Genomic DNA, 112,217 nt, shown 5'->3' on the forward strand with positions numbered 1-112,217 from the left:
AGGACCACCACGCCGAGCGCGATCGTGACGAGCGGGTTGATGAAGTAGCCGAGCGCCGCCTCGACGGTGTGCCCCGTGGTGGTCGCGAGCACGTACACGGTCCAGTTCACCAGGATGAGCCCGGCGGCGATGCCCATGATGCCCATCACCCGCGGCTGCACGAGCAGGGACCGGGTGCGCAGCCATGAGCGGGTCGCGAGGATGGCCACGGCGCAGAACACCAGGCCGAAGACGATCCGCCACGACACGATCTCGAACGCGCCCGCCGGGGCCATGGCCGCGAAGAGCAGGGGCATGAGTCCCCAGAGCCCGTACGCGACGAGGGCCTGCACCACGCCGACGGATGCCTCGCTGCGCGCCGGACGCGTGGGACTCGGTTCACTCACGGAACCATCCTAGGAAGGCGGACCGACGGACGCGGGCGCACCGGGCCTCCCGGTGGTCACCGCGTCCCCGGGACGACGAACGCCCCGCCGGCCAGGCCGACGGGGCGTTCGTGGAGCAGATGTCAGTTCTCGATGACCGCGAGGACGTCGCGGGCGGAGAGGACGAGGAGGTCCTCACCCGAGTACTTGACCTCGGTGCCGCCGTACTTCGAGTAGATGACCTTGTCGCCGACGGCGACGTCGAGCGGCACGCGGTTGCCGTTGTCGTCGATGCGACCCGGACCCACGGCGACGACCTCGCCCTCCTGGGGCTTCTCCTTCGCGGTGTCCGGGATGACCAGACCGGAAGCGGTGGTCTGCTCCGCCTCCACCTGGCGGATGACGATGCGATCTTCGAGCGGCTTGATGCTGACGGCCACGGTGACCTCTTCTTTCTCGGTACGTGTTCGGTACTGACGAAAACCGGGTTGGCACTTCCCTGGGGAGAGTGCCAACCCCAACTGTAGGACGTCACTGGCACTCGGTCAATCCGAGTGCCAGCGCGCCCCGCTCTGCCCGCACCTGGGAGGATCGGGGCATGGACGCCGCCGAACTGACCCAGCTGCTGACCCCGGCGGGGATGGACCTGCTCGACCGTACGCCCTCGGTCTCGGACGGCGGCGAGATCGTCCGGGTGGTGTCCCGCCTCCGGGCCGAGGGGCACGACCCCGCACTCGTCGCGGCGGTCCTCACCCAGGCGAAGCTCCGGCAGAAGGCCCGCGGCAAGTTCGGTGACTTCGCGGCGCGCATGCTCTTCACCGAGGCCGGGCTCGAACAGGCCACGCGGCTGCAGGTGGCCGCGCAGCACGCCGGACGCTTCGCCGCCGCCGGCCTGCAGCGGGTCGCGGACCTCGGCTGCGGGATCGGCGGGGACGCGCTCGCGATGGCGGCGCTCGACCTCGACGTCACCGCCGTCGACCGGGACGAGGTGACCGCGGCCGTCGCGACGCACAACCTCGCACCGTGGCCGAACGCCCGCGTCGAGCTCGGGGACGCCGCCACGTTCGACGTCAGCTCCGTGGACGGGGTCTGGATGGACCCGGCCCGGCGGACGAGCGGGCACTCGGACACCCGACGACTCGCCGACCCGGACGACTGGTCGCCCTCGCTCGACACCGTCTTCGCCGCCGCGACGACGACCCCGACCGGCGTGAAGCTCGGCCCGGGCATCGACCGCGACCTGATCCCCGACACCGCGGAGGCGCAGTGGACGTCCGTCGACCGCGAGGTCGTCGAGCTCGCCCTGTGGTTCGGTCCGCTCGCCCGTCCCGGAGTCCGACGGGCAGCGACCGTCATCGGTCCGCACGGCATCGCCGAACTCACGGGAGCCGCCGACGCCGAGGACGTCGAGGTCGGGCCTCTCGGTGCGTACCTCTACGAACCCGACGGCGCCGTCATCCGCGCCCGGCTCATCGGGGACCTGGCGCGGTCGATCGACGGCCGGATGCTCTCCGAGGGCATCGCCTACGTGACGAGTGACCGGGCGGTCGGGACACCGTTCGCGCAGGCGTTCCGCGTGCTCGACACGATGCCACTCGACGTCAAGCGGCTGGCGGCACGACTGGCGGCGGACGACATCGGGACCGTCGAGATCAAGAAGCGCGGAGTGGACGTGGACCCGGCCGAGTTCCGCAAGCGCCTGCGACTGCGCGGGCGGGGTCGCGTCACGCTCGTGCTCACCAGACTGGAGGGCCGCCACACCGCAGTCCTGTGCGAGCGCCTCACCGACGTGGCCGGCTGACCGGTCCGGGTGCTGCGCTGCGCTGCGCGACACACGACGACGGGGCACCGCCGTGGTGGCGGTGCCCCGTCGTCGTCCGGTGCGGTCGTCCTGCGGAGCCGCACGTCGAGCAGGTCAGGCGATGACGGCAGCCGTGCTGCTGGTGTCGTAGCCGTTGTAGTCGTCGTAGCCCCCGTAGTTCGGGTTCTGGGCGGCGAAGACCGCGAACAGGATGAACCCCACGACGCCGATCACGGCCAGCGCGGTGATGATCCAGCCGCCGATGATGCCGGCGAGGGCGAGGCCGCGCCCCTGCTCACCGGTGTGCTTGATGCGTCCGAGGGCGACGTGCCCCATGATCGCGCCGGCGGGGCTGGTCAGGATGGTGAGCGGCCCGAACAGGAGTCCGCCGAAGGCGAAGACGATCGACAGGATCGCGAGCACGCTCGTCTTCTGCTGCTGCCCGTAGGCGTACGGGCTCGAGGCCGCGTACGGGTTGTAGCCGGCCGCGGTTCCTTGCTGGGCGCCGTACGACTGCTGGCCGTACTGCTGCTGGCCGTGGGGCTGCTGGCCGTAGGGCGAATGGCTCGAGGCCTTCTGTCCGCCGTACTGGCCCTGGGACCCCGAGGGGTTCTGCCCGCCGTAGGGGTTCGACGCGCCGTACGGGTTCTGCGAGCCGTACTGGCCCTGCCCGGCCTGCTGCGAGCCGTACTGGTTCGAGCCGGCCTGCTGCGCGCCGTACTGGTTCTGCGAGCCGTACTGGTTCTGCGAGCCGTACTGGCCCGCCTGCGAGCCGTACGCCGCGTGCGACCCGGACTGGCCGGGCGTCGCGTACGGGCTCTGCTGCGCGCTGGTCGACTGCCCGGAGGAGGCCGCACGTCCGCTCGGGTCGCCCGCCGGGTCCGTGACACCCTGCGCTGCCGACCCCTGGCCGGAGGACGCGAACGGGTCGCGCGACGCCGGGTCGTGCCCGCGCTCCGGATCGGTCGACGCGGACGCCGCAGGCTGGCTCGACTCCTGACCCGACGCCTGGTCCGGCGTCTCGTCCGGCTTCGATCGGTCGTTCTGATCGGACACGTGTCACCCCTCCCGGTGGCCGGTCGACCACCGGCACCGATCCTCCCACACGGCTCCCTGCGTCGTTCAGGAGCGGGAGCGGCCCGGGCCGGCGCCCGTCAGACCTGGACCGTGGTGACCGGCAGGGTCGAGTCCGCCGCGATGCCGAGGTCGCTCGGGGCGTGCCCCTCGGTGACGAGCCGCGCACCGACGGCGGCGATCATCGCGCCGTTGTCGGTGCAGAGGTCGAACGGCGGGATCCGCAGTGCGACCCCGGCTGCAGCGCAGCGCTCCTCCGCCACCTGCCGCAGCCGCGCGTTCGCGACGACCCCGCCGCCGAGCAGCAGCCGCTCGACACCGGTGTCCCGGCAGGCGGCGAGCGCCTTGGTCAGCAGGACGTCGACGACGGCCTCGCGGAAGCTCGCGGCGACGTCGGCGACGGGGACCTCGCGACCCTCGTCACGGCAGCGCTCGACCCACCGAGCGACGGCGGTCTTCAGTCCGGAGAACGAGAAGTCGTAGCGGTGTGCCGCCATGTCCTTCGGCAGCGTCAGACCCCGGGGGAACCGGATGGCCGTCGGGTCGCCCTCGGCTGCCGCGCGGTCGATCTGGGGTCCGCCGGGGTACGGCAGGCCGAGGAGCCGGGCGACCTTGTCGAACGCCTCACCCGCGGCGTCGTCGATCGTCTCGCCGAGCAGTTCCACGTCGCCGACCAGGTCCCGGACGAGCAGGAGCGAGGTGTGGCCGCCCGAGACGAGCAACGCCACGGTCGGGAGTTCGATCTCGGAGCCGTCCGTGCGCAGGACGTCCGCGCCGACGTGCCCGACGAGGTGGTTCACGCCGTACAGCGGCTTGCCGGTCGCCACGGCGAGCGCCTTCGCCGCGCCGACACCGACCATGAGCGCGCCCGCGAGCCCCGGCCCGGCGGTGACGGCGACGGCGTCGAGCTCGTCGAGGGTGACCCCGGCCTGCTCGAGCGCCTGGTGCAGGGTCGGCGTCATCGCCTCGAGGTGCGCCCGTGCGGCGACCTCGGGCACGACGCCGCCGTAGCGGGCGTGCTCGTCCATGCTCGACGCGATGACGTTCGCGAGCAGGGTGGTCCCGCGCACGATGCCGACGCCGGTCTCGTCGCACGAGGTCTCGATGCCGAGCACCAGGGGTTCAGCCGCGGTCATCGAGCGCCTCCTGTCCGATCGGTCCGGGTCGAGTGGCGTCCGGCACGAGTTCGGCGCGCATCACCCACGCGTCGACGCCGTCGGGCTGGTAGTACCGCGGCCGGACGGCGATCTGCTCGAACCCGGCCGCCGTGTACATCGCCTGCGCCACGGGGTTGTCCGCGCGGACCTCGAGGAACACCTCGTGCACCCCGCGGCGACGTGCCTCGTCGAGGAGTTCCGTGAACAGCACCCGGCCGAGGCCCTTGCCGCGGTGCTCGGCCGCGACCGCGATGGTCTGCACGTCCGCGACCGGGTTGCCAGGCAGCGAGGACAGCCCGGCGTACCCGACGACCGTCGGTGCGGTGCCCTCGTCGATGGTCTCGATGACGACGTAGTACCCGTGCGGGGAGTGCAACTCACCGGACATCTGCGAGGCCGACCAGGCATCGGTCGGGAACGAGACCTGCTCGAGCCACATGACGTCGTCGAGGTCCTGCGGGTGCGCGCGACGGAGCCGCAGTCCGTCGGGCAGCACGGCGGTCACCGGGCCACCCGCTTCGGCGCTCCCGGCATCGTCACGTCGGGTTCGCGCAGGTAGACCGGGGTGTCGGCGGCCAGGGGTGCGCCGGAGGCGAGCCGGTCCGCGGCCAGCACCCCGAGCCTCCCGGCCGGGATGGTCGCGGCCGTCACGCGCCGCCATTCGACGGCCTCCGGACGGGAGGCCCGCAGCACGTCGTCCAGGTCCGCCGGCTTCGCGAGTCCCGGACCTGCGACGCGCGTGCCGTCGGCGTCGTAGGCGCTCCAGGCGACCTCGCGGCGGCGGGCGTCGGTGAGGACGACGAGCGGCCCGGGCTCCCCCGTCGCGACCGCGTCGTGACTGACGAGCGGGAGGAACGGGACGGCGCGTGCGGCTGCGAACGTGCGGGCGGCGGCGATCCCGACGCGGAGGCCGGTGAAGGGGCCGGGACCCATGCCGGCGACGACGCCCGTGACGGCTGACGGGCTGACCCCGGCGGCGCGCAGGACCTCGTCGAGGAACGGGCCGATCACCTCGGCGTGCCGACGGGTGTCGTCGGTCGCGCGCTCGGCGAGGACCTGCCCGGTCGTCGGGTCGACGACGGCGACGGAGGTCCCGGCGGAGGTGTCGATCGCGAGCAGCACCCGTCCATCGTAGGCGCGGTGCCGTGACGGGCCGTTCGTGCTGAGCGACGGTCCGCGGGGCGGCGGCCGCGAACACTGTCGCTCAGCGAGGACCGTCCACGACGGGCCCGCTCACAACCGCGGGTCCACCGCCTCCGACTCCATCGCCAGCACCCCGAACACGGGCTGGTGCACCCGCCACAGCGGCTCCCGCTCGACGAAGCGCGCGAGCGACTCGAGCCCGAGGGCGTACTCCCGCAGCGCCATCGACCGCTTGTGGCCGAGGTCCCGGTCCTTCAGGCGCGCCAGGTTCGCCGGTTCCGTGTACTCCGGCCCGTAGATGATCCGCAGGTACTCGCGGCCGCGGACCTTCACGCCCGGCTGCACGAGCCCCTTCGGCCCGGGCGTGAGGTTCGACTCCGGCTTCACGACGGCGCCCTCACCCCCGGCACCGGTCAGCTCCTGCCACCAGTCGACCCCGGCGGCGCGGGACACGTCGTCGTGTACGTCCACGAGCAGCGACCGCGTGGCACGGACGACACCGGGAGCGGCGGCGGCGAGGCGTCCCGCCACCTCCATGTGCCAGCCGTGCGGCCGGTCCTCGAACGTCCGCCCCTCGGCCGCGAGGACCTGGAAGGGCGCGAACCGCACGTCGTCGATCCCGGTCGCGGGCGCCGCGTAGCGCCGGTAGGACTCGGTGTACGCGGCGGCGTCGACCGCTCGCTGCTCCGTCCGGGCCAGCAGGTCCGTCACGTCCACGCCGGCGTCACGGGCCGCGGCGAGCGCCGACAGTGTCGCGGGGAACGCCCCGGCCGCCGCCGCACCGACCTCGGCGTACCAGTCGCGGATCATGCCCTCGGCCTTGACCGCCCACGGCAGCACCTCGCCGTCGAGGAGCACCCAGTCGGAGTCGAGCTCCGCCCACAGCCCGGTCGCATCGACCGCAGCGTCGACCCGGGACAGGAACGTCCCGGTGCCGGTCTCGTCGAAGAACGCCCGGCCGGTGCGCGTGGTCACGACTCCGCGCCAGCCCGCCGGGGCGTCGAAGCGCGCCGGGTCCCTGGTGAGGAGCACGGTGGCCCGGGAGCCCATGTGCTTCTCCTCCATCCGGACCGTGTCGACGCCCTGGCCCCGGTAGTACGCGTACGCCTCGTCCGGGTGCTCGAGGTGGTCGGAGCGTGCGGACGTCGCGACGGGGCTCATCGTCGGCGGCAGGTACGGGAGCCACCGCGGGTCGACCGCGAAGCGGCTCATGACTTCGAGCGCGCCGGCGGCGTTCTCGGCACGGATGCCGACCCGTCCGAGGTGCCGGGTCTCGACGACCTGCTTGCCGGTGACGTCCTCGATCGGGAGCAGCCCGGGGACGCGACGGGGCGAGGCGGGGGTGACGGCGGGCCTCCCGGCCGGACTGGAGGCTCGTCCGCCGTCCGTCCCGTCGGCCCCCGTCGCCGACGTGCGCAACGGCTCGAGCGGCTTGGCGGGTTCGTGGTGCACGCGCTCGGCGTCCACCTGGACGACCTCGCGCTCCGGGTAGCGGAGCGCGGAGAGCTTCCCGCCGAACACACACCCGGTGTCGAGGCACATCGTGTTGTTGATCCACTCGGCGTCCACGGTCGGCGTGTGACCGTAGAGGACCACGGCCCGGCCGCGGTAGTCGTCGGCCCACGGCAGCCGCACCGGCAGCCCGTACTCGTCGCTCTCACCGGTCGTGTCGCCGTACAGCGCGAAGGAGCGGACCCGTCCCGAGGCCCGGCCCTGGTACTGCTCCTTCAGGCCGGCGTGTGCCACGACCAGCTGGCCGTCGTCGAGCACGAGGTGCCCCACGAGGGCTCGACAGAACTCGCGGACCTCGGTGCGGAAGTCCTCCGGCTCCTCGGCGAGCTGCGCGAGCGTCTCGGCGAGGCCGTGACCGGTCTGCACCTTCCGGCCGTCGAGCGCGCGGACGAGCTTGTCCTCGTGGTTGCCCGGCACGGCGAGGGCGTGGCCGTTCCGCACCATGCCCATCACGAGCCGGAGGACGCCCGGGGTGTCCGGGCCGCGGTCGACGAGGTCACCGAGGAACACCGCTCGGCGGCCGTCGGGGTGGACGGCGTCGACGGGCCGCCCGGCATCGTCACGCACGAGCGACCAGCCGAGGCGTCCGAGGAGCGACTCGAGCTCGGACCGGCAGCCGTGCACGTCGCCGATGACGTCGAAGGGACCGTGCTCGTCCGTCCGGTCGTTGAGCAGCGGCTCGCGGACGATCGTCGCGGCGGCGATCTCGTCCTCCCCGTGCAGGACGTGCACGCGGCGGAAGCCCTCCTTGCCGAGCCCCTTCAGTCCGCGGCGGAGCTGCCCCTGCTGGCGGCGGACCACGTCCGCGCCGAACTCCCGGTCGGTGCGGGCCGCGTTGCGGGCGACGCACAGGGCCTCCGGGACGTCGAGCACGATCGCGACCGGCAGGACGTCGTGCTCACGAGCGAGCCGGACGAGGTCGCGGCGGAACTCCGGCTGCACGTTCGTGGCGTCGACCACGGTCAGCAGCCCCGCGCGGAGTCGCTGCGCGGCGACGTGCTTCAGCGCGTCGAACGCGGCGGGGGTCGCGGCCTGGTCGTTCTCGTCGTTCGACACGAGCCCCCGGAAGAAGTCACTCGACAGCGTCTCGAACCGGCCGAAGTGCTGCGCGGCGAACGTGGACTTGCCGGAGCCACTCGTCCCCACGAGCAGCACGAGGGACATGGTGGGGATCGGCAGGGCGGTCATGCGGTGCCTCCGGTCGCGGTGCTGGTGCTGGTCGTCGTCGTACGGCGGAACAGGGCGAGTTGCGTGGGCGGGCCCACCTCGGGGTCGTCGTCGCCGACGGGTCGGAACTCGACGGTGTACCCGTGCCGGTCGCCGACGGCCTGCCCCCACGCCCGGAACTCGGCGCGGGTCCACTCGAACCGGTGGTCGGGGTGCCGGAACTGCCCGGCCGCCAGGTGCTCGTAGCGGACGTTGTGCTCCGCGTTCGGCGTCGTGACGACGACGGCACCGGGCCGCGCGGCCTGGAACACCGAGGCCTCGAGGGCCGGCAGCCGCTCGGGGTCGACGTGTTCGACGACCTCCATGAGAACGACGGCGTCGAGCCCGGCGATCCGGTCGTCGGAGTACGTCACCGAGGACTGCAGCAACCGCACGCGCGCACGCTGCTCGTCGCTGACGTCGTCCAGCCGCAGCCGACGCTCGGCGCGGGCGAGTTCACGCGGTGCCACATCGGTGCCGATGACCGTCGTGAAGGAGCGGTCGGCGAACAGGTACCGGAGCAGCGCGCCCTCGCCGCAGCCGACGTCGGCGACCGTGCGGGCCCGGACGTCGGCGAGTGCCGTGAGCACCGCCTCGGCGCGGCGGCGGTACAACGGCGTCTCGGCGGGCACGTCGTCGACGTGGGGTGCGGTGCCGACAGGTTTCGTGCCTCCCGGCCCGTCGCCGCGGACACCGTCCTCGGCCCCGGCGTCGGCCCGCCCGCCGTCCGCGACCCCGGCGTCGAGGTCCGCGTCGACACCGAGGAGGCGCGTGGTCGCGTCGTCGACGAGTCCTCGCTGGTGCGCCAGCGAGCGGGTCGTGATGAGCTCGCGGAGCGGGTGGGCCGCGAGCCAGCCCTCGCCGCGGCGGAGGAGCATGCCGACCTCGTCGTCGCCGACCCAGTAGTGCTTCGCGTCGTCGAGGACCGGCAGCAGCACGGTCAGCTGCCGCAGCGCGTCGGCGAGCCGGACCTGTCCGCGGAGGCGGAGCCCGACCGTGGCGGCGTCGCCCCACTCGGGCCTGGTCTCGTCGAGCGGACGCCGGGCCTCCTCGACGGTCCACCCGAGCGGCGTGAACAACCGCGTCGCGAGCCCCGTCCCGTGCTCGTCGACCTCGCTCGGCACGCTGGTGAGGGCGAGTTCGAGGTCCATCGGCGCCGCGGCGCGCTCCGGCCGGGAGGCGCTCCGACCGCCCATGGCGCTCCGGAACACCTGCCCGATCGCGAGCGCGAGCATCGACGTCGACGCGTAGGGCCGATCGTTCACGTACCGCGAGAGGGCCTGCGCATCGGCGCCGTACCGCCTGCTGCGGGCGAGCGCGATCGCGTCGACCCCGAGGAGCAGGGCCGCGGTGCACGTGGTCGCCGTGTCCGCGGGGTAGAAGACGTGCGCCGTCCCCACGCTGAGGTCGAACGACTGCGCGCGCCCGGGGTGCTTGTGGAGCAGGTGCGAGAGGTCCGGCGCGGCCTCGCCCCGGGTGGTGATGGTCACGAGCATCCGTGGCCTCCGATCGTCGTCGTCCGGCGTCCTGCCGTCCGGCGGGGTCGAGGCCGGAGAGCGAGCCTAGTACGACGACATGGCGGACCGGGAGCACAGGCGGCACCAGCAGACTGGGACGTCGACCGACCAGCCACGTCCGGCACCGGTCGACCCGGACAGGAGGCCCGTGATGGTCGTGTACGACAGCCGACCGGTCCGACGTGTCCGCCAGGTCGTCGCCGACCTCCTCGTCCTCGTCGGTCTGGTCCTCGCCGTGGTGGTCGGCAGGGAGGTCGCCGGCTCGATCGAACGGCTCGCGTCCATCGGCACCCGGGTGCAGGACGAGGGCTCGGCGTTCCAGCGGCAGCTGTCGGCGACCGCACGGGCCCTCGCGGACATCCCCCTCGCCGGCGACGCCGTGAGTGCGCCCCTGCGGAGGGCGAGCGAGCACGCCGGCGCCGTGGCGGCCGCGGGAGCGCAGCAGCACGACACCGCCGTCCACCTGGCGCACCTCGTCGGCGGCGGCCTCACCGTCGTGTTCGTCGTGGTCCTGCTCCTCGTCTGGACGCGCACCCGTGGGCGGTTCGTCCGTACCGCGACGGCCGCGCGCCGAGTGGACCAGGGACCCGACGGTGCTGAGGTCCTGGCACTCCGGGCACTCGTCGGGCGCGATGCCGTGACCGCGCTCGGCCCCGGTGTCGTCGACCGGTGGCGGGGGCGGGACCCAGCGACGATCGCGGCCCTCGCCGACCTCGAGCGGCGCAGCTGCGGGCTGCGGAGCCGACCCGGTCGGCCCTGACCGATCGGTCTCTTGCCGAGCGCAGTGCTCGGCGGTACCGTTCCGGCATCGACGGAGGAGTCCCGATGTCCGCGCGCTTCGTGTACTGGATGAACGTCTCGCTCGACCTGCTCATCGAACGGGACCGCGGCGACCACAGCGGCCTCGAGGGGCCCGACTGGCTCCACATCGACGGCCCCCTGCACCGCGAGTTCAACGACCGTGCCCGCGCGATGACGATGTTCGTCGAGGGCCGCGTCGTCCGCGACATGATGGACCCGTTCTGGCCGGACGCCCGCGACGACGACTCGCTGCCGGAGTGGTTCCGCGAGTTCGGGCACATCTGGACGGACATCCCGAAGGTCCTGGTGTCGCGGACCAGGACGACGGCCGAGCACCACACCCGGGTCATCGGCGGTGATGACGCGATCGCACAGCTCGCGGCCCTGCGGCGGGAGTCCGAGGGGGACATCGCGGTCGGCGGCGCGACCCTCGCCACGCAGCTGCTCGCCGCGGGGCTCGTCGACGAGCTCCTGCTGTACACGCACCCCGCGGTCCTCGGCAGCGGTCGACCGCTCTTCGACGAGCCGGTCCCGGAGCCCCTGCTGCTCGACCTCCTCGAACAGCGCGCGTTCGACAACGGGGTCACCCTGCACCGGTACGCGGTCCGGGGAGCGTCCGCGTGACGACGGCCGTACTGCACGCCGCGGCGTCCTGTGTGTCCGATGCCGTGCCGTGCGACGACGGTGGCGCGACCGACGTGACAGGGCTGTTCGTCACCGTGGTCCTCGTCGTGTCGGCCCTGGTGCTGCTCGGCATCGTGCTGCTCGGCCGCCAGCGCCGCTGACGCGCCCTGCACCTCCACGACCCGGACGTCGGACCCGTCGGACCCGTCGGACCCGTCGGACCCGTCGGGCGAGGGTCGAGGGCGCTCGCGGCAGGTTCGGGTCTCCGCGACGAGCGCCCTCGCGCTACGACGCCGTCGGGTACGACGCGTGGTCACGACGAGGTCAGCCCGGGAACAGGGATCGGGCATCCGCGGCCAGGGTCCGCGGTGTAGCGCGGGCGACGCTACGCCGTCTGCGCTCGATACCCAAGCGTTTCGAGCGAGTTGGCCGATCTCCGCGTGCCCCGGACGGGAGGCCCGCCCGGCGTCACGGACGTCGGTGCGGTTCACGGGCCTCCCGTCCGGCGGACGCCGGAGACCCGCCGCGGACACCCGTCCCGGGGACGGGACGCGGGTCAGAGGGTGATGCCCTGCCAACGCGGGCCGCTGCCGGTGACGACGACGCGGCGCGGCTCGTCCGGGACGTCGTCGGGGTCGACGTCGTCCCCGGCCCCGACGGCACCGCCGGTCGCGCGGACGATCTCGACGTCGAGGACGCTGTCGCTGACCCCGTCGACCATGCCCCGGCCCCACTCGACGACGACGATCGAGCCGTCCCAGTCGAGGTCCAGGTCGTCGAGTTCCACCGGGTCGGACAGCCGGTACGCGTCGACGTGCACCAGGTCCGGTCCGGCGGTCGTCGGGTGGGTGCGCGCGAGCACGAACGTCGGACTCGACACCTGCCCCCGCGCCCCGAGTGCTGCGCCGAGGCCGCGGGTCATCGTGGTCTTGCCGGCGCCGAGCGGCCCGGTCAGCACGACGAGGTCACCGGCGCGCAGGACCGCCGCGAGCCGAGCGCCGAGCGCGCCCATCTGCTCCGTCGTGTCCACCGTGGTGTCGAGCAGGACGGTCACGCCCGCTCCCCGCGCAGGTAGGCGCCGACACGGCCCTCGGCCGAGTGCCCCTCGTGGACGCGCTGGACCCGGCTCCCGATCCGGCAGACGACCTCCTCGCCGATCGTGTCGATCGCGCTCGCCCACTCCAGGACGGTCATCTCGCCGTCCTCGCCGGTGCCGAACAGGGTCACCGGGTCGCCGACGCGGACGTCGTCGTCACCGACGTCGACCAGGAACTGGTCCATGGCGACCCGGCCGGCGATCGGGTACCGCGTGCCGTTGACCGCCACCTCGACGCGCCCCTGCGCCGCCCGCGCCACGCCGTCCGCGTAGCCGACCGGGACGAGCGCCAGGGTGGTCTCGGCGTCGGTGCGGTACGTGTAGTCGTAGGAGACGCCCGTGCCGGCGGGGACGCGCTTCGTCTTCGCGACGGAGCTCGTGACCGTCATGACCGGTGTCAGACCGAGATCGGCGGCGGTGACCCCGTCGGCGCCCGGGATGCCGAACAGGTTCGCCCCCATCCGGACCATGTCCTTCCGGAACTCCTTGCGCTCGAGCCCGGCGAGCGAGGCGGCGACGTGCTCCCACCGGATGTCGAGCCCGAGGTCCTCGGCCTGCTCCACCATCGCGTCGAAGTGCGCCACGGCCGCTGCGTCGTCCTCGTCGGACGACTCGGCCAGGTGCGTGTACGCCGCGACGACCTCGATGCGCCCGTCGCGCTGCGCGTCCCGGGCGGCCTCCACCAGCGCCGGCCAGGCGTCGGCGGTCGCGCCGTCCCGGTGCAGGCCGCTGTCGACGCCGAGGTGCACCCGGGCCGGTCGGTGGTCGACCGCGGCCACGATGCGCTGCAACTCGGCGACGTCCGAGACGCCGAGGTCGACGCCGGAGTCGACCGCGTCCCGGAAGTCCAGGCCGGGGTCGTGCTGCCACGTGAACAGCCGGACGTCCTCGCCGACGCCGATCGACCGGAGGCGCAGGGCAGCCGGGACCGTCAAGACCCCGATCCACCGGATGCCGGCGTCGACCGCGGTCAGGGCGATGGCCTCGAGCCCGTGGCCGTACGCGTCGGCCTTCATGACCGCCATCAGCTCGACGGGGTCCATCCACGAGCGGACGAGGTCCAGGTTGGCACGGTACGCGTCCAGGTCGATGACCGCGCGGCGGAGTGGTGCGCTCACGTCGTCCTCCGTTCCACGCTGCGGCCGACCCTGGCGACCACCTCGTAGTTGATCGTGCCGATCGCGTCGGCCCACTCCTCCACCGCCGGGTCGCCGTTCGCGGGGTCGCCCCAGACCACGACCTCGTCCCCGACGGAGACGTCGGCGTCCCCGATGTCGATGTGCATCGCGTTCATCGCGATCCGGCCCACGACCGGGAACCGACGGTCACCGATGCGGACGGACACGGCGCCCCCGGCACCGCGGTCGAACCCGTCCGCGTACCCGAGGCCGATCACGGCGAGCCGGGTGTCGTGCTCGGCACGCCACGTGTACCCGTACGAGACACCGTCACCCGCGGGCACGGGGACGATCCGGAGGACCGCGGCGGTCACCCGCATCGCGGGACGGAGTCCGAGGTCGGCCGAGGTGCGGTCCGGGAACGGGCTCAGCCCGTACAGCGCGAGTCCGACCCGGACCAGGTCGCGCCGGGTCTCCGGGAGCGCCAGACTGCCGGCGCTCGCGGCGAGGTGCACGACCTCCGGCCGGATCCCGACCGCCGCCAGACCGTCCAGTGCCCGCTGCAGAGCGGCGTCCTGGTCGAGGTCGTCCACGCGCGACGCGTTCGACAGGTGGGACATGACCCCCTCGATCCGGGTGCGGTCCCCACCGCGGGCCAGTGCCGCCGCGGTCGCGAAGAGATCGGGCCACTCCGACTCGACCGCGCCGTTGCGGCTCAGGCCGGTGTCCAGGACGAGGTGCACGGCCGGGACGTCGGCGTCGGCCGCGGTCGAGAGCTGCTCGACGCTCGACACCGCCGGGGTGATCCCGTACCGGGCCGCGCGGCGGAAGTCCTCGTCGGGGGCGTGCAGCCACGCGAGGATGCGGACGCCCTCGTCGATCCCCGCCTGCCGGAGCGTCACCGCCTCGTCGAGGTCGGCGACGCCGAGCCAGTCCGCGCCGGCGTCGACCAGTGCCCGGGCGACCTCGACGGCACCGTGGCCGTACCCGTCCGCCTTCACCACGCCGATGACGCCCGCCGGAGCGACCTGTTCCGCGACCGTCGCGTAGTTGGCGATGACAGCCTCCCGGTCGACGGTCACCCCCGTGAACGCGCTCACGCGGCCGCTCCTTCCGTTGCGGGCCGGTCCCGGCCCTCGATGACGACGAACGCCGTCGCGATCCCGCCGTCGTGGGACAGCGAGAGGTGCACGTGCGAGACGCCCCGGTCGTCAGCGACCCGCTGGGCGCCGGCGTGCAGCGTGAGCGACGGGTTGCGCTGGTCGTCCGCGACGACCTCGAGCTCACGCCAGCTCAGCCCGGCGCTCGACCCGAAGGCCTTCACGAGCGCCTCCTTCGCGGCGAACCGGGCGGCGAGCGACGCGATCGGACGCGGTTCGCCGTCGCGCAGCTGCTCGGCGTCGGTGAACAGCCGCGTCCGCATCGCGGGCGTCCGTGCGAGCACCCGCTCGAACCGTTCCAGGTCGACGACGTCGACCCCGATGCCGATGATCACGTCCGACTACTCGACGGTGACCGACTTCGCGAGGTTGCGCGGCTGGTCGACGTCCAGGCCCTTGGCCGCGGCGAGCTCCATGCCGAACATGTGCAGCGGTGCCACGGCGAGCAGCGGCTCGAACAGGGGCGTCGCGAGCGGGATCCGGAGGACCTCGTCGGCGAAGGGCAGCACGGCGGCGTCGCCCTCCTCCGCGATGGCGATCACCCGGGCACCGCGCGCGCGGATCTCCTGGATGTTCGACACGACCTTCGGGTGCAGCGAGCGGGCGTCGCGCGGGGACGGCACGATGACGAAGACGATCTGGCCGGGCTCGATGAGCGCGATCGGACCGTGCTTGAGCTCACCGGCGGCGAAGCCCTCGGCGTGGATGTACGCGAGCTCCTTGAGCTTGAGGGCGCCCTCGAGGGCGATCGGGTACCCGACGTGACGACCGAGGAACAGCACGCTCCGGGTGTCCGCCATCCACTTGGCCAGCTCGGCGACCCCGGAGGCGTCCTCGATGGTCTGCTGGAGCTTCTCCGGCAGTCCCTCCAGTTCGGCGACCTGGGTGGCGATCTGCTCGGCGGTCAGCGTGCCGCGGAGCGTGGCGAGGTGCAGGCCGAGCAGGTACAGCGCGACGCCCTGCGCCAGGAACGCCTTCGTCGACGCGACCGCGACCTCCGGTCCGGCGTGCGTGTAGATCACCGCGTCGGACTCGCGCGGGATCGTGGCGCCCTGGGTGTTGCAGATCGAGAGGACCTGCGCGCCCTGTTCGCGGGCGTACTTGACGGCCATGAGCGTGTCCATCGTCTCGCCGGACTGGCTGATGGAGACGACCAGGGTGCGGTCGTCGAGCACCGGGTCGCGGTAGCGGAACTCGTGCGCGAGCTCGACCTCGACGGGGACGCGTGCCCACTGCTCGATCGCGTACTTGCCGAGCATGCCGGCGTAGGCCGCGGTCCCGCAGGCGATGACGATGACGCGGTCCACCTGCTGCAGCCGCTCGGCGATCGGGTCGAGGTCGGTCAGCGTGATCGCGCCCTCGTGCACGCGGCCGAGGATCGTGTTGCGCACGGCCTCGGGCTCCTCGCTGATCTCCTTCGCCATGAACGAGGACCATCCGCCCTTGTCGGCGGCGGAGGCGTCCCAGTTCACCTCGAACTCGCTCGGCTCGGCAGGGGTGCCGTCGAAGTGGATGACGTCGACGCCGTCCGGACGGATCGTGGCGATCTCGTCCTGACCGATCGACAGTGCCCGCTGCGTGTACGCGACGAACGCGGCGACGTCCGAACCCATGAAGTTCTCGCCGTCGCCGAGGCCCACCACGAGGGGCGAGTTGCGACGGGCGCCGACGACGACGCCCGGCTGGTCGGCGTGCACGACGAGCAGGGTGAACGCGCCCTCGAGGCGGGCCACCGTGCGTCGCATCGCCTCGGTCAGGTCGTGCGTCTCGCGGAACTCGCGCGCGACGAGGTGCGCGGCGACCTCGGAGTCGGTCTCGCTCTCGAAGGTGACGCCCTCGGCGAGCAGCTCGTCCTTGAGCGGGGCGAAGTTCTCGATGATGCCGTTGTGGATGAGGGCGAGTTTGCCGCCGTCGGCCAGGTGCGGGTGCGCGTTGCCGTCGGTCGGGCCGCCGTGGGTCGCCCAGCGGGTGTGGCCGATGCCGGTGCCGCCGTCGGGGACGGGGTTCGCCTCGAGCTCGTCGACGAGCATCTGGAGCTTGCCGGCCTTCTTCGCCGAGGTCATGTCACCGGCGGGGTCGATCACGGCGATGCCCGCCGAGTCGTAGCCGCGGTACTCGAGACGGCGGAGGCCCCCGAGGAGGACGTCCGTGCTGCTGTTGCTGCCGACGTAGCCGACGATTCCACACATGGGATCGATCCTACGGGCAGTGCCGGGAGCACCCTGCGAGCCGCCCCGGAGGCGGGGGTAGCTTCCGACCATGGGACGCTTCGACGACATCGCCATCACCACCCTGCAGGGCGAGCAGACCACCTTCGGCTCGTACGCCGACAAAGCCGTGCTCGTGGTGAACGTCGCGTCACGCTGCGGCCTCGCCCCGCAGTACGAACAGCTCGAGGAACTCCAGCGGACCTACGGGCCGCGGGGCTTCACCGTCCTCGGCTTCCCGAGCAACCAGTTCCTCCAGGAACTCGGTTCGTCGGAGGCCATCGAGGAGTACTGCTCCGCCACCTGGGGCGTGACCTTCCCGATGTCCGAGAAGGTCAAGGTGAACGGCGGCGGCGCGCACCCGCTCTACAAGGAGCTGAAGCAGACGCCGGACGCTGCGGGCAAGGCCGGTCGCGTCGCGTGGAACTTCGAGAAGTTCCTCGTGGCGCCGGACGGCACGGTCACGCGCTTCCGGCCGACGACCAAGCCGGACGCTCCCGAGGTCGTCGCCGCCATCGAAGCGGCACTGCCCGCCTGACGGGCGGGTGCCGGACGGGAGGCGCGCTCCACCGGACCGTCGTCGCGGGCGGTTGTCGGGCCTCCCGGCTGGGTACGCTCGACCCCATGCCGATCCCGGAGACGACCGTCGCGCACCCCACTCCCTTCGTGGAGATCCCCCGGGACGAGTGGTCGCAGCTCGCGCCGAAGGAGCACCTCTCCCTCACCGAGACCGAGATCGTGCAGCTGCGCGGCCTGGGCGATCGCCTCGACATCACCGAGGTGCAGGACGTCTACCTGCCGCTCTCCCGGCTCCTGACGCTGTACGCCGCCGGCGCACGCGACCTGCACGCCGAGACGAGCCGGTTCCTCGGCGAGCGTGCGAGCCGGACCCCGTTCGTGATCGGCGTCGCCGGGTCGGTCGCGGTCGGCAAGAGCACCGTCGCGCGCCTCCTCCGCGAGCTGACGAAGCGGTGGCCGGACACCCCCCGCGTCGAGCTCGTGACGACCGACGGCTTCCTGTACCCGAACGCGGAACTCGAGCGCCGCGGGATCATGGACCGCAAGGGCTTCCCGGAGTCGTACGACCGTCGTTCGCTCCTCCGGTTCGTCAGCAACGTCAAGAGCGGTGCCGCCGAGGTCCGGGCGCCGTACTACTCGCACCTGGTCTACGACATCGTGCCCGACGCGGAGATCGTCGTGCGGCAGCCGGACATCCTCATCGTCGAGGGGCTGAACGTGCTCGCGCCACCGGTGCACGGACGCCTGGCCCTGTCCGACCTGTTCGACTTCACGATCTACGTCGACGCGAAGACGAAGGACATCGAGTCCTGGTACGTCGACCGGTTCCTGGCGTTGCAGGAGCAGGCGTTCTCGAGCCCGGACTCGTTCTTCCACCGCTTCGCCGAGCTGTCCCGCGAGGACGCCGTCCGCACCGCGACCGAGGTGTGGCGGGCGATCAACGAGCCGAACCTGCTCGAGAACGTCCTGCCGACGCGCTCCCGGGCGACCCTCGTGCTCAAGAAGGCCGCCGACCACAAGGTGACGAGCGTCCTGCTCCGCAAGATCTGACCGCGTCACGCGGTGCCTGCCGTCCCGCGGTGCCTGCCGTCCCGCGGTGCCTGCCGTCCCCGCGGTGCCTGCCGTCCCGCGGTGCCTGCCGTCCCCGCACAACCGAAGCCCGTCCGAACCACGCGAGTGCGCAGTTCGGACGGGTTTCTGTTGTGCGGATGCGATCTACGCCAGCGGGGCGCTAGCGCGGCCGGCGCGGCCGGCGCGGCCGACGCAGGCCCGAGCCCGCGCGGCTACGCGGCGTCGAGCGTCAGGCGCGCACGCACGACGTCGGCGAGCTCCTCGGCGACGCGCTGGGCGTCCTCCTGCGAGGCCGCCTCGACCATCACGCGGACGACCGGCTCCGTGCCCGAGGGACGCAGCAGCACCCGACCGGAGTCACCGAGTGCGTCGGTGGCGGCGGTGATCGCGTCCTGGACGCCCTGGTCGTCGAGCCCGTGCCGGTCGACGCCCTTCACGTTGAGGAGCACCTGCGGGAACACCGTCATGCACGCGGCGAGCTCGCCGAGCGTCTTGCCGGTGCGCGCCATCTCCGCCACGAGGTGGAGGCCCGTCAGGACCCCGTCACCGGTCGTCGCGTAGTCGCTGAAGATGATGTGGCCGGACTGCTCGCCACCGAGCGAGAACCCGCCCTCGGTCATCTTCTCGAGGACGTACCGGTCCCCGACACCGGTCTCGAGCACCGTGATGCCCGCGTCCGCCATGGCCCGCTTGAGCCCGAGGTTCGACATCACCGTGGCGACGAGCGTGTCGTCGACCAGGCGTCCGCGCTCCTTGAGCGACAGCGCGAGGATCGCCATGATCTGGTCGCCGTCCACCGCGTTGCCGTCGGCGTCCACGGCGAGGCAGCGGTCGGCGTCACCGTCGTGCGCGATGCCCACGTCGGCGCCGGCCTCGAGGACCGCGCGCGCCAGGTTGTCGATGTGGGTCGAGCCGACGCCGTCGTTGATGTTGATGCCGTTCGGGTCGGCACCGATGAGCGTGACCTTCGCGCCCGCGTTGACGAACACCTCGGGCGAGACCCCGGAGGCGGCACCGTTGGCGCAGTCGAGCACGACGTGGATCCCGTCGAGTCGGTGCGGCAGCGTGCCGAGCAGGTGGACCACGTAGCGGTCCTCGGCGTCGGCGAAGCGGGTGATGCGCCCGACCTGAGCACCGGTGGGGGTCGGTGCGGACTGGTCGTGCATGGCCGCTTCGATGCGGTCCTCGACCTCGTCCGGCAGCTTGCGACCACCAGCGGCGAAGAACTTGATCCCGTTGTCCGGGGCGGGGTTGTGCGAGGCGGAGATCATCACGCCGAAGTCGGCGTCGACGTCCGCGACCAGGTACGCCGCTGCGGGGGTGGGGATGACCCCGGCGTCGAGGACGTCGACGCCGGCGGAGGCGAGCCCGGCTGCCACGGCGGCACCCAGGAACTCGCCGGAGACGCGCGGGTCACGCGCGAGCACGGCCCGGGGGCGCGTGCGACCGGACGCTCGTCGAGCGTCCGCGTGGTGTCCGTGCGTGAGCACGGCCGCGCTCGCCTGGGCAAGACCCAGTGCGAGCGCGGCCGTCAACTCGCCGTTGGCGAGGCCACGAACGCCGTCGGTACCGAACAGACGCGGCATGCGATCTCCCGCCGTCAGGCGATCAGCGCTTCGAGAACTGCGACGCCTTGCGGGCCTTCTTGAGACCGGCCTTCTTGCGCTCGATGACGCGGGCGTCACGGGTGAGGAAGCCGGCCTTCTTGAGGGTCGCGCGGTTGTTCTCGCGGTCGATCTCGTTCAGGGTGCGGGCGATGGCGAGACGGAGCGCGCCGGCCTGACCCGAGGGGCCGCCACCCGTGATGCGGGCGGTGACGTCGTAGGCACCGAGGAGCTCGAGCACCTTGAACGGGTCGTTGATGAGCTGCTGGTGCAGCTTGTTCGGGAAGTAGTCCTCGAGCGTGCGGCCGTTCACCGAGAAGGTGCCGGAGCCGGGGACCAGGCGGACGCGCGCGATGGCCTCCTTGCGGCGACCGACGGCACCGCCCGAGACGTTGAGGATCTGACGGGGAGCCGCCTCCGACGCGACGGGCGCGCTCTCGGTGGTGAAGGTCTCCGGGGTCTGGTCGATGGAGTCAGCGATCTGAGCCATGAGTGTTTTCTCGTTCCTGGAAGTCGTCGTGGCCGCTGTTACTGCGAGACCTGGTCGAAGGTGTACGGCTTGGGCTGCTGCGCCGCGTGGGGGTGCTCAGCGCCTGCGTAGACCTTGAGCTTCTTGAGCTGCTCGCGACCGAGGGTGTTCTTCGGCAGCATGCCGCGGATCGCCTTCTCGACGGCGCGCGTCGGGTGCTTCTCGAGCATCTCCGGGTAGGTGGTGGCCGTGAGGCCGCCCGGGTAACCGGAGTGGCGGTAGTAGACCTTCTTGGCGAGCTTCGACCCGGTCAGGGCGACCTTGTCGGCGTTCACGATGATGACGTAGTCACCCATGTCCATGTGCTGGGCGAAGGTGGCCTTGTGCTTGCCGCGGAGGAGGGCGGCGACGTGCGAAGCGAGGCGGCCGAGCACGACGTCGGTCGCGTCGATGACGATCCAGTCGTGCTGGACGTCTGCCGGCTTCGGGGAGAACGTACGAGTCACAGGAGTGCTGCTTTCGTGTCGAGGTGAGGAGTCCGTGAATCCCACTCCGGTGGGCGTTCTCGCGGGCAGACGCCCGGCGAACGACCCGGTGGAGGGCCCATCTGACTGTCTGGCGCAACAGAGCGCGCAGACCAAGGTGAGAGCCTAGCGGACGCCGCCCGCTGCGGTCAAACGGTGGCCACGACGGACGGGAGGCGCGGTGCCAGCCGGCACCGCGCCTCCCGTCCGTCAGGTAACCCGTCGGTCAGCCCAGCAGGCTGCGCAGCCAGGCGATCAGAGCGGCGATCGCCGCGAGCGCGTTCGTGATCGGGTTGCCGTGCCCCTGGCCCCCACCGTGGCCAGGGTCGCTGCCGTGTCCGGGGGTCCCGCCACCCGGCGCCGTGAGGCCGGGCAGGTCGATGCCGACCAGGATCGGGTCGTGGTCACTCGCCCGGCGGACGTCGTCGCGGTACAGGTCGGTGACGTTGTAGTCGTACCGGCTGTACTCGAGGCCGACGGACTCCACCGAGTTGATGTTCCAGATGTCCACACCAGTGACGGTCGCGAGGGCCGCCTTCGACGCGAACACGTGGTCGAGCGAACCGCTCAGGCCGTCGAACACGTAGGACCACTCGGCAGCGTCGCGAGTCGGGCCGAGGTCGGTGTAGCCGGCCTGGCGGAGGACCACCGCCGGGTCCTCCTGGCTGTACGCGTTGAAGTCACCGAGCATGAAGACCTTGTCCGTGCCGGACTGCCGCTGCATCGCCGTGGAGAACGCCACCAGGGCGTTCGACTGCGCGACGCGGGAGGCGTTCGACGCGCCCTGCCCGTCGCCCTGGTCGGCGTCCGCTCCGGAGCCGGAGCCCTTCGACTTGAAGTGGTTCGCGATCACCAGGAAGGTGTCCTTCGCGGACGGCTTCGGGGCCTTCCCCTTGCCGGGCTTCGTCACGACCGGTGCGAAGGCCTGCGCGAGCGGCTGCCGGGCGTTGGCGAACGCCGTCGAGTCGGTCAGGATCGTGGAGGCGCCGACGGTCTGCACGCGGTCCTTCTTGTAGATGATCGCGAGCCGGATGACGTCCTCGCTCGCCGGCAGCGCCGTGGGCGACCCCGCGTACGCCCAGGTGTCCTTGCCGGTCGCGGCGTTCAGCGCGGCCACGAGGGTCGCCACCGCGGCGTCACGGTCCTGGCCGAAGCGTGCCGAGTTCTCGATCTCCTCGAGGGAGACCACGTCGGCGCCCAGCCCGTTGATCGCCTTCACGATCTTCACCTGCTGCCGGGCGAGGTCGTCCGCGTTCGCGGCACCGCGGGCGTCGCAGCCACCGCGCACCGTGACGGGGTCGCCGTCGCGGTCGGTGTAGTACGTGCAGCCGGTGAGCTGGTCACCGGTCGTCGGGAAGTAGTTGAGGACGTTGAAGCCGGCGAGACGGACGTCACCCCCGACCTGCTCCGGGGCGGCGGTCCGCACGTCCGAGAAGGCCGCCGGCAGCGCCGCGGCCGGGGTGGCACCGGTGATCGGCGACGTCGGCTGGAACTTCCACGAGTCGTTGCGGTAGTCGAGGACGACGGGCTTCGTGAAGGTCGCCGCAGCGCCGACCGTCACCGGACCCTGGGTGAGCCACGAGACCGGGATCGACTGGTTCACCGCGCTGAGGAAGTTCCTGCTCGCACCGTCGTCGAGGACGACCTTGCGGGCTGCGTTGTCCGCCGTCACGGCGGCCGCCTCGGCGCTGCCCGGGCGGGCCACCTCGGTCGGCTGCAGGAGGCGCTTCGTGCCGGTCGCGAGGACGACCTCGCCGTACTGGTTCGTCGTGTAGTTGTCGGCGACCGTGTAGTCACCCTGCGGCGCGACGAGCATGCTCTCGAGCGACTCGCGCTGTGCGTCGGCGCGAGGGAAGGCGACGGCGGCGGGCAGCGGCGCGACGGCCGGTGTGGCGAGCTTCGTCAGTCCGGCGGCGCTCGGGACCGTGAGTTCGGTGAGCCCGTTGAACTCCGACACGGAGCCGGTGAGCTCGACGGCGTCACCGATCGTCACGCTGCCGGCGGTGGCGGCCGAGTAGACGAACACGGCGTCCGAGGCGGTGTGCGTCCCGAGGTCGAGCGCGCCCCCAGTGCCGGCGGTCTGGACCGTGTAGCCGGCGAAGCCGCCGGTGGCGTAGACCGCGGTGACGACGCCGGTCGTGGTGACGGTCTTGCCGACGTACGGTGATGCGTCGCCGGTGCCCTGCAGCTGCGCGATGCTGATCCGTTCGGCCGGGGGCGACGGCTCGGTCGGCGTCGTCGGGTCGGTCGGCGTGGTCGGGTCCGTCGGCTGCTCACCGTCGCCCGCGGCGTTCTCCGGCGTGACCGTCGACGTCACCCGGAAGTCGGCGGCGTTCGAGTCGGTGTCCGTCGTGCCCGCGCGGGTCAGCGCGTCGGGGACGGAGTTCGCCGTGCCGGCGGTCGCGACCGCGGTCTCGAACGTGTTCGACGTGCCGTAACCCAGCAGGTCCACGACCCCGGGGGTGCCGGCGGCGACCGGCCCGGCGGGGAGCGACAGCGCTGCGGCCTGGTTCGCCAGCACGAGGGTGCCCGTCGACCCGGAGGGGTTCAGGCCGGTGACAGAGTCGGGCTCGGGCAGTGCCACGCCGTTCGTGCCGTTCGAGCCCATCTGCACCAGGTAGGTGCCGTGCGCCGGGACGGAACCGGAGAGCTTGCCGACCGTCGGGGCTCCGGTGCCCGTGGCCGAGCGGTACTGCACCGACCAACCGTCGACGGCGACGGGGCTGTCGGTGGGGTTGCCGAGCTCGACGAACTTGTTCGTGAACGGCTGGTTCGCGCTGCCGCCCTTGAGGTACGCCTCGGTGATCACGAGCCCGGTACCGACCGGGTCGGCGGAGGCCGCGGTGACGGAGACGAGCGGGGCCACGAGGAGCGCCGTGGCAGCGGTGGCGCACAGCAGGGTGCGTCCGACGGATCTCTGCATGGCCGCACGCTACCGACCTGCGGCACCGCTCAGGTTTCCAACGGGTGAACGATCCGTTCCACCCCAGATCGGGGCTCGTGGCAGGGACGCCGAGCAGCGGGCCGGGCGGCCCGTCACGCCTCGATCGGCACCCACTCCGACCCGACGCGGTGCACCGCCGGGCCGTGTCCGGGCAACACGATCGCCGGGTACGGCAGCACGCCCGCGGACTCCACGGCGAGCGCCTGGTCGGCGGTGAAGAACGGCGTGATCATGCGCGGCCGTGGTGCCCACGAGGCCGGCTGGGTGTCGTGGTGGGTGACGACGGCGTCGCCCGTGACGATCGCATCGGCGGCCGGCAGCAGGTACGCGGTGGACCCGGCGGTGTGGCCGGGCGCGGGCAGCGGGGTCATCGCGCGACCGTCGAAGTCCCGCGCGGTGAACGCCCGCGCGGACGGGACGGTGGTCGGCCGGAGCGCGTCCGAGGCGATCGCACGCCCGAGCCACCGCAGCACCCGGGGAGCGGCGAGCCGTCCGCCGATCTCCGCCGGGGTGACCTGCTGGCGCCCCGGTCCACGGACGTTGGCGAGTTCGTCGGCGTGCGCGAGGACCTCGACGTGCGGGTGACGCTCGAGGATCCCGGGCAGGCCGCCGACGTGGTCGACGTGGCCGTGGGTGACGTACACGCGTCGGAGTTCGTCGAGGTCGTGGCCGGCGAGCAGCACGCTGTCCAGGACGAGGTCGGTGTCGGCGGGGTACCCCGCGTCGATCAGGGCGACGCCGTCCTCCTCGGCGAGGACGACCCAGTTGGACACCGGCCCCTCGACGAACACCACGCCGGGTGCGACGGAGACGAGGGAGCGCGGAGCACGAGGAGCCATGCCCCGACGGTAGCGCCCTGCGCCGAGACGCGACGCGGGTGCCTGCCGCTCAGTCGCCGGGCCGGTGTCCCTCCGCGTCGCGACGGGCGCGTGTCTGCACGGCACGGGCCTCCAGGGCGTCGTCGTCGGGGTACCCGACCTCCGTCAAGGTGAGCCCACGGGCCGGGGCGACCGTGAAGGCGCTCGTGCGCTCGGCGGCGATCCGCAGCTCGTCGAGCCGGTCCGGCGTCAGGCGGCCCTCGCCGACGGCGAGGCAGCCGCCCACCATGGCGCGCACCATGGAGTGGCAGAAGGCGTCGGCCTGGAGGCTCGCCACGAGCACGCCGTCCGGCTCGCGGTCCCAGCGGAACTCCTGCAGGGTCCGGATGGTGGTCGCGCCCGCACGCGGCTTGCAGAACGCCGCGAAGTCGTGCAGCCCGAGCAGGCGGAGCGAACCGCGCTCCATCACCGCCCGGTCCAGGCGCCCCGGGTACCAGGCCGTGTGTCCGCGACGGAGCGGGTCACGGGCGGCATCGAGGTCGGCGACCCGGTACCGGTACCGCCGCCAGACCGGTGAGAACCGCGCGTCGAACCCCGGCGGGGCGACCGACGCCCGGGTGACGACGACGTCCCCGTCCGGCCCGGCGAGCCCGTTCAGACGGCGGACCAGCCCGGCGAAGGGGTCCCGCGTGGTGCCGTCGGCGGCGGGACGGCGGGGACGGGAGAGCGCGGCCCACTGCTCGTCGCTGAGGTCGAGGTGCGCGACCTGCCCGGTGGCGTGCACACCGGCGTCGGTGCGGCCGGCGACCGTGAGCTGCGGCGGTGTGCCCCAGCGGGTGAAGACGGTGGCGAGGGCGGACTCGAGCGCGCCCTGCACGGTCCGGAGTCCGGGCTGTCGGGCCCACCCGGAGAACGCGGCTCCGTCGTAGGCGATGTCGAGCCGCAGCCGCACGCCGGCCTCGCCCTCGGTCCGGCCGGTCTCGCTCACACCTCCACGGTACCGACGTCAGCGCGACGTCAGCGCCGTCGGGACAGGCTCTGCGGGATCGAGGTCGGTACCGGACCGTGATGTGCGCCCGCGTCCGAGCCGGTCGCGCGTCTCCATACTGAACACATGCACAAGAAGACCGTCACGAGGGGGGTCGTGGCCGTCGCACTCCTGGCTGCGCTGAGCACCGGCATGACCGCCTGCACACCCACGACGAGCGCCGACCCGACGCCCACCCCGACCGACGCGAGCCCCTCCTCGTCACCGACCTCGGACCAGACGCCCGCCACGACCGACTTCGGCACCGAGCCCTCGGCCGGCGACGCGCCCGCGTGCGACGCCCTCCTGCCGGACGACCTCGTCCGCGCGCTCGTCCCCGATGCCGAGCCCGTCGACGCCATCACCGAACTGGCCCACCCGGCCGCCACGTGGAACGCCACCAGGCTCGCCGGCGGGACGGGATGCTGGGCGTCCAACGGCAGCTCCCCGCTGGACGACCGCGCCGCGCGCACGGCCGACGAGCCCGCCTACGAGGGCGTCCGGGTCGCCGTGCTGCCGGACGCCGCTGCCGCGTTCCGGACCGCCGGCACGGACGCGACCGCTCCCGCGGAGAGCGCGACCACGGTGCGCTGCGCCGTGAGCGATGCCGCACGGGTGTACTGCAACGGTGGTGTGCTCGCCGGGACGGCCTGGGTCGACGTCGCGGTCGTGCGTCTGCAGACCGCCGCGGACGCCACCCCCGAGGCGATGCAGCCCGAGTACGAAGCGCTCCTCGAGCACGCACGGGAGACCGTCGCCGCGTCCCCGGCTGCATCGGTGGACGGCGACGACTCGGACGACTGGTCGTTCACCGACTGCACGACGGACGGGGTCGCGGCCGTCGCCGACACCACCCTCCGCGACTCGGTGACGCTGACCGACACCCCGCCGACCATCGACGAGTTCGCCCAGAGCCGGGTCGGCGGCAGCACGTGCCGCTTCGTCGGCCCGGAGTACACCACGGGCGCGGTGTACGCCTCGGTCCCGGACAGCGGGTGGGTCGTCGAGCAGCGGCTCGCGGCGGGCACCGTCGACCGCGACGGACGGATCGACCTCCCGGGGCTCGGCGCACGCGACGCCGCATGGCGCACGTGTGACGAGCTCGCCTGCACGATCGACGTGGTGCACGACCGCACCTGGACGCAGTACCTCCTGACGACCGAGGCGGCATCGGACACCGCCGCCGCGGTCGAGCGGTGGGCGGCGTCGTCGTTCGGCTCGTGACGCGTCGGCGTCAGCCCCGCTGACCGCCGTGCCCGCGTCGGCGCACGAGCCGGTCGCGGATGCTCGTCGGCTCGGCAGGGCCGGTCTCGGTGTCGGCATCCCGGGTCGCCCGGCGCTCCGACTCGACGATGCCGCGGAGCGCCACCAGCGCCGTGGCGGTCACGGCGACGTCCGACGGGAACTCGTGCGAGGCGTCGAGCACCTGCTCGAGCTCCGCGATCGCCCGGTCGCCCTCGTCCGGCGGGTGGTCGCCGCGGACCATCGACGCGACCTGCCGGACGGCGTGCACGAGCGGCGTCGTGAACGCCTCGTCCGGACGTCCGAGGTTCGCCGACACCGGGCCGGAACGAGCCACCAGCTCCGTCAGGTCGGTCGTGTACCAGGCGACCCGCTCGAGCGCGCGGAAGCGGGCACCGTCGCGCTGCAGGCGGGCACGTGAGCCGCGGAGCGCACCGCGGGGGTTGATGCGGCGGCTCTCCCGAGCGATCGACACCCGAGCCCGGACGTCGGCGATGGCACGGTCGAGGCGGTCCTGCGCCTGGTCCCACGCGCGCTCGTCACGCTCGCCCTGTTCGAGCACGTCCGCGAGGCCGTCCAGGTGCGTGGCGAGGACGGTGTTCACCTGGTCGATGCGGCGCTCGGCGTCCCAGAAGTGGAGGGGCGGGAACACCAGGAAGTTCACGAGGAGCCCGACCACCACGCCGACGGCCATCTGCACCAGGTACCCGAGCGAGTACCCCTCGGCGTGTGCACCGCCGACGAGCAGGACGAAGAGCGCCGCCGTCGACACCCAGGAGCTCCCCTCGCCGAGGACCCGGAACCCGCCGACGAGGACGCCGACGCCGACCGTGATCGCCACGGCCAGGACCCCGGGGTCGCCGACCCACATCGTGAAGGCGGCGACCGCGATGCCGAGCGCGATCCCGACCAGGGTCTGCAGCCCGCTCCGGAGTCCGGCGAACACCGTCGTCTGCATCGCCACGACCGCGCCGAGCGGGGCGTAGTAGGGGTACTCCGCTGCCACACCGGGCACGTTCTGCGCGACCAGCCAGGCAATGGTCGCCGCCGCAGCTGCTTTGGCGGCATGCAGCAGCCGGGGCTGCGTGCCGGAGTCCCGGCTCCACCGCCACAGTCGGGTGCCGACGCCGGCGACGTGCTGGAACTGCATCGGGTACCTCGTCTCTCGGTCGGCACGGTGTGGGGGCGGACGCTGGTCGGGCCTCCCGGGCCTCCCGGGTCTGCCGGGTCTGCCGGGCCCGCCGGGTGGTCCGAAACCGCGTGGTCAGGAGCCTGCGCGGTGGAACAGGAAGGCCCCTGCAGCAGACGCTGCAGGGGCCTTCCTGTGGTGCGGTGCGACTACTTGGACGCGTCCGCGGCGTCGTCCGACTTCGCAGCGGCGTCGGCCTCGACCTCGGCAGCAGCGTCGGTCGTGGTCTCGTCGGCGACCGGGGTCGACTCCTCGGTGGTCTCGGTCTCCTCGACCGGGGCCGCCGTGGTCTCCTCGGACGTGGTGTCCTCGGCGACCGGCGCAACGGCGGCCGGGGCAGCGTTGCGCGTGACGGGAGCCGGCGAGCTCGAGACGGGCTCGAGGACGAGCTCGATCGAGGCGAGCGGCGCGTTGTCGCCCTTGCGGAAGCCGAGCTTCGTGATGCGGGTGTAGCCGCCCTGGCGGTCGGCCACCTGCGGCGCGATCTCCGTGAACAGCGTGTGCACGACGGTCTTGTCGCGCAGGGCCGCGATCACGCGACGACGCGCGTGCAGGTCGCCGCGCTTCGCGAACGTGATGAGCCGCTCGGCGACCGGACGGAGGCGCTTGGCCTTCGTCTCGGTCGTCGTGATGCGACCGTGCGTGAAGAGGGCGTTGGCGAGGTTGCTCAGGAGCAGGCGCTCGTGGGCGGGACCGCCACCGAGGCGGGGGCCCTTGGTGGGCTTCGGCATGTCAGTTCTCCAGTGGTGATGGTGGTGCGCCCCGTGTCAGGAGCGCGTGCGCGTCAGCGCGAGGTCAGTTGCTGGACTCGTCCTCGTCGTACCCGCTGTAGAAGTGGGCACCGTCGAATCCGGGGACGGTGTCCTTGAGGGACAGGCCGAGCTCGGTGAGCTTGTCCTTGACCTCGTCCACCGACTTCTGACCGAAGTTGCGGATGTTCATGAGCTGCGTCTCCGACAGGGCGACGAGCTCGGACACTGTGTTGATGCCCTCCCGCTTGAGGCAGTTGTAGCTGCGCACCGACAGGTCGAGGTCCTCGATCGGGGTCTGCAGCTCGTTCGAGAGCACGGCGTCGACCGGCGCGGGGCCGATCTCGATGCCCTCGGCCGCCGTGTTCAGCTCGCGGGCGAGCCCGAACAGCTCGACCAGCGTGCGACCGGCCGACGCGATGGCGTCGCGCGGCGTGATCGCGGGCTTCGACTCGACGTCGACGACCAGGCGGTCGAAGTCCGTGCGCTCACCGGCACGCGTCGCCTCGACGCGGTAGGTGACCTTGAGCACGGGCGAGTAGATCGAGTCGATCGGGATCTGACCGGCCTCGCTGAACTCCGAGCGGTTCTGGGTCGCCGAGACGTAGCCGCGGCCACGCTCGATCGTCAGCTCCAGCTCGAAGCGCGCGGAGTCGTTCAGGGTCGCGATGACGAGGTCCGGGTTGTGGATCTCGACACCGGCCGGGGCGGAGATGTCCGCCGCGGTGACCTGCCCCGCACCCTGCTTGCGCAGGTACGCGGTGATCGGCTCGTCGTGCTCGCTGGAGACGACCAGGCTCTTGATGTTCAGGATGATCTCGGTGACGTCCTCCTTGACACCGGGAACGGTGCTGAACTCGTGGAGGACACCGTCGATGCGGATGCTCGTGACGGCAGCACCGGGGATGGACGAGAGGAGCGTGCGGCGCAGCGAGTTGCCGAGGGTGTAGCCGAAGCCCGGCTCGAGCGGTTCGATGACGAAGCGCGAGCGGAACTCGGAGATCGACTCCTCGTTCAGGGTGGGGCGCTGTGCAATGAGCACTGTGGAATTCCTTTCGGCGAAGTGTCCGCTATATGACACTTGGCGGTACGACGGGGCCGGCCGGGCCCCGACGGGTCTGTTTCAGTTGTGATCACGCGCACTGGAGTGCGCGATCGAACGACCAGGAATGGCCGACCCCGCTCGTCCCGGTCAGGGAACGAGCGGGGAACGGCCGGTTGCTCCTCGCGTCAGACGCGGCGGCGCTTCGGCGGGCGGCACCCGTTGTGCGCCTGCGGCGTGACGTCGTTGATCGAGCCGACCTCGAGGCCAGCGGCCTGGAGGGAACGGATCGCCGTCTCGCGACCCGAGCCCGGGCCCTTGACGAAGACGTCGACCTTCTTGACGCCGTGCTCGGCGGCCTGACGGGCGGCCGATTCGGCGGCGAGCTGCGCCGCGAACGGCGTCGACTTGCGCGAGCCCTTGAAGCCGACGGCGCCCGAGGACGCCCAGCTCAGGACGGCACCCGACGGGTCGGTGATGCTGACGATGGTGTTGTTGAACGTGCTCTTGATGTGGGCCTGGCCCACGGCGACGTTCTTCTTCTCCTTGCGGCGCGGCTTGCGCGCGGCGGTCTTGGGGGTAGCCATCGTGATCTCCTATCGAGCCTTCTTCTTGCCTGCCACGGTGCGCTTCGGGCCCTTGCGGGTACGAGCGTTGGTCTTGGTGCGCTGACCGCGCACCGGGAGACCACGACGGTGGCGGAGACCCTCGTAGCTACCGATCTCGACCTTGCGGCGGATGTCGGCGGCGACCTCACGGCGGAGGTCACCCTCCACCTTGAACGTGCCCTCGATGTAGTCGCGGAGGGCGACGAGCTGGTCGTCGGTGAGGTCCTTGACGCGGATGTCGCCGGAGATGCCGGTCTCCGCGAGCGTCTGGACGGCGCGGGTACGGCCGACCCCGTAGATGTAGGTGAGTGCGATCTCCACGCGCTTCTCGCGCGGGATGTCGACGCCTGCTAGACGTGCCATTGTGCTGGCTGCTCCTGTTGTCGATGGAGGTGTGGCGCAGTACCGGTGCCCGGGCCTCCGTCCCGAGGTGTCCCCCACCCGCCGAGGCGGATGGGTTCTGGTACTGCGTTGTCGATCTTCAGTTGTGGTTCGTGCTCGAGCCGCAGGCGGTCTGACGACCGGCGACCCCGCTCACGCGGCAAGCTCCCGGAGGAGCCCCACAGGGACTAGCCCTGGCGCTGCTTGTGACGCGGGTTGCTCTTGCAGATCACCATGACGCGGCCCTTCCGGCGGATCACTCGGCAGTGCTCGCAGATGGGCTTGACGCTGGGGTTGACCTTCATTGTTCGTTCCTCGTGCTCGCTGGCTTCGTGCTCGGCGGGTTCGCCGGGCCGTTCCTTTCCAGCTCGCGGATCACTTGTAGCGGTAGACGATCCGGCCGCGGGTCAGGTCGTACGGGCTCAGCTCCACGATCACGCGGTCCTCGGGGAGGATGCGGATGTAGTGCTGGCGCATCTTCCCGGAGATGTGCGCGAGGACCTTGTGTCCGTTGGTCAGCTCAACGCGGAACATCGCGTTGGGCAGAGCTTCGAGCACCGAGCCCTCGATCTCGATGACGCCGTCTTTCTTGGCCATAGCCTCACTGTCGCTTGGTTGGATTACCGGTGTGATCCCCGAGCCGGTCTGCGGGTCGGGCGCCACGCCAGAGGGCATGGCACACCAAAGATCGATCTTATGTGGTACACCGCCGATTGCCAAGTGCGCCTGCATGTCGGAGCGGCGCGGGCACCCCAGTGCAGGGGACGAGCCGCCCGGATCGGCCCGCAGATCCGCTGTTCGACAGGTTCTCCACAGCCGGAGCGATGCCGGAACAGGGCCCAGCCCCGTACGGTGACGAGAGCAGTCACCGAAGGAGGACCCCCGTGCCCGACGCCCCCGGCCGCGCGCGCCCCGTCGCCCGCCACGGCCGACTCCCCCGCCGCCGCGCCTGGACGACCCTCCTGTCCGTCGTCGCATCCGCGGCCGCGGTCCTGCTCGTCAGCGGCACCAGCGTCGCCGCGATCGCCGGCGCCCAGCTCGCCGCGGCGCCGCAGACGGTGCAGCTCAGCACCGACGACCAGAGCACCGCGGAGACCGCCGACGTCACCGCCATCGAGGGTGGCGCGAACATCCTGCTCATCGGGAGCGACACCCGCGTCGGGCAGTTCGACTCCGACGAGGACGTCGAGGGCGCCCGCAACGACGTCACGATGCTCGTGCACGTGTCCGAGGACCACCAGCAGCTCACCGCGGTCAGCTTCCCCCGGGACCTGATGGTGCCGATCCCGGCCTGCACCAACCCCGAGACCGGGACGACCTACCCCGCAGCGGAGTCCGCGCAGTTCAACACCGCGCTCGGCAACGGCGGTGTCTCCTGTGTCGTCGACACGGTGGAGAACCTCACCGGCCTCACCGTGCCCTACGCCGGGCTCATCACCTTCGACGGCGTGATCGAGATGTCGAACGCCCTCGGCGGGGTCGACGTCTGCGTCGCGACCCCCATCGACGACACCTTCACCGGGCTGCACCTGACCGCCGGCGCGCACTCCCTGCAGGGTTCGGACGCGCTCGCCTTCCTCCGCTCGCGCCACGGCGTCGGCGACGGCAGCGACCTGGCCCGCATCAGCTCCCAGCAGGTCTTCCTGTCCGCACTGCTCCGCCAGGTGACGGCGGACGGCACCCTGTCGAACCCGATCACCCTCTACAAGCTCGCCGGCGCAGCGCTGTCCAACATGACGCTGTCCGACGGCCTCGCGCAGACCCGGACCCTCGTCGGCCTCGCATCGACCCTGCGCGGCATGAGCACCTCGAGCATGCTCTTCGTGCAGTACCCGGTCGTCGACGACCCCGCCGACGCGGCGCGCGTCGTCGTCGACGAGGCCGCCGCCCACACGCTCAACGTCGCCCTGCAGACGGACGAGCGGACCTCGCTCAGCGACTCGTCGACCGGTCGCGCGTCGCAGGAGTCGTCCGACACAGAGACCCCGGCTCCGTCCGCGAGCCCGTCCGATGCCGCGCCGTCGGACGCCGCGACCGCCGCGACCGCCGCTCCGAGCGCGTCGGCCACGCCGGACGGACAGACGACCACGACGAGCAGCCCCTCCTCGACGCCGCTGCCCTCCTCGATCAGCGGACAGAGCGCTGCCGAGGAGACCTGCTCCGTCGGGAACTGAGGGACCGCGCGACGGACGGTCCGGGGTCGGGGACGCCGGGCCTCCCGTCCGGCCCCGACCCGTCGGCGCCGTCGGCAGGGTCGCCTCCGCACGCCGACGGAGCCCGTCGCGTGACGGCGGCGGGTGGGAGATGCGCGGCGCAGCCGCACCGAACCAGCCACATCCTGCCGGGAGGCCCGTCCCGCGTCACCAGGGTCGGCTGCGTTCCAGGTCCTGCAGCGTCGACGGGAGCACCGGGTGCCGGGCCGGACGGCCTCCGTGCCCGGAGCTCGAGACGCGGTCGGGAGGCGCGCTACGGGACCGGGACCGGCGTGACGCCGAGGGGTGTCAGCCCGGCGGCCCCACCGTCGGCGGCGGTCAACACCCAGATGCCGTCGGCGTGCACCGCGACGCTGTGCTCCCAGTGGGCGGCATCGGACCCGTCGAGCGTCCGGACCGTCCACTCGTCGTCGTCAGTCGAACTGTCGATCGTGCCGGCGGTGACCATCGGTTCGATGGCGACCGCGAGGCCCGGCTGCACGGCAGGGCCGGCACCGCGGACACGGTGGTTGAAGACCGGTGGCTCCTCGTGCATCGACCGGCCGATCCCGTGGCCGGTGAAGTCCTCGACGATGCCCCACGCCCCGGTCTCGTCGATGGCGTCCTCGACGGCCGAGCCGACCTCGTGCAGGTTCCGTGCGTGCGCGAGCGCTGCGATGCCGTGCCACAGCGCGCGCTCGGTGGTGTCGGACAACTTCTGCCGGGCGGCCGCCACGGTGGGGTCGCCGCCGGGCACGACCACGGTGAAGGCGCTGTCACCGTTCCAGCCGTCGACCTCGGCCCCGGCGTCGACCGACACGATGTCGCCGGCCTGCAGCACCCGTGCGCTGGGGATCCCGTGCACGATCTCGTCGTTCACCGAGACGCAGAGCGTGTGGCGGTAGCCCGGCACGAGCTGGAAGTTCGGGATGCCCCCGCCGTCGCGGATCGTCCGCTCGGCGATCGCGTCGAGCTCCGCCGTGGTCGTCCCGGGACGGATCGCTGCTCGGACGGCGTCCAACGCCTGCGCGGTGAGGAGACCCGGGCGCACCATGGCGCGCAGCTCCTCGGGCGACTTGTAGATGGAGGGCTTCCGTCGACGCACCGGACCGACCCCGGTCAGACGGCGGCCGTGAGACCGCGGGTCGTCAGGGCCTCCGCGATGCGGTCCCCGACCTCGTCCACGGTGCCGAGACCGTCGACGTCGGCGACGAGTCCGCGCTCCTGGTAGACGGCGACGATCGGCGCGGTCTGCTCCTGGTACACCTGCTGGCGACGACGGATCGTCTCCTCGGTGTCGTCAGCGCGACCCTGCTCCCCCGCACGCTTGAGCAGGCGCGCCACGAGGGCGTCCTGGTCGGCGACGAGCTGCACGACGAGGTTGATCGCCGCACCCTGCTCCGCGAGGAGCGCGTCGAGGTACTCGACCTGTGCGGTGGTGCGCGGGTACCCGTCGAGCAGGAACCCCTGCTCGGCGTCCGGCTCGGCGAGACGGTCCCGGACCAGCGCGTTGGTCAGGTCGTCCGGCACGTACTCACCGGCGTCCATGAGCGCCTTCGCGCGCTGCCCCAGGGGCGTGCCGTCGGCGACGTTCTTGCGGAAGATGTCGCCCGTGGAGATCGCGGGGATCCCGAGCGCCGACGCGATGCGGCCGGCCTGGGTGCCCTTGCCCGCTCCGGGAGGTCCGACGATGATGAGGCGTGCGCTCAACGGAGGAGCCCTTCGTAGTGACGTTGCTGCAGCTGCGAGTCGATCTGCTTCACGGTCTCGAGGCCGACACCCACGATGATCAGGATGCTGGCACCGCCGAACGGGAAGTTCTGGTTCGCCCCGAACAGCGCCAGTGCTGCGAGCGGGATGAGCGCGATGAGACCGAGGTAGAGCGCACCGGGCAGCGTCACCCGGGTGAGGACGTAGTCGAGGTACTCGGCGGTCGGACGTCCGGCTCGGATGCCCGGGATGAACCCGCCGTACTTCTTCATGTTGTCGGCGACCTCTTCGGGGTTGAAGGTGATCGCGACGTAGAAGTACGTGAACCCGACGATGAGCAGGAAGTACAGGACCATGTAGAACCAGTTGTCACCCGAGGTCAGGTTGCTCTGGATCCAGGTCACCCACGGGGCCGGCGCGGAGCCGTCCGAGGGCTGGTTGAACTGTGCGATCAGCGCCGGCAGGTACAGCAGCGAGGACGCGAAGATGACGGGCACGACGCCGGCCATGTTCACCTTGATCGGGATGTACGTGTTGTTGCCGCCGTAGGTGCGACGCCCGACCATGCGCTTGGCGTACTGGACCGGGATGCGCCGCTGCGACTGCTCGACGAACACGACGGCCATCATGATGACCAGGCCGACCAGGATGACGAAGAGGAAGAGCTCGAACGACTGCGACTGCTCGATGGCCCAGAGCGCCGACGGGAACTGCGCGGCGATCGAGGTGAAGATGAGCAGCGACATGCCGTTGCCGATGCCGCGCTCGGTGACGAGCTCGCCCATCCACATGATCAGGCCGGTGCCCGCGGTCAGGGTGATGACCATCAGGAGGATCGCGTACCAGCTGTCGTTCGAGATGATCGACGTGCAGGAGGCCGAGGCGCTCGTGCCGAAGAGGGCACCCGAGCGGGCGACGGTGATCAGGGTGGTGGACTGCAGCACGCCCAGCGCGATGGTGAGGTAGCGCGTGTACTGCGTCAGCTTCGCCTGACCGGACTGACCCTCCTTGTAGAGGGAGTCGAAGTGCGGGATCACCACGCGCAGGAGCTGCACGATGATCGACGACGTGATGTACGGCATGATCCCGAGCGCGAAGACCGAGAGCTTCAGGAGCGCGCCGCCGGAGAACAGGTTGATCAGGTCGTACAGGCCGCCGGAGGACGACGCGGACGCCAGGCAGGCCTGCACGCTGGCGTAGTCCACGAACGGTGCCGGGATGTACGAGCCGAGGCGGAACAGCGCGATGATCGCGAGGGTGAAACCGATCTTCTTCCGAAGATCTGGGGTGCGCATGATGCGCGCGACCGCTCTGAACACGAGTTACTCCGAACTTCTGTGACCGGTTGACCGGTCGAGCCGGGCGAGGTCGCCCGTGGCCGGAAGCGCCGACCCCGTGGTCCGGCACGCACGTCGAACGACGCCGTGTTCCGGACCTGCCATCAAGGAAACCGTAACGGCGGCCCGCGCGCAATGCGCGGGCCGCCGCCGACGGGGACTACTTGGTGACGGTGCCGCCCGCCGCCACGATCTTCTCCTCGGCGGATGCCGAGACCTTGTCGACCGTGACGGTGATCGCCACGCTGATGTCACCCTGACCGAGAACCTTGACCTTCTCGTTCTTGCGGACGGCGCCCTTGGCGACCAGGTCCGCGACGGTGACGTCGCCACCGTTCGGGTAGAGCTCCGCGATCTTGTCCAGGTTCACGGGCTGGTACTCGACGCGGAACGGGTTCTTGAACCCGCGGAGCTTCGGGGTGCGCATGTGCAGCGGCATCTGCCCACCCTCGAAGCCGACCTTGACCTGGTACCGGGCCTTCTGGCCCTTGGTGCCACGGCCGGCGGTCTTGCCCTTCGAGCCCTCACCACGGCCGACGCGGGTGCGGTCCTTCTTGGACCCCGCTGCCGGACGAAGGTGGTGGACCTTCAGGATCTGGACGCGCTCGTTCTTCTCGTCGCTCATGCGTCGACCTCCTCGACCTTCACGAGGTGCGCAACCGTCGCGATGTACCCGCGGTTCTGGGAGTTGTCCTCACGCAGGACCGTACGGCCGATGCGCTTGAGACCCAGGCTGCGGAGCGTGTCGCGCTGGTACTGCTTCTCGCTGATGACGGACTTCGTCTGCGTGATCTTCAGCATCGCCATCACGCACCTGCCTTCTCGTTCGCAGCCGTACGAGCGGCCGCCTCGGCGTGCAGCAGACGGGCCGGGACGACGTGGTCGACGGGCAGACCACGACGGCTGGCGACGGCACGCGGCTCTTCGAGCTGCTTGAGCGCCGTCACGGTCGCGTGCACGATGTTGATGGTGTTCGACGAACCGAGCGACTTGCTCAGGACGTCGTGGATGCCGGCGCACTCGAGCACGGCGCGGACCGGACCACCGGCGATGACACCGGTACCGGCAGCGGCCGGACGCAGGAGGACGACGCCAGCGGCGGCCTCACCCTGCACCGGGTGCGGGATCGTGTTGCCGACGCGGGGGACGCGGAAGAAGTTCTTCTTCGCCTCCTCGACGCCCTTCGAGATGGCGGTCGGGACCTCGCGGGCCTTGCCGTAGCCGACGCCCACCAGACCGTTGCCGTCACCGACGACGACGAGCGCGGTGAAGCTGAAGCGACGACCACCCTTGACGACCTTGGAGACGCGGTTGATGGTGACGACGCGCTCGAGGAACTGGCTGTCGCCGCCGCGACCGTTGCGGTCGTTGCCGCCACGGCCACCCTGCTGACGGTCACGCCCGCCACCGCTGCCGCCACCACGACGGCCACGGTTGTCGACGGAGTCGCGGTTGTTCGATGCCGAACCCGCAGCGGTCTCGACGGGACGCTCGACGACCGGGACGTCGGGCTCCTTGGCCGCGGGGGCCTTCGCCTCGGTCGCGGTGGTCTCGGCGTCGGTCGTCTCGACCTCGGTCGTGGCCTCGGCGTCGTCGTTGGTGTTCGCGATGTCGCTCACAGGTTCAGCCCTCCTTCACGGGCACCATCGGCGATCGCGGCGACGCGACCGGCGTACTTGCTACCGCCGCGGTCGAAGACCACGGCCTCGACGCCAGCCGACTTCGCGCGCTCGGCGACGAGCTCGCCGACGCGACGGGCCTTGGCGGTCTTGTCGCCGTCGAACGAGCGGAGGTCGGCCTCCATCGTCGATGCGCTGGCGAGGGTGTGACCCTTGGCGTCGTCGATGACCTGGACGAACACGTGACGTGACGAACGGGTGACGGCGAGACGGGGACGGGTCTCGGTCCCGGTGATCTTCTTCCGGAGACGGTTGTGGCGACGCGCCTTGGCAGCCGCCTTGCTCTTGCCTCGAGTACGAGTTCCGATGGCCATGATCACTTACCTGACTTTCCGGCCTTGCGGCGCACGATCTCGCCGGCGTAGCGGACACCCTTGCCCTTGTAGGGCTCAGGCTTGCGCAGCTTGCGGATGTTGGCCGCGACCTCACCGACGAGCTGCTTGTCGATGCCGTTCACGGTGACCTTGTTGTTGCCCTCGACGGCGAAGCTGATGCCGGCCGGCGGGTTGACCGTGATGGGGTGGGAGTACCCGAGCGCGAACTCGAGGTCGCTGCCCTTGGCGGCCACGCGGTAACCGGTCCCGACGACCTCGAGGCCCTTGGAGTAGCCCTGGGTGACGCCGATGATCTGGTTCGCGATGAGCGAGCGGGTCAGGCCGTGCAGCGCGCGGGAGGAACGCTCGTCGTCCGGGCGGCTGACGAGGACCTGGTTGTCCTCGACCTTCGCCTGGATGGGCTCAGCGATGACGAGCGAGAGCTCGCCCTTCGGGCCCTTGACGGCGACGTTCTGGCCGTCGACCGAGACGGTCGCTCCGGCCGGGATGTCGATGGGGAGACGTCCGATACGAGACATGATCGATCACCAAACGTAGGCGAGGACTTCCCCACCCACGCCCTTCTGCTCGGCTTCGCGGTCGGTCAGGAGCCCCGAGGAGGTCGACAGGATCGCCACGCCGAGGCCACCGAGGACCCGGGGGATCTCGGTCGACTTCGCGTAGACGCGGAGGCCCGGCTTCGAGACGCGCTTGATGCCGGCGATCGAACGCTCGCGATCGGGGCCGTACTTGAGGTCGATGGTCAGGGTCTGCCCGACGCGGGCGTCCTCGACCTTCCACTCGCTGATGTAACCCTCGCGCTTGAGGATGTCAGCGATGGTCTGCTTGAGCTTGGAGCTCGGAAGCGAGACGGCGTCGTGGTGCGCCGAGTTCGCGTTCCGCAATCTGGTCAGCATGTCTGCGACCGGATCGGTCATCGTCATGATGCGTTTCCGTCCTTCGTCCGGTTTCGACACCCGTTCCACGAGTGCCGACCTCGACGATCGATGTGATCCCAGGGCGGTTCCCCGGGATCGGTGTGACTTCGTGCGAGCGGGCCGGAGGAGAAACTCCTCCGGCCCGCACCGCCCGGAGTAGCTTAGACCGTCTGCTCGGCAGAACGGAACGGGAAGCCGAGCTGGCGGAGCAGCGCGCGGCCTTCGTCGTCCGTCTTCGCGGTGGTCACGACGGTGATGTCGAACCCACGCACGCGGTCGATGCGGTCCTGGTCGATCTCGTGGAACACGCTCTGCTCCGAGAGACCGAAGGTGTAGTTGCCGTTGCCGTCGAACTGGCGGTCGCTCAGGCCGCGGAAGTCGCGGATGCGCGGGAGCGCCAGCGACAGCAGGCGGTCCAGGAACTCCCACGCGCGGTCACCGCGGAGGGTGACGTGCGCGCCGATGGCCTGGCCCTCACGCAGCTTGAACTGCGCGATGGACTTGCGGGCCAGCGTGACCTGCGGCTTCTGACCCGTGATCGCCGTGAGGTCCTTGATGGCCCCCTCGATGATCTTCGAGTCGCGCGCGGCCTCGCCGACACCGGTGTTGACGACGACCTTGACCAGGCCGGGGACCTGGTTGACGTTCGCGTAACCGAACTGCTCGGTCAGCGCCGCCTTGATCTCGTTGCGGTACTTCTGCTTGAGGCGCGGCTGAACTTTCTCAGCAGTCGCGGCAGTCGTGTCGGTCATCAGAGCTTCTCACCAGACTTCTTGGCGTAGCGGACGCGGACGGTCTTGGTGACGCCGTCCTTCTCCACCTGTTCGTTGCGGAAACCGACGCGGGTCGGCTTCTTGGTCTTCGGGTCGACGATCGCGACGTTCGACACGTGGATCGGGGCTTCGTGCTGCTCGATGCCACCGGTCTTCGAACCGCGCTGGGTCTGACCGACGCGGACGTGCTTGGTCACGAAGTTGATGCCCTCGACGACCAGACGGTCGCCGCGGACCTCGATGACCTTGCCCTGCTTGCCGCGGTCGCCGCCACGCTCCTGCGTGGCGCCCGTGATGACCTGGACCAGGTCACCCTTCTTGATGTTCGCCATGGCTTACAGCACCTCCGGCGCGAGCGAGATGATCTTCATGAACTTCTTGTCACGGAGTTCGCGACCGATCGGCCCGAAGATGCGGGTACCGCGCGGGTCGCCGTCAGCCTTGAGGATCACTGCCGCGTTCTCGTCGAACTTGATGTAGGAGCCGTCGGGACGACGGGTCTCCTTCTTGGTGCGAACGATGACCGCCTTGACGACGTCACCCTTCTTCACGTTGCCGCCGGGGATGGCGTCCTTCACCGTAGCGACGATGACGTCACCGAGGCCGGCGTAGCGACGACCCGAGCCACCGAGCACGCGGATGGTCAAGATCTCCTTGGCACCCGTGTTGTCGGCGACCTTCAGGCGGGATTCCTGCTGAATCACTGCTGTCTCCTATTCCGAAGCGGGCCGAGGCCTACTTGGCCTTCTCGAGGATCTCGACCAGGCGCCAGCGCTTGGTGGCGCTGAGGGGACGGGTCTCGCTGATGACGACCAGGTCGCCGATGCCGGCGGTCCCGAGCTCGTCGTGGGCCTTGACCTTCGACGTGCGACGGATGACCTTGCCGTAGAGGGGGTGCTTCACGCGGTCCTCGACCTCGACGACGATCGTCTTGTCCATCTTGTCGCTCGTCACGTAGCCGCGACGGGTCTTCCGGTAGCCGCGGGTGAGGGCTGCGGAGTCCTTCTCTTCGGTCGCCATCAGTTCTCCTCGGCGGTCTCGGCCTCGGTCGACTCAGCCGGCTTCTCGGCCTTCTTCGACGACTTCTTGGCCTTCGGGGCGGTCTCGACGGGGGCGGGCGTGGCACGGATGCCGAGCTCGCGCTCGCGGAGCACGGTGTAGATGCGCGCGATGTCGCGCTTGACGGCACGGAGACGGCCGTGGCTCTCCAGCTGGCCGGTGGCCGACTGGAAGCGGAGGTTGAACAGCTCCTCCTTGGCCTTCTTCAGCTCGTCAGCGAGACGCTCGTTCTCGAAGGTGTCGAGCTCAGTGGGACGGAGCTCCTTGGAACCGATCGCCATTATGCGTCGCCCTCCTCGCGCTTGATGATGCGTGCCTTGAGGGGCAGCTTGTGGATTGCACGGGTCAGTGCCTCGCGGGCGATCTCGTCGCTCACGCCGGAGAGCTCGAAGAGCACACGACCCGGCTTGACGTTCGCGATCCACCACTCGGGGGAACCCTTACCGGAACCCATTCGGGTCTCAGCCGGCTTCTTGGTGAGCGGACGGTCCGGGTAGATGTTGATCCACACCTTGCCGCCACGCTTGATGTGACGCGTCATCGCGATACGAGCGGACTCGATCTGACGGTTGGTCACGTAGGCCGGGGTGAGCGCCTGGATACCGTAGTCACCGAAGGAGACCTTGGTGCCACCGGTCGCCTGGCCCGAACGCTTCGGGTGGTGCTGCTTGCGGTGCTTGACTCGACGGGGGATAAGCATGGTTACGCCTCAACTCCTGCGCCGGCCGGCGCGTCCTGCGGGGCCTGCTGCTCGCGACGGTCGCCACCGCGCTCGTTGCGGTCGCCACGGGGGCCGCCGCCACGACGGTCGCCGCCACGACGCTCGGGGCGGGACGAACGCTGGTTCGCCTGCTCGCGAGCGAGCTCCTTGTTCGTGATGTCGCCCTTGTAGATCCAGACCTTCACGCCGATGCGGCCGAACGTGGTCCGGGCCTCGTAGAAGCCGTAGTCGATGTTCGCGCGGAGGGTGTGCAGGGGCACACGGCCTTCGCGGTAGAACTCCGAACGCGACATCTCCGCGCCGCCGAGGCGGCCCGACACCTGGATGCGGACACCCTTGGCGCCGGCGCGCTGTGCACCCTGCAGGCCCTTGCGCATGGCGCGACGGAACGCGACACGAGCGGAGAGCTGCTCGGCGATGCCCTGCGCGACGAGCTGGGCCTCGGTCTCGGGGTTCTTGACCTCGAGGATGTTGAGCTGGATCTGCTTCTTGGTGAGCTTCTCGAGCTCGCTCCGGATGCGCTCCGCCTCGGCGCCGCGGCGACCGATGACGATGCCCGGGCGCGCCGTGTGGATGTCCACGCGGACGCGGTCACGGGTGCGCTCCAGCTCGATGCGGGCGACGCCCGCGCGGTCGAGGGTCTTCGTCAGGAACTGACGGATCTTGACGTCCTCGGCCACGAAGTCGGCGTAACGCTGACCCTTCTTCGTGCTGTCGGCGAACCAGTGGGAGATGTGGTCCGTCGTGATCCCGAGACGGAAGCCGTACGGGTTGACCTTCTGGCCCATTACTTGCTCGCCTTCTTGCTCGTCGCGGCGGCCTCGGCCTCATCCGGCGTCGCGAGGACGACCGTGATGTGGCTGGTGCGCTTGTTGATGCGGAAGGCGCGGCCCTGGGCGCGCGGCTGGAACCGCTTCAGGGTCGTGCCCTCGTCGACGTAGACGCTGCTCACGTAGAGGTCGCGCTCGTCGAGGAAGCTGTTCGTCGAGTCCGCCTTGACACGTGCGTTGGCGATCGCCGAGGCGACCAGCTTGTACACGGGCTCCGAAGCGCCCTGGGGGGCGAACTTCAGGATGGCGAGCGCCTCGTGGGCCTGCTTGCCGCGGATCAGCTGGATGACGCGACGGGCCTTCTGAGGCGTGACGCGGATGTGTCGCACGCGTGCGATCGACTCCACCATTTCGTTCCTCCTCTTTCGTCGCCGCCTCAGCGGCGACGGCCCTTCTTGTCGTCCTTCACGTGGCCGCGGAAGGTGCGGGTCGGCGCGAACTCGCCGAGCTTGTGACCGACCATCGACTCGGTGACGAACACCGGGATGTGCTTGCGGCCGTCGTGCACCGCGATGGTGTGACCGAGCATGTTCGGGACGATCATCGACCGACGCGACCAGGTACGGATCACGTTCTTGGTGTTGGCCTCGTTCTGCGTGACGACCTTGCGGAGCAGGTGCTCGTCGACGAAGGGGCCCTTCTTCAGACTGCGTGGCATCTTCGGAACTCCTACTTGCGCTTCTTGCCGGCGTTACGGCGACGGACGATGAGCTTGTCGCTCGGCTTGTTGGGCTTGCGCGTGCGACCCTCGGCCTGGCCCCAGGGGCTGACCGGGTGACGACCACCGGACGTCTTGCCCTCACCACCACCGTGCGGGTGGTCGACCGGGTTCATCGCGACACCACGCACGGTCGGGCGGACGCCCTTCCAGCGCATGCGGCCGGCCTTGCCCCAGTTGATGTTCGACTGCTCGGCGTTGCCGACCTCGCCGATGGTGGCGCGGCAGCGCGCGTCGACGTTGCGGACCTCGCCCGACGGCAGACGGAGCTGCGCGTAGGGGCCGTCCTTGGCGACGAGACGCACCGAGGCACCGGCGGACCGGGCCATCTTCGCGCCGCCACCGGGGCGGAGCTCGATCGCGTGGATCACGGTACCGACGGGGATGTTGCGCAGCGGCAGGTTGTTGCCCGGCTTGATGTCAGCGCCGGGGCCCGTCTCGACGACGTCGCCCTGCTTGAGCTTGTTCGGAGCGATGATGTAGCGCTTGGTGCCGTCCACGAAGTGCAGGAGCGCGATGCGCGCCGTGCGGTTCGGGTCGTACTCGATGTGCGCGACCTTCGCGTCGACGCCGTCCTTGTCGGCACGACGGAAGTCGATCACGCGGTACTGGCGCTTGTGGCCACCACCGATGTGACGCGTCGTGATGCGACCCGAGCTGTTCCGGCCACCGGTCTTCGGCAGCGGACGGAGCAGGGACTTCTCCGGGGTCGAACGGGTGATCTCGGCGAAGTCGGCGACCGAGGAGCCGCGACGACCGGGAGTCGTGGGCTTGTAGTTACGAATAGCCATGATTTATCCCTCTGGTCCTCAGCCGACAGCCGTGAAGATGTCGATCGAACCGGACTTGAGCGTCACGATGGCGCGCTTGGTGTCCTTGCGCTTGCCGATCCCGAACTTGGTCCGGCGGGTCTTGCCCGGACGGTTCAGCGTGTTGATGCCGGCGACCTTGACATCGAAGATCTTCTCGATCGCGAGCTTGATCTCGGTCTTGTTCGCACGGGGGTCCACGAGGAACGTGTACTTGCCCTGGTCGATGAGGCCGTAGCTCTTCTCCGACACGACCGGCGAGATGATGATGTCGCGCGGGTCCTTGTTGAAGCCGCTCATGCGGTGATCTCCTTCGCGGTCTTCGACGCGATGAAGGCGTCGAGTGCGCTCTTGCTGAAGACGAGCGCGTCGGCCTTGAGCACGTCGTAGGCGTTGAGCTGGCCGTACGAGAGCGCGTGGACGTTCGGCAGGTTGCGGATCGACTTGAGCGTGAGCTCGTCGCCCGACTCGAGCACGACGAGCACGTTCTTGACGGGCGCGACCTTCTCGAGCAGCGTGCGGGCGACCTTCGTCGACGGCGTCTCGGCCGCGATGAAGCCCTCCACAGCGGAGATGCGGCCACCGCGGGCGCGGTCCGAGAGCGAGCCGAGCAGGGCTGCGGCGATCATCTTCTTCGGGGTGCGCTGCGAGTAGTCGCGGGGGGTCGGTCCGTGGACGACGCCACCACCGGTGTGCTCCGGAGCGCGGACCGAACCCTGACGGGAGCGGCCGGTGCCCTTCTGCTTGAACGGCTTGCGACCGGCACCGCGGACTTCGCCACGGTTCTTGGTCTTGTGGGTGCCCTGGCGCGCGGCGGCGAGCTGCGCGGTGACCACCTGGTGGATCAGCGGGACGTTGGTCTCGACGTCGAAGATCGCTGCGGGGAGCTCGACGGTGCCGGACTTCTCACCCGTGACGTCGAGGACGTCGATCGTGGTTGCGGTCGTGGTGGCCATGATCACTTACCCTTCACGGCGGTGCGGACGAAGACGGAACGGCCACGAGCACCGGGGACGGCGCCCTTGACGAGCAGCAGACCCTTCTCGGCGTCGACGGCGTGGACCGTGAGGTTGAGGACGGTCACGCGGTCGCCACCCATCCGACCGGCCATGCGCATGCCCTTGAAGACACGCGACGGGGTCGAGGAGGCGCCGATCGAACCGGGCTTGCGGTGGTTGCGGTGCGAACCGTGCGAGGCGGAGACACCGGCGAAGTTGTGACGCTTCATGACACCGGCGAAGCCCTTGCCCTTGCTGGTGCCGACGACGTCGACCTTCTGGCCCGCTTCGAACAGGTCGACCGTGAGCTCCTGGCCGAGCGAGTACTCGGCGGAGTCGTTCGTCCGGATCTCGGTGAGCGTGCGGCGCGGGGTGACCCCGGCGGCCTCGAAGTGGCCAGCGGCCGGCTTGTTCACCTTGCGGGGGTCGATCTGGCCCGCGGCGATCTGGATCGCCTCGTAGCCGTCGCGCTCGACGTTGCGGATCTGGGTGACCACGTTCGGGCCGACCTCGATCACGGTGACGGGGATGAACTTGTTGTTCTCGTCCCACACCTGGGTCATCCCGAGCTTCTTGCCGAGGAGGCCCTTGACGGTCTTGGTTGAGTTCGCCATGAGTTCCAGCCCCCTTACAGCTTGATCTCGATGTTGACGTCCGCCGGGAGGTCGAGTCGCATGAGCGAGTCGACGGCCTTCGGCGTCGGGTCGACGATGTCGATGACCCGCTTGTGCGTGCGCTTCTCGAAGTGCTCGCGCGAGTCCTTGTACTTGTGGGGAGAACGGATCACGGGGATCACGTTCTTCTCGGTGGGGAGCGGCACCGGGCCGACCACGGTCGCACCGGCACGGGTCACCGTGTCGACGATCTTCCGGGCCGACGTGTCGATGACCTCGTGGTCGTACGACTTGAGCCGGATGCGGATCTTCTGTCCCGCCATGTGTTTTCCTGTCCTCTCTGCGCCGCGCACCCGCAGGCCGCCTGACGCCGCCGGGACTCCGCTGTCGCGTGCCCGGCTGTTTACGTGAACCACCGGCTCCGCCCGGAGGGGATGACCGCTGTTCTCCTGTCAACCGCGCGAGGGCCTGGGCCAGCCGCGCGGACATGTCGTCACCCACACCCGGCACTGCTGCGCCGTGGTGCTCGAGGATGACGATCGTGTTCTGCTGCCTGCGGCCCAACCCAGCCCTGCTTCACAAGGGGGTTGTGCACTGCCAGAGCAGTGACCCTGCGGGCGCGAACGCCCGCGGAATTTCGGAACCGGACAAGTCTCCCATAGGCCCCGCGACGGTGCAACCCGGGCGTGTCGCGATCGCAGCGGCGTGTCGGACACGGCCCTCCGGGCCTCCCGGGTCCGTCGTCCCGGGCTCCTCAGCGTCCCGACGCACGGCCTGGAGGCCCGCCCGCAGCGGTCGGGTCGACGCGCGCCGGACGCTCGGTCGGCGGCCGCTCCCGGGGCGGCGTCCCGCGCCGCTGCTAGCCTTCGCGCATGCCGGAACCCGAAGTGCTCACCGACCAGTCCGACCCCGCGGTGCAGCGTCTCGCCGACCTCGCGAAGCCGGCGCGCGGCGCCGTCCGCACCGCGATCGTCGAGGACCTCGAGCCCCTCGTGCAGGCCCTCCGCGCCGGCGTCCGCTTCGTCGAGGTGTACGGCGACTCGAGCCGGGAGTTCCCCGCCGACCTCGCCGCCCTCTGCACCGAGCACGGGGTGCCGGTACGGCTCGTCGACCCGGCCGTCCTGACCAAGGTGTTCCGCTCCGAGAAGCGTCCGAAGGTCTTCGGCGTCGCGAACGTCCCGGCACCGGCCCGCTTCTCCGCCCTCGCCGAGGGCACCGGGGACGTGCTCGTCCTGGACGGCGTGAAGATCGTCGGCAACATCGGTGCCATCGTGCGCACGGCCGTCGGCCTCGGCGCACGGGGCGTCGTGCTCGTCGACAGCGACCTCCCCACGATCGCCGACCGTCGTGTCGTGCGCGCCAGCCGCGGCCACGTGTTCTCGGTGCCGGTCCTGCTCGAGACCCGCGAGCGCGTCGCCCGGTGGCTCGGCGAGTCCGGGCTCCGCGTGGTCGACGTCGACATGGACGGCTCCCTCTCCCCCGAGTCGCTCGGGGACCTCGACGAGGACGTCGCCCTGCTGCTCGGCGCCGAGAAGACCGGGGCGTCGGACGTCCTGCAGGACCTCGCGACGCAGACGGTGTCGGTGCCGATCGACAGCCGGGTGGAGTCGCTCAACGTCTCCGTCGTCGCCGGCATCGTGCTCTACGCCCGGTCCCGTCGACGTCCCTGACCACACGGCACGCAGGACGCCCCGGCTCCCACTCGGGGAACCGGGGCGTCCTGCGTGGCATGAGCGTCGCGTGCGGCCTCAGTCCTCGGGGAGCGGCGGCACGAACCACGGCGGGAACACCGCGACACGGGGCGACGGTCCGCCCTGCTCGGCGAAGACGGCCTTCACCTGCTGCCGGACGCGGTCGTTCGGCACGCCCACGAGCGCGACCGACGACAGCGGCACCTGCGGGCCGGCGAGCAGCTCGACCCCGTGCATGGACGGGTCCGTGATGTCGGTGCGACGGAGGAGGTTCGTGGCCGCCTCCGGGCCGACGGCGAAGCGGACGTCCGGGTCCTCGGCGTCCGTGTCCGCCAGGATCACCGACGCACCGAACGCGGTGGTCGGGACGACGAGGACGACGAACTCCGTCGCACGCGTGCGCCTGGCCGCGTCCGACCAGCGGTCCTCCTCCGCGCCGGAGCGGAGTTCGTCCCACCGGCGCGCGTCCGGCGAGAGCGTGAAGGGCACGTGCCCGGCCACGCTGGAACCGTCGGGTGCGAGCGCCGCGCCACGGGCCTCCCGGGTGGCGGCGGAGCTGACGTCGACGGAGGGCGTCGCGCGGTCGGCGGCGAGGATCGCGCCCTCGGCGACGATCGAGGCGAGGTTGTCGACGTGCGTGACGTGGTGCGCACGCAGCGCCGCGAAGTCGCGGGTGGCGGGCAACGTCGGCTCGACGGCCTTCCCGTTGGCGTTCGTCGGGGCGGACCGCAACGACGTCGTCACACGCGTGCGTCGTGGCGTCGGGGTCTTGGTGATGGTCTCCGGGTCACGCTGCCGTGGGGAGCAGATGTCGCAGAGCTCGATGGGGAAACCGTGGATGCACTCGTCGGTCACGACTGATGGGTCCTTCCGTGCCTCGTGGGGTGGGCGGGCACGACGACCAACGCTACGTCATCCGGGAACCGCGGGCGACCGATCACGTCACTGCCGGTAGAGCAGGGCCCGGACCTCGGACTCGGCGGCGTGCAACCGGGCCGGGTCGATGGTCTCGCCGTGCTCGTACGCATCGAGCAACCGGGGGTCGATGTAGCTCTGGCGGGCGACGGTCGGCGTGTTGCCGAGGACCTCGCTCGCGGCCTTCACCGCGTGCGAGATCGCCTTCTTGCGCTTCGCCTGGCTCGACAGGACACCGGTCTGGGCCAGGTCGACCGCGGCCGCGACCGTGCCGTGCAACGTGCGGAAGTCCTTCGCCGTGAACTCATCCCCGGCACGCTCCTTCACGTAGGCGTTGATGTCCTCCGCGGTCACCGGTTGCCACTCGTCCCCCCGCCGCTCGCGGAAAGAGAGCAGCCGAGCGTTCGCCCCCCGCCGTTTCATCCCCACCAGGACACGGGCGAGGTCGGCGTCGTGGATCGTCGAGGACCACGCCTGGTGGCTCTTGCCGGGGAAGCCGAGCTCGATGTCGTCCCCGGAGATGTGGGCGTGCGAGCAGAGGAGTGTCGACAGGCCGTGGCTGCCGTGCTCCGTGGCGTACCGCTCCGACCCGACGCGGAGCGAGCCCTGGTCGAGCATCCGGAAGGCTGCGGCCAGTGCGCGACGGCGGTCCGGGTCCGGTCGGCGCAGGTCCTGGGTCACCATCCGCCGGGCGGCCGGGAGCGACTCGGCCAGCGCGAGGGCCCGGTCGTACTTGATCTTGTCCATCCGGTCGCGCCACGACGGGTGGTACATGTACTGCCGGCGACCGGCACCGTCGATGCCGGTGGCCAGGATGTGGCCGTTCTCGTACGGCGAGATCCAGACGTCGTCCCACGCGGGCGGGATGACGAGGTCCTCGAGCCGCTGACGCACCTCCGGGTCGGAGACCGTGGTGCCGTACGGGTCGCGGTAGGAGAAGCCCTTGCCGCTGCGGACGCGGTGGTACCCGCGACCCTTGGTCGAGGAGCGGCGCAGACGTGTCACGACCCGATGCAACACCCTCGGCGCTGCCGAACGCTGCAGGAACGTACCCCGCGGGCACCCTCTGCCGCCTCCCGGTGCGGAGACGACGAAGAGCGGGGCCGGACCCGAAGGCCCGACCCCGCTCTCGTGGAGCAACCGGAGTTACTTGATGATCTTCTCGACCGTACCGGCGCCGACCGTACGACCACCCTCACGGATGGCGAAGCGGAGGCCCTCCTCCATGGCGATCGGCTGGATCAGCTCGACGGTCATGGCGACGGTGTCACCGGGCATGACCATCTCGGTGCCCTCGGGCAGCGTGATGACGCCGGTGACGTCCGTGGTGCGGAAGTAGAACTGCGGACGGTAGTTCGCGTAGAACGGGTTGTGACGACCGCCCTCTTCCTTGTTCAGGATGTACGCGTTCGCGGTGAACTCGGTGTGCGGCGTGACCGAACCCGGCTTCACGACGACCTGGCCGCGCTCGACGTCCTCGCGCTTGAGGCCACGGATGAGCAGACCGGTGTTGTCACCGGCGACTGCCTTGTCCAGCAGCTTGCGGAACATCTCGATGCCCGTGACCGTGGTCTTCTGGGTCGCCTTGATGCCGACGATCTCGACCTCGGAGTTGATGTCGAGCTCACCGCGCTCGACACGACCGGTGACGACGGTTCCACGACCGGTGATCGTGAAGACGTCCTCGATCGGCATGAGGAACGGCTGGTCGGTGGCGCGCACCGGGTCCGGGACGTTCTCGTCGACGGCGGACATCAGGTCCTGGACGGACTTGACCCACTTCTCGTCGCCCTCGAGCGCCTTGAGCGCCGAGACCTGCACGACGGGGGCGTCCTCGTCGAACTCCTGCGAGCCGAGGAGCTCGCGGACCTCGAGCTCGACGAGCTCCAGGATCTCCTCGTCGTCCACCATGTCGGCCTTGTTGAGGGCGACGACGATGTAGGGGACGCCGACCTGACGGGCGAGCAGGACGTGCTCACGCGTCTGGGGCATCGGACCGTCGGTGGCGGCGACCACGAGGATCGCGCCGTCCATCTGGGCCGCACCGGTGATCATGTTCTTCACGTAGTCGGCGTGACCAGGAGCGTCGACGTGCGCGTAGTGGCGCTTGTCGGTCTGGTACTCGACGTGCGAGATGTTGATCGTGATGCCGCGCTGGCGCTCTTCGGGAGCGTTGTCGATCTGCGCGAAGTCACGGGCCTCGTTGAGGTCCGGGTACTGGTCGTGCAGAACCTTGGTGATCGCCGCCGTGAGCGTGGTCTTGCCGTGGTCGACGTGACCGATGGTTCCGATGTTGACGTGCGGCTTGGTCCGCTCGAACTTGGCCTTGGCCACTGTGGGTCCTCCTCAGGACTCGGATGCGTCGCCCCCGGCAGGACCTTGGTCGGCCCTGCGCTGTTGGCGCGCGGTGTGTGTGTCTCTACTTTACTTGGTGACGAGGGGCCCGTCGCCGGGCACCCTCGCCTGGGGATGACGCGGGAGCGTCAGGCCCCGGTGCTCTTCTGGATGATCTCGTCCGCCACGTTGCGCGGGACCTCGTTGTAGGTCTCGAACACCATGGAGAAGACAGCACGACCAGAGGTCTTGGAGCGCAGGTCGCCCACGTACCCGAACATCTCGGACAGCGGGACGCTCGCGCGGACCACCTTGACGCCCGACGCATCGGTCATCTCGGAGATCTGACCGCGACGCGAGTTCAGGTCGCCGATGACGTCGCCCATGTACTCCTCGGGCGTACGGACCTCGACGGCCATGATCGGCTCGAGCAGCACCGGACCGGCCTTGCGGGCCGCTTCCTTGTACGCGATCGAACCGGCGATCTTGAACGCCATCTCGGACGAGTCGACGTCGTGCGCCGCGCCGTCCTTGAGGATCGCCTTGACACCCACGGTCGGGAAGCCGGCGAGCACGCCCACCTGCATCGCGTCCTGGATACCGGCGTCGACCGACGGGATGTACTCGCGCGGGACGCGACCACCGGTGACGGCGTTCTCGAACTCGTACACCTTCTCGGCGGTGACGGGCATCGGCTCGAGCGCGATCTGCACCTTCGCGAACTGACCGGAACCACCGGTCTGCTTCTTGTGGGTGTAGTCGTAGCGCTCGACGACCTTGGTCAGGGTCTCGCGGTAGGCCACCTGCGGCTTGCCGACGTTCGCCTCGACCTTGAACTCGCGCTTCATGCGGTCGACGAGGATGTCGAGGTGGAGCTCGCCCATGCCCTTGATCGTCGTCTGACCGGTCTCGGCGTTGAGCTCGACGCGGAACGTCGGGTCCTCTTCGGCGAGCTTCTGGATCGCGGTGGAGAGCTTCTCCTGGTCGGCCTTGGTGTTCGGCTCGATCGCGACCTCGATGACCGGCTCCGGGAACGTCATCGACTCGAGGACGACCTGGTTCGACGGGTCGCACAGGGTGTCACCCGTGGTCGTGTCCTTGAGGCCGATGACCGCGTAGATGTGACCGGCGGTGACCGAGTCGACCGGGTTCTCCTTGTTGGAGTGCATCTGGAAGATCTTGCCGATGCGCTCCTTCTTGCCCTTGGTCGAGTTGATGACCTGGGCACCGGAGTCGATGTGACCGGAGTACACGCGGACGTAGGTGAGGCGACCGAAGAACGGGTGCACCGCGACCTTGAACGCGAGCGCGGAGAAGGGCTCGGAGGCCTCCGGCTTGCGGATGATCTCGACCTCTTCGTCCTTGACGTCGTGGCCGATCATCGGCGGGACGTCGAGGGGCGACGGCAGGTAGTCGATGACCGCGTCGAGCATCGGCTGCACGCCACGGTTCTTGAACGCCGAGCCGCAGAGGATCGGGTAGACCTCGGAGTTGATCGTCAGCTTGCGGATCGCGGCCTTGATCTCGTCCTTGGAGAGCTCTTCGCCACCGAAGTACTTCTCGAGCAGTGCGTCGTCGGTCTCCGCGACACGCTCGACGAGCTTCGCGCGGTACTCCTCGGCACGGTCCTTGAGGTCCGCGGGGATCTCCTGGACCTCGTACTGGGCGCCCATGGTGACGTCACCCTTGGCATCGCCCGGCCAGACCTTGGCGTGCATCTCGATCAGGTCGATGACGCCGACGAAGTCGTTCTCGGCACCGATCGGGAGCTGGAGCACGAGCGGCTCCGCACCGAGGCGGTTGATGATCGTGTCGACGGTGAAGTAGAAGTCCGCACCGAGCTTGTCCATCTTGTTGACGAAGCAGATGCGCGGGACGTTGTACTTGTCCGCCTGACGCCACACGGTCTCGGACTGGGGCTCGACGCCCTCCTTGCCGTCGAAGACGGCGACCGCACCGTCGAGGACGCGGAGCGAACGCTCCACCTCGACCGTGAAGTCCACGTGACCCGGGGTGTCGATGATGTTGATCTGGTTGTTGTCCCAGAAGCACGTCGTCGCGGCCGACGTGATCGTGATGCCGCGCTCCTGCTCCTGCGCCATCCAGTCCATGGTGGCTGCGCCGTCGTGGACTTCACCGATCTTGTGCGTGATGCCCGTGTAGAACAGGATGCGCTCGGTGGTCGTGGTCTTGCCGGCGTCGATGTGCGCCATGATGCCGATGTTGCGGACCTTGTTCAGGTCGGTGAGCACGTCCTGTGCCACAGGGTTCCTCCGAGAGAGTTGTAGGAGAGGGTGGCGGCCGTCCGGGTGCCGCGGCTGTTGACCGAGGCACCCGGACGGTGCCGGATGACTACCAGCGGTAGTGCGCGAAGGCCTTGTTCGACTCGGCCATCTTGTGGGTGTCCTCACGGCGCTTGACCGCGGCACCGAGACCGTTCGACGCGTCGAGGATCTCGTTCATGAGACGCTCGGTCATCGTCTTCTCGCGACGGGCCTTGGCGTACGAGGTCAGCCAGCGCAGCGCGAGCGTGTTCGCACGGTGCGGCTTGACCTCGACCGGGACCTGGTAGGTCGAGCCACCGACGCGGCGGCTGCGGACCTCGAGGGTCGGACGGACGTTGTCGAGCGCCTTCTTGAGCGTCGTGACGGCGTCCTGGCCGTTCTTGGAGGAGACCCCTTCGAGTGCGTCGTAGACGATGCGCTCGGCGAGGCCCTTCTTGCCGTCGAGGAGGATCTTGTTGACGAGCTGGCTGACGACGGGGGCGCCGTAGACCGGATCGGCGACGACGGGGCGCTTCGGGGCGGGACCCTTACGAGGCATCTAACTCAACCCTTCTTCGCACCGTAGCGGCTGCGGGCCTGCTTACGGTTCTTGACGGCCTGGGTGTCCAGGGCACCACGGATGATCTTGTAGCGCACACCCGGGAGGTCCTTCACACGACCGCCGCGGACGAGCACCATCGAGTGCTCCTGGAGGTTGTGGCCCTCACCGGGGATGTAGGCCGTGACCTCGGTGCCGTTCGAGAGCTTGACACGAGCGACCTTGCGCAGTGCCGAGTTCGGCTTCTTCGGGGTGGTGGTGTAGACGCGGGTGCACACGCCACGCTGCTGGGGGTTCGCCTTCAGGGCGGGCGCCTTGGTCTTGACGACCTTCGGCGTACGACCCTTGCGAACGAGCTGCTGGATGGTAGGCAACTGTTCTCCTGGTTCTTCGCTCGTGCTCTCTGGCCGACGCGGTCCGTCGGCTTCCTCATCCCACGCGGACCACCGCCTGACGGCGGAGGGAGATGGGGGATGGAGTGATCAGGAGGCCGGAGGCCTGCAGGATCTGGGCGCGCCCGAAGGCGCACACCCGGGAGAGCCTAGCCGCCACGCCCGCTGAAATCAATCCACGGTGGGCCCGACGGCGGCCCGTTCGCCCCGGGCGAGAACCGCCCGGGGACGCGGGACGAGGGCGGTCAGGAGCCGGAGTCGGTCTGGCCGTTCGCGACCGCCGGGACGAAGGTGGCGCCGTCGTCCCCGAAGCCGGTGATCCAGCCGGACGCGTTGACGTCGATCGGCCCGGCCGTCGCGGTCCCACGACCGTTCGGACCGGTGAACTCCGCGGTGAACGTCGCCGACCCCGGAGCGCGGGTCTCGACGAGCCATCCCCTCGAGGACCAGTCGCCGACGCCGACCGACGGCCTGGCGTCGAGTGTCCACTTCTGGTTCGTGTAGGTGTTCGCCGGGTTCTCCCCGTAGGCGTAGAAGCTGCAGCCGTCCGGCGTGGCCGTCTGGGCCGCGACGCAGCCGTCCACCCAGGAGTCGACGGCCTTCGTCGCGGCCTGCTGGCCGGCGTCGGTCAGGGTCGTGGCGAGCACGACCGGGGTCCCGGGCGTCCCGAACCCCCGCACGGCGGCCGTCGAGGCATCGGCGGCGAACCACTTGCCGCCCTGGGACGACACCTCGTACGAGCCGGGGAACGCCCGCAGTGCGACCGCGCCGAGGTCACCGGTCGTCGCCTCCGCTCCGGCGACCCGGACAGTGCTGTCGGTCGGTCCCTGCACGACGACCTCGACCGAGCCGAGGGACGGCGGCTGCAGTTCCCAGACGGGGAACACACCCCAGTCCGTCCCGGTGCGCTCGAGTTCGAACGTGGCCGGCACGCTCCGGCCGGCCTGGGTCAGCAGCGCGTGCACGGTCGCGCGGTCGTCGCCCTGGTCGACCGAGGTGATCCGGTGGGCGGTGATCTTGTCGTTCGCCTGCGCGTAAGCGGCGTCGGTGAGGAGGACGTCGTCGTCGTCGCGGTCGATGCCGGCGGCGTCGAGCGCGTCCGTGAGGCGACCGCCCTCGACGTCGCGCAGGAACGCCTGCACGGGGCGGTCCGCGGAGTGGCTGTCCGAGCCGACCGACCACCCGATACCGCCCGCGACCACGAGGAGCACGAGCGCTGCGGCCCCGGCGACGATGCCGATCACCGCACCCTTCCGGAGTCCGCGGCGAGGTCGACCGGACGCGTGCCCCGGGGCAGACGCGGTCGGGCCGGCGGTCATCACCGCGGGCAGCGCACGGTCGCCGCGCAGGGTGTCCGCCCCCGGCACCGACTCCCAGCCCCGCGAGTCGTCAGGTGCGTCCGTCATGAGTCCCCCAAGGCGCCGTCGTTCAGCTCGTCCCGGAATCGTACCGAACGCGGCGGACGCGGGCCGGGCCTCCCGTCAGTCCTGTGGACGGATCGGCGACGACTGCTGCCCCTGTGGACGGGAGCCCTGCCACCGGACCGCGGAGATGCCGCCGACGACCGTGACGAGCGCCACGACGACCCCACCGACCACGAACGGACTGAGGGCGTAGCCCGCCGGGAAGACGAGCAGTTCCGCGGCGTCGGACCGGACGAGGGCGTAGCCGACCGCGCCCACGCCGAGCATGACGAGGTACGTCGTCGCCGCGGCGACGAGTCCGGTGACGACGGGGTTCCCCTCGCGGGCGCCCATCGCGGTCGCGAGGAACACGGCGACACCGGCGCCGACGACCATCGCCGGACCGAGGTAGGGGGTGGCGTCCGGCTGCCGGATCGCCTCGACGTCGGCGAGCAGGGCCTCGAAGCCCGTCACGGCGATGACGAGCGCGATGAAGAGGACCGACGCCATCGTCGCCACCAACCACCGGGACATGCGCCGATCGTAGCGCTCCGCGTCGGTCCGGGTCCGGCAGCTACGGGGCGTCGGCGGGTTCCGGCTGCGTGCTCTGCTGCTGCGCGGCCTCCTGCTGGGCCGCGTGCTGCTGGTGTGCCGCCTGGACGAGCGCGAGGGCGATGGTCGCCGTGATGACCGGCACCGTCTCCGTCATCGGAGCGGGCGCGTCGGTGCCCGTGGCGGCGGTGCCCGTGGCGTCCGTGTCCGTGGCGTCCGTGTCCGTGGCGTCCGTGCCCGTGGCGTCCGTACCCGTCGTGCGGCCGGCCGGGAGGCCCGTGGGCGCGTCCTCGACGAGGGTCCCGTCGGGCCGGTGGCCGGTCTCCGGCTGGTCGGGCTCCGGCTGCTGGTCCGCCTCGGAGCGGTGGTCCGCATCGGAGCGGTGGTCCGCATCGGAGCGGTGGTCCGCCTCCGGCTGGTGGTCGCGGAGGGCCGGGCCGACCACCGGCAGGACTGCCGTCGTGGTGGGGGGTTCCGCGTGCAGCTCCGGAGCCGGCTGCACGCCGGCCGACGTGCCCCGTCGGCGGCGGACGACCATGCGCGCGAGGACCACTGCCGCCACGGCCGCCCAGATGCTGTTCACGATCGTCGAGGGGACGGCGTGGTGCGCGGCCACGTTCACCGCGATCGCGACGCCACCGACCAGGTTGAACAGCTGGTACACCGGGCCGTTCGCGATCTTCCCGAGCGAGAAGAGGACGTACCCGACGAGGACCGTTCCGGCCCCGAACCAGCCGAGGAACTCCACGACACCGACCAACACGAGCGACTCCGGGCACGACGAGGGACGCCCGTTCCGAGGGACGTCCGAGAGGGAGATGGGCAGCCGCGAGCGCGGGCCCGAGCAGCATGGTAGAGGCACGGAACGCCCCGGCGGAAGCGGGTCCGGCGTGGCGGCGGGACCCCTTCCGGGGGGCGTTCGGTGGAGGTGGCGGTCAGCCCTCCGCAGTCGCCGTCGGTGTGGCCACGGGAGTGGCCGGGGCGGTCGACGGACTGGTGGCCCCTGCGTCCCCAGCCCCGGCGACCGTGTCGCTGAGGACGTAGACGAAGCCGCCGAGCGTCCAGGACTGCCGTCCTGCACCGTCGGCGGTGCCGTCTTCCGGCGACGTCGAGGACGAGGACGTCACCGTGGTGATCAGGAACAGTCGTTCGCCGTCCTGCACCCCTCCGGTGAAGGCGAGAGCCTGGTCGTACGTCCCCTCGATGCTGATCGAGACGGGGATCACCGCGAAGTTCGACGAGGTCACCAGCGAGTTCGTCGTCGCGGCCGGTGCGGACGGTGTCGCAGGACTCGCAGTGGCAGGAGGTTCTGCCGCGGCCGACGGGGACGCACTGCTCTCCGCCGTCGGCTCGGTGGCAGCGGAAGCGTCGGCAGCGGGCGCGTTGTAGGCCTGCGCTTCACCGACCGAGACCGATGCGACGGTCGCCCCGCTCGTGACGGCGACGGCGTCGAGCGACCGGATGAACTCATCCGTGCTCGCGGTGGCAGGCACTGAGCCCCTGAGCTGCGCGAGTTCGGCCTTCATCGCGGCGAGCGACGTGAACTGCTTCCGGAGACGGTCCAGTTCAGCCCGGCTGCTGTCATTCGTCCGTTCGGTCTGTGTCTGTTGCGCGTTGTCCGTTGCCGCGGATGCGAGCTGGGGCTGGACGCCGAGGAAGAAACCCCCGACGGCGATCGCGGCGGCGGCGAGCGCCGCGAGGATGAGGGAGAGGCGGTTCCGGTTCACGTCACTTGCTCTTCTCTGCGTACTTGCCGTCGTACGCCTCGCTGTCGACGTGCAGTGTGATGGACGCCTGGTAGGTGCCGGTTGCAGCTGCTGCGCCGTCTCCGGTCGCGCTGCCACGGGTGATCGTGTCGATGTTCGAGTCGACGTAGCCCGTGAGGTTCGTCAGTCGTTCTGTCCAGTCGGGGACGGACGGGATCGACGGGCTGCTGACGGTCACGTTCAGCGTCGCGACACGCGCCCCCTGGAGGGGCGCGGTCGACTGGTCGAAGCTCTGCATCGGGCTCGAGGACTCGATGTTGAGCGCGGTGATGACGACACCCTGCGGGAGGAGCTGCTGCACCGTGCTCAGGGTGGACTGCCAATCGATCTCCGTGGAACCGCCGACCTGCTGCCCCGCGCGGGCGAGTGCCGTGTCCTGCTCGACCCGCCGCACCTCGCCGTACTGCTGCTGCTGCTGCTGGATCGATGCCGTCTCCGCTTGCGCGGCGGCCAGGTCGGAGCGGGCACCCATGCTCTGGATGGTTGCGGCCGCAGTCCCGAGCACGACCAGCGCCGCGACCAGGCCAGCTCCGAACCACATCCGGCGCGCGATCGCCCGCCCACGGCGGTCCAGGTGCACTTCGACGGGCAGCAGGTCGACACGGGGTTCACGCCCCGGCGTCACGCCCGGCACCTTCTTGGCCGGCCGCGACTTCTGCTGCGGCTTCACATCCGATGTGGCGCTGGAGCCGGATCGGCGCCCGATGCCGAAGATGCCGGCCCGGGCTGGCTCGGCGGTGGTGGACTGCGCGGTTCCGGTCATGCTGCCTTGCTCCCGACTGCGAGGCCGAACGCGACGGCGACGGCGGTGCCGCGTGCGGCGAGCGCGTCCGGCGTGATGGAACGGCCACGAGCAACACCCGCGAACGGGTCGGTCATCGCGACGGGGATCCGGGTGTGGTCACTGAGCGCGGAAGCGAACCCGGGCATCTTCGCTCCGCCTCCGGCGAGCAGGATCTTCGTGACGGCCTGACCCGGTCGGGTGTTCACGAAGTAGCTGACGGTGTTGCGGAGGCTAGCGAACAGCTCGCTCGACGACTCGGTGATGACCGCCACGGCACGGGCGTCGTCCGATGTCCGGGCAGTACCACCCAAGCCGAAGTGCCGCTTGATGGCCTCTGCTTCGTCCCACCCGATCTCGAACCGCGCAGAGAGCAGCTTGGTCACGTCGTTGCCACCTGTCGGGATGATGCGGACGAACTGCGGCACGCCGTCGGTGATCACGACGACGCTCGTCGTCTCAGCCCCGAGTTCCACCATGGCGACCGTCCCGGTGAGCTGCTGACGCGTGACCGCGACCCGGCTCAACGCGAACGGGATGAGGTCGACGGCAGCCGGGTTGAGACCGGCGAGCTGAACCGCCTTCACGTTCGCGAGCACGGCGTCCTTGATCGCGGCGACGAGGAGCCCGTGCAGCACGGGTCCGTTCTCGCCGGCCGCTTCGGAGACCGGGTAGAAGTCGAGGATCGCGTCGCCGACCGGCACGGGCAGCATGTCCTGGACCTGGAACGGGAGCGACTCGCGGATCTGCTCGCGGGACGACTTGGGGATGGTCAGATCACGGGAGAGGACACGCTGGTTCCCCACGCCGAGCACGACGTTCTTGGTGCGGAACTTCCCCACGTGCCACAGCTGTCGGAGCGCACCAGCGACGGTGTTCGGCTCGATCACCTCACCCTTGCGGATCGAGTCCGGAGGCGTGGGGACCTCCGCGAACCGCACGACCGTGGGGCGCGCCTTGTCGGCGTCAGCGACCTCGACGGCGCGGATCGTGTTCGCGGCGAGGTCCAGCCCGACGATGCTCTTGCCCATGCTTCGCGTCCTTTGGGTTGGCGGCGATCAGCCGAGTCCGAGGGCGCCGAGGTAGGCAGCCCAGATCGTGGGGCCGAGGAAGATGCCGGTCCATGCGCCGGCGAGCATCCAGGGACCGAAGGGGATCCCGCTCCGTCGCCCGGCACGGCCGGACAGGAGGAGCACGATCGAGAACGTACCGCCGAGCAGGAACGCTGCGGAAGCTCCCACTGCGAGGGGTCCCCATCCGAGGTACGCGAGGACGAACCCGAGGACGCCGGCGAGCTTGACGTCGCCCAGGCCCATCCCGCCCGGGACGGCGAGTGCCAACACCAGGTAGACACCACCGAGACCGGCGAGCCCGACGACAGCACGCACCAGGGCGCCCCAGTCCCCCGTGAGGACCGACGCTCCGCTCAGGAGGACGGCCAGGACCGCGTAGGCCGGCAGGACGATGGCGTTCGGGAGGCGGTGTGTGTCGAGGTCGATGAGGGCCAGGGCGACGCTGGCCGCCATGAGGTAGAGCAGTGCGGACAGGACCGCGACACGACCGACCGCCGCACCGTTCCCGATGCCGGCCGGCGCGAAGGCGAGGGCGACGACGCCGAAGAGAACCGCTGTTGTGAGTTCGACAGCTGGGTACCGGACCGAGATGGGCGCGCTGCAGTCACGGCAGCGCCCCCGGAGGACGAGCCACGAGAGCACCGGCACGTTGTCGATCCCGCGGATCTCGTGGCCGCACCGGGGGCACGCGCTCGCCGGCCGCGCGACCGACATGCCAGCGGGTACGCGGTACACGACGACGTTCAAGAAGGACCCGATGAGCAGTCCGAGCACGGCGGTGGAGCCGGTGAAGAGCGCTGTCATTGGCAGTCTCCGGAGCTGGCCCGAGCACAGGAGCCGTCGGCACGGTATGCCGCGTTCACCTCGACCTGTGTCGTGATGCCGTAGCTCGTGCTCACGGGCTGCAGGAACTTCGGCGGCGCGATGCTCTGGAAGCGGTTGTCGTACCCGTAGTTCTTCGTGAAGCCTGTCTGGTGATCGAACACGCTCTGACCTCGCCAGTCCGTCGTGGAGTAGGTGACGCCGACGGTTCCGCGGAACTTCTGCGCAATGGACCCGAGCACGGTCAGGTCGCCCATGCGCGGTCCGTACGCGTTGTTCTGAACCTGGAACGTCCCGGTGTTGCTGGCGATGGCCGCGTTGATCGTGATGTTCGACCCCGCCCCGTACTGGAGCTGTCCTGTCGACGACGTCGCGGTGTCACAGGTCTTCAGTGTGATGGTCTGGTTGTTGCTGCGCGTCGTCTGGTACTTGTTGCACGAGATCGGGTTGTAGACCGTGACCGCACGCTGTCCGACGAGACCGAGCACACTCTGCGTCCCTGCCGCGTACGTGATGTTCGACGTCACGTACAGGAAGTTCGCTGCGCCCACGGTCATCTTGCCGTTCACCGTCCCGGCGACGAACGCGTCGCCCGCGCGGCAGTTGTAGAGCCCGTTCGCGCCGGCGTTGCCGACGTACTCGTTCGGCTTCGGGTAGCCGAGTCCGTTCCCGTACGTCTGGCCGACCTGGCACATCGTCCCGATGGCCGAGCGCTCGTCGCCGGGCTTCGTGTAGTTCGGGTCCTGTGGGTCCGTCGGCACGGTCTGCACGTAGGCGAGGTTGTCGTCGAGCACGGGGATGGTGGCACCGCTGGCGCTGCGCAGTGCCGCGGGCGACCCGCAGAGGACGTCACCGCTGCGGTCCGCCTGGGGCTTTCCGGAGCCGTTGAGCTTGTACTGGGTCGCCTGGCTGAGCGGCGACTTGATGGTCACCCTGTTGCCGGCGAACACGAACGAAGTGGGGCCCGTGTACAGGCACCCCGGACGCGGGACGTTCACGCGGTCGTCCGTGCGGGCCTCCTGCCCCATGTTCGCGATCGTCGACGGCGGATCGATGGACTGTACGTTCTTCGGCACGCCGCCGCCGAACGTCGCGGTCGCACGGCAGTTCCGGTCGCCCGTCGAGCCGTTCGTGAACGGCGTCCGGAAGACACCGTCCCCCGCGGTCGACTGGACCGTGGACGTGAACGTCGTGCCGCAGAGCAGGAAGGTGTCGTTCGTCCGCACCGGCCCGGTCAGCGTGTCGTCCTTGGTGAACTGCACCGGCGAGCAAGCCTTGTTCGCGTCGTACAGGTTTCCGTCCGTGCTGTAGTGCTGCGGGATGCACAGCTTCGACGAGTCGCCGTCCTGCGTCTCACCGGTGATCGACGGATCGCTTGACTCGTAGTCGGTGAAGTACAGGTAGTCGACGAAGCCGTCGCCCTTGAGGTCCGCCACGATCGAGCGGGTCACACCACCCGCCTTGCCGGTGACGCGGACGCGGACGACCCCCTCGGCCGTGTAGTCGGTGTTGTCGACCTCGTAGCGGAACTGCGCGCGACCGCCGCTGTTGACGACCTCCGCCCAGCGCGAGCCGGACGTGGCGAATGCGGGGTTCGCCGACCAGTCCTTCGAGAACGCGCTCGTACCGCTGAAGGCCGCGCTCGCGTTGCCGACGAGCTCGTAGCTGTTGTCGGCCGTCAGGCGACTCTGGTAATCAGCGAGTCCCGCGTACGCAGCTTGGATCGCGAGGTTCCAGCTCCGGTCTGCGGCGGACTTCACCGAGCCGCTCACCGACACCGAGGCCATCGTGGCGACGAGGATCATCAGGACCGCGCCGAGACCGATGACCGACGCGAGTGCCATGCCCGCGTCGTCCCCGCCGCGGGCGTCCCGTGCCCGCGTGAAGAAGGCAACGATCCGACGCATCACGAGATGGCCCCTGCCCGCCCGAGGTTGAGCAGCCCGACGGTGTTCTGCAGATGCGCGTTGCTCCCTGCGCCTGGAGTGGCCGAACCGAGTTCGAGGTTGACGGTGACGAAGCGGACGGCGGCGCGGTCTGAGGCGCTGAGCTGACCACCGACCGGTGCCAGACTCCCGCTGTCCGCGTTCTGGTAGGTGAACAGTGCGACGCCGTCGGACGTCGGTGAGGCGATCGGACCGCCCAGGCGCGTCGTGCTGGTCACTGCCGGGCACGAGTAGTACCCGTTGGCGTCGGCACTGCAGGCGGACAACTGCTGGACGAGTTGCCGGGATGCGGAGTCGACGTAGTACCGCGCGAGCACGGGCTTCTCCGCCGTGCGCTTCGCGATGTCCGCGTCGTCGATGAGGTTGATGTACGCGTAGAACGTGAGATCCGTCGGCGTCGCCTTCACGACTGCCGCGTCCGGAACCAGACTCGTGGGCACCGCTCGGGTCGTCGCCGCGCGTAGGTACCGGGACATGGCGTTGATGCTGTTCGTCGCCTGACGGAGGTTCGTGTCGGTGTTGGCGTTCGACGCGCTCCCTCGGATCGACGCGACGAAGAACCCGCCGAGGGTGGCGAGGATGAGCACGGAGACGGATGACGCGACCAACAGCTCGGCCATGCTGATGCCGCGGTCGTCATGACGCGCTCGTCGGAGTACCTGCCGCAGCATCACGGCACCTTCCGTGGATCCAGGGTCACGGTGTCGCCCCACTTGAAGACCAGGAACCCGGCGTTGTTCGTCTGACCGCCACCGTTGGGGTAGGTGATCTTGCTCGAGGCCGTCTGGACGAGGTTCTTGCTGTTCGAGGACGCGGTCGAACCCAGTGCCTTCGTCTCGTAGAGCGACCAGGTGCCGTAGGGCAGCGCGATGGTGGCATTCCCGGCCGCGAGGCCCGAGAACGTCAGGGTCTTCGGGCTCGGCGCGTTGCAGCCGGGGTCGAAGTCGGGAGCCGCACTGTCACTGACCGCCGTGATGTACGGGTAGCCGCTGTCGATCGGCACGGTGACGATGCCCATGGGGACCGTGACCCGCTTACCGGGAGGATCCGCGACGCCGGCTGCGGCGTCGACCGCCTCGGGCGCCTGTCCGATCGCACCGTTCGTCGCCGTCGTCCACTTGCCGGGGTTGGGGCTGAGGCACGTCGCGGTGCCACCACCGTCGGCATCGACGTACGCACCGGCCATGACCTGGTAGCCGTCCTGGTAGGGAAAAGCCTTGATCGTCGTCGGGGTCCCGGCGAAGAACGAGCTACCGCCGACGCCGTTGTAGAGCGTCGTCGTGAGGTTCGTCGGCAGCTTCGCCGTACCACCTGGGTAGCTCGTGCCGTACGCGACCTGGAACGTGTGCGCCTGGTCGTAGGTGAAGGTCACCGCGGCGTCGGTCCCCGCGGACACCGAGACGTTCTGGTTCTTCGCGACTTCTTGTTGGCTGGAGTCGATCCCACCAGGGGTGGAAGCCGAGACCGTGTACGTCCCTGGCTGGACCTTCAGCGCGTACGTGCATCCCGAACCGTCGGTGACCGCCGGTGCGGTGACCGCGGCGCCACCTCCGCCGGGGTTCGCCGTGATGGTCACGGGGACTCCGGCTGCGCCGGTGCCGGCCGCGTTCCGGATCGTGACGAGGATGGCCCCGGTGCCGTCCGCGTTGATGCGCGAACTCGGCGCGATGAGCGTGTCGAGCGAGACCGACAGGGGCTTGCCCCGGCCGCTCTTCCAGCTGACGGTGCTCGTGATGCTCTTGTACGCGAGCGTCGTGCCGTCGGTGCCACACGAGCTCGACCGGCCGGCGCTGTCGACCCATTGCGTCGTCCGCGACAACGTGTAGTCCTGCTGCCCCACCGTGAAGGGCTGCTCCGTGTCACCGGTCGTCGAGCGGATCTCGAAGGGGTTCGCCAGTGACCGGAGCTTGTCGAGGTCCTGTGACGCGAGGTTGAGAGCGGTCTGACGGGAACGGCTCTCCTGCGTGAGCAGTAGCGCGTTCGTGATGCCGTACGCGAGACCGATCGACATGACGGCGAACACCATCATCGCGACCAGGACCTCGGTGATGGTGAAACCGGAGTCTGCGGCGAGCCGCCGGGTCAGCGCGGCGTGGATGCGGGACATGGCGGCTCCTCTCGTCTCGGTCGTACAGCGGTGTGGCCGTGGCGACGATGCGTCACCACGGCCACACCGGCGGGTGGTGCGTTACGGAGCGGTGCAGGTGGTCGGCAACGTGGTGGTGCCGGCGACCTTCGTCGTGCCGACCTCGTTGGTCGCGAAGAAGACGGTGTCGTTCGAGCTCTTCCCCGCGACGCAGTACGCGCCAGCGGTCGCACCGGCCTTGTAGGTGAGCTTCGACGTGTTGGCGGACCGGGTCACACCGGCGTCGGTCCAGGTCTGGGTTCCGGTGCTGTCGACCTTGGCTGCGCGCGCGGTGGCGTCGAAGTCAGCAACGTCCCCCGGCAGCTTGCCGAGGTTCGTCTGCGCCGAGACGACCGCGATCTTCGCGTTCGTCACGTCGGTCTGCGTCGCCGAGTCCTGCGCGTTCTTCTGCACGCCCAGGTACACCGGGATGGCGATCGCGGCGAGGATGCCGATGATGATGACGACGACGAGGAGTTCGATCAGGGTGAAGCCCTTCTCGCCCTCTTCGAGAAGCCCCTTGCGGCGAGCGTTGAGCTTGCCCATGAGTGCTGCGTACATGGTGTTTCCACTCTTTCGGGAGTTGATTGAGGAATGTTCGGGGCTGTGCTCTGCCGCCACCGTCGAGCGTATTCACGGCGGAATTGCCGCATAATCCCGAGAACGGGGGCCAAAGCGCAGGGAAATGCCCCCAGTACCGGGGGTGGAACACATCGGCTCACCCCCACCTGTGGGTCACAGCAAACGGCTCCGCCACCCCTCGAGTGCGGGGCAGGGAGCCGTTCGGTGGTCAGTGGATGAGGGACGTGATCTGGAAGATCGGCAGGTAGAGCGCCACGATCATTCCGCCGATGACGACGCCGAGGAATGCGATGAGCAATGGTTCGATCAATGACGTCAGCGCTTCGGTCGTCGATTCCACTTCAGCGTCGTAGAACATCGCGATCTTCTCGAGCATGATCTCCATGGAACCCGCGTCTTCACCGACGGCGATCATCTGTGACACCATCTGCGGGAAGACCGTCTCCTTGCCGAGGGGTTCGGAAATGGATTCACCCTTCCGCACCGATTCCGCGACACGGCCCAGGGCCCGTTCGACCACGATGTTGTTGGAGACTTCACCGACGATCTTCAGCGCCTGCAGGATGGGGACGCCGGCGCCGATCATGTTCGAGAAGTTGCGGGCGAAACGGGCGATGACGATCTTCTTGCTGAGGACGCCGAACACCGGGAGCTTCAGTTGGATCGGGTCGAGGAACCCGCGGACACGGTCGGTGTTCTTGTTGGCGCGGTACCAGACCCACCCGACGATGATCGCCACGGCGAGGATCGGCCCGACCCACACCATCGCGTGCGATGCGTAGACGAGCATCATCGTCGGGAGCGGGAGCTTCCCCCCGAGCGACGAGAACATGTCCTGGAAGATCGGGACGATGAAGATCAGCATGATGACGACGCTCAACAGCGACATGATCAGCACGACGGTCGGGTAGGTCATCGCCGACTTGATGGTCGAGCGGAGCTTGTGCTCTTTCTCGAAGTTCGTCGCGATCGAGTCCATCGCCTTGTCGAGGAAGCCGCCGGTCTCGCCCGCCCGGATCATGTTGATCATGATCGGTGGGAAGTCCACCGGGTACTTCCCGACGGCGTCGGAGAAGGAGACGCCCTGCTCGACCTCGTCGCGCACCTTGCCGAGGATGTCCTTGAGCTTCTTGTTCTCGGTCTGGTCGGCGAGGATCGTCAGCGCTCGCAGGAGCGACAGCCCGGACGAGAGCATCGTCGACGCCTGCCTGGCCATGATAGACAGGTCCTTCAGCCCGGCGTGCTTCTCGAAGCCGGGGATCTTGATCTCGGTCTGCAGACCAGTGCCGGCCTTCGCCTCCGCGAGCGAGATCGGAGAGATCCCCATGAGGCGGAGTCGGGCGACCGCTGCACCCTCACTGGCGGCGTCGAGCTTGCCCTTGACGACCTTGCCTGCGCCGTCACGGCCCCGGTAGTCGAATGCGAGGGACATCAGTAACCTCCCGAGAACTTGTCGCCGAAGTCGATCCCGCTCGCGGCGATCGCCGAAGCGGACTCTTCGGACGGCGACTCGACGCGCTGCACCAGCCGTTCGAAGCCCTCGAGGTCGTGGACCTTCTCGAGCGCCGCCTTGCGGGTGATGGTGCCGACGTTGACCAGTTCGGCCAGGTCCTGGTCCATGGTGTGCATGCCCGCGTCCCGCCCGGCCTGCATGGCCGAGGTGATCTGGTACGTCTTGCCCTCGCGGATGAGGTTGCCGATGGCGGGGGTGGTCTTCATGATCTCGGTGGACACGATGCGCCCGGTGCCGTTCGCCTTCGGGACGAGGGTCTGGCAGACGACGCCTTCGAGCGTCGCCGCGAGCTGTGTGCGGATCTGCCCCTGCTGGTGCGGCGGGAAGACATCGATGACGCGGTCGATCGTGCCGGGAGCGCTCTGCGTGTGCAGGGTCGCGAAGACGAGGTGGCCCGTCTCGGCGGCGGTCAGCGCGACCGAGATCGTCTCGAGGTCGCGGAGCTCGCCGATGAGGATGACGTCCGGGTCCTGGCGGAGGACGTGCTTGAGCGCGCGGGCGAAGGAGTGGGTGTCCGCACCGACCTCCCGCTGGTTGATGATCGCCTTCTTGTGCTCGTGCATGAACTCGATCGGGTCCTCGACCGTGACGATGTGGTCGGCACGGGTCTCGTTGACGAGGTCGATGAGCGCGGCGAGGGTCGTCGACTTGCCGGAGCCGGTCGGCCCGGTGACGAGGACGAGCCCGCGGGACAGCTTGGAGAACTCCCCGACGTGCTCGGGGATACCGAGCTGCTTGAGCGTCTTGATCTTGGTGGGGATGATGCGGAAGGCCGCTCCCCAGTTGCCGCGCTGCTGGTAGAAGTTCACGCGGAAGCGGTACTCCGGCGACAGCGAGTACGCGAAGTCGAGTTCCTGCTCCTGGTCGAACTGCGCCGCCTGGTCGCTCGACAGGAGCGTCTTGAGCGCGGCGATGACCTTGTTGCGGGCCCACGGGCCTCCCGGCACGGCGGGTCGGAGCGACCCGTCGACCCGCACGGTCGGCGGGGCGTCCGCGGTCACGTGCAGGTCCGATGCGCCCTGGTAGACGACCTGCGCGAGGGCGGTGATGAGGTCGGAGTCGGCCACCTCGCGCGCGTGGCGGGTGAAGTTGATCTCGGGGCTGCCGGTCGGCGTGACCACCTGGGTCGGCGCGTGCGGCGCGACGCTCGGGAGGCTCGTGGTCGCGGCCGCGGCCGCCACCGGCAACCGCTCGGTCGCCTGGTACGGGTCGTACCCGTAGCTGGCGGTCGACGGCGGGACCGCGGCCGGCGGGGTCGCCGGCACGGCCTGCGGCTGCGCGACGGGGACGGCGACGGGCTGCCCGACCGGCGCGGACCACGCGGTCAGGTCGTCGCCGAGGTCGTAGACGGCCGCCGACGACACGGGTGCCGCGGCGGGCGGGTACGAGGTCGGTGCCGCCTGCGCGGCCTGCGCGAGGCGTGCGGCACGGCGACCGCCGACCTCGACCCCGGGCATGCCGGGCGTCCCGGGGTGCCAGCCGGCCACGGGCTCGTCGCTGGCGGGCGTCACGTCGTAGACGGACTCGGTCATCTGCTCGTCCTCCAGGGCTACGCGACCACGCGCAGGATCTCGTCGACGCTCGTGAGTCCGAGCTTGACCTTCTCCCACCCGTCCATCCGGAGGGTGAGCATGCCCTGCTGCTGGGCGACACGGCCGATCTCCGCGCTCGAGGCACGGGCGACGGCGAGCCGCTCGATCTCCTCGGTCACGGTCATCACCTCGTGCAGTGCGATGCGCCCGCGGTACCCGGTGTTCGAGCACACGGAGCAGCCGAGGGGGGCGAAGAAGTCCGGCACGGCGGCGTCGGGTGCGTCGAGGAACCCGAGGGCGTGCAGCTGCTCGGCCTCGTACACGGCGGGCACCTTGCAGCGGTCGCAGAGCTTGCGTGCGAGGCGTTGGGCGACGACGCAGTCGAGGGCGGACCCGACGAGGAACGGTTCGATGTCCATCTCGGTGAGGCGGGTGACGGCCGAGGGGGCGTCGTTCGTGTGCAGGGTGGAGAGCACGAGGTGGCCGGTGAGGGACGCCTCGATCGCGATCTGCGCGGTCTCGTGGTCACGGATCTCACCGAGGAGCACGACGTCCGGGTCGGACCGGAGGATGCTGCGGAGGGCGGACGCGAACGTCAGACCGGCCTTCGGGTTGACCTGCACCTGGTTGACGCCGGCCATCCGGTACTCGACCGGGTCCTCGACCGTGATGACGTTGATCTCCGGCTTCGCGACGGCGTTGAGCGTCGTGTACAGCGTCGTGGACTTGCCGGAACCGGTCGGGCCGGTGACCAGGATCATGCCGTACGGCTTCGAGTAGGACTTCTGGTACGCCGCCGCGTTGCGGTCGAGCAGGTTGAGGTCCTTGAGGGTCAACGACGTGTTCGTGTTGTCGAGGATCCGCATGACGACCTTCTCGCCCCACACGGTCGGCAGGGTCGCCACGCGCAGGTCGATCTGCCGACCACCGTGCCGCACGGACATACGGCCGTCCTGCGGCTTCCGACGCTCGGCGATGTCGATGTCGCTCATGATCTTGAGCCGGCTGATGACGCCGTTCTGGATGTTCTTCGGCGCCGGGGTCATCTCGTGCAGCACGCCGTCGATGCGGTAGCGGACCCGGACCTCGTGCTCGCCGGGCTCGATGTGGATGTCGGACGCGTGGTCCTGGATCGCCTGGGACACGAGCAGGTTCACGAAGCGCACGATCGGCACGTCGTCCAGGGAGCCGTCGCCGATGTCCGCCTGCTGCTCGTTCGAGCGCGAGGCCTCTTCCTCGAGCGAGGAGGTGAGGTCGTTGAGCTCGTCGTCGGCACGGAGGTACCGGTCGAACGCGGCGAGCAGGTCGCGCTCGTCGACCTGCAGGGGCTTGATCGGGCGACCGGAGGCCGCGCGGGCGTCGTCGATCGCCAGGACGTTCGCCGGGTTCACCATGGCGAGCACGAGGGTCTCCCCCTCGAACCCGATCCCGAGGACCGAGTGCCGGCGGCAGAGCGGTGCGGGCAGCACCGAGACCGCGGTGCCGTCGACCGGGTAGTCGGTGAGCGGGACGGTCTTCGAGTTGTGCGAGGCGGCGCGCGCGGTGATGTACTGCGCCTCGCTCACCACGCCCTGTTCGACCAGGGAGCGGATCGCCTGCTCGTCGACGTCCTCGTGGCCGGTCATGGCGTCGAGGTACTCGATGGGGAGCGCACCGTTGAGGATGAGGATCTCGGACAGGGTTGCCATGAGCCCTGTACCTCCTTGCTGCCGGGCGCGCCGAAGCGGCGTGGTTCGATGCGCGCCGCCAGGGGTACGACGCTCGTCCACGGTACGTCCGGGCACGCTCCCGGAGCAGTCCCAGAAGGAGGGGGCGGAGGAGTTGTTGCTGGACCCAGAACAGGGGTACCGACGGGTATCGAGGTGACGGCGAACGCGCATGACCGACAGCATCAGCCCCACCGATCGCCTCGCGTTCCCGACCGGATCCTCCTGTGGACGGTCGGCGCGCGGAACCGGCTGTGGCGGGGAGGTCGCGACCCCTCGACGCACCCGGTGAGCAGGGACCATGATGAGGCATGGACATCACGAGCGTGACCGTGGGGCTGCCCGTCACCGACCTCGAGGCGTCCTGCCTCTGGTACGGCGCGGTGTTCGAACGACTCGAGCCGGACCTCGAACCGACCGAGGGCATCGCCGAGTACGAGGTCGGCGGGATCTGGATCCAGCTCCTCGAGGACCCCGATGCCGACGAGAACCCGGCGACCGTCCGCTTCGGCGTCGACGACGTGGCCGCCCAGCACGCCCGGATCGCCGCGCTCGGCATCGACGTGGGTCCGGTCGAGTGCGTCGACGGTGCGGTCGACTGGTTCGACGTCCGTGACCCGGACGGCAACGTCCTCAGCCTGTACTCGCTCGCCGACGAGCGCGGGCGCGGATCGGGTGGCCGCGACAGCGGCGCCGACCGCCCCGTCTAGGGATCTGGACGGCAGGCCGGGAGGCCCGTGACGGGGCCGCCCCGGGCCTCCCGTCCGGCTCCGCCCACAACGGGCTCCGCCCGCTACGGACCCGGCCCACTACGGGGAAGGGCCCCGCATCCTGACGGATGCGGGGCCCTTCCTGGGGGTCACTCGGTTCAGTTGTACGTACCCGGCGTGAAGTCGTCCGACGAGAAGCTGTCGAAGTCGACGAAGCTCAGGTCGGCGTCCGAGAACGACGAGTCGTCCGCGAAGATGCGGTTCGGGTACCGCTCCGCCTTCGCTTCCTCCGTCGCGTTCACGTCCACGTCGCGGTACCGGCTGAGGCCCGTCCCGGCGGGGATGAGCTTACCGATGATGACGTTCTCCTTGAGGCCGACGAGCTGGTCCTGCTTGCCCTCCATGGCCGCCTGCGTCAGGACGCGGGTGGTCTCCTGGAAGGACGCGGCGGACAGCCACGACTCGGTCGCGAGGGACGCCTTCGTGATGCCCATGACCTCCTGGCGAGCCGAGGCGGTCTTGCGACCCTCCTGCAGCGCCGCCCGGTTGATCGCGTTGTAGCGCGACCGGTCGACGAGCTCACCCGGCAGCAGGTCGGTGTCGGCGTGGTCGACGACGGTGACCTTGCGGAGCATCTGGCGGACGATGACCTCGATGTGCTTGTCGTGGATCGGCACACCCTGCGAGCCGTACACGTCCTGCACGCCGTTGACCAGGTGCTTCTGGACCTCACGGACACCCTTGACCCGGAGGACTTCCTTCGGGTCGACGGTGCCGGCGATGAACTGCTCGCCGAGCTCGACGTGCTGCCCGTCCTCGATGAGGAGGGTCGCACGCTTGAGCACCGGGTAGATGAACGGCTCGTCGCCGTTGTCCGGCGTGAGGATGATCCGACGACCCTTGTCCGTGTCCTCGATCGTGGCGCGGCCGGGGGCCTCGGCGATCGGGGACGCGCCCTTCGGGGTGCGGGCCTCGAAGAGCTCGGTCACGCGGGGCAGACCCTGCGTGATGTCGTCGGCCGAGGCCGAACCACCCGTGTGGAAGGTACGCATCGTCAGCTGGGTACCGGGCTCACCGATGGACTGGGCGGCGATGATGCCGACCGCCTCACCGATGTCGACCAGGTTGCCCGTGGCGAGCGAGCGGCCGTAGCACTGCGCGCAGACACCGACGGCCGACTCGCAGGTCAGGACCGAGCGCACCTTGATGCTCTCGACACCGGCAGCGAGCAGCTTGTCGAGGAGGACGTCACCGACGTCCTCGCCGGCCTCGGCCACCACGGTGCCCGAGGCGTCGACGGCCTCGGTCGCGAGGGTGCGCGAGTAGACGGTGTTCTCGACGCGCGGGTCGCGGACGAGCCCGCCGTCCGCACCGACCGTCGCGATCGGCAGCTCGAGGCCACGGGTCGTCCCGCAGTCGTCCTCACGGATGATGACGTCCTGCGACACGTCCACGAGACGACGGGTCAGGTAGCCCGAGTCAGCGGTACGGAGTGCCGTGTCCGCCAGACCCTTGCGAGCACCGTGCGTGGCGATGAAGTACTCCGCCACGGTCAGGCCCTCGCGGTACGAGTTGATGATCGGGCGGGCGATGATCTCGCCCTTCGGGTTGTTGACCAGACCACGCATACCGGCGATGTTGCGCACCTGCAGCCAGTTACCACGAGCACCGGACGACACCATGCGGTTGATGGTGTTGTCGACCGGGAAGTTGTCGCGCATCTCCTGCGCGATCTCGTTCGTGGCCTCGGTCCAGATCTTGATCAGGTCGGCGCGACGCTCGGAGTCGGTGATCAGACCCTTGTCGAACTCGCCCTGCACCTTGGCGGCCTGGACCTCGTAGCCCGCGATGATCTCCTTCTTGCGAGGAGGCGTCACGACGTCCGACAGGGCGACGGTCACACCGGAGCGGGTGCCCCAGTAGAAGCCGGCGTCCTTGATCCGGTCGAGCGCGGCGGCCGTCTCGGTCTTGGAGTAGCGCTCGGCGAGGTCGTTGACGATCGCGGAGAGCGTGCCCTTGTCGGTGACCCGCTGCACGAACGGGTAGTCCGCCGGCAGGGTCTCGTTGAAGAGCGCGCGGCCCAGGGTGGTCTCGAGGAGGATCGGCTGACCGACCTCGTAGCCCTCCGGCGCCTCACCCTCGGCGAAGTGGACACCCGTCATGCGGATCTTCACCATCGCGTTGAGGTGCAGCGTGTTCTGGTCCTTCGCGAGGATCGCCTCGGCGACCGAGGAGAACGCCCGGCCCTCACCCACGGCGCCCTCGCGGACGGTCGTCAGGTGGTGCAGACCGATGATCATGTCCTGCGCGGGCAGGGTCACCGGACGGCCGTCGGACGGCTTGAGGATGTTGTTCGAGGCGAGCATCAGGATGCGGGCCTCGGCCTGGGCCTCGACCGACAGCGGCAGGTGCACGGCCATCTGGTCACCGTCGAAGTCCGCGTTGAACGCAGCACAGACCAGCGGGTGGAGCTGGATGGCCTTGCCCTCGACGAGCTGCGGCTCGAACGCCTGGATGCCGAGACGGTGCAGCGTGGGCGCACGGTTCAGCAGCACGGGGCGCTCGCGGATGATCTCCTCGAGCACGTCCCACACCTGGGCGCGCGAACGCTCGACCATGCGCTTGGCCGACTTGATGTTCTGCGCGTGCGACAGGTCGATCAGGCGCTTGATGACGAACGGCTTGAACAGCTCGAGCGCCATCTGCTTGGGCAGACCGCACTGGTGGAGCTTGAGCTGCGGGCCGACGATGATGACCGAACGGCCCGAGTAGTCGACGCGCTTGCCGAGCAGGTTCTGGCGGAAACGACCCTGCTTGCCCTTGAGCATGTCGCTCAGGGACTTCAGGGCGCGGTTGCCGGTACCCGTGACCGGACGTCCACGACGACCGTTGTCGAACAGCGCGTCGACCGCTTCCTGCAGCATGCGCTTCTCGTTGTTCACGATGATCTCGGGGGCACCGAGGTCGAGCAGGCGACGGAGACGGTTGTTGCGGTTGATCACACGACGGTAGAGGTCGTTGAGGTCCGACGTGGCGAAGCGGCCACCGTCGAGCTGCACCATCGGGCGGAGCTCCGGCGGGATGACCGGCACGACGTCGAGCACCATCGCGGCCGGCGAGTTGCCGGTGGCGAGGAAGGAGCTGACGACGCGCAGGCGCTTGATCGCACGGATCTTCTTCTGGCCCTTGCCCTCGGCGATCTGCAGACGCAGCGCCTCGGCCTCGGCGGCCAGGTCGAAGGCCTCGAGCCGCAGCTTGATCGCCTCGGCGCCCATGTAGGCGTCGAAGTAGATCCCGAAGCGGTCCTGGAGCTCGTGGAAGACGGCGTCCTCGGGCTTGAGGTCGCCCACCTTGAGGTTGCGGAAGTCCTCCCACACGCGCTCGAGGCGGGTGATGTCCTCGTCGAAGGACTTGCGGACCTGGGACATCTCCTTCTCGGCGGTGTCCTTGGTCCGGCGCTTCACGTCGGCCTTGGCGCCCTCCTCTTCAAGGGCTGCGAGGTCGTCCTCGAGCTTCTTGAGGCGGTCGGCGATGATCGAGTCGCGCTGGTTCTCGAGGTTCTTGATCTCGAGGCGCATCTCGTTCTCGAGGCCGGGCATGTCGGCGTGACGGCCCTCCTCGTCGATGCTGATGATCATGTACGCGGCGAAGTAGATGACCTTCTCGAGGTCCTTCGGCGCCATGTCCAGCAGGTAGCCCAGGCGCGACGGGACGCCCTTGAAGTACCAGATGTGCGTGACGGGCGCGGCGAGCTCGATGTGGCCCATGCGCTCACGGCGGACCGAGGACTTGGTGACCTCGACGCCGCAGCGCTCGCAGACGATGCCCTTGAAGCGGACACGCTTGTACTTGCCACAGGCGCACTCCCAGTCGCGGGAGGGACCGAAGATCTGCTCGCCGAACAGACCGTCCTTCTCGGGCTTCAGGGTGCGGTAGTTGATGGTCTCCGGCTTCTTGACCTCGCCGTACGACCACTGGCGGATGTCCTCGGCGGTCGCGAGACCGATCCGAATGGCATCAAAGGAAGTTGCTTCGAGCAATGTTCTTCTCTCTTGCTGAGTTCGAAACGTGTTCGGTACGGGAGGGATCAGATGTCGTCGACGGACGACGACTCGAACCGCGAGGAGATGTTGATGCCGAGCTCTTCAGCGGCACGGAAGACCTCGTCGTCCGTGTCGCGGAGGCTGACCGCCTGGCCGTCCGCCGAGAGGACCTCGACGTTCAGGCAGAGCGACTGCATCTCCTTCATGAGGACCTTGAACGACTCCGGGATGCCGGGCTCCTGGATGTTCTCGCCCTTGACGATCGCCTCGTAGACCTTCACGCGGCCGAGGATGTCGTCGGACTTGATCGTCAGGAGCTCCTGGAGGGCGTACGCGGCACCGTATGCCTCGAGCGCCCACACCTCCATCTCACCGAAGCGCTGTCCACCGAACTGCGCCTTCCCACCCAGCGGCTGCTGCGTGATCATTGAGTACGGGCCGGTCGAACGGGCGTGGATCTTGTCGTCGACCAGGTGGTGCAGCTTCAGGATGTACATGTAGCCGACCGAGACGGGCTCCGGGAACGGCTCGCCGGAGCGACCGTCGAAGAGCTGCGCCTTGCCCGAGGAACCGATCAGGCGCTCGCCGTCACGGTTCGGGAGCGTGGAGTCGAGGAGGCCCTCGATCTCGCGCTCGTACGCACCGTCGAACACCGGGGTGGCGACCTTCGTGCCGGGGGCTGCGCTGTGCGCGGCCTCGGGCAGGGCGGAGGCCCACTCCTGGATGCCCTCGACGTTCCAGCCCTGCTTCGCGAGCCACCCGAGGTGGATCTCGAGGACCTGGCCGAAGTTCATGCGGCCGGGGACGCCGAGCGGGTTGAGGACGATGTCGACCGGGGTGCCGTCCGCGAGGAACGGCATGTCCTCCACGGGCAGGATCGTCGAGATGACGCCCTTGTTGCCGTGGCGGCCGGCGAGCTTGTCACCCGCGGTGATCTTGCGCTTCTGGGCGATGTAGACGACCACGCGCTGGTTGACGCCCGAGCCGAGCTCGTCGTCGCCGTCCTGCGAGTCGAACACCTTGACGCCGATGATCGTGCCCTCTTCACCGTGGGGCACCTTGAGCGAGGTGTCGCGGACTTCGCGCGACTTCTCGTTGAAGATGGCACGGAGCAGGCGCTCCTCGGCGCTCAGCTCGGTCTCGCCCTTCGGCGTGACCTTGCCGACCAGGATATCGCCGGGGCGGACCTCGGCACCGATCCGGATGATGCCGCGCTCGTCGAGGTCGGCCAGGAGGTCCGGGCTGACGTTCGGGAGGTCGCGGGTGATCTCCTCCTTGCCGAGCTTCGTGTCGCGGGCGTCGACCTCGTACTCCTCGATGTGGATCGAGGAGAGCGTGTCGTCCTTCACGAGGTTCTGCGACAGGATCATCGCGTCCTCGTAGTTGTAGCCCTCCCACGGCATGAACGCGACGAGGAGGTTCTTGCCGAGCGCGAGCTCGCCGTTCTCCGTCGCGGGGCCGTCGGCGATGACCTCGCCCTGCTCCACACGCTCACCGGCGCTGACGATCACGCGGTGGTTGTAGCTGGTGCCCTGGTTCGAGCGGTCGAACTTGCGCAGGTAGTAGGTCTGCGTGCCGCCCTCGTCGAGCTGCAGGGTCACGGCGTCGGCCGAGACCTCGGAGACGACGCCCGCCTTGTCGGCGGTGACGACGTCACCGGCGTCGATGGCGGTGTAGCCCTCCATGCCGGTGCCGACGAGCGGCGACTCGGAGCGGAGGAGCGGCACGGCCTGGCGCTGCATGTTCGCACCCATGAGGGCGCGGTTCGCGTCGTCGTGCTCGAGGAACGGGATGAGCGAGGTCGCGACCGACACCATCTGGCGCGGCGAGACGTCCATGTAGTCGACCTCGTCCTTGCCGACGAGCTCGACCTCCCCGCCCTTCTTGCGGACGAGCACCTTGTCGTCCTGGAAGTGGAAGTCGTCGGTCAGCGGGGCGTTGGCCTGCGCGACGACGAAGTCGTCCTCTTCCGAAGCCGTGAGGTAGTCGATGGTCGTGGTGACCTGACCGTTCACGACCCGGCGGTACGGGGTCTCGATGAAGCCGAAGGAGTTGATCCGACCGAAGGACGCGAGCGAACCGATCAGGCCGATGTTCGGGCCTTCCGGGGTCTCGATCGGGCACATTCGGCCGTAGTGCGACGGGTGGACGTCGCGGACCTCGACGCCGGCACGCTCACGGGAGAGACCACCCGGGCCGAGGGCCGACAGACGCCGCTTGTGCGTCAGGCCCGCGAGCGGGTTGTTCTGGTCCATGAACTGCGACAGCTGGCTGGTCCCGAAGAACTCCTTGATCGCAGCGACGACGGGACGCACGTTGATGAGCGTCTGCGGCGTGATGGCCTCGATGTCCTGCGTGGTCATGCGCTCGCGGACGACGCGCTCCATGCGGGACAGACCCGTGCGGACCTGGTTCTGGATGAGCTCGCCGACGGCGCGGATGCGACGGTTGCCGAAGTGGTCGATGTCGTCCACGTCGAGGCGGAGCTGGACCGGCTCGCCGTCACGGATGCCGTCCATCGTGGTGCGCTCGGCGTGCAGCGACACGAGGTACTTGATCGTCGCGACGATGTCCTTGACGGTGAGCACCGAGTCGGACAGCGGGGCGTCGATGCCGAGCTTGCGGTCGAGCTTGTACCGACCGACCTTGGCCAGGTCGTAGCGCTTCGGGTTGAAGTAGAAGTTGTCGAGGAGCGCACGCGCGGCCTCGGCGGCGACCTGCTCGCCCGGACGGAGCTTCCGGTAGATGTCCTTGAGCGCCTCTTCCTTCGTGAGGACGGCGTCCTTCTCGAGGGTCGACTCCATCGACGCGAAGCCCTGGAACTCCTCCATGATCTCTTCGCTCGTCAGGCCGAGGGCCTTGAGGAAGACGGTCACGGACTGCTTGCGCTTGCGGTCGATGCGCACGCCCACCTGGTCGCGCTTGTCGATCTCGAACTCGAGCCACGCACCGCGCGACGGGATGATGCGAGCGGAGTAGATGTCCTTGTCGGACGTCTTCTCCTGGGCGCGCTCGAAGTACACGCCCGGCGAGCGGACGAGCTGCGAGACGACGACACGCTCGGTGCCGTTGATGATGAACGTGCCGCGCTCGGTCATGAGCGGGAAGTCGCCCATGAAGACCGTCTGCGTCTTGATCTCACCCGTCATGTGGTTCATGAACTCGGCGTTGACGTACAGCGGAGCGGCGTAGGTCTTGCCGCGCTCCTTGCAGTCGTCGATCGAGTACTTCGGGTCCTCGAGCTCCGGGGACGTGAACGAGAGCTGCATGGTCTCGCCGAGGTCCTCGATCGGGGAGATCTCCTCGAAGATCTCCTCGAGGCCGGAGTGCAGCGCGAGGTCGGTGCGACCCTGCTCCTGCCCTTCAGCGAGGCGGGCCTTCCATGCGTCGTTGCCGACGAGCCAGTCGAAGCTCTCCGTCTGGAGGGCGAGCAGATCAGGAACCGTGAGGGTGTCCGTGATCTTGGCGAACGAGAGTCGCGAGTGGTTGCGACCGTTCTTGGGGTTGGTGGATGCGTTGGGCGCAGCAGCCAAGGGTTTGACCTCCGGTAGGCCCCGTCGGGCCGACACTGACGAGCAGTGTGTAGGTGAGTGGATTGATCGCTCGGCGCAACCCGATGATCACGACACGAGTACGGTGAGGCTCCGGGTCCGGAGCCGCCTGTGGGATGATCGGTGAGCGGGCCCCGCCGCCATATACGGGACCGGCATCACCAGGCGTGTTCTGCGAAGCACCTGCTGAGAGGCGTCTTCGAGGAACTCGGTCGACCGCAATATGACGACACGGATGCCAGGGAGCGCGAACTGTCATCATAGGTCGGGGACGAGTGCGCTGTCCAGTCCTGGCTTGACCGAGATCGAGTCCGGCGTGTATAAGCCCCGCCGGGCCGGTCTCATTCCCCCGCGCGGTCACCGCCGGCGGCCCCCTCGCCGAGTGCACGGACCGCGTCGCACGGTCGGTCGCTCCGCACGAAGGTCGTCCGTCCCGCGTCGTCGGTGATCTCCACCCCGGGCCCCGGCGTCAGCACGAGTGCCCGGCGGCGGCGACCGATCCGGAGACCGACCCCGCCGTAGGTGGTGGCGTCCGCCTCGGTCACCCGGACCCTCGTGATCCGCCGTCTGGCGATCCGGCGGGGCGGGAGCGGCCGGAAGTGCAGCACCACGGCGTCCTCGGTGACGGTGAACCCGGCGCGGGCGGCGAGGGCGAGTGCGCCGACCACGACGGCGACGAGCCCGGGGACGACGAGCGCCGACTCGGGCGCGTCCCCCGGCCAGGCGAGGACCGCCGCCGTGAGCGCGAGCCCGGCGGCCAGGACGACCCCGCCGACGACGCGCATCCAGACCGGCGCGCTCTGGCGGTCCTCGACGAGCGGCCGGGAGGCCCGCCCCGGCTCCCTCGTGCGAGCGGACGCTCGCGCGGGACGTCCGGTACGGACTGGGATCGAGAGGGTGTCGGTGGACATGGTCGGGCTCCTTCGGGCGCGGGTCGCCCGGACGTGGTGCGGCGGTGCGGGGCGGACGGCGGCACGGGGAGGAGGCCCGCGACGAGGGCGGGGCTCGTCGTCGGGCTGCGTCCGGAGCGGTCGGGAACGGCGGCGGACGGGCTCCGGCGTGGACCGGGGCGGGCGTCGACGGCGTCGGGCCGACCGGGGCGACGGACACGACCGGGGGTGGGGGTGGTCACGTCGTTCGTCGCCCGAGGACACCGGGACGGTACGTCGTGCACCTCGGCGTCTCCTGATTGTCCATGCAGAGGCATGGATCAGCGGCGGCCAGCGTCCATCGGACGACCGGTCGGCCGGCGCGCGTGCGGTTCGTATCCTGGTCGCATGCCCAGTCTCTCGAGCGAGGAGCTCTCCAGCTGGATCGCGGAGTTCCGTGCGCACGACGCCGGCGACGCTGCCGACCCACGGGCGATCGACGTGTCGTGGGACGGTTCCCTCATCGACACCGCGCTCATCGTGGCCCGGCTGGGCACGTCCGGGACCGAGGTCTACCTGAAGCGTGAGATCGGCGGCTCGCCGGAGTGGACCGTGACGTTCGAGGCCCGCGAGACCGACGCGCAGGTCTCCGCGGAGCAGGTGATGACCCTGGCCACCGAGGTCCTGGCGGTCGGCCGGCTGTGCGCGTTCCTCACGGAGCGGACGGCGCAGCACCTCCGCGAGGTCGCGGGCCGCGATGGTGTTCCATCGAGCCATGGCTGATGCGTTCGACGGGTTCCGGGTCGGTGCTGGGTACGCGGTGGTCGAGCCGGACAAGCACCGGCCGGGCTCGTTCACCCTGGTGGTCGACGGCACGCCGCAGTCACACGTCGACCTCGAGGACCCGACACACCTGGCGTTCGAGTACATCCGGCGGATCGGGCACGCGATCGACCTCCTGCCGCCGGGGCCGGTCACCGCGCTGCACCTCGGCGCCGGTGCGCTGACCCTGCCGCGGTACGTCGCGGTCACCCGACCGGGTTCGCGGCAGCAGGTCATCGAGCTCGAGCGGGACCTCGTCGACCACGTGCGGGACGCCCTGCCGTTCCCCCGCGGCGCCTCGATCCGCGTGCGGTACGGCGACGCCCGCGAAGTCCTCGAGAAGCTGCCGGCCGGTCTCCGCGGCACCGTGGACCTGGCCGTCGTCGACGTCTTCAGCGGCGCACGCACCCCCGCGCACGTGACGAGCGTGGAGTTCTACCGCTCGGTCGCCTCCTTCCTGTCCCCGACCGGCATGGTCGCGGTGAACGTCGCCGACGGTGCCGGCCTGGCCTTCGCCCGTGGGCAGGCAGCGACGCTGCAGTCGGTGCTGCCGTCCGTCGCGGTGGTCGCGGACACCGGGATGCTCAAGGGCCGGCGGTTCGGCAACATCGTGCTGCTCGGGTCCCCCGGCGCCCTGCCGATCGCGGAGATGCCGCGGCGGTACTCCTCCGACCCGCTGCCGAGCAAGGTCGTGCACGGCGACGAGCTGCGGTCCTTCATCGCGGGGGCGCCCATCGTCACCGACACCACGGCCGTCGGGTCGCCCGAGCCGAACCGGTCCGTCTTCGGCGCCTGAGCAGCGGCTGCGGACGGCGTCCCTCGCGGTGCGGACGCTGCCAGGATGGGGGCACGCCGCGCCAGCGCGCGACCGCACACCACGAGGAGGCCGCCGATGACCAACGACGATCGCACCCCAGCCCCGCAGGGCCACGGCGAGCAGGACCAGCCACGCTACGGCGAGCGCATCACGCCCGAGCACGGTTCGGCACCGCGGTACGAGGACCAGCCGACGCAGCAGTACGGCCAGCAGTCCGCGCCGCAGTGGGGCCAGCAGCGGCACGGCGACCAGCAGTACGGGCAGCAGCAGCACGGCGACCAGTACGGGCACCAGCAGCACGGGCAGCAGCAGTACGGGCAGCCGCAGCAGTGGGACCAGCAGCACGGCGCCGCTCCCGCCTGGCAGGCGCACGACGGCTCGGTGAAGCGGAAGCGCACCCTGGGGGTCGTGGCGTTCGGCCTGGGGATCGTGGCCCTCGTGCTCGGTGCCGTCGGCGGCTGGTTGTTCGGCAGCGGCATCGGGGCGAGCGAGTCGTTCCGGGAGCTCATGCGCAGCGGCGGATCCGGCACCGTCGACCAGCAGCAGATGTCGCAGGAGCTCATGTCGGACCCCGCCGTGATGGGCGCCGTCGGCAGCGCCTTGGTCGTGGCGGGCATCGGCTTCGTCATCGGGCTCTGGGCCCTCGTGCAGGGCATCATCGCCACCGCCACGGGACGCGGCCGGGTGTGGGGCGTCCTGGCGATCGTCCTCGCCGTCCTCGCCGGCATCGCGTTCTTCGTCGCCTACGGCGCCTCGATCGCCGCCGCCGTCGCCGGGGCTCGCTGACCGCTCGACGCCGACCGACACGGCCCGTCCCGGTGCATCCGGGGCGGGCCGTGCGCGTTCCGTGCGCGTGGCACGGGGACCTCAGGGGATCGCGCGGATACCCTCGACCGTGATGTCCCTCCCGCCCGACGAACGCCGAGACCACGACCGGACCGACCAGGCCCGGGAGCCCCGTCATGCCGCCCCGGTGACCGCCGGGGTCAGCCCGGGCAGCACCTTCGCGCCGATCAGCCTCCGCCCGGCCGTCGACGTCCAGGTCGTGCAGGACCGCCTGCGCGACCTCGGCCAGAGCCGGAGCACCGACGCCCTCGCCGAGCGCGCCGAACTGCTCCGTCTGCTCGGCCGCCTGGACGAGTCGCTCACCGTGGCCGAGGAGGTGTTCCGGCTGACGATGTTCACCGGGGAACGCCAGGACAAGGTCGGCGCACGCATCCGCCGCGCCCACGTCCTGCACGACCTCGGGCGCTACGAGCGCGCCGCCACCGAGGCCTCGATGGCGCGCGACACGGCCGCGACCGAGGAGTGGCCGGAGCTGGAGGGCGCCGCCGCCGAACTCGAGGGCTGGTCCCTCTACGAGCTCTCCCGGTTCGAGGAGGCACGCGCCGTCCTCAGCCGCGCGTACGACGCCTTCCGCGCTGCCGGAGCACCGTCCGAGCGCACCGAAGCGCTCCGCACGGCCGTCGAGGCCGCACTCCGGGCCTCCATGGCGCAGCCCGCCCCGGAGCCGGAGGCCGCTCGACCGCGGACCGCCCGCGAGGTCGCGGTCCGCACCGAGGGCGAACCGCAGACGCGCATGGCCGAACCGGAGAAGCAGATCCCGCCGATCCGACGCCGCGTGCTCGGTGCACCCGACGCCGCCCGGACCGAGGGCGACTCGCTCTGGGGTCGCCTGTCCGCCCGGAAGGACCGGTCCGACGAGGGCCAGGGTCCGCTCGGGGAGCAGTGACCGCACTCGACCACGTCCGGTCCCGGGCTGCCGAGCTGATGGGCGCCCACCTGCCCGACGGCTCCTGGACCTTCGCGTTCGACAACGCGAAGACCCGAGCCGGCCAGTGCGACTTCGCCCGGCACCGCATCACCGTGAGCCGGCACCTCGCCGTCCGGTTCGCTCCCGACGACGTCGAGCAGGTCCTCCTGCACGAGATCGCGCACGCCCTGAGCGGGCCACGCGCCGGCCACGGGCCCTCGTGGCGCCGGACGGCACGCGCCCTGGGGTACACCGGGTCGCGACTGCACGACGGACCGATCGCGAGCGAACTGGCGCCGTGGGTGGGGCACTGCCCGGCCGGACACGAGCACTTCCGGTACCGGACCCCCACGCGCCCGCTGGCTTGCGCCCGGTGCTCGCGCCGGTTCGACGAGCGGAACGTCATCGCATGGACGCGACGCCTGCCCGGGACGACGGAGACGTCTAGCCCAGCCCCGGCAGATCGTGTCGGAGGCGCGCCGCACACCCGTTAGCCTGGGCGGATGCGAACAGGGCAGGACATCCGGACCGATGCCGGGTCCTCGTGGTTCTTCGACGCGGGACGCATCGCCCTCGACTTCGCGCACACCGGCGGGTTCACCGACGACCCCGACCGGCGCCGTCCGCGCGGGCACCTCGGTGAACTGCTCGCGACCCCGGCCGACCTGGACGAGTGGCTCGGCCTGCACACCGAACCGATCGACGTCGGCGCCACCGCGCGCGAACTGCAGGACGCCCGTGCGCTCCGCGCCGCGATCGCCCGCCTCGCCGTCGCCGCAGCACCCGCCGCCGCCGACTCCGCGGGCGAGCGCACCGCCGTCGCCGCGGGCCTCCGTGCCGGGACCGGACGCACCCGTCCCGTGCCGGACGACATCGACACCGTCAACCTGTTCGCCGCACTGCCGGACGTGCCCCCGAGCCTCCCGGGTGGTCGACGCCGTGCCGGGGCGAACCGCGTCCGGCTCGCGCAGGCGCTCTCGAGCGTCGCCCGCGACGCCGTCGCCCTGCTCACCGAGGTCGGCTTCGACGACCTCGAGGCCGAGGGCCGTTCCGCGCGGCTCAGCCGGTGCTCCGCGCCGGACTGCGGCCTGGTGTTCTACGACTCCTCGCGCGGCGGCACCCGACGCTGGTGCTCCATGCAGCGCTGCGGGAACCGGGCGAAGGTGCGTGCGCACCGGGCCCGCCGCGCAGGCGTCTGACCGACACCGAGCTGCGAGCAGCGGGTCCGGCAGCGGGTCCGGCAGCGGGCCGCGGTCCGCCCGATCTGGTGCGGCACCGAAACCCTGGATTCGGCGCACCGAACTCTCTGGCATGCTGACCGCATGACGGACACCGCCGCCCCGGTCGTGAGCCAGCGCCCGCCCGGTCGACGTGCCGCCGGGCTCGGACTGCTCGGACCGGCCTTCGTCGCCGCCATCGCCTACGTCGACCCGGGCAACGTCGCCGCGAACCTCACCGCCGGCGCCCGGTACGGGTACCTGCTGCTCTGGGTGCTCGTGGCCGCCAACGCGAGCGCGGTCGTGGTGCAGTACCTGTCGGCGAAGCTCGGCATCGTCACCGGGAAGTCGCTGCCGGAACTGCTCGGCCTGAAGATGCGCCGCACGCCGCGCCTGCTGTTCTGGGCGCAGGCCGAGGTGGTCGCGGCGGCGACCGACGTGGCCGAGGTCATCGGCGGCGCACTCGCCCTGCACCTGCTCTTCGGCGTCCCCCTCGTCGCCGGCGGGCTGATCACCGGCGTCGTCTCGATGGCGATCCTCCTGCTGCAGAACCGCCGGGGCGCCCGGACCTTCGAGGCGGTCGTCACGGCGATGCTCGCGGTCCTCACGATCGGGTTCTGCGCCGGGCTGCTGTTCGCGCAGGTGTCTCCCGGCGAGCTCGTCGCCGGCATCGCACCCCGGTTCGCCGACTCCGGGTCCGTGCTGCTCGCCGCCTCGATGCTCGGCGCGACCGTCATGCCGCACGCCGTGTACCTGCACTCCGCCCTGGCCCGCGACCGGCACGGGGACGTCCCGGCCGGCCCCGAACGGCACCGGGTCCTCGTCGCCACCCGCTGGGACGTGGGCCTGGCCCTGGTCGTGGCCGGCGGCGTGAACATCAGCATGCTCGTCCTCGCCGCCGCCACGCTGCAGGGCGTCGACGGCACCGACTCGATCCCCGGGGCCCAGCGGGCCATCGCCGAGAACGTCGGTCCGGTCGTGGGGGTGCTGTTCGCGATCGGACTGCTCGCGTCGGGACTGGCGTCGACGTCGGTCGGCTGCATGGCCGGCGCGGAGATCATGCACGGGCTGCTGCGCGTCCGGGTGCCGCTCGTGGTGCGGCGGCTCGTCACGCTCGTCCCCGCGATCGTCCTGCTCGCGCTCGACGCCGACGCCACCCAGCTGCTCGTCATCAGCCAGGTCGTGCTGAGCTTCGGCATCGCGTTCGCGATCGTGCCGCTCGTCGCCTACACGTCCCGGCGGAGCGTGATGGGTGCCGACGTCAACGCCGTCGGCACCCGGGTCGTGGCCTGGCTCATCGCCACGGTGATCGTCGCCCTCAACGTGGCACTCATCGTGCTCACCGTCACGGGCTGAGCCGCGCGGCTCCTAGGAGACCCGCACGTCCTTCCAGAACGCCACGTAGCCGCTGTAGTCCTGGCCGACGCGGTCGAACGACGACGGCATCGGCTCCGGGTAGGACCAGGCGTTGTCCACGTGCTCCTGCCCGTCGACCGTCACGGTCCAGTACTGGGTGTCGCCCTTCCACGGGCAGTGGTACTGGGTGGGGCTCTCGCTGAACAGCTCGGTCTTCACGCTCGCCGGCGGGAAGTACCAGTTGCCCTCGATCTGGATGAGGTCCGCCTCCGGGGCCTCCGCGATGACGGTGTCGCCGATCACTGCCTGCATGACTTCCTCCTCGTTCCGGCCGTCGGTCCGACGGCGTCCGACCGGGACCCTACGCCCGTGCGGTGGACGGTCGCAGCGTGACCAGGTCGGGACCCACGGCGAGCGCCGCGTGCACCCGCTCGGCGCCGAGCACGGCGGCCGCCTCGGAGGCCGTGACGAGGTGCTTCGCCGCCCGGCGGAGGCCCGTCCAGGCGGCGCACGCCGCCGCGGCCTCCGGGGACGTGTGGTCGATGCCGGACTCGACGAGCGCGTCGACGACCGCGCCGGCGCCGAGCAGGTCCTCCACGGCGAACTCCGGGACCGTCCGGACGTCCGGTGCCTCGCCCGCCTCGGCGGCCGCGTCGCCGCCGACGGGTCCGTCGACGTGGCCGGCCGCGACCACCGCGACGACGCAGCGGTCGCCCCGCTCGGCCTGGAGGCGCGCCACCCGTCCGGCGACCGCCGCGGTGTTGCCGAGGTGACCGAGCACGACCTCCGGCCCGTCGGGCAGCTGCCCGAGCGGCACACCCCGGTGGACGTCGTGGTGGCGGACGTCGTCGTGCCGGACGTCATCGGCGCGGACGTCGTCGGGGAAGGCGGCCGCCGGGAGCACGTCCACCCACACGAGCAGGTGCGCGTCGGCGCCGACCCGCGCCGCTCCCGGGACACCCCACCCGAACCGCACCTGGTACCGCTGCTGTCCTCGTTCCTGCACGCCGACACGATAGTCGCGGCGGGACCTCGGCCGGGCACGCTCCGGGCGGTCCCGCGCAGCTGCCGTGTCCGGTGTGCCCGGTACGATCCCCTGCCATGGAGACCGACCCCGCGCCCACCCTCACCGGCGACCGCGTCACACTCGAGCCCCTGTCGCACGAGCACGCGGACGACCTGCGGGCGGCCGTCGCGGACGGCGACCTGTGGCGTGCCTGGTACACCCGCGTGCCCACGCCGGCGGGGGTCGACGAGGAGGTCGACCGGCGACTCGCCGAGCAGGCCGCCGGTCGGATGGTGCCGTTCGCCGTGCGGGACCGCCCCACCGGACGGGTCGTCGGTGCCACCACGTTCCTCGACATCGACCGGGACAACCGCCGGGTCGAGATCGGTGCGACGTTCCTCGGCGCCTCCGCCCAGCGCACCGGCATCAACACCGAGGCGAAGCTGCTCATGCTCTCGCACGCCTTCGACGTGTGGCAGTGCATCGCGGTCGAGTTCCGGACGCACTGGCACAACACCCGGTCCCGCGCCGCCATCGCGGGCCTCGGCGCGAAGCAGGACGGGGTGCTCCGGAACCACGCCCTCGGCCGCGACGGCAGCCTCCGCGACACCGTGGTGTTCTCGGTCATCCAGTCCGAGTGGCCGACCGTCCGGCTCTCCCTCGCTGAACGTCTGCGCAGCCATGACCGCGCAGAAGGGTCGCGCCGCCGCTCCGCCCGGCACGCCTGACGGTCCCGGCGGTGGCCCTCCCGCCGCCGACGCCGTGCCGTGCCGTGCCCGTGCCCGTGCCCGTGCCCATGCCCGCGCCCGCGCCCGCGCGACGGCACCCCAGCACGCCCGGGTAGCGTCCGCCCCATGCACGTCGGACTCCGCATCGAACTGGACGCACCCGTGGACGCCGTCCGGGACGCCCTCCTCCGGCCGTCCGTCATGGTCGCCGTCACGAAGCCGTTCCTGGTCTACCGGTCGCTCGACCCCGACGGGTTCCCCGAGCACTGGACACCGCACGACCCGCACCCGATCAGCGCGTCGACGTTCGGTGCCCTCCCGAGCGGCTCGAGCCACGTCGACATCGACCTGCACGAGACCGAGGGCGTCCCCGTGCAGGTCGACCGCGGCGGCGGCACGAGCGGGCTGTTCGCCCGGATGGACATGCGCCACCGGATGGCCGTCTCCGCGCTGCCGGGCGGGCGCACGCTGTTCCGCGACCGGCTGACCTACCGGACCCGGCCGGCGCTCCTCGGAGTGGCGCTCTGGCCCGGTATGTGGGTCATCTGGCAGTGGCGGGCGTTCCGGATGCGGGCCCTCGCGCCCACCTGGCGGGCGTGACCCGAGCAGACCCCGCGACCGCGCCTCCAGGCCCGGAGCGGCGTCACCGGCCGGGCGTACGCTCGGCGACGTGACCCAGACGGAGACCGCCGACCGCGTCCGAAGCACCCTCGCCACCGTCGACTGGCGGCGTCGGACCTTCGACCTGTACCGGCGGGCGCGGGCCGCCGCGACTCCCGAGGCCGCACACGCGCTGTGGCGCGAGGGTCGCGACGCCATGTTCGCCGGACACCCCGCGAGCCCGCTCCTCCCCGAGGACGCAGCCGCGTTCACGTCCCTCCCCGTCCCCGACTACGACCCCGCGTGGCGCTTCCGGCTCCGCATCGAGGAGGCAGCCCCGCAGGCGCTCGACGTCGAGACCGGCACCGACGGCGTCGTGCACTTCGACCGCCTCGGCGTCGTGGAGGTCCCCGGCGTCGGCACGCTCGACGTGTGGTCGCACGGCGGCTACGCGGGCGGGCTGTTCGTCCCGGTGAAGGACGCCGGTGCCGGGAAGCCCGGCGGGACCTACGGCGGTGGCCGCTACCTGCTCGACACCATCAAGGGCGCGGACCTCGGCGGTGTCGACGGGGAGCTCGTGCTCGACTTCAACTTCTCGTACAACCCGTCGTGCGCGTACGACCCGGCGTGGGCGTGCCCGCTCGCGCCGCCCGGCAACACCGTGCCCGTGGCGATCCCGGTCGGCGAGCGGTACGGCTCCTAGGGTGGACCGCATGTCGGGATTCGTCGCGATCGACGCCGGCGGCCGCGTGCCGCCCTTCGAACAGGTGCGGTCGCAGCTCGCCGCGCAGATCACCGCCGGCTACCTCGTGGACGGCGAGCGGCTGCCGAGCGTCCGCGGGCTCGCCGCCGAGCTCGGGCTCGCAGCCGGCACGGTCGCCAAGGCCTACCAGTTGCTCGAGGAGGCCGGGCTCGTGCACACCGCGCGGGGTGCCGGCACCCGGGTGGTGCGACCGGCCGAGGTGCCGGAGAACGTCACCGCCGCGGCGGCCGCGCTCGTGGCCGCTGCGCGCGAGGCCGGCTTGTCGGCGGACCAGGCGGCCGCCGCGCTGCGGGACGCCTGGCCGGCGTAGCGGTCCGGAGCGCGCCGACTCCGCGCCGGGCGACACCGCTCGTACCGGGAGGCGCGTGTCCCGTCGCCGAGTGCGATCGGTGCCCGCGGCGCGACGCTCAGCAGTGCTCGAAGACGTACCCGTCGTCGCCGGCCGGCACGAGGTCCCGGTCGCGGAGGATCGTCATGCGTGGGCGGTCCGGCATCGCACACACGTCCGACCAGTCCTGCTCGAGCGTGTCCGCGTACTCGACGTCCACCACGCGGTCGCCGTACACGTCCGTGTAGGCGGCGCACTCGTCGTACTGCACGCACTCCTCGGCCACCGCGAAGTCGAACCCGGTGCGCTGCTGCCCGACCGTGCCGAGCTGCGGGGTGTTCTTCTGCGCGGCGGCCAGCCCCTCGTCGTGCGCCGCCCGGACGAGCGCGGCGGCGAGCGCGAGGTTGCCGGAGCGGGTGAGCCTGCCGCCGGACCGGGTCCAGGAGTCGAGGTTGTCGAACTCGACGGCGTCGAACCCACGGTCCGCGCACCGGGCGATCGTCCGCCCGAGGACCGCGGTGATGGTCGCGCGCGCCGCTGCCGTCCGGGTGTCGAGCAACATCTCGTCCGGCCACCCCGGATCGCGCACGGGCGTGCCGGCCGCCGTCCGGAGGACCGCTCCCGGGTGGTCGGACAGCCAGGACCCGCGGTCGCCGGGCTGGGTCTGGAAGCCGTTGACGTAGCAGATGCCGTACGTGTCGGCTGCCGGTCGCTCGGTGCTGTCCCGTGCGACGACGGTGACGCCCGTGGGCGGGGCGTACCCGCCGCCGAGCTGGTAGTCGGGGATGCCGGTCGTCGGGAGCGGCCGGGGAGCCGCAGCGGCGGACCCGTCGGCGTGCGCGGTGGCACCACCCGTCAGCGCGGTCTCGCCGCCCGCGCCCGCACAGCCCGCCGAGGCGAGGGTGACGAGGGTCACGAGGGCGGCCATGACGACGGGGATCCGGGTGCGCACGAGGCATCCTCGCACGCTCATCGCGAACGCCCCCTCCCGCTCCGGGTCCCCGGCCCGCTATGCTGGGACCACTCGAGGCGCCGATCGCCTCGTGCGTCGTACGGACGCCCCCGAAACTCCCGGTGTCCCGCACCGAGCCCCAGCGGCTCACACGCGGAACCGACACCGATGTATCGCGCACCTCCCCTCCTCCCGGAACCCGTCCGGGAAGACGGAACCGGTGCCAGGCTCTCTGCTGCGGCGACAGCACCCGTCCACCAGCGCCGTCTCCTCCGGGACACGGACCGCCCACGGATGCGCTCCCGCCCGCGCCGGCCTCGACCGCGCGCCTTCCGGCCGGCAACGGCCCGAGAGGTCACCATGACCACCCAGAACACCACGCAGGACCCCCACACCGCCGACGTCCGGTTCGCCGACCTCGGTGTCCCCGCCCCGATGGTCGACGTCCTCGTCGGCCAGGGCAAGGAGAACGCCTTCCCGATCCAGGTCGACACGCTCCCGGACTCGCTCACGGGCAAGGACGTGCTCGGCCGTGGCCGCACCGGCTCCGGCAAGACGATCGCGTTCGCGATCCCCCTCGCCGCCCGCCTCGCCGCCGCACCCCGCCAGCGCCGCGCCGGTCGCCCCCGCGCCCTCGTGCTCGCCCCGACCCGTGAGCTCGCGACCCAGATCGACGCGACGCTCGCCCCCCTCGCCAAGGCGATGGGCCTCAACACCACGACCATCTTCGGTGGCGTCGGCCAGGGCCGTCAGGTCGAGGCGCTCAACCGCGGCGTCGACATCGTCGTGGCCTGCCCGGGTCGCCTCGCCGACCTGATGCAGCAGGGCCACGTGCACCTGGACGCCATCGAGGTCACCGTCCTCGACGAGGCCGACCACATGGCCGACATGGGCTTCCTGCCCGGTGTGACCAAGATCATGCAGGCGACGCCGGTCAAGGGCCAGCGCCTCCTGTTCTCCGCCACGCTCGACAACGGCGTGGACAAGCTCGTCAAGAAGTTCCTGCACGACCCGGTGATGCACTCCGTCGACGACGAGACCAGCCCGGTCGAGGCGATGACCCACCACCTGTTCGAGGTCGCCGACGCCGACGCGAAGAAGGACCTCGTCAAGGCCCTCGCCTCCGGCACCGGCCGCCGCATCCTCTTCATGCGCACGAAGCACCACGCCAAGCGCCTGGCCAAGCAGCTGTCGAGCCAGGGCATCCCGGCCGTCGACCTGCAGGGCAACCTGTCGCAGGGTGCCCGTGAGCGGAACCTCGCCCGGTTCTCCTCCGGCGACGCACTCGTCCTCGTGGCCACCGACGTCGCCGCCCGCGGTGTGCACGTCGACGCCGTCGAGCTCGTCGTGCACGTCGACCCGCCCACCGAGCACAAGGCGTACCTGCACCGTTCCGGCCGCACCGCCCGTGCCGGTTCTTCGGGTGACGTCGTCACGGTGGCGATGCCCGCCGAGCGTCGTGACGTCGCGCAGATGATGCGCGCCGCAGCGATCAAGGTCACCCCGCAGCAGGTGACCGCGACCTCCCCGGCCGTGACCGAGCTCGTCGGCGAGGTCGCCCCGTACCGCGAGGACACCACCCCCGTGGTCCAGCAGCAGCAGCCGCGTCGCCAGTCCTCCGGTGACGCCGCCGGCCAGGGTCGTGGCCGCTCGCGTGGTCGTGGCGCCCCCGTCGGTAGCACCGGCGGCCGGTCGGGAGGCTCGTCCTCCGCCGGGCGCTCCGCTGCCGGCACCGACACGGCTGGTTCGGGTTCCCGTCGTGGTGGTCGGTCCGACGCGGCCGGTCGCGACGACCGCCGTGGCGCGTCGACCGGCGGTGCCGCCTCCGGCCAGCGCCGTGGCGCACCGCGCCGCGCCGCTTCCGACACCACCCGCGGCGGTTCCGCGTCGGTGTGGTCGTCGGACGGCGGCTACGCCGCCGGTCGGTCCCCGCGTGACGACGCTGCGCCCGCAGCCCGTCGTGGTGGGTCCCGCCGCGCCTCCCGTCCGGCCGGCAGCGGTCGCTGACCCGGTCCAACCTCAACGTCTCCTCCGAGCGGCCCGGTGTCGCCGCGTACGGTACTGGTCACCGGCGGATGCGCGAGCGTCCACCGGGGAATCGTCCGTCGTCGGAAGGAGCACGTATGGCTGGGATCGAAGACATCAAGAACGCCGCTGAGAAGGCGGCCGGCAAGGCCAAGGAAGGCTTCGGCAACGCCACCGACAACGACCGCCTGAAGGCCGAAGGTCAGACCGACCAGGGCAAGGCCTCGGCCAAGCAGGGCGTCGCCGACGTGAAGGACGCTGCACACGGCGTCGCCGACTCCTTCAAGAACGACAAGTAACGAAGCCGGTCCCGTACCGCGCTGCGAAGCCCCCGGATCCGATCGGATCCGGGGGCTTCGTCGTGTGCGGGGGACGCCGTCAGTGCAGGGCGCCCACCGAGGCGAGACCGGCACGGAGCAGGGCACCGCGACCGCCCTCCATCTCGTCTGCGACGGCGTCGGACGCGGCCTCCATCGGACTCATCCAGGTCAGTTCGAGGGCGTCCTGCCGGGGTTCGCAGGTCCCGGTGACCGGCACGACGTAGGCGAGCGAGATCGCGTGCTGCCGCTCGTCCGTGAACACCGAGGCGCCGGGCAGCGGGAAGTACTCCGCGACCGTGAAGGGGTTCGGGCTGGGCGGCAGCTGCGGGAACGCCATCGGCCCGAGGTCCTTCTCGAGGTGACGGAACAGCGCGGTGCGGATCGACTCGCCGTACATCACGCGACCGGAGACGAGCGTCCGGGCGATCGATCCGCTCGGGGACACGCGCAGCAGCACGCCGACCTCCGTGACGACTCCGAGGCCGTCGGTGCGCACCGGGACGGCCTCCACGTAGGTGATGGGCATGCGACGGCGGACGGTCGCGAGTTCCTCGTCCGACAGCCAGCCGGAGCCGGAGTCGGGGTCGGGGTCGGGGGTGCGGAGCGAGGCCATGCACCGTTCCTACCAGGCCAGGCGGCGAATCCGGTGCCGGAGGAGCACGGCGGTGGACGGATACCGTTGTCCCCATGGTGGATGCGGACGTCGTGCAGTGGACCCGATCGGCAGCGGACCGCGTCGGGACCCCGCTGCTCGTCGCCCTGCACGGGGTCGGGTCCCACGAGCACGACCTGCTCGGTCTGGCACCGGCCCTGCCCGCGGCGTGGACGGTGGCAGCGCTCCGGGCACCGGACCCGTGGGGGCCCGGCTTCAGCTGGTACCCGCTCGGGACGCCCGGGTCACCGGACCCCGCCGCCGCCGACGCGTCCGCGACCGCCGTGCTCGACTGGATCGACGCCGTCGCGGCCGACCACCCGCGGATCGGTCTGCTCGGCTTCTCGCAGGGCGGGTCGATGGCCCTGCAGCTCCTGCGCACGCGACCGGAGGCGTTCGCGTTCGCCGTCTCGCTGTCCGGCTTCGTGGTCCCCGGTGTCGACGACGGTCGTGACGACCGGCTGGCCGCCGTCCGACCACGGGTGTTCCTCGGACACGGGGACGCCGACACGGTCATCCCCGCCGAGGCCACCGCCAGGACCAGCGTGTGGGCGGCCGCACACACCCGGGTGACCGACCGGAGCTACCCGGGTCTGCCGCACGCGGTCTCCGCGGCGGAGCTGGCGGACGTCGCGGCGTTCATCGGCGACTGAGCCGGGACGGACGGTCAGTCCGCGAGGATCTGGAGGAGGTCCCGGCGCAGCTGGTCGACCTTCGCGGTGGCGGCGGTGAGCTGCGCCTCCGTGGCGGTGGTCCGGTACATGTGCAGCACGCCCATCGCCCTGCGGAGGGACTCGACGAACGCCCGCTGCGAGTCGGGGACGCCGGGCGTGGACTCCCACGCGGCGGCGATCTCGTCGGCCTTCGCCTCGACCTCGGCGCGTCCGGCGTCGGTGAGTTCGAAGAGCGTCTTGCGGCCGTCGCCCGTCGAGACGACGAGCTCTTCGTCGACGAGCTGCTGGAGCGTCGGGTAGACCGAACCGGGGCTCGGCTTCCATGCGCCGCCGGTGCGCTCGGCGATGGTCTTGATGACGGCGTACCCGTTCTGCGGGCCCTCGCCGAGGAGGCCGAGGACGGCGAGCCGGACGTCGCCGCGACGGCGGCGCTCGCGACCGGGGCCGAACCCGCCGAAGCCGGGTCCGCCGAAGCCCGGGCCGGAGCCGCGACCGCCACGGCCGGCGGAGTCGTGGTCACGGCCCGGGAACCCGACGCCGTGGTGCTGGCGGGCGCCGCCGAAGCGGGGTCCGCGGGGCCCGCGACCGAAGGGGCCGCGGGGGGACGTGGTGCTGGTGTGGTCGTCCATGGAGTGCATGACGACTCCTTTCGTGGAGGATGGTCCACGACCAGGTTCGTACCGGTCGTGATGCTGTAACGATAGATCGGTACTGTTCGTTCTGTCAAGCAGCGCCCGCATCAGGACGCTGTCGGTGGTGAGGAGCAGGATGGACCGGACCATGACGGACGTCTTCGAGCGCTTCTCCCCCGCCACCGCCGAGTGGTTCCGGGGTGCATTCCGCGAACCGACGGCAGCGCAAGCCGGGGCGTGGGACGCCATCTCGACCGGACAGCACGCGCTCGTCATCGCCCCGACCGGCTCCGGCAAGACGCTGGCCTCGTTCCTCTGGTCGATCGACCGGCTCATCGCCTCGACCGACACCCCGCCGGCGAAGCAGCGGACCCGGGTGCTCTACGTGTCCCCGCTGAAGGCCCTCGGAGTCGACGTCGAGCGCAACCTCCGGAGCCCGCTGGTCGGCATCACACAGACCGCCAAGCGGATGGGCCTGGAACCCCCGGACGTCACGGTCGGGGTCCGGAGCGGGGACACCCCCTCGTCCGACCGGCAGAAGCTCCTGCGGGTGCCACCGGACATCCTCATCACGACGCCCGAGTCGCTGTACCTCATGCTCACGTCGAAGGCCCGCGAGACGCTCGTCAACGTCGACACCGTCATCGTCGACGAGGTGCACGCGGTCGCGTCGTCGAAGCGCGGCGCCCACCTCGCCGTCTCGCTCGAGCGCCTCGACGACCTGCTCGAGAAGCCCGTACAGCGCATCGGCCTGTCCGCGACCGTGCGTCCGGCGGAGGAGGTCGCCCGCTTCCTCGGGGGTCGTGCGCCGGTGCAGATCATCGCGCCGCCCGCGCAGAAGACGTTCGACCTGCGCGTGGTCGTCCCCGTCGACGACATGACCGAGCTCGGCGCCCCACCGGTCGGGGCGGACGCGACCTCCAGCCCGACGAACGGATCGATCTGGCCGCACGTCGAGGAGTCCGTGGTCGACCTCATCGAGCAGCACCGGTCGACGATCGTCTTCGCCAACTCCCGACGACTCGCCGAACGCCTGACCGCCCGGCTCAACGAGATCCACGAGGAACGGGCGCTCGCGACGACCGAGGTGGCCGAGCCCGTGGCCGCCGGCGTCGGCGCCGTGGCGGTCGCGCAGTCCCCGGGGCGGGCGTCCGCGCACGCGCCGGTGGCCCAGCCGAAGCGCCCGCCGGCCCAGCTCGTCGGCGGATCCGGACAGACCGAAGGCGGCGGCTCGGACCCGAGCGTGCCGGTGCTCGCCCGTGCCCACCACGGCTCGGTGTCCAAGGACCAGCGCGCGATCATCGAGGACGACCTGAAGTCCGGGCGGCTGCGCTGCGTCGTCGCCACCAGCTCGCTCGAACTCGGCATCGACATGGGCGAGGTCGACCTCGTCATCCAGGTCGAGGCACCGCCGTCGGTCGCGAGCGGCCTGCAGCGCGTCGGCCGCGCCGGGCACCAGGTCGGCGAGGTCTCCCGCGGTGTGCTCTTCCCGAAGCACCGGGCCGACCTCGTCAACAGCGCCGTCACCGTCGAGCGGATGGTCAGCGGGCAGATCGAATCGATCTCGGTCCCCGCGAACCCGCTCGACGTCCTCGCGCAGCACACCGTCGCCGCGGGTGCGGTCGACACCGTCGACGTCGAGCACTGGTTCGACCTGGTCCGGCGCAGCGCCCCGTTCAGCGGCCTGCCCCGCTCGGCGTTCGACGCGACGCTCGACCTGGTCACCGGACGGTACCCGAGCGACGAGTTCGCCGAGCTGCGCCCGCGCCTGGTCTGGGACCGCGTGCACGGCACCCTGACCGGTCGTCCCGGTGCTCAGCGACTCGCCGTCACGAGCGGTGGGACGATCCCCGACCGCGGGATGTTCGGTGTCTTCATGGTCGGGGAGCGGGCCTCCCGCGTCGGGGAGCTCGACGAGGAGATGGTCTACGAGTCCCGCGTGGGCGACGTCTTCGCGCTCGGCGCCACGAGCTGGCGGATCGAGGAGATCACCCACGACCGCGTCCTGGTCAGTCCGGCGTTCGGGCAGCCCGGCCGCGTGCCGTTCTGGAAGGGCGACGGCCTGGGCCGACCGGCGGAGCTCGGCCGCGCGACCGGTGCCTTCGTGCGCGAGGTCGAGTCCGCCTCGGACGAGGACGCCCGAGCACGGGTGGCGGGCGTCGGACTCGACGACCGCGCGGTCACGAACCTCATCACCTTCCTCCGCGACCAGCGCGCCGCGACCGGCCACGTGCCGAGCGACACGACGCTCGTCGTCGAGCGCTTCCGCGACGAGCTCGGCGACTGGCGCCTCATCCTGCACTCCCCGTACGGCATGACCGTGCACGCGCCGTGGGCCCTCGCGGTCGCGGCCCGCCTGCGGGAGCGGCACGGGATCGACGGCGGGGCGATGGCCGCCGACGACGGCATCGTGGTGCGGATCCCGGAGACCGACGCCGAACCTCCCGGAGCCGACCTGTTCGTCTTCGACCGCGACGACCTCGAGGCGATCGTCACCGACGAGGTCGGCGGGTCCGCCCTGTTCGCCGCCCGGTTCCGCGAGTGCGCCGCCCGGGCGCTCCTGCTCCCCCGCCGCGACCCCGGCCGCCGCTCGCCGCTCTGGCAGCAGCGCCAGCGGGCGTCCCAGCTGCTCGAGGTCGCCCAGAAGTACCCGACGTTCCCGATCCTGCTCGAGACCGTGCGCGAGGTCCTGCAGGACGTGTACGACGTCCCGTCCCTGCTCGGGATCGCGGACGAGATCGCCCGACGGCGCATCCGACTCGTCGAGAGCGAGACCGAGCAGCCGTCACCGTTCGCCCGGACGCTCCTGTTCGGCTACGTCGCCGCCTTCATGTACGAGGGCGACTCGCCGCTCGCCGAACGTCGGGCCGCCGCCCTGTCGCTCGACTCGACGCTGCTCAGCGAGTTGCTCGGTCGGGCCGAGCTGCGCGAGCTCCTCGACCCCGCGGTCATCGAGGGCGTCGAGCGCGACCTGCAGCGGCTCTCCCCGGACCGCCGGGCGCGGGACGTCGAGGGCATGGTGGACGTCCTGCGGCTCGTCGGCGCGCTCGACCTCGAGGAGCTGCTCGACCGCAGCTGGCTCGCGGACGCCCCCGACCGGACCGAGGCGGGCACCACCCTGCGCACGGCACTCGAGGGGCTCGAGCGCGACCGCCGGGTCCTGGCCTTCTCGCACGCCGGCGCCACCCGGTGGGCAGTCATCGAGGACGCGTCCCGGCTCCGCGATGCGCTGGGCGTCCCGCTGCCGATCGGCGTGCCGACCGCGTTCGTCGAACCGGTCGCGGACCCGCTCGGGGACCTCGTCGGTCGGTACGCCCGCAGCCACGGACCCTTCAGTCTGCAGGAGGCAGCCGGTCGGCTCGGTCTCGGTGTCGCGGTCGTGCAGGACACGCTGCGTCGCCTGGTCGCCGACCGGCGGCTGGTCGAGGGCGAGTTCCGACCGGACCGACAGGGCGCCGAGTGGTGCGACTCCGAGGTGCTCCGACGCATCCGCACGAAGTCGCTCGCGGCGCTCCGGCACGAGGTCGAGCCGGTGTCCCCGGACACGCTCGCCCGGTTCATGCCGGCGTGGCAGCACGTCCGCGTCCCCGGCACCCGCGGTGGGCTGCGCGGGATCGACGGCGTGCTGCAGGTCGTCGACCAACTCTCCGGTGTCGCCCTGCCCGCCAGTTCATGGGAGTCCCTCGTGCTGCCGGCCCGGGTGTCCGACTACGCCCCGAGCATGCTCGACGAGCTGACCGCCACGGGCGAGGTCCTCTGGTCCGGCGGCGGGACCCTGCCCGGCAACGACGGCTGGGTGCGCCTGCACCTCGCCGACACCGCGGCGACGACCCTGGCCGAGGCCGCCGGGGACGAGACGACCGAGCTGCAGCGGGACGTGCTCGGTGCCCTCGCCGGCGGTGGCGCCTACTTCTTCCGCCAGCTCGGCCAGGCCGTCGGGAGCACCGACGACAAGGCGCTGACGACCGCGCTGTGGGACCTCGTCTGGGCCGGACAGATCACGAACGACACCTTCGCACCGCTCCGGGCGATGCTCGGCGGCGCGGCGCGCACGTCCGCCGCGCCCCGGGCCCGGGCGTACCGCGGGCGTCGTCGGCCGACGCTGCCGACCCAGTCCGGACCGCCGAACGTCGGCGGCCGCTGGTCGCTCCTGCCGCTCGCCGAACCCGACGCGACCGTCCGGGCCGCGGCGACCGCCGAGCTCCTGCTCGAGCGCTACGGCGTCGTCACCCGCGGGGCCGTGCAGGTCGAGGGCGTCCGGGGCGGCTTCGCCGGCGTCTACCGGGTGCTCGCGAAGTTCGAGGAGTCCGGCCGCGCCCGACGCGGGTACTTCGTCGAGGGGCTCGGGGCGGCGCAGTTCGCCACCGGGCCGACCGTCGACCGGCTCCGCACGTACGCGAAGGACCTGGACGACGAGGAGCGGGCCGACCCGGACCGCACGCGAGAGGCGCTCACCCTCGCCGCCACCGATCCGGCCAACCCCTACGGGGCGGCGTTGCCGTGGCCGCACGACGCCGCTGACGAGGACGCCGACGGCTCGACCGGCACGGAGGCCGCGGGCACGTCCCCGGCGACCACCACCCCGGCCACCAAGACCGGACGGGGGCACCGACCCGGCCGCAAGGCGGGCGCGCTCGTCGTGCTCGTCGACGGCCAGCTCGCCGTCTACGTCGAACGCGGCGGCAAGAGCGTGCTGACCTTCACCGAGGACTCGGCCGACCTCGCGGCGGCGGCGACGTCGATCGCGGCCACCGTGCGGTCCGGGCTCGGCAAGCTGTCGGTGGAGCGGGTCGACGGGGAGTTCGTCCTCGAGTCGGCGCTCGGCACGGCGCTCCGCACGGCGGGCTTCACCGCCACCCCGCAGGGACTGCGCCTCCGTGCCTGAGGTGGATCGTGCCTGAGGGCGACACCGTCTTCCGCGCGGCGGCCCGGCTGCACGCCGCACTCGCCGGGAAGGTCCTGACCCGCAGCGACTTCCGTGTGCCCGCGTTCGCCACGCTCGACCTGGTCGGGCGGACGGTGGACGAGGTCGTGCCACGAGGCAAGCACCTGCTGCACCGGATCGGCGACCTCACCGTGCACTCGCACCTGAAGATGGAGGGCCGGTGGGACGTCTACCGTCCCGGCGAGCGCTGGCGGCGTCCCGCGTACCAGGCGCGCGTGGTGCTCGACGCCGCGGACGTGTCGACCGTCGGGTTCACGCTCGGGGTCCTCGAGGTCGTCCCGCGCGACCAGGAGTCCACCGTCGTCGGACACCTCGGTCCGGACCTGCTCGGCCCGGACTGGGACGCCGACCTCGCCCTCGCGAACCTCACCGCGGACCCGGAGCGTCCGGTCGGCCTCGCCCTCCTCGACCAGCGGGTGATGGCGGGCCTCGGGAACGTCTACCGCAACGAGCTCTGCTTCCTGCGGGGCGTGCTGCCCACGCGCCCCGTCGGCGAGGTGCGCGACCCCGCGCGAATGGTGACCATGGCCTCCCGGCTCATCGTCGCCAACCGCGACCGGAGCAACCGCGTGACCACGGGCGTCGACCGCCCGGGGCAGCGGTTCTGGGTCTACAACCGGGCCGGCAAGCCCTGCCTGCGCTGTGGCACGCGCGTCCGGTCGGGCGACCTCGGCGAGTCGGAGCTCACGCTGCGGGACACCTACTGGTGCCCGCGCTGCCAGACCTGACTCAGTGGTCGACGGCCTCGACGATGCAGCTCTGGACCTGCTTCGCGGCCTTCGACGTCTCGGAGAACGCGGACGGTGCTGCGGTCGCGGAGCCCTGCTCGTCGGCGACGACGTCCTCGGCGACCTTGTTCACCGGGAAGACCAGGCCGTCGAAGTCCTCGGCGGTGGGGTCCTCTTCCGTACCCCAGATGCCGACCTCGTCGTCGTTGGGGTCGTCGCTCGTGTTCGGGGCGACCGAGACGCCGAGGTACCAGCCCTCGTCGCTCTCCGTGACGCTGACGACGTCGGTGCCGTCGTGCGGGCCGACCGCCTCGTCGATCGCGTCGACGGCGGCGCTCGAGGCGACCCCGCACGGGGCACTGTTGCGCTGACCCGGGTCGGAGCGGGTCGCGGACTCCTCCGAGCCCGGCACCTTCCCGACGGGATTGCCGTTCTGGGCACCGGCGTTCGAGCAGCCGCCGAGCAGCAGGCCGACGGTGGCGAGGCCGACGAGGGTGGCGGTGGTCTTCGCGCGCAAGGTGGTCATGCTCCTGACGGTAGGCCGCCGGAGGTGTGCCGGAGCCCAGGAGCGCGTCCCCCGACCGCGCTCCCGGTCCGGCACCCGCTACCCGCGCGCCATGATCCAGGCGAGCAGGTACGAGCGGGTGTTGCCGGTGTCGATGTCCTCCGCCGGCAGGTCCCGGGCGGCGGCCAACGCGGCCGTCGCCTGGCTGCCCGAGGCGAGCGCCCGGTACATGAGCAGGTAGTCCCCGAACTGCACCGCGTAGTCGCCCTCCGGCACGGCCTCGTCGAGGACCCGGGCGATCTGCCGCTTCCCGCCGGCCGCGACGTACTCCGTCGCGACCGCTGGCATCGGGATGAGCTCGATGCCGGCCGGAGCCGCCGGGTCCGCGCTGAACCACGTGGCGTGGTCCCGCTTGCCGCCCCAGTTCAGCGAGACGATCGTGTGTTCGAAGCCGGGAAACGCCCGCAGGTCGGGGTCGAGCACGTCGCGCTGGGCAGACACGGCCTCGTTCGCGAGCAGCCAGCTGCCGAGTTCCGCGGTCGACCGGGAGCCGGAGACCGTCCCCCAGCGGGCGAGCCCGTTCCAGGCGGACACGGCCTCGGACGAGGACTCCTGGTTGTTCCCGTCCGCGAACGGCGAGTACCCGGAGGCCCACGAGTGCTGCGCGTACGGGTCGTACACGCGGAGCTCCGGGAAGGACGCCGTCGCTTCCGGGGACGCGATGTCCGCGGCGACGAGGTCGAGCACGGGTGCCCACTTCGCCACGAGGTCGTCCGACCCGTCCGCCACGATCGCCGCTGCTGACAGCAGGTAGCCGTAGTGGAAGTGGTGGTCGTTGAACTCGTCCGACCCGTAGGAGGGCGCCTGGCCGACCAGACCCTTCACAGTGTCGTCGTACCGGAAGCACCGCGTGCCGCTGACGCCGCAGCCCTCCGGGTCGGTCCACTGGTCGATCTGCGTGACCAACTGCTCCCGCAGGCCCGCAGCGACGTCGTCGAGGTCGAGCTGCGTGGCGAGCCGGTACAGGTTCGCGACCCGGTACAGGTCCTTGCCGCCGCCGTAGCTGTCGGCGCCGAAGGACGCCTCCGAGACCGCGCCGGCGTCCGCGCGGACCTGACCGGTCAGCTCGTCGCGTTCGGACGAGGACAGCCCGGACAGGTCCAACCGGTCGTCTGCCTGGAGGCTCGGGGCCGCGAACCGGAGCACGTCACCGGTGCAGACGGGGGCGTCCCCGGTGATGGTCGCGTAGTGCAGACCCGTGCAGTCCAGACCCGTCTCGCCCTGACCGGGCTGCGGCACGATGACGGTGTCGCCCCGTGCCGCGGTGCGGTAGCCGAGAGCGGTCCGCTGCTCGCCGTGGGTCGCGGTGCCGGTCGACGAGCGGGCGAGGGTGACCTGCTGCAACGGGGACGCCGCCGCGGTGGACAGGGCACGCACCTGCTTGCCGGTCGCGTCGTCGGGCACGGGGAAGAGGACGACGGTGCCCCCGCGACCGAGCTCGATCGCGCTGCCGCTGACGTCGCCGCTGGTGACGACGCCCCACGTGCGACCGTCGGCGGCGATGGTGCCCGTCGTCGTGCCGTCGGGGCCGTCACCGGTCGCGGTGATGCTCGAGGTCGCGCGCACGGTCTGTCCGGCCTCGGCCGTGTAGGACACGAGCGGGGACCCCTGCGCGAGGACGGTGTGCCCGACGACCCGGTCGCCGTCGCGGTGTTCGACCGTCACGGACACCTGGTCGTACGCGGACACGAGGGTCCGGTCGGCGCCGAGGTCGAGCCCGACCTGCTGCACCGCACCACCGGCGATCGTCTTCTCGGTGGCGCTCACCACGGGCAGCCCGGCGGCGAACCCGTCGTCGGTCACCTGCCACGAGATCGGGGTCGGGAAGACCGGCTGCGGTGCGGCGCCGTAGACCAGGCCGGAGAACCACCGGTTCGTCGGCGGGACGAGCCCGTCGGCGAGGCGCATGGTGCCCGCGGTGGTCTTCGGGACGGCACCGAGGGCGGCCAGGGCGCGGGCCTGGTCGCGGGCCTGTTCCCGGTCCGGACCGTCCGCGGACGGTGAGCCGGTCCCGGTGGCGCGGTCCGGGCCTCCCGTCCCGGTCTCGGCGCCGGTCCCGGTGCAGGCGGTGAGGACGAGCGCGGACGCGGCCACGAGGGCGACGGCAGCGGCACGGAGCCGCACGCTCAGATCCCGATCTGACGGAGGAAGTCGCGGAACGCGTCGGTGATACCGGCCAGCCGGCCGTCGTCGCGGAGGTGCAGGGTCGCGTCCACCGGGGTGCCCGGGCTCGTGACCCCGGACGACGGCGACGCCGACAGCTCCGGGCTCTCCACGGACACGGTCGTCTTCGCCTGGCCGTCGGCGTCGGTCACGACGCTGACGTTCTTGACGGTCCCCTCGATCGAGCGGTCGTTCGGCAGGCGCAGGTCGACGGTCGCACCGTCGGTGATCCGGCCGTAGTCGCGCGGGCTGACGAGGAACTCGGACGTGACGAACAGGCTCTTCGCCTTGTGGATCGTGCCGAGCTCCGAGCCGGCCTGCACGTACCCACCGGCCTTCACGTCGAGCTTCGCGACGGTGCCTGAGACCTCCGCCTTGAAGGTGATCAGGCCGTCGGGCTCGATCTCGTACGCGCTGGTGGTGGTGTCCGCGCCGACGACGCCCTTCCGGATGTCCTGGGCGAGCTGCAGGCTCTGGACCTGCATGAGCTCCTGCCCCTCGCGGACGGTGTCACCCTCCTCGACGTACTCCTCGGTGACCGTTCCGCCGTAGTCGGTGCCGACGGCGTACTCCTGCGCCGTGATGGCGGCCGAGGCACTCGTCACGGCGCTCCGCCGCTGGTTGAAGACGAGCGTGCAGGCCGCGACGACGACGAGCACGACCAGGATGCCGCCGTACAGGCGGAGTCGGTTGGTCCAGGTCATGATGCGACCTCCACGGCCGTCGGGGTGCCGGAGGCGGCGCTGGCGGTGATGACGTCGCGTGCGTTCTGCAGCGAGTCGGGGCGGACGACCTGGGTCCGGAGGGCGGGCGCGGGCTCGAGGCCGGCCGTGGCGAGGACGAAGACCGGAGCGGTGTCCGCGTCACGCTCCTGCCGGGCGGCCCGCCGGTTGACCGACTGCTCACGGAACGCCGTGACGATGAAGGCGCCGAAGATGACCGAGTTCGTGATGTTCCACGCGGTGGCGAGCGTCAGCTGCCCGTTCGACACGTCACGCCAGATCGCGACGACGCTCGTCAGGGACAGGAACACGAAGACGAGCACCTGCGGCACGATGAAGTTGAACGGCGAGGGCGCCCGGCCCCGACCGGCTCCCGTGACGTGCCAGGCCTGCTCCTTCCCGCAGAGCACGTTCCACAGCGCACGGGCGTAGATCGGGAACGACACCGCGGCCAGGAGCAGGGTCTCGTACCGGAACGACCCGAGGGCGTAGAACGCCAGGACGACCTGCATGAGGTAGAAGCCGAGGTAGAACAGCACCCACTCGCCGACCCCGATCGACATGTTCATCGGGCGGAGGTCGAAGAAGATCTCGAGCGGCGGGACGAGCAGCAACAGGCCGGGGACGATGCCGGTCAGGTAGAAGCTCGCGGTGACGAAGTACTGCAGGCGCTGGTCCATCGTGAGCTTGCGCTTCGGGTTGAACGGGAAGTGCGTGAGCAGGATCTCGAACCCGCCGGTGGCCCAGCGGAGCTGCTGCTTGCTGTACGCCTCGATCGTCTCCGGAGCGTCGCCGACCGCCAGGGTCATCGGGATGAAGACCGACTTCCAGCCGCGCTCGTGCAGGTGCAGGCTCGTCCAGACGTCCTCGGACTTCGAGTCGGTGTGGATGCCGCCGACGTCGTCGATCGCCGCACGGCGGAAGATCACGTTCGTGCCGACGCAGAAGGCCGCGTTGAACCGGTTCCGGCCGGGCTGGATGAAGCGGTAGAACACCGTCTGCATGTAGCCGGCGCCGCGGGAGACGAGGTTGTGCAGGTTGCCGTACGTCTGCGGGGTCTGCACGAACGCGATCGACTCGTCCGCGAAGAACGGGACGGTCTCGAACAGGAAGTCCTTCGCGGGCACGAAGTCCGCGTCGAAGACGGCGAAGTAGTCGCCCTTGGCGAGCGTCAGGGCGTGGTTGATGTTGCCCGCCTTCGCGCCGTTCGAGGACAGCCGACGGACGTACCGGGCGCCGAGGCGGTCGGCGAGGGCGCGCACGTCGTCGCTCCGACCGTCGTCGAGGATCCACGTGCGGTGCTCGCCGCGCATCGCGACCGCGGCAGCGACGGTCGCGGCGATCTTCGTCAGCTCCTCGCCGTACACGGTGATGAAGACGTCGACGACGACCCGCTTGCCGCGGACGCGCATCGGCCAGCGGTGGCTGCGCTCGGCGAGCCCGTCACGGGCGATCTCGTCGGGGTCGAAGAGCGTGTCCTGGGTGTTGTGGAACGCGAAGTCACGCGGGTCGGTACCGCCGGACAGGATCGTCCACATCGACAGCAGGGACTGCCCGACGAGGACGCTCTCCGCGATGATGACGAGCCCGTAGGGCAGGAAGTCCCCGCGGTTGGCGGGGTTGAGCAGGAACACCGCGTAGGTGACGACGCCGAGCGTCGCCAGCAGCACGATGAGCACCATGACCGGGCTGTGGGCCCGGGTGTCGCGGTTGCGGGCGGCGGCGGGCTGCTCGGTCACGTGGGCGACCGGTGCGGCCGGGCGGTCGGCGCCTCCGGCGCCTTCGGGGCCTCGGGCGCCTCCGGCGACGAGGCCGCCGGAGGACCGGCGACCGGCCCGGCGACGGGGCTGCCCGTCGGCGGGGACCTCGATCACGGTGCGGTCGTCGGGTTCGGTCAGGGGTGCATTGGTCGTCCGGGGTCGCCGGACGTCCGTGGGTGCGGACATGCGCGTTCTCCTGTCGGGTGTCGGAGATGTCGATCCGTCGTGCTCGCGGGGCACGACGGACGACGGGTGTCGGCGACGTCGGCGACAGGATCCGGACGCGGTGGTCCGGCACGGACGGAGGCCAGGGTTCCTCGTCCGGGGCACGGTGCTCGCCGTGGGTGCGGCGTGCACCGGAGGGTCCGCCCTCGGGAGGCGGGACCGTGTTCGGTGGGTTCGGGTCGAGCTGCTGACGGCCCGCGCCGTCAGTGGTGCGATCGTACGACACGACCCGCGACCGCCATGTGACGATCGTGTGAACAGACCCCCAGGTCAGGGGGCACGGGCGCGGCGCGGCGCTGCTCGTGCGTTCCGCGGACATCGGTCCGCTTGGGCGCGTCACCGGTCCCGCACCGCAGGTCAAGCCGGCCGATGGAGCCGTTCCGCAGCGACCGACCGCACGGCGTCCGTGACGCGTTCGAGCAGTGGTGACGCCGTCGTCCACCGCTGCCACCACAGCGCGACGTCGGCCCGCCGCCCCGGGGTGAGCTCGACGAGCGCACCTGAACGAAGCGCGTCGAGGCACTGCGCCTCAGGCAGGAGCCCCCATCCGAACCCGAGCTGCACCGCGCGCGCGAAGTCGGCGGAGTTCGGGACGTAGTGCCGTGGACCGCGCGGCGCGTGCCCGAGGACCCGCCGGAGGAATCCCTGCTGCAGGTCGTCGTCACGGTCGTAGTCGACGAGCGGTACCCGGTCGAGTCTGGCCGTCATGCGCCGCTCGGTGTCGGCGCCGTCCAGGTACCGACGGACGAAGGACGGCGCGGCGACCGCCCGGTAGCGATCGACGCCGAGCGGGACGGAGGAGCAGCCCTGGACCGGTGCCGCCTCCGCCGTGACCGCCGCCATGACCGTGCCGGAGCGCAGCAGTTCGGCCGTCCGGTCCTGGTCCTCACGGTGCAGGTCGAAGACCACCTCGGTGTCGTGCCGCACCAGGGCGAGGGCGTCGAGGAACCACGTGGCGAGCGAGTCCGGATTCACGGCGAGGGGGATCGAAGGGGTGTGTCCCGCCCCGTCGGCGCCCGGCATGGCGAGTGCACGCGAGGTCTCCTCGTCGAGCAACCGCACCTGCCGCGCGTGCCGGAGCACGACCTCACCGTCGGCCGTGGGCGTGATCGGGGTGGTCCGCTGCAGCAGCACCCGCCCGACGAGTTGCTCCATCGCCTTGACCCGCTGGGAGACCGCCGACGGCGTGATCGACAGGGTCCGCGCGGCCGCGTCGAAGGTGCCCGTGTCGACGGCGGCAAGCAGTGTCTCGAGGTGGTCGCGCTGGAACTGCACCATGAGCGCAGCTTACGGCGCACCACGATCATGAGCTGTGCTGATCCAGCCCAGCACCGTACGGTTCCCCTGTGACCGCTCTCCTCCCCGCTCTCTCCGGCCTCGGCACCGGCCTGGCCCTCATCGTCGCGATCGGGGTCCAGAACACCTACCTGCTGCGGCTCGCGGTCAGCACGCGTCCGGGTGTGGTGGCGGTCGCGGTGGCCGTGTGCACGCTGTCCGACGCCGCCCTCATCGTCGCCGGGGTGCTCGGTGTCGGCGTGGTGGTCGAACGGGTGCCCGTGGCGCTGCTCGTCATCCGGTTCGTCGGGGCGGCGTTCCTGCTCACCTACGGGGTGCTCGCGGCCCGGCGGGCGCTGCGCCCCTCGGACGAGGCGATCCGGCTCGAGGACCGTGCCGCAGACGACGGCACGCCGCCCGCCCGGCTCGGCGCGGGCCGTCCGGGTGGGCCGACCATGCGGGCCGCGGTCCTGACGATGCTCGTCTTCACGTGGGCGAACCCGCACGTGTACCTGGACACGCTCGTGTTCCTCGGGTCGGTGGCGAACCGACAGGGCGTCGACGACCGGTGGTGGTGGACCGTCGGCGCGGTGGCGGCGAGCTGCCTCTGGTTCGGTGCGCTCGGGTTCGGCGGACGGCTGCTGCGACCGCTGTTCGCGAAGCCGGTGACGTGGCGCGTGTTCGACGCCCTCGTCGCGGTCGTCATGCTCGCGTTCGGCGTGGCCCTGCTGCTCGGCGCCTGACGCCGCCGTGGCAAGGGCCGCCGCGGCGCCGCGGTTCGACGCCCGCGGTTCGGCGCCCGCGGTTCGGCGCCCGCGGTTCGGGCCGGTCTGACGCAACGAGAGCCGGATCGAACCACGGTGTTCCGTGGTTCGATCCGGCTCTCGTTGTGCGGGTCCGGTCGGCGCGGGGTCCGGTCGGCGCGGGGACAGCGACGACCGAGCGCGGGCACCGGGCGGCGGTCAGTGCTCGCCGCGACCGACCCGGCTGTGCCGACGGCTGTAGCCGAAGTAGATCGCGAAGCCGATGACGAGCCAGACGACGAAGCGCAGCCAGGTCTCGACCTCGAGGTTGAGCATCAGCCAGAAGCACAGCACGGCGGACAGGATCGGGATGACCGGGGACCACGGCACCCGGAAGGCGCGCGGTGCGTCCGGACGCGACCTCCGCAGCACGATGATGCCGACCGACACGAGCACGAAGGCCGAGAGCGTGCCGATGTTGATCATGCCCTCGAGGTTCTCGACCGGCGTGAACCCGGCGAGGAACGCGACGATGATGCCCGCGACGACCTGCACCCGGACCGGGGTCTGCGTCTTCGGGTTCGTCACCGAGAACCAGCGCGGCAGCAGGCCGTCACGGCTCATCGAGAAGACGATGCGGGACAGGCCGAGCAGCAGCACCATGACGACGGTGGTCAGGCCGACGAGCGACCCGATCGCGATGATGCCCGCCGCCCAGGGCAGCCCGACGAGGTCGAACGCCGACGCCAGGGAGGGCGCGTCCTCCTGCGCGAGCTGCTTGTACGACACCATGCCGGTGATGACGATGCTGACGCCGACGTACAGCAGGGTCACGATGCCGAGCCCGATGAAGATGCCGCGCGGCAGGGTCTTCTGCGGGTTCTCCGTCTCCTCGGCACTCGTCGCGACGACGTCGAAACCGATGAACGCGAAGAAGACCAGGGAGGCGGCGGCGAGCAGGCCGAAGACGCCGTACTGCGCGGGCTCGGACCCGGTGGCGAAGGACACGAGCGACTGGGTCCAGACACTGCCCTCGGCGCCCTTCGCGGGCTCCGCCGTGGGGATGAACGGCGTGAAGTTGGCGGCCTTGACGAAGAAGGCGCCGACCACGATGACGAACAGGACGATCGCGACCTTGATGATCGTGATCACCGCGGACACCCGGCTCGACAGGCGGGTGCCGAACGCCAGCAGCGCCGTGAAGACGCCGACGATGAGCACCGGCCCCCACGTGAAGCCGATCGGGCCGAGGGCGATCGTGCTCGGCAGCGTGATGCCGAAGACGTCGAACGCGGTGCTGAGGTAGATGCCCCAGTACTTCGCGATCACGGCACTGGCCGTCAGCGTCTCGAGGATGAGGTCCCACCCGACGATCCAGGCGAGCAGCTCGCCCATCGTGGCGTAGGTGAACGTGTACGCGGACCCGGCGACCGGGATCGTCGAGGCGAACTCGGCGTAACACATGATCGCCAGGCCACACGTGACCGCGGCGAGGATGAACGAGATGATGACGCCGGGTCCGGCGAAGTTGGCTGCGGCGTTCGCGCCGACCGAGAAGATGCCGGCACCGACCGCGACGGCGATCCCCATCGCGGCGATGTCGAACGTCCCCAGCGAGCGCTTGAGCGAGCGCCCCTTCTCGTCGGCGTCGGCGAGCGACGCCTCGATGGACTTGGTGCGGAGGGCCATGGGACGTTCCCGTCATCGGAGCAGGCGGACCCCGGAAGGGTAGTGGTGTACCACGAGCGTCCGCAAATGGTGACGCCGGTCAGGCGGTCGGATGGTGGCCCCGGTCAGGCGGTCCGCCACTCCCGCAGGAAGCGCGCACCGGCCTCGTCGTGGATGACGCCCTCCGGCGCGGTCAGCACGGGGTACGGCGTCTCCGGGACCCCGTCGGCCGGCCGGACGTCGACGTGGGCGACCCGGTGTCCGTTCGCGTGCAGCCAGTCCGCCATCGCGTAGTCACTCCGGGAGTCGCCGACCGTCCGCCACTCGAGTGGCAGGGCCCCGTCCTCGGCCAGGAGCTCGAGCGCACGCTCGGCGCCCAGGTCCTTGCCGCTCCGGTCGGACTCGATGTCCGTCGAGATGATCGTGGGGTCGACGCGCCAGTCCACCGCACCGTGCTCGTCCGGTCGCACGTCGTCGAGTCGACGGGCGCCGAGTCCCCGCCGCTCGAGCGCTGCCATCGCCTGCGCGTCGAACGCCGGCTGCCGGGCGAGGTAGGCGGCGTTGTCGACCTCGACGAGCTGCTCGATCGAGACCATCGCGCGCTTCGTCTCGTCGAAGAACACCAAGTCGGCGTACTCGTCCCGGACCAGGTCGCGCATCTCGTCGGCGAAGTCGCGCGGCAGGGCCAGGTCCTCGGCGACGGTGAGCTCACCCATGCCGTCCGGGAACTGCGGTCCGATCGAGCACCAGACGGCGCCTTTCTCGCAGATCGCGTGCACGCGACCGCCGGCCGCGAGACCTCCGGCGAGGAGCGGTCCGACGACCTGCTCACGGATGAAGGCGTCGCTCCGGCCAGTGTTGAACACGACCGGGATGCCCTCCGCGGCGAGCGCGACGAGGTCCTCGATGATGCTCGGGATCTCGATCGTCCGCGAGAGCGGGCTGGCGATCGGGCCGTCGACGTCGAGCAGGAGTCCGAGGCGGGGTGCGTTCACCCGTCCATCCTGGCGCAGGACCGCGCCGGGCTGCGCAGACCGTGCGGCTCCGACCGTCCGGTGCGACTCCGGCTGGTCAGTGGTGCTCGGGCTGGTCAGTGTTGCTCGGGCTGCGTTCGCCGAGGAGGAACGCGTCCACGGCTTCCTTCAGGACGACGGGGTCCGGCACGTGCCCCTGCCCCTCGAGGACCACGGACGTGGACCCGGGAACGCTCTCGACCACCGCGCGGGCAGCCCCCCGGGCCCACACCGCGCCCGCGGTGCCGGCCGCGACGAGCACGGGGACGCCGATCGCGGCGAGCACCCGCTCGGGCACGACGAGCCCGCCGAGGACCCGGACGTCGCGACCGAGGACGCCGGCGTCGGCGAGCAGCGCCTTCCAGAGCTTCGGCTTGAGGGGCACGGCGGACACCTGGAGCATCGGCACCCCGAGGACGCGGGTCAGGTACGCACGCACCGCGGCAGCCCGTCGTCCGCCGGCGATCATCTCGTCCAGGCGGTCGGCGAACAGGACGTCGTCCGCCCGGGCGTCGGCACTCGCGCGGTAGGGCGGCTCGTAGAGGACGACCCGACCCACCGGGACCCCAGCGGCGACGGCGTGCAGGACCACGGCGGCCCCCACGCAGATGCCGAGCAGGTCGACCGGTCCGTCGGCGTCGGCCACGACCGCTGCGAGGTCGTCGACCTCGCGCTCGACGGACCACGGCCGGGTGTCGCCGCTCTGCCCCCGACCACGCCGGTCGTACGTGACGACCCGGTAGCGGTCGGAGAACGCCGCGACGACGGCGTCCACGTACGGGGTGCCCCGGTGGTCGAAGGCGCCGCCGACGAGGACGAGCACGGGTCCCGAACCGCTCGACGAGACCGCGATCTGCGTGCCGTCCGCAGACGTCACCGATCGTCCGGTGCTGGTCGTCATGGCGTCCTCGTTCGTCCCCGACGTCGTGTGGTCCGTCCCCGGGCGGATGGCACTGGTCGGTGCCACGCACAGCTCGGGCGACGCTGATCTCGGCCCCCGCTGGTCGTGGGCCACGCCGTCGTCGCGAGTCTGACAGGCGGAGCCCCGAGAGTCACCACCCGCGTCCTGGGGGAGCGCTCTGTGATCCCTGTGGACGGCGGCACGTTTCCTGTGGACGACAGCACGGCTCCTGTGGACACCGGTGCCGTCAGACGCGGGTCAGACCAGCGCGTCGACGCCCACGGACTCACGTTCGAGCAGGGCGCGCTTGACGTCGAGTCCCCAGGCGAAGCCGCCGAGGGAGCCGTCCGAGCGCAGGACCCGGTGACACGGGACGAACAGCGCCGGGGCGTTCCGGGCGCAGACGCTCGCCGCTGCCCGGACGGCATCCGGTCGACCCATCGCGCTCGCGAACGCGGTGTACGTCAGGGTCGACCCGGCCGGGATGTCCCGCAGCCGCCGCCACCCCTCCGTGAACAGGTCGGTCCCGACCTGGTGGACGGGCACCTGCATGGCGTGGTCGGTCTCCCCCGCGTAGTAGGCGTCGACGGCATCGGCCGCGGCGACCCGTCCCTCGAGGACCCGCTGAGGCCGGTGTCGCTCGGCGATCCGGGCGAGGACCCGCTCGACGTCGGCGGTCCACCCCGAGGCGAGGACCCGACCGCGGTCGTCCTCGAGCACGGTGAAGGGTCCGTCGGGGGTGGTCAGGGTGGTGCAGACAGCGTCGGTCATCGGGGGTCCTTCCCGGAGGTCGTGGAGGTCGCAGCGGTCCGGTCCATCGCGCGATCGACGATCGGCCGCCAGCAGTGCATCGTCAGGTAGCTCCGCCAGGGGGCCACCCGTTCCGACCATAGGGAGAGCTCACGCGCCGTCCCGGGCAGCCCGAGTTCCTGTGCACCGTTCCGGACGGCGAGGTCACTGTGGAGGAACAGATCGGGGTGGTGCCGCACCCGCAGTGCGACGTAGTCGGCGGTCCACGGCCCGATCCCCTTCACGGCGAGCAACCCCGATCGCAGGTCGTCGAGGGACTGGCCGCCGTCGACCACGAGCGACCCGTCGGCGAGCGCCGCCGCGACGCGCATGATCGTGTCGACGCGGGCAGCGGGGCCACGGAGGACCTCACGACCACGCTCGGCGACCACTGCGGCGCGCGGGAACGTCCGCGCAACGGCCGCACCCGGCACGAGCGCCTCCGGCACCGGCGTCCCGAGCGCGGCGACGAGCCGGGTCTGTGCGGTCCGCGCCGCCGCGACGGACACCTGCTGCCCGATGAGGGTGCGGAACACGACCTCGTGCGGGTCCACCGCCCCGGGCAACCGCATGCCGGGGACACGTTCGACCACCGGTGCGAGTGCGGGCACCGCGGCGAGCGCGTCGTCCACCGCCACCGGGTCCGCGTCCAGGTCGAAGAGCGCCCGCACCCGGGCGACGAGCGTCGGCAGGTCGGACAGGTCGGTCAGGCGCACGAGCAGGTCGAGGCCGACGCGACCCCTGCCTCGCGGTGCCGTCCCACGACGACGGCCGGACCGCGACCCGGCCCCGTCCTCGGCCGCGGCGGACGCGCGGAACCAGGCCGGGCCTCCCGGCAGGTCCAGCACCCGACCGTAGGACGTGACCCGACCGTCCGCCCCGGTCCCGACCTGCTCCATGCCGGGGAGGGCGTGCAGTGCATGCCACTCGAGCAGGCCCTGCACGTCGAAGGGCGGCCGGGCCGGCAGGTGCACCCGCAGTGCCCCGTCGGACCCGGGCGCCGAGCGCCGGTGGGCACGGAGCTCGGTCGGCGTGAGCGCGAAGACCTCGCGCACGGTGTCGTTGAACTGGCGGATGCTCGTGAACCCGGCGGCGAACGCGACGTCCGCGACGGGCAGGTCGGACCCGGTGAGCAGCGTCCGGGCGGTCTGCGCCCGGTGTGCGCGGCTCAGGGCCTTCGGGCCGGCGCCGAGCTCCTCGGTCATGATGCGGTTCAGTTGCCGCTCCGAGTAGCCGACCCGGCGGGCGAGGCCGGGCACGCCCTCCCGGTCCACGACGCCGTCGAC

At 70.9% G+C, this 112,217-nt stretch carries 114 protein-coding genes (2 of these 114 cut by a window edge); 27 read left to right on the forward strand and 87 right to left on the reverse strand.

The annotated features are described in order from the left end of the window. On the reverse strand, positions 1 to 386 hold the beginning of the coding sequence (gene rarD / locus DEI84_RS00230; protein WP_110889255.1) for an EamA family transporter RarD. Its footprint begins 568 nt before the window's first position; only the first 386 of its 954 coding nucleotides appear in the window; the start codon lies at positions 384 to 386; its stop codon lies off the left edge, out of view. Positions 387 to 508: 122 nt separating this feature from the next. After that, positions 509 to 805: a co-chaperone GroES gene (groES, locus tag DEI84_RS00235; protein WP_110824204.1), complete on the reverse strand. Its 297-nt coding sequence runs from the start codon at positions 803 to 805 to the stop codon at positions 509 to 511. Between the two features lie 158 nt (positions 806 to 963). On the opposite strand from groES, the gene DEI84_RS00240 reads away from it, so the two are divergent. Then, positions 964 to 2,166 carry a class I SAM-dependent methyltransferase gene (locus tag DEI84_RS00240; protein WP_110889256.1) on the forward strand — a complete coding sequence of 401 codons (1,203 nt, stop codon included), beginning with the start codon at positions 964 to 966 and terminating at the stop codon, positions 2,164 to 2,166. A gap of 114 nt (positions 2,167 to 2,280) precedes the next feature. Here the strand turns inward: DEI84_RS00240 and DEI84_RS00245 are convergent, their stop codons facing one another. From DEI84_RS00245 to DEI84_RS00270, 6 genes are all read right to left on the reverse strand, one after another. Further along, positions 2,281 to 3,222: a DUF4190 domain-containing protein gene (locus DEI84_RS00245; RefSeq protein ID WP_110889257.1), complete on the reverse strand. Its 942-nt coding sequence runs from the start codon at positions 3,220 to 3,222 to the stop codon at positions 2,281 to 2,283. A 98-nt stretch (positions 3,223 to 3,320) separates the two neighbouring features. Further along, a complete protein-coding gene (gene tsaD / locus DEI84_RS00250) occupies positions 3,321 to 4,376 on the reverse strand; it encodes a tRNA (adenosine(37)-N6)-threonylcarbamoyltransferase complex transferase subunit TsaD (RefSeq protein ID WP_110889258.1) in 1,056 nt (351 codons plus the stop codon). After that, complete coding sequence (rimI, locus tag DEI84_RS00255) at positions 4,363 to 4,902, reverse strand: ribosomal protein S18-alanine N-acetyltransferase (RefSeq protein ID WP_258371623.1); 540 nt, start codon at positions 4,900 to 4,902, stop codon at positions 4,363 to 4,365. Before rimI ends, tsaD begins: the two co-directional genes overlap by 14 nt. Then, on the reverse strand, positions 4,899 to 5,519 hold the full coding sequence (tsaB, locus tag DEI84_RS00260) for a tRNA (adenosine(37)-N6)-threonylcarbamoyltransferase complex dimerization subunit type 1 TsaB (protein ID WP_110889259.1): 621 nt from the start codon (positions 5,517 to 5,519) through the stop codon (positions 4,899 to 4,901). The genes rimI and tsaB overlap by 4 nt, the downstream gene beginning before the upstream one ends. 111 nt (positions 5,520 to 5,630) lie before the next feature. Beyond that, positions 5,631 to 8,240: a polynucleotide kinase-phosphatase gene (locus DEI84_RS00265; protein ID WP_181420292.1), complete on the reverse strand. Its 2,610-nt coding sequence runs from the start codon at positions 8,238 to 8,240 to the stop codon at positions 5,631 to 5,633. Next, positions 8,237 to 9,754, reverse strand: a complete 1,518-nt coding sequence (locus tag DEI84_RS00270; RefSeq protein WP_110889260.1) for a 3' terminal RNA ribose 2'-O-methyltransferase Hen1 — start codon at positions 9,752 to 9,754, stop codon at positions 8,237 to 8,239. Before DEI84_RS00270 ends, DEI84_RS00265 begins: the two co-directional genes overlap by 4 nt. Before the next feature lie 172 nt (positions 9,755 to 9,926). Between DEI84_RS00270 and DEI84_RS00275 the strand changes: the two genes are divergently transcribed. The 3 genes from DEI84_RS00275 (at position 9,927) to DEI84_RS15535 (ending at position 11,361) form a co-directional block, all read left to right on the forward strand. Beyond that, complete coding sequence (locus DEI84_RS00275) at positions 9,927 to 10,535, forward strand: hypothetical protein (protein ID WP_110889261.1); 609 nt, start codon at positions 9,927 to 9,929, stop codon at positions 10,533 to 10,535. Positions 10,536 to 10,600: 65 nt separating this feature from the next. Continuing rightward, positions 10,601 to 11,200: a dihydrofolate reductase family protein gene (locus tag DEI84_RS00280; RefSeq protein ID WP_110889262.1), complete on the forward strand. Its 600-nt coding sequence runs from the start codon at positions 10,601 to 10,603 to the stop codon at positions 11,198 to 11,200. Then, on the forward strand, positions 11,197 to 11,361 hold the full coding sequence (locus tag DEI84_RS15535) for a hypothetical protein (protein WP_181419461.1): 165 nt from the start codon (positions 11,197 to 11,199) through the stop codon (positions 11,359 to 11,361). Before DEI84_RS00280 ends, DEI84_RS15535 begins: the two co-directional genes overlap by 4 nt. A 395-nt stretch (positions 11,362 to 11,756) precedes the next feature. Here the strand turns inward: DEI84_RS15535 and tsaE are convergent, their stop codons facing one another. Genes tsaE through glmS form a run of 5 tightly spaced genes read right to left on the reverse strand, consistent with a single transcriptional unit; the run spans position 11,757 to position 16,763 of the window. Next, positions 11,757 to 12,212 carry a tRNA (adenosine(37)-N6)-threonylcarbamoyltransferase complex ATPase subunit type 1 TsaE gene (gene tsaE / locus DEI84_RS00285; protein WP_110889553.1) on the reverse strand — a complete coding sequence of 152 codons (456 nt, stop codon included), beginning with the start codon at positions 12,210 to 12,212 and terminating at the stop codon, positions 11,757 to 11,759. Positions 12,213 to 12,250: 38 nt separating this feature from the next. Then, positions 12,251 to 13,414 carry an alanine racemase gene (alr, locus tag DEI84_RS00290; RefSeq protein ID WP_181420293.1) on the reverse strand — a complete coding sequence of 388 codons (1,164 nt, stop codon included), beginning with the start codon at positions 13,412 to 13,414 and terminating at the stop codon, positions 12,251 to 12,253. Next, complete coding sequence (gene alr, locus DEI84_RS00295) at positions 13,411 to 14,514, reverse strand: alanine racemase (protein ID WP_110889264.1); 1,104 nt, start codon at positions 14,512 to 14,514, stop codon at positions 13,411 to 13,413. Before alr (DEI84_RS00295) ends, alr (DEI84_RS00290) begins: the two co-directional genes overlap by 4 nt. Continuing rightward, complete coding sequence (locus tag DEI84_RS00300) at positions 14,511 to 14,909, reverse strand: holo-ACP synthase (protein WP_110824215.1); 399 nt, start codon at positions 14,907 to 14,909, stop codon at positions 14,511 to 14,513. Before DEI84_RS00300 ends, alr (DEI84_RS00295) begins: the two co-directional genes overlap by 4 nt. 6 nt (positions 14,910 to 14,915) lie before the next feature. Beyond that, the gene (glmS, locus tag DEI84_RS00305; protein WP_110889265.1) at positions 14,916 to 16,763 is read right to left on the reverse strand and encodes a glutamine--fructose-6-phosphate transaminase (isomerizing); all 1,848 of its coding nucleotides are present in this window, start codon (positions 16,761 to 16,763) and stop codon (positions 14,916 to 14,918) included. Positions 16,764 to 16,833: 70 nt separating this feature from the next. Here glmS and DEI84_RS00310 point away from each other — a divergent pair, with 70 nt between their 5' ends. Together DEI84_RS00310 and coaA are read left to right on the forward strand one after the other, a co-directional pair. Continuing rightward, positions 16,834 to 17,319 carry a glutathione peroxidase gene (locus tag DEI84_RS00310; RefSeq protein ID WP_110889266.1) on the forward strand — a complete coding sequence of 162 codons (486 nt, stop codon included), beginning with the start codon at positions 16,834 to 16,836 and terminating at the stop codon, positions 17,317 to 17,319. A gap of 86 nt (positions 17,320 to 17,405) precedes the next feature. Next, positions 17,406 to 18,350 (forward strand): type I pantothenate kinase, encoded by a 945-nt coding sequence (gene coaA / locus DEI84_RS00315; protein ID WP_110824218.1) that lies wholly within the window; start codon positions 17,406 to 17,408, stop codon positions 18,348 to 18,350. A 233-nt stretch (positions 18,351 to 18,583) separates the two neighbouring features. On the opposite strand, the gene glmM is transcribed toward coaA, so the two are convergent. From glmM to DEI84_RS00345, 6 genes are all read right to left on the reverse strand, one after another. Further along, on the reverse strand, positions 18,584 to 19,957 hold the full coding sequence (gene glmM / locus DEI84_RS00320) for a phosphoglucosamine mutase (protein ID WP_110889267.1): 1,374 nt from the start codon (positions 19,955 to 19,957) through the stop codon (positions 18,584 to 18,586). 22 nt (positions 19,958 to 19,979) lie between these two features. Then, a complete protein-coding gene (gene rpsI, locus DEI84_RS00325; protein ID WP_110824220.1) occupies positions 19,980 to 20,465 on the reverse strand; it encodes a 30S ribosomal protein S9 in 486 nt (161 codons plus the stop codon). A 38-nt stretch (positions 20,466 to 20,503) separates the two neighbouring features. Beyond that, positions 20,504 to 20,950, reverse strand: a complete 447-nt coding sequence (gene rplM / locus DEI84_RS00330; protein ID WP_110824221.1) for a 50S ribosomal protein L13 — start codon at positions 20,948 to 20,950, stop codon at positions 20,504 to 20,506. A 244-nt stretch (positions 20,951 to 21,194) separates the two neighbouring features. Then, positions 21,195 to 23,891 carry an ExeM/NucH family extracellular endonuclease gene (locus tag DEI84_RS00335; protein ID WP_110889268.1) on the reverse strand — a complete coding sequence of 899 codons (2,697 nt, stop codon included), beginning with the start codon at positions 23,889 to 23,891 and terminating at the stop codon, positions 21,195 to 21,197. Positions 23,892 to 24,004: 113 nt separating this feature from the next. Beyond that, a complete protein-coding gene (locus DEI84_RS00340; protein ID WP_110824222.1) occupies positions 24,005 to 24,751 on the reverse strand; it encodes an MBL fold metallo-hydrolase in 747 nt (248 codons plus the stop codon). A gap of 49 nt (positions 24,752 to 24,800) precedes the next feature. Beyond that, complete coding sequence (locus tag DEI84_RS00345; RefSeq protein ID WP_258371625.1) at positions 24,801 to 25,718, reverse strand: tRNA pseudouridine(38-40) synthase TruA; 918 nt, start codon at positions 25,716 to 25,718, stop codon at positions 24,801 to 24,803. Between the two features lie 126 nt (positions 25,719 to 25,844). Between DEI84_RS00345 and DEI84_RS00350 the strand changes: the two genes are divergently transcribed. Next, complete coding sequence (locus DEI84_RS00350) at positions 25,845 to 26,981, forward strand: hypothetical protein (RefSeq protein ID WP_110889269.1); 1,137 nt, start codon at positions 25,845 to 25,847, stop codon at positions 26,979 to 26,981. 10 nt (positions 26,982 to 26,991) lie between these two features. On the opposite strand, the gene DEI84_RS00355 is transcribed toward DEI84_RS00350, so the two are convergent. The 7 genes from DEI84_RS00355 to infA all read right to left on the reverse strand — a co-directional run bounded on the left by DEI84_RS00355 (position 26,992) and on the right by infA (position 31,565). Continuing rightward, complete coding sequence (locus DEI84_RS00355) at positions 26,992 to 28,149, reverse strand: aromatic acid exporter family protein (protein WP_110889270.1); 1,158 nt, start codon at positions 28,147 to 28,149, stop codon at positions 26,992 to 26,994. A 188-nt stretch (positions 28,150 to 28,337) separates the two neighbouring features. Beyond that, a complete protein-coding gene (rplQ, locus tag DEI84_RS00360) occupies positions 28,338 to 28,919 on the reverse strand; it encodes a 50S ribosomal protein L17 (RefSeq protein ID WP_110889271.1) in 582 nt (193 codons plus the stop codon). Positions 28,920 to 28,983: 64 nt separating this feature from the next. After that, a complete protein-coding gene (locus tag DEI84_RS00365; protein WP_110824226.1) occupies positions 28,984 to 29,979 on the reverse strand; it encodes a DNA-directed RNA polymerase subunit alpha in 996 nt (331 codons plus the stop codon). Between the two features lie 188 nt (positions 29,980 to 30,167). Next, entirely contained in the window at positions 30,168 to 30,566 is a 399-nt protein-coding gene (gene rpsK, locus DEI84_RS00370) for a 30S ribosomal protein S11 (RefSeq protein WP_110824227.1), read from the reverse strand. A 9-nt stretch (positions 30,567 to 30,575) separates the two neighbouring features. Further along, complete coding sequence (rpsM, locus tag DEI84_RS00375; protein WP_110824228.1) at positions 30,576 to 30,950, reverse strand: 30S ribosomal protein S13; 375 nt, start codon at positions 30,948 to 30,950, stop codon at positions 30,576 to 30,578. Positions 30,951 to 31,156: 206 nt separating this feature from the next. Next, on the reverse strand, positions 31,157 to 31,273 hold the full coding sequence (gene rpmJ / locus DEI84_RS00380; RefSeq protein WP_022903266.1) for a 50S ribosomal protein L36: 117 nt from the start codon (positions 31,271 to 31,273) through the stop codon (positions 31,157 to 31,159). Between the two features lie 70 nt (positions 31,274 to 31,343). After that, positions 31,344 to 31,565, reverse strand: coding sequence for a translation initiation factor IF-1 (infA, locus tag DEI84_RS00385; protein ID WP_017885509.1), 222 nt, complete (start codon positions 31,563 to 31,565; stop codon positions 31,344 to 31,346). A 287-nt stretch (positions 31,566 to 31,852) separates the two neighbouring features. On the opposite strand from infA, the gene DEI84_RS00390 reads away from it, so the two are divergent. Beyond that, on the forward strand, positions 31,853 to 33,142 hold the full coding sequence (locus DEI84_RS00390) for an LCP family protein (RefSeq protein WP_258371626.1): 1,290 nt from the start codon (positions 31,853 to 31,855) through the stop codon (positions 33,140 to 33,142). A 292-nt stretch (positions 33,143 to 33,434) separates the two neighbouring features. Here DEI84_RS00390 and map read toward each other — a convergent pair whose 3' ends face one another. The 23 genes from map to rpsJ all read right to left on the reverse strand — a co-directional run bounded on the left by map (position 33,435) and on the right by rpsJ (position 45,983). Next, positions 33,435 to 34,265, reverse strand: coding sequence for a type I methionyl aminopeptidase (gene map / locus DEI84_RS00395; RefSeq protein WP_258371627.1), 831 nt, complete (start codon positions 34,263 to 34,265; stop codon positions 33,435 to 33,437). Positions 34,266 to 34,279: 14 nt separating this feature from the next. Next, positions 34,280 to 34,870 (reverse strand): adenylate kinase, encoded by a 591-nt coding sequence (locus DEI84_RS00400; protein WP_110889274.1) that lies wholly within the window; start codon positions 34,868 to 34,870, stop codon positions 34,280 to 34,282. Beyond that, positions 34,867 to 36,189 carry a preprotein translocase subunit SecY gene (gene secY, locus DEI84_RS00405; RefSeq protein ID WP_110824231.1) on the reverse strand — a complete coding sequence of 441 codons (1,323 nt, stop codon included), beginning with the start codon at positions 36,187 to 36,189 and terminating at the stop codon, positions 34,867 to 34,869. The genes DEI84_RS00400 and secY overlap by 4 nt, the downstream gene beginning before the upstream one ends. A gap of 178 nt (positions 36,190 to 36,367) precedes the next feature. Then, the gene (gene rplO / locus DEI84_RS00410; protein WP_110824232.1) at positions 36,368 to 36,832 is read right to left on the reverse strand and encodes a 50S ribosomal protein L15; all 465 of its coding nucleotides are present in this window, start codon (positions 36,830 to 36,832) and stop codon (positions 36,368 to 36,370) included. Continuing rightward, positions 36,829 to 37,014: a 50S ribosomal protein L30 gene (rpmD, locus tag DEI84_RS00415; protein ID WP_082517835.1), complete on the reverse strand. Its 186-nt coding sequence runs from the start codon at positions 37,012 to 37,014 to the stop codon at positions 36,829 to 36,831. The genes rplO and rpmD overlap by 4 nt, the downstream gene beginning before the upstream one ends. Next, positions 37,014 to 37,826 (reverse strand): 30S ribosomal protein S5, encoded by an 813-nt coding sequence (gene rpsE / locus DEI84_RS00420; protein WP_181419464.1) that lies wholly within the window; start codon positions 37,824 to 37,826, stop codon positions 37,014 to 37,016. The genes rpmD and rpsE overlap by 1 nt, the downstream gene beginning before the upstream one ends. After that, positions 37,823 to 38,200, reverse strand: coding sequence for a 50S ribosomal protein L18 (gene rplR, locus DEI84_RS00425; protein ID WP_110824233.1), 378 nt, complete (start codon positions 38,198 to 38,200; stop codon positions 37,823 to 37,825). The genes rpsE and rplR overlap by 4 nt, the downstream gene beginning before the upstream one ends. Positions 38,201 to 38,202: 2 nt before the next feature. Next, a complete protein-coding gene (rplF, locus tag DEI84_RS00430) occupies positions 38,203 to 38,739 on the reverse strand; it encodes a 50S ribosomal protein L6 (RefSeq protein WP_110824234.1) in 537 nt (178 codons plus the stop codon). A 6-nt stretch (positions 38,740 to 38,745) separates the two neighbouring features. Beyond that, a complete protein-coding gene (gene rpsH, locus DEI84_RS00435) occupies positions 38,746 to 39,144 on the reverse strand; it encodes a 30S ribosomal protein S8 (RefSeq protein ID WP_110824235.1) in 399 nt (132 codons plus the stop codon). 155 nt (positions 39,145 to 39,299) lie between these two features. Continuing rightward, positions 39,300 to 39,890: a 50S ribosomal protein L5 gene (gene rplE, locus DEI84_RS00440; protein WP_110824236.1), complete on the reverse strand. Its 591-nt coding sequence runs from the start codon at positions 39,888 to 39,890 to the stop codon at positions 39,300 to 39,302. Next, positions 39,890 to 40,243 carry a 50S ribosomal protein L24 gene (gene rplX / locus DEI84_RS00445; RefSeq protein WP_110824237.1) on the reverse strand — a complete coding sequence of 118 codons (354 nt, stop codon included), beginning with the start codon at positions 40,241 to 40,243 and terminating at the stop codon, positions 39,890 to 39,892. The genes rplE and rplX overlap by 1 nt, the downstream gene beginning before the upstream one ends. A gap of 3 nt (positions 40,244 to 40,246) precedes the next feature. Continuing rightward, complete coding sequence (gene rplN, locus DEI84_RS00450) at positions 40,247 to 40,615, reverse strand: 50S ribosomal protein L14 (RefSeq protein WP_110824238.1); 369 nt, start codon at positions 40,613 to 40,615, stop codon at positions 40,247 to 40,249. A gap of 31 nt (positions 40,616 to 40,646) precedes the next feature. Further along, a complete protein-coding gene (gene rpsQ, locus DEI84_RS00455; RefSeq protein WP_110824239.1) occupies positions 40,647 to 40,931 on the reverse strand; it encodes a 30S ribosomal protein S17 in 285 nt (94 codons plus the stop codon). Then, the gene (gene rpmC / locus DEI84_RS00460) at positions 40,931 to 41,251 is read right to left on the reverse strand and encodes a 50S ribosomal protein L29 (protein ID WP_110824240.1); all 321 of its coding nucleotides are present in this window, start codon (positions 41,249 to 41,251) and stop codon (positions 40,931 to 40,933) included. The genes rpsQ and rpmC overlap by 1 nt, the downstream gene beginning before the upstream one ends. Beyond that, on the reverse strand, positions 41,251 to 41,670 hold the full coding sequence (rplP, locus tag DEI84_RS00465) for a 50S ribosomal protein L16 (protein WP_110824241.1): 420 nt from the start codon (positions 41,668 to 41,670) through the stop codon (positions 41,251 to 41,253). The genes rpmC and rplP overlap by 1 nt, the downstream gene beginning before the upstream one ends. Before the next feature lie 2 nt (positions 41,671 to 41,672). Next, positions 41,673 to 42,479: a 30S ribosomal protein S3 gene (gene rpsC, locus DEI84_RS00470; RefSeq protein ID WP_110824242.1), complete on the reverse strand. Its 807-nt coding sequence runs from the start codon at positions 42,477 to 42,479 to the stop codon at positions 41,673 to 41,675. Further along, positions 42,479 to 42,871, reverse strand: a complete 393-nt coding sequence (gene rplV / locus DEI84_RS00475; RefSeq protein ID WP_110824243.1) for a 50S ribosomal protein L22 — start codon at positions 42,869 to 42,871, stop codon at positions 42,479 to 42,481. The genes rpsC and rplV overlap by 1 nt, the downstream gene beginning before the upstream one ends. Positions 42,872 to 42,897: 26 nt before the next feature. Beyond that, positions 42,898 to 43,179, reverse strand: coding sequence for a 30S ribosomal protein S19 (gene rpsS / locus DEI84_RS00480; RefSeq protein WP_017885529.1), 282 nt, complete (start codon positions 43,177 to 43,179; stop codon positions 42,898 to 42,900). A gap of 11 nt (positions 43,180 to 43,190) precedes the next feature. Beyond that, positions 43,191 to 44,030 carry a 50S ribosomal protein L2 gene (rplB, locus tag DEI84_RS00485; RefSeq protein WP_110824244.1) on the reverse strand — a complete coding sequence of 280 codons (840 nt, stop codon included), beginning with the start codon at positions 44,028 to 44,030 and terminating at the stop codon, positions 43,191 to 43,193. A gap of 18 nt (positions 44,031 to 44,048) precedes the next feature. Beyond that, positions 44,049 to 44,348 (reverse strand): 50S ribosomal protein L23, encoded by a 300-nt coding sequence (rplW, locus tag DEI84_RS00490; RefSeq protein ID WP_110824245.1) that lies wholly within the window; start codon positions 44,346 to 44,348, stop codon positions 44,049 to 44,051. Further along, positions 44,345 to 45,004 carry a 50S ribosomal protein L4 gene (gene rplD / locus DEI84_RS00495; protein ID WP_110824246.1) on the reverse strand — a complete coding sequence of 220 codons (660 nt, stop codon included), beginning with the start codon at positions 45,002 to 45,004 and terminating at the stop codon, positions 44,345 to 44,347. Before rplD ends, rplW begins: the two co-directional genes overlap by 4 nt. A gap of 2 nt (positions 45,005 to 45,006) precedes the next feature. Continuing rightward, on the reverse strand, positions 45,007 to 45,660 hold the full coding sequence (gene rplC, locus DEI84_RS00500; RefSeq protein WP_110824247.1) for a 50S ribosomal protein L3: 654 nt from the start codon (positions 45,658 to 45,660) through the stop codon (positions 45,007 to 45,009). Between the two features lie 14 nt (positions 45,661 to 45,674). Then, complete coding sequence (gene rpsJ, locus DEI84_RS00505; protein WP_110824248.1) at positions 45,675 to 45,983, reverse strand: 30S ribosomal protein S10; 309 nt, start codon at positions 45,981 to 45,983, stop codon at positions 45,675 to 45,677. Between the two features lie 549 nt (positions 45,984 to 46,532). Between rpsJ and DEI84_RS00510 the strand changes: the two genes are divergently transcribed. Further along, positions 46,533 to 47,330 (forward strand): TrmH family RNA methyltransferase, encoded by a 798-nt coding sequence (locus tag DEI84_RS00510; protein ID WP_110889275.1) that lies wholly within the window; start codon positions 46,533 to 46,535, stop codon positions 47,328 to 47,330. Positions 47,331 to 47,408: 78 nt separating this feature from the next. Here DEI84_RS00510 and DEI84_RS00515 read toward each other — a convergent pair whose 3' ends face one another. The 20 genes from DEI84_RS00515 to DEI84_RS00610 form a co-directional block, all read right to left on the reverse strand. Beyond that, positions 47,409 to 48,206: a DarT ssDNA thymidine ADP-ribosyltransferase family protein gene (locus tag DEI84_RS00515; RefSeq protein WP_110889276.1), complete on the reverse strand. Its 798-nt coding sequence runs from the start codon at positions 48,204 to 48,206 to the stop codon at positions 47,409 to 47,411. An 87-nt stretch (positions 48,207 to 48,293) separates the two neighbouring features. After that, positions 48,294 to 49,271 carry a DNA topoisomerase IB gene (locus DEI84_RS00520; RefSeq protein ID WP_110824251.1) on the reverse strand — a complete coding sequence of 326 codons (978 nt, stop codon included), beginning with the start codon at positions 49,269 to 49,271 and terminating at the stop codon, positions 48,294 to 48,296. Between the two features lie 141 nt (positions 49,272 to 49,412). Then, positions 49,413 to 50,600, reverse strand: coding sequence for an elongation factor Tu (gene tuf, locus DEI84_RS00525; RefSeq protein ID WP_110824252.1), 1,188 nt, complete (start codon positions 50,598 to 50,600; stop codon positions 49,413 to 49,415). 149 nt (positions 50,601 to 50,749) lie between these two features. Continuing rightward, positions 50,750 to 52,864 (reverse strand): elongation factor G, encoded by a 2,115-nt coding sequence (fusA, locus tag DEI84_RS00530; RefSeq protein WP_110824253.1) that lies wholly within the window; start codon positions 52,862 to 52,864, stop codon positions 50,750 to 50,752. A gap of 88 nt (positions 52,865 to 52,952) precedes the next feature. Then, positions 52,953 to 53,423: a 30S ribosomal protein S7 gene (gene rpsG / locus DEI84_RS00535; protein ID WP_110824254.1), complete on the reverse strand. Its 471-nt coding sequence runs from the start codon at positions 53,421 to 53,423 to the stop codon at positions 52,953 to 52,955. A 5-nt stretch (positions 53,424 to 53,428) separates the two neighbouring features. After that, entirely contained in the window at positions 53,429 to 53,797 is a 369-nt protein-coding gene (rpsL, locus tag DEI84_RS00540) for a 30S ribosomal protein S12 (protein WP_058728453.1), read from the reverse strand. A gap of 263 nt (positions 53,798 to 54,060) precedes the next feature. Further along, positions 54,061 to 55,221 (reverse strand): hypothetical protein, encoded by a 1,161-nt coding sequence (locus DEI84_RS00545; protein WP_110889277.1) that lies wholly within the window; start codon positions 55,219 to 55,221, stop codon positions 54,061 to 54,063. Positions 55,222 to 55,296: 75 nt separating this feature from the next. Then, positions 55,297 to 55,752 (reverse strand): DUF6121 family protein, encoded by a 456-nt coding sequence (locus DEI84_RS00550; protein ID WP_110889278.1) that lies wholly within the window; start codon positions 55,750 to 55,752, stop codon positions 55,297 to 55,299. A gap of 40 nt (positions 55,753 to 55,792) precedes the next feature. Continuing rightward, entirely contained in the window at positions 55,793 to 56,533 is a 741-nt protein-coding gene (locus DEI84_RS00555) for a hypothetical protein (protein WP_110889279.1), read from the reverse strand. A 172-nt stretch (positions 56,534 to 56,705) separates the two neighbouring features. Further along, positions 56,706 to 57,497 carry a hypothetical protein gene (locus DEI84_RS00560; protein WP_110889280.1) on the reverse strand — a complete coding sequence of 264 codons (792 nt, stop codon included), beginning with the start codon at positions 57,495 to 57,497 and terminating at the stop codon, positions 56,706 to 56,708. A gap of 1 nt (position 57,498) precedes the next feature. Then, the gene (locus DEI84_RS00565; protein ID WP_110889281.1) at positions 57,499 to 58,299 is read right to left on the reverse strand and encodes a hypothetical protein; all 801 of its coding nucleotides are present in this window, start codon (positions 58,297 to 58,299) and stop codon (positions 57,499 to 57,501) included. Beyond that, complete coding sequence (gene pilM, locus DEI84_RS00570) at positions 58,296 to 59,348, reverse strand: type IV pilus assembly protein PilM (protein WP_110889282.1); 1,053 nt, start codon at positions 59,346 to 59,348, stop codon at positions 58,296 to 58,298. Before pilM ends, DEI84_RS00565 begins: the two co-directional genes overlap by 4 nt. Before the next feature lie 27 nt (positions 59,349 to 59,375). Beyond that, the gene (locus DEI84_RS00575; RefSeq protein WP_110889283.1) at positions 59,376 to 60,194 is read right to left on the reverse strand and encodes an A24 family peptidase; all 819 of its coding nucleotides are present in this window, start codon (positions 60,192 to 60,194) and stop codon (positions 59,376 to 59,378) included. After that, positions 60,191 to 62,119 (reverse strand): hypothetical protein, encoded by a 1,929-nt coding sequence (locus tag DEI84_RS00580; protein WP_110889284.1) that lies wholly within the window; start codon positions 62,117 to 62,119, stop codon positions 60,191 to 60,193. Before DEI84_RS00580 ends, DEI84_RS00575 begins: the two co-directional genes overlap by 4 nt. After that, on the reverse strand, positions 62,119 to 62,829 hold the full coding sequence (locus DEI84_RS00585) for a hypothetical protein (protein WP_110900400.1): 711 nt from the start codon (positions 62,827 to 62,829) through the stop codon (positions 62,119 to 62,121). Before DEI84_RS00585 ends, DEI84_RS00580 begins: the two co-directional genes overlap by 1 nt. Further along, positions 62,829 to 64,265 carry a prepilin-type N-terminal cleavage/methylation domain-containing protein gene (locus DEI84_RS00590; RefSeq protein WP_110889286.1) on the reverse strand — a complete coding sequence of 479 codons (1,437 nt, stop codon included), beginning with the start codon at positions 64,263 to 64,265 and terminating at the stop codon, positions 62,829 to 62,831. Before DEI84_RS00590 ends, DEI84_RS00585 begins: the two co-directional genes overlap by 1 nt. Positions 64,266 to 64,346: 81 nt before the next feature. Then, positions 64,347 to 64,844: a prepilin-type N-terminal cleavage/methylation domain-containing protein gene (locus tag DEI84_RS16000; protein ID WP_309146375.1), complete on the reverse strand. Its 498-nt coding sequence runs from the start codon at positions 64,842 to 64,844 to the stop codon at positions 64,347 to 64,349. A 229-nt stretch (positions 64,845 to 65,073) separates the two neighbouring features. Continuing rightward, positions 65,074 to 66,297: a type II secretion system F family protein gene (locus DEI84_RS00600; protein WP_110889287.1), complete on the reverse strand. Its 1,224-nt coding sequence runs from the start codon at positions 66,295 to 66,297 to the stop codon at positions 65,074 to 65,076. Beyond that, the gene (locus DEI84_RS00605) at positions 66,297 to 67,910 is read right to left on the reverse strand and encodes a type IV pilus twitching motility protein PilT (RefSeq protein WP_309146376.1); all 1,614 of its coding nucleotides are present in this window, start codon (positions 67,908 to 67,910) and stop codon (positions 66,297 to 66,299) included. Before DEI84_RS00605 ends, DEI84_RS00600 begins: the two co-directional genes overlap by 1 nt. A 17-nt stretch (positions 67,911 to 67,927) precedes the next feature. Then, positions 67,928 to 69,598: a GspE/PulE family protein gene (locus DEI84_RS00610; RefSeq protein ID WP_110889288.1), complete on the reverse strand. Its 1,671-nt coding sequence runs from the start codon at positions 69,596 to 69,598 to the stop codon at positions 67,928 to 67,930. Between the two features lie 329 nt (positions 69,599 to 69,927). On the opposite strand from DEI84_RS00610, the gene DEI84_RS00615 reads away from it, so the two are divergent. Continuing rightward, complete coding sequence (locus DEI84_RS00615; protein WP_110889289.1) at positions 69,928 to 70,326, forward strand: VOC family protein; 399 nt, start codon at positions 69,928 to 69,930, stop codon at positions 70,324 to 70,326. A 158-nt stretch (positions 70,327 to 70,484) separates the two neighbouring features. Here the strand turns inward: DEI84_RS00615 and DEI84_RS00620 are convergent, their stop codons facing one another. From DEI84_RS00620 to DEI84_RS00630, 3 genes are all read right to left on the reverse strand, one after another. Next, positions 70,485 to 74,366 carry a DNA-directed RNA polymerase subunit beta' gene (locus DEI84_RS00620; RefSeq protein ID WP_110824268.1) on the reverse strand — a complete coding sequence of 1,294 codons (3,882 nt, stop codon included), beginning with the start codon at positions 74,364 to 74,366 and terminating at the stop codon, positions 70,485 to 70,487. Between the two features lie 47 nt (positions 74,367 to 74,413). Beyond that, positions 74,414 to 77,902, reverse strand: a complete 3,489-nt coding sequence (gene rpoB / locus DEI84_RS00625) for a DNA-directed RNA polymerase subunit beta (RefSeq protein WP_110824269.1) — start codon at positions 77,900 to 77,902, stop codon at positions 74,414 to 74,416. Positions 77,903 to 78,261: 359 nt separating this feature from the next. Next, positions 78,262 to 78,831, reverse strand: coding sequence for a hypothetical protein (locus DEI84_RS00630; protein WP_110889290.1), 570 nt, complete (start codon positions 78,829 to 78,831; stop codon positions 78,262 to 78,264). A gap of 366 nt (positions 78,832 to 79,197) precedes the next feature. Between DEI84_RS00630 and DEI84_RS00640 the strand changes: the two genes are divergently transcribed. From DEI84_RS00640 to DEI84_RS00670, 7 genes are all read left to right on the forward strand, one after another. Continuing rightward, positions 79,198 to 79,572: a hypothetical protein gene (locus DEI84_RS00640; protein ID WP_110889292.1), complete on the forward strand. Its 375-nt coding sequence runs from the start codon at positions 79,198 to 79,200 to the stop codon at positions 79,570 to 79,572. Beyond that, on the forward strand, positions 79,565 to 80,407 hold the full coding sequence (locus DEI84_RS00645) for a spermidine synthase (RefSeq protein WP_110889293.1): 843 nt from the start codon (positions 79,565 to 79,567) through the stop codon (positions 80,405 to 80,407). Before DEI84_RS00640 ends, DEI84_RS00645 begins: the two co-directional genes overlap by 8 nt. Positions 80,408 to 80,503: 96 nt before the next feature. Further along, the gene (locus tag DEI84_RS00650; RefSeq protein ID WP_110889294.1) at positions 80,504 to 81,214 is read left to right on the forward strand and encodes a DUF4064 domain-containing protein; all 711 of its coding nucleotides are present in this window, start codon (positions 80,504 to 80,506) and stop codon (positions 81,212 to 81,214) included. A gap of 112 nt (positions 81,215 to 81,326) precedes the next feature. After that, positions 81,327 to 82,160, forward strand: coding sequence for a hypothetical protein (locus DEI84_RS00655; protein WP_110824274.1), 834 nt, complete (start codon positions 81,327 to 81,329; stop codon positions 82,158 to 82,160). Then, positions 82,157 to 82,675 (forward strand): SprT-like domain-containing protein, encoded by a 519-nt coding sequence (locus DEI84_RS00660; RefSeq protein ID WP_258371629.1) that lies wholly within the window; start codon positions 82,157 to 82,159, stop codon positions 82,673 to 82,675. The genes DEI84_RS00655 and DEI84_RS00660 overlap by 4 nt, the downstream gene beginning before the upstream one ends. A 9-nt stretch (positions 82,676 to 82,684) precedes the next feature. Beyond that, complete coding sequence (locus tag DEI84_RS00665) at positions 82,685 to 83,380, forward strand: CGNR zinc finger domain-containing protein (RefSeq protein WP_110824275.1); 696 nt, start codon at positions 82,685 to 82,687, stop codon at positions 83,378 to 83,380. A 123-nt stretch (positions 83,381 to 83,503) separates the two neighbouring features. Further along, positions 83,504 to 84,754: an Nramp family divalent metal transporter gene (locus DEI84_RS00670; RefSeq protein WP_110889295.1), complete on the forward strand. Its 1,251-nt coding sequence runs from the start codon at positions 83,504 to 83,506 to the stop codon at positions 84,752 to 84,754. A gap of 12 nt (positions 84,755 to 84,766) precedes the next feature. Here DEI84_RS00670 and DEI84_RS00675 read toward each other — a convergent pair whose 3' ends face one another. Both DEI84_RS00675 and DEI84_RS00680 read right to left on the reverse strand, forming a co-directional pair. Beyond that, complete coding sequence (locus DEI84_RS00675) at positions 84,767 to 85,066, reverse strand: DUF427 domain-containing protein (protein ID WP_110889296.1); 300 nt, start codon at positions 85,064 to 85,066, stop codon at positions 84,767 to 84,769. Between the two features lie 49 nt (positions 85,067 to 85,115). After that, positions 85,116 to 85,760: a phosphosulfolactate phosphohydrolase gene (locus DEI84_RS00680; RefSeq protein WP_110889297.1), complete on the reverse strand. Its 645-nt coding sequence runs from the start codon at positions 85,758 to 85,760 to the stop codon at positions 85,116 to 85,118. A 95-nt stretch (positions 85,761 to 85,855) separates the two neighbouring features. Between DEI84_RS00680 and DEI84_RS00685 the strand changes: the two genes are divergently transcribed. The 4 genes from DEI84_RS00685 (at position 85,856) to DEI84_RS00700 (ending at position 88,161) form a co-directional block, all read left to right on the forward strand. Then, complete coding sequence (locus DEI84_RS00685) at positions 85,856 to 86,488, forward strand: GNAT family N-acetyltransferase (RefSeq protein ID WP_110889298.1); 633 nt, start codon at positions 85,856 to 85,858, stop codon at positions 86,486 to 86,488. Between the two features lie 126 nt (positions 86,489 to 86,614). Further along, positions 86,615 to 87,088, forward strand: coding sequence for a hypothetical protein (locus tag DEI84_RS00690; protein ID WP_110889299.1), 474 nt, complete (start codon positions 86,615 to 86,617; stop codon positions 87,086 to 87,088). Positions 87,089 to 87,158: 70 nt separating this feature from the next. Continuing rightward, the gene (locus DEI84_RS00695) at positions 87,159 to 87,791 is read left to right on the forward strand and encodes a DUF1684 domain-containing protein (protein WP_110889300.1); all 633 of its coding nucleotides are present in this window, start codon (positions 87,159 to 87,161) and stop codon (positions 87,789 to 87,791) included. 10 nt (positions 87,792 to 87,801) lie between these two features. Continuing rightward, positions 87,802 to 88,161 (forward strand): GntR family transcriptional regulator, encoded by a 360-nt coding sequence (locus DEI84_RS00700; protein ID WP_110889557.1) that lies wholly within the window; start codon positions 87,802 to 87,804, stop codon positions 88,159 to 88,161. Between the two features lie 97 nt (positions 88,162 to 88,258). Here the strand turns inward: DEI84_RS00700 and DEI84_RS00705 are convergent, their stop codons facing one another. Then, positions 88,259 to 89,131 carry an endo alpha-1,4 polygalactosaminidase gene (locus DEI84_RS00705; RefSeq protein WP_258371631.1) on the reverse strand — a complete coding sequence of 291 codons (873 nt, stop codon included), beginning with the start codon at positions 89,129 to 89,131 and terminating at the stop codon, positions 88,259 to 88,261. A gap of 360 nt (positions 89,132 to 89,491) precedes the next feature. On the opposite strand from DEI84_RS00705, the gene DEI84_RS00710 reads away from it, so the two are divergent. Next, a complete protein-coding gene (locus DEI84_RS00710; RefSeq protein ID WP_110889301.1) occupies positions 89,492 to 91,138 on the forward strand; it encodes a DEAD/DEAH box helicase in 1,647 nt (548 codons plus the stop codon). A 116-nt stretch (positions 91,139 to 91,254) separates the two neighbouring features. Beyond that, positions 91,255 to 91,455: a CsbD family protein gene (locus DEI84_RS00715; protein WP_110889302.1), complete on the forward strand. Its 201-nt coding sequence runs from the start codon at positions 91,255 to 91,257 to the stop codon at positions 91,453 to 91,455. 79 nt (positions 91,456 to 91,534) lie between these two features. Here the strand turns inward: DEI84_RS00715 and DEI84_RS00720 are convergent, their stop codons facing one another. Continuing rightward, positions 91,535 to 92,089, reverse strand: a complete 555-nt coding sequence (locus tag DEI84_RS00720) for an NUDIX hydrolase family protein (RefSeq protein WP_110824284.1) — start codon at positions 92,087 to 92,089, stop codon at positions 91,535 to 91,537. A 74-nt stretch (positions 92,090 to 92,163) separates the two neighbouring features. On the opposite strand from DEI84_RS00720, the gene DEI84_RS00725 reads away from it, so the two are divergent. Continuing rightward, positions 92,164 to 92,781: an alpha/beta hydrolase gene (locus DEI84_RS00725; protein ID WP_110889303.1), complete on the forward strand. Its 618-nt coding sequence runs from the start codon at positions 92,164 to 92,166 to the stop codon at positions 92,779 to 92,781. A gap of 14 nt (positions 92,782 to 92,795) precedes the next feature. Here DEI84_RS00725 and DEI84_RS00730 read toward each other — a convergent pair whose 3' ends face one another. Next, positions 92,796 to 93,440 carry a PadR family transcriptional regulator gene (locus DEI84_RS00730; protein WP_110889304.1) on the reverse strand — a complete coding sequence of 215 codons (645 nt, stop codon included), beginning with the start codon at positions 93,438 to 93,440 and terminating at the stop codon, positions 92,796 to 92,798. A 142-nt stretch (positions 93,441 to 93,582) separates the two neighbouring features. Between DEI84_RS00730 and DEI84_RS00735 the strand changes: the two genes are divergently transcribed. Together DEI84_RS00735 and DEI84_RS00740 are read left to right on the forward strand one after the other, a co-directional pair. After that, positions 93,583 to 98,319: an ATP-dependent helicase gene (locus DEI84_RS00735; RefSeq protein ID WP_110889559.1), complete on the forward strand. Its 4,737-nt coding sequence runs from the start codon at positions 93,583 to 93,585 to the stop codon at positions 98,317 to 98,319. A gap of 8 nt (positions 98,320 to 98,327) precedes the next feature. Further along, on the forward strand, positions 98,328 to 99,107 hold the full coding sequence (locus DEI84_RS00740; RefSeq protein ID WP_110889305.1) for a DNA-formamidopyrimidine glycosylase family protein: 780 nt from the start codon (positions 98,328 to 98,330) through the stop codon (positions 99,105 to 99,107). A 1-nt stretch (position 99,108) separates the two neighbouring features. Here DEI84_RS00740 and DEI84_RS00745 read toward each other — a convergent pair whose 3' ends face one another. The 5 genes from DEI84_RS00745 to DEI84_RS00765 all read right to left on the reverse strand — a co-directional run bounded on the left by DEI84_RS00745 (position 99,109) and on the right by DEI84_RS00765 (position 105,820). Continuing rightward, positions 99,109 to 99,633, reverse strand: a complete 525-nt coding sequence (locus DEI84_RS00745; protein WP_110889306.1) for a hypothetical protein — start codon at positions 99,631 to 99,633, stop codon at positions 99,109 to 99,111. 78 nt (positions 99,634 to 99,711) lie between these two features. Next, positions 99,712 to 101,796, reverse strand: a complete 2,085-nt coding sequence (locus tag DEI84_RS00750) for a glycosyl hydrolase (protein WP_110889307.1) — start codon at positions 101,794 to 101,796, stop codon at positions 99,712 to 99,714. Between the two features lie 2 nt (positions 101,797 to 101,798). Further along, positions 101,799 to 102,539, reverse strand: a complete 741-nt coding sequence (locus DEI84_RS00755; protein ID WP_110889308.1) for an HlyD family secretion protein — start codon at positions 102,537 to 102,539, stop codon at positions 101,799 to 101,801. Further along, positions 102,536 to 104,503, reverse strand: a complete 1,968-nt coding sequence (locus DEI84_RS00760; protein ID WP_258371633.1) for a cellulose synthase catalytic subunit — start codon at positions 104,501 to 104,503, stop codon at positions 102,536 to 102,538. The genes DEI84_RS00755 and DEI84_RS00760 overlap by 4 nt, the downstream gene beginning before the upstream one ends. 396 nt (positions 104,504 to 104,899) lie before the next feature. Next, positions 104,900 to 105,820, reverse strand: a complete 921-nt coding sequence (locus tag DEI84_RS00765) for a LysR family transcriptional regulator ArgP (protein ID WP_220032850.1) — start codon at positions 105,818 to 105,820, stop codon at positions 104,900 to 104,902. A 68-nt stretch (positions 105,821 to 105,888) separates the two neighbouring features. Between DEI84_RS00765 and DEI84_RS00770 the strand changes: the two genes are divergently transcribed. Continuing rightward, complete coding sequence (locus DEI84_RS00770; protein WP_110889309.1) at positions 105,889 to 106,560, forward strand: LysE/ArgO family amino acid transporter; 672 nt, start codon at positions 105,889 to 105,891, stop codon at positions 106,558 to 106,560. Between the two features lie 219 nt (positions 106,561 to 106,779). On the opposite strand, the gene DEI84_RS00775 is transcribed toward DEI84_RS00770, so the two are convergent. The 5 genes from DEI84_RS00775 to DEI84_RS00795 form a co-directional block, all read right to left on the reverse strand. Further along, positions 106,780 to 108,249, reverse strand: coding sequence for an APC family permease (locus tag DEI84_RS00775; RefSeq protein ID WP_110824292.1), 1,470 nt, complete (start codon positions 108,247 to 108,249; stop codon positions 106,780 to 106,782). Positions 108,250 to 108,353: 104 nt separating this feature from the next. Next, the gene (locus DEI84_RS00780) at positions 108,354 to 109,223 is read right to left on the reverse strand and encodes a hypothetical protein (protein WP_110889310.1); all 870 of its coding nucleotides are present in this window, start codon (positions 109,221 to 109,223) and stop codon (positions 108,354 to 108,356) included. A gap of 76 nt (positions 109,224 to 109,299) precedes the next feature. After that, positions 109,300 to 110,142: an alpha/beta fold hydrolase gene (locus tag DEI84_RS00785; protein WP_110900382.1), complete on the reverse strand. Its 843-nt coding sequence runs from the start codon at positions 110,140 to 110,142 to the stop codon at positions 109,300 to 109,302. A gap of 258 nt (positions 110,143 to 110,400) precedes the next feature. Next, positions 110,401 to 110,913, reverse strand: coding sequence for a methylated-DNA--[protein]-cysteine S-methyltransferase (locus DEI84_RS00790; protein ID WP_110889312.1), 513 nt, complete (start codon positions 110,911 to 110,913; stop codon positions 110,401 to 110,403). Next, positions 110,910 to 112,217, reverse strand: the 3' portion of a protein-coding gene (locus DEI84_RS00795) for a DNA-3-methyladenine glycosylase 2 family protein (protein ID WP_110889313.1). The gene runs 294 nt beyond the window's last position; only the last 1,308 of its 1,602 coding nucleotides appear in the window; its start codon lies off the right edge, out of view; its stop codon occupies positions 110,910 to 110,912. Before DEI84_RS00795 ends, DEI84_RS00790 begins: the two co-directional genes overlap by 4 nt.

Source organism: Curtobacterium sp. MCBD17_023 (assembly GCF_003224415.1).
Classification (GTDB): domain Bacteria; phylum Actinomycetota; class Actinomycetes; order Actinomycetales; family Microbacteriaceae; genus Curtobacterium.

Coding starts and splice junctions, on each gene's coding strand:
- DEI84_RS00240 (WP_110889256.1), top strand. CDS start 964: ATGGACGCCGCCGAACTGACCCAGCTGCTGACCCCGGCGGGGATGGAC.
- tsaD (WP_110889258.1), bottom strand. CDS start 4,376: ATGACCGCGGCTGAACCCCTGGTGCTCGGCATCGAGACCTCGTGCGAC.
- DEI84_RS00265 (WP_181420292.1), bottom strand. CDS start 8,240: ATGACCGCCCTGCCGATCCCCACCATGTCCCTCGTGCTGCTCGTGGGG.
- DEI84_RS00270 (WP_110889260.1), bottom strand. CDS start 9,754: ATGCTCGTGACCATCACCACCCGGGGCGAGGCCGCGCCGGACCTCTCG.
- DEI84_RS00275 (WP_110889261.1), top strand. CDS start 9,927: ATGGTCGTGTACGACAGCCGACCGGTCCGACGTGTCCGCCAGGTCGTC.
- DEI84_RS00280 (WP_110889262.1), top strand. CDS start 10,601: ATGTCCGCGCGCTTCGTGTACTGGATGAACGTCTCGCTCGACCTGCTC.
- tsaE (WP_110889553.1), bottom strand. CDS start 12,212: ATGGGCGCGCTCGGCGCTCGGCTCGCGGCGGTCCTGCGCGCCGGTGAC.
- glmS (WP_110889265.1), bottom strand. CDS start 16,763: ATGTGTGGAATCGTCGGCTACGTCGGCAGCAACAGCAGCACGGACGTC.
- DEI84_RS00310 (WP_110889266.1), top strand. CDS start 16,834: ATGGGACGCTTCGACGACATCGCCATCACCACCCTGCAGGGCGAGCAG.
- coaA (WP_110824218.1), top strand. CDS start 17,406: ATGCCGATCCCGGAGACGACCGTCGCGCACCCCACTCCCTTCGTGGAG.
- glmM (WP_110889267.1), bottom strand. CDS start 19,957: ATGCCGCGTCTGTTCGGTACCGACGGCGTTCGTGGCCTCGCCAACGGC.
- rpsI (WP_110824220.1), bottom strand. CDS start 20,465: ATGGCTCAGATCGCTGACTCCATCGACCAGACCCCGGAGACCTTCACC.
- DEI84_RS00335 (WP_110889268.1), bottom strand. CDS start 23,891: ATGCAGAGATCCGTCGGACGCACCCTGCTGTGCGCCACCGCTGCCACG.
- DEI84_RS00340 (WP_110824222.1), bottom strand. CDS start 24,751: ATGGCTCCTCGTGCTCCGCGCTCCCTCGTCTCCGTCGCACCCGGCGTG.
- DEI84_RS00350 (WP_110889269.1), top strand. CDS start 25,845: ATGCACAAGAAGACCGTCACGAGGGGGGTCGTGGCCGTCGCACTCCTG.
- DEI84_RS00355 (WP_110889270.1), bottom strand. CDS start 28,149: ATGCAGTTCCAGCACGTCGCCGGCGTCGGCACCCGACTGTGGCGGTGG.
- rplQ (WP_110889271.1), bottom strand. CDS start 28,919: ATGCCGAAGCCCACCAAGGGCCCCCGCCTCGGTGGCGGTCCCGCCCAC.
- rpsK (WP_110824227.1), bottom strand. CDS start 30,566: ATGGCTACCCCCAAGACCGCCGCGCGCAAGCCGCGCCGCAAGGAGAAG.
- rpsM (WP_110824228.1), bottom strand. CDS start 30,950: ATGGCACGTCTAGCAGGCGTCGACATCCCGCGCGAGAAGCGCGTGGAG.
- rpmJ (WP_022903266.1), bottom strand. CDS start 31,273: ATGAAGGTCAACCCCAGCGTCAAGCCCATCTGCGAGCACTGCCGAGTG.
- infA (WP_017885509.1), bottom strand. CDS start 31,565: ATGGCCAAGAAAGACGGCGTCATCGAGATCGAGGGCTCGGTGCTCGAA.
- rplO (WP_110824232.1), bottom strand. CDS start 36,832: ATGAGCGACGAGAAGAACGAGCGCGTCCAGATCCTGAAGGTCCACCAC.
- rpmD (WP_082517835.1), bottom strand. CDS start 37,014: ATGGCGATGCTGAAGATCACGCAGACGAAGTCCGTCATCAGCGAGAAG.
- rplR (WP_110824233.1), bottom strand. CDS start 38,200: ATGGCCATCGGAACTCGTACTCGAGGCAAGAGCAAGGCGGCTGCCAAG.
- rplF (WP_110824234.1), bottom strand. CDS start 38,739: ATGTCTCGTATCGGACGTCTCCCCATCGACATCCCGGCCGGAGCGACC.
- rpsH (WP_110824235.1), bottom strand. CDS start 39,144: ATGACGATGACCGATCCGGTCGCAGACATGCTGACCAGATTGCGGAAC.
- rplE (WP_110824236.1), bottom strand. CDS start 39,890: ATGACCGACACGACTGCCGCGACTGCTGAGAAAGTTCAGCCGCGCCTC.
- rplX (WP_110824237.1), bottom strand. CDS start 40,243: ATGGCGAACATCAAGAAGGGTGACCTGGTCCAGGTCATCACGGGCGCC.
- rpsQ (WP_110824239.1), bottom strand. CDS start 40,931: ATGGCGACCGAAGAGAAGGACTCCGCAGCCCTCACCCGCGGCTACCGG.
- rpmC (WP_110824240.1), bottom strand. CDS start 41,251: ATGGCGATCGGTTCCAAGGAGCTCCGTCCCACTGAGCTCGACACCTTC.
- rplP (WP_110824241.1), bottom strand. CDS start 41,670: ATGCTTATCCCCCGTCGAGTCAAGCACCGCAAGCAGCACCACCCGAAG.
- rpsC (WP_110824242.1), bottom strand. CDS start 42,479: ATGGGCCAGAAGGTCAACCCGTACGGCTTCCGTCTCGGGATCACGACG.
- rplV (WP_110824243.1), bottom strand. CDS start 42,871: ATGGTGGAGTCGATCGCACGCGTGCGACACATCCGCGTCACGCCTCAG.
- rpsS (WP_017885529.1), bottom strand. CDS start 43,179: ATGCCACGCAGTCTGAAGAAGGGCCCCTTCGTCGACGAGCACCTGCTC.
- rplB (WP_110824244.1), bottom strand. CDS start 44,030: ATGGCTATTCGTAACTACAAGCCCACGACTCCCGGTCGTCGCGGCTCC.
- rplW (WP_110824245.1), bottom strand. CDS start 44,348: ATGAGCGGCTTCAACAAGGACCCGCGCGACATCATCATCTCGCCGGTC.
- rplD (WP_110824246.1), bottom strand. CDS start 45,004: ATGGCCACCACGACCGCAACCACGATCGACGTCCTCGACGTCACGGGT.
- rplC (WP_110824247.1), bottom strand. CDS start 45,660: ATGGCGAACTCAACCAAGACCGTCAAGGGCCTCCTCGGCAAGAAGCTC.
- rpsJ (WP_110824248.1), bottom strand. CDS start 45,983: ATGGCGGGACAGAAGATCCGCATCCGGCTCAAGTCGTACGACCACGAG.
- DEI84_RS00510 (WP_110889275.1), top strand. CDS start 46,533: ATGCCGGAACCCGAAGTGCTCACCGACCAGTCCGACCCCGCGGTGCAG.
- rpsG (WP_110824254.1), bottom strand. CDS start 53,423: ATGCCTCGTAAGGGTCCCGCCCCGAAGCGCCCCGTCGTCGCCGATCCG.
- DEI84_RS00545 (WP_110889277.1), bottom strand. CDS start 55,221: ATGACGGACGCACCTGACGACTCGCGGGGCTGGGAGTCGGTGCCGGGG.
- DEI84_RS00550 (WP_110889278.1), bottom strand. CDS start 55,752: ATGTCCCGGTGGTTGGTGGCGACGATGGCGTCGGTCCTCTTCATCGCG.
- DEI84_RS00565 (WP_110889281.1), bottom strand. CDS start 58,299: ATGACCGGAACCGCGCAGTCCACCACCGCCGAGCCAGCCCGGGCCGGC.
- pilM (WP_110889282.1), bottom strand. CDS start 59,348: ATGGGCAAGAGCATCGTCGGGCTGGACCTCGCCGCGAACACGATCCGC.
- DEI84_RS00575 (WP_110889283.1), bottom strand. CDS start 60,194: ATGACAGCGCTCTTCACCGGCTCCACCGCCGTGCTCGGACTGCTCATC.
- DEI84_RS00580 (WP_110889284.1), bottom strand. CDS start 62,119: ATGCGTCGGATCGTTGCCTTCTTCACGCGGGCACGGGACGCCCGCGGC.
- DEI84_RS00585 (WP_110900400.1), bottom strand. CDS start 62,829: ATGCTGCGGCAGGTACTCCGACGAGCGCGTCATGACGACCGCGGCATC.
- DEI84_RS00590 (WP_110889286.1), bottom strand. CDS start 64,265: ATGTCCCGCATCCACGCCGCGCTGACCCGGCGGCTCGCCGCAGACTCC.
- DEI84_RS16000 (WP_309146375.1), bottom strand. CDS start 64,844: ATGTACGCAGCACTCATGGGCAAGCTCAACGCTCGCCGCAAGGGGCTT.
- DEI84_RS00600 (WP_110889287.1), bottom strand. CDS start 66,297: ATGTCCCTCGCATTCGACTACCGGGGCCGTGACGGCGCAGGCAAGGTC.
- DEI84_RS00605 (WP_309146376.1), bottom strand. CDS start 67,910: ATGACCGAGTCCGTCTACGACGTGACGCCCGCCAGCGACGAGCCCGTG.
- DEI84_RS00610 (WP_110889288.1), bottom strand. CDS start 69,598: ATGGCAACCCTGTCCGAGATCCTCATCCTCAACGGTGCGCTCCCCATC.
- DEI84_RS00615 (WP_110889289.1), top strand. CDS start 69,928: ATGGACATCACGAGCGTGACCGTGGGGCTGCCCGTCACCGACCTCGAG.
- DEI84_RS00630 (WP_110889290.1), bottom strand. CDS start 78,831: ATGTCCACCGACACCCTCTCGATCCCAGTCCGTACCGGACGTCCCGCG.
- DEI84_RS00640 (WP_110889292.1), top strand. CDS start 79,198: ATGCCCAGTCTCTCGAGCGAGGAGCTCTCCAGCTGGATCGCGGAGTTC.
- DEI84_RS00645 (WP_110889293.1), top strand. CDS start 79,565: ATGGCTGATGCGTTCGACGGGTTCCGGGTCGGTGCTGGGTACGCGGTG.
- DEI84_RS00650 (WP_110889294.1), top strand. CDS start 80,504: ATGACCAACGACGATCGCACCCCAGCCCCGCAGGGCCACGGCGAGCAG.
- DEI84_RS00655 (WP_110824274.1), top strand. CDS start 81,327: ATGTCCCTCCCGCCCGACGAACGCCGAGACCACGACCGGACCGACCAG.
- DEI84_RS00665 (WP_110824275.1), top strand. CDS start 82,685: ATGCGAACAGGGCAGGACATCCGGACCGATGCCGGGTCCTCGTGGTTC.
- DEI84_RS00670 (WP_110889295.1), top strand. CDS start 83,504: ATGACGGACACCGCCGCCCCGGTCGTGAGCCAGCGCCCGCCCGGTCGA.
- DEI84_RS00675 (WP_110889296.1), bottom strand. CDS start 85,066: ATGCAGGCAGTGATCGGCGACACCGTCATCGCGGAGGCCCCGGAGGCG.
- DEI84_RS00685 (WP_110889298.1), top strand. CDS start 85,856: ATGGAGACCGACCCCGCGCCCACCCTCACCGGCGACCGCGTCACACTC.
- DEI84_RS00690 (WP_110889299.1), top strand. CDS start 86,615: ATGCACGTCGGACTCCGCATCGAACTGGACGCACCCGTGGACGCCGTC.
- DEI84_RS00700 (WP_110889557.1), top strand. CDS start 87,802: ATGTCGGGATTCGTCGCGATCGACGCCGGCGGCCGCGTGCCGCCCTTC.
- DEI84_RS00710 (WP_110889301.1), top strand. CDS start 89,492: ATGACCACCCAGAACACCACGCAGGACCCCCACACCGCCGACGTCCGG.
- DEI84_RS00715 (WP_110889302.1), top strand. CDS start 91,255: ATGGCTGGGATCGAAGACATCAAGAACGCCGCTGAGAAGGCGGCCGGC.
- DEI84_RS00720 (WP_110824284.1), bottom strand. CDS start 92,089: ATGGCCTCGCTCCGCACCCCCGACCCCGACCCCGACTCCGGCTCCGGC.
- DEI84_RS00725 (WP_110889303.1), top strand. CDS start 92,164: ATGGTGGATGCGGACGTCGTGCAGTGGACCCGATCGGCAGCGGACCGC.
- DEI84_RS00730 (WP_110889304.1), bottom strand. CDS start 93,440: ATGCACTCCATGGACGACCACACCAGCACCACGTCCCCCCGCGGCCCC.
- DEI84_RS00735 (WP_110889559.1), top strand. CDS start 93,583: ATGACGGACGTCTTCGAGCGCTTCTCCCCCGCCACCGCCGAGTGGTTC.
- DEI84_RS00745 (WP_110889306.1), bottom strand. CDS start 99,633: ATGACCACCTTGCGCGCGAAGACCACCGCCACCCTCGTCGGCCTCGCC.
- DEI84_RS00755 (WP_110889308.1), bottom strand. CDS start 102,539: ATGACCTGGACCAACCGACTCCGCCTGTACGGCGGCATCCTGGTCGTG.
- DEI84_RS00760 (WP_258371633.1), bottom strand. CDS start 104,503: ATGTCCGCACCCACGGACGTCCGGCGACCCCGGACGACCAATGCACCC.
- DEI84_RS00765 (WP_220032850.1), bottom strand. CDS start 105,820: ATGGTGCAGTTCCAGCGCGACCACCTCGAGACACTGCTTGCCGCCGTC.
- DEI84_RS00775 (WP_110824292.1), bottom strand. CDS start 108,249: ATGGCCCTCCGCACCAAGTCCATCGAGGCGTCGCTCGCCGACGCCGAC.
- DEI84_RS00785 (WP_110900382.1), bottom strand. CDS start 110,142: ATGACGACCAGCACCGGACGATCGGTGACGTCTGCGGACGGCACGCAG.
- DEI84_RS00790 (WP_110889312.1), bottom strand. CDS start 110,913: ATGACCGACGCTGTCTGCACCACCCTGACCACCCCCGACGGACCCTTC.